This is a genomic window from Streptomyces sp. NPDC003077 (assembly GCF_040611095.1).
GTDB lineage: Bacteria > Actinomycetota > Actinomycetes > Streptomycetales > Streptomycetaceae > Streptomyces.
In genome coordinates, this window is the sequence record NZ_JBEXNM010000019.1 from 1 (window position 1) to 112,745 (window position 112,745).

Sequence of the window (112,745 nt, forward strand, 5' to 3'; positions counted from 1 at the left end):
CCCCCACCTGAGCAGGTGGGGGCGCTTGGCCTATGGGTATCGCAGGTCAGATCGGGTGATCGAATTCTCCGGCCTTGACGCCCAGGACGAACGCACGCAGCTTCACGGCGCTCGTCGTGATGGTCACCTCGGGATCGTCGCTCTCGCGCATTTTGATAGCACCATCCACGGGAGCTACTTCAATGCAGTCCTGACCCTGGCCTGCCCCCGAGAACGAAGACTTCTGCCATGCGATTGCGTCGCTCATCCACACCCCCGTTCGATGCGCTGGATGAATTCACCGGGCTCCTCCACATCGAGAGATATAGACGCGACGGAGTCAACCCCGAACGAGCAAAGGCCGGAAGACCGCCCCCCGTCAGTACAGGCTGACCAACGCGCTCGGGTCAAAGGGCTTGAGCTCGTCGGTGCGGCCGGAGAGGATCTTCGCCGCCCACTCGGGGTCGCCGAGCAGGGCGCGGCCGACCGCGATGAGGTCGAACTCGTCGCGCTCCAGACGGTCCAGCAGTCCGTCGATGCTCGACACGCCGCCGTGCTCGCCCTGGAGCGTCTTGAACATGTCGATGTCGAGGCCGACCGAGCCGACGCTGATGGTCGGCTTGCCGGAGATCTTCTTCGCCCAGCCCGCGAGGTTGAGGTCCGAGCCCTCGAACTCCGGGACCCAGTAGCGGCGCGTCGAGCAGTGGAACGCGTCGACGCCCGCGTCGGCCAGCGGCGTCAGGATGGCCTCCAGCTCCTGCGGTGTCTCGGCGAGCCGGGCATCGTAGTGCTCCGTCTTCCACTGGGACGTACGGAAGATGATCGGGAAGTCCGGCGACACGGCCGCGCGGCAGGCGGCGACCAGTTCGGCGGCGAACCGGACGCGGGAGGCGAGGTCGCCGCCGTAGGCGTCCTCGCGGCGGTTGGTGTGTGCCCACAGGAACTGGTCGATGAGGTAGCCGTGGGCGCCGTGCAGTTCGATGCCGTCGAAGCCGCGGGCCTCGGCCTCGGCGGCGGCGGTGGCGAAGGCCGCTGTCACCGCGTCGATGTCGGCCTTGCTCATCGGCCGGCCGGGCTCGGCTTCACCCAAGGGAATGCCGGACGGCCCGATGAGCGGGGCATCCGCCGCCAGCGGGGCTCCGGCGGGGCGGTTCAAGCCGATGTGCCAGAGCTGCGGCACGATCTTCCCGCCCGCCCGGTGCACCTCGTCCACCACCTGGGTCCAGCCCGCGAGCGCGTCCTCGCCGTAGAACCGGGGAACGCCGTCGATGCCTCCCGCCGCAGGGTGGCCCACGTACGTGCCCTCGGTCACGATCAGTCCCACGCCGTTCGCCGCGCGCCGGGCGTAGTACGCGGCCACGTCGGCGGTCGGCACGCCGCCGGGGGAGAACGAACGGGTCAGGGGAGCCATCACGATCCGGTTCCGGAGCGCGAGGCTGCCCAGGGATAAGGGGCGGGCGAGAACGTCTGCGGCGGTGCGTGTGGCTGAGTCGCTGGTCATCACAGATCACCTCAGGTCGTCGGAAACCATGCCGTAACTGGGACTTTCAAGCAGTACGGCTTTCCTTGCGAACCTCCGGGTAAGTGCTTCCATTCCCGGTGGCCCGTCCGGCCTCACGAACGCCCGGCGGCCGGCCCCGCCCCGGCAGACCCCGCGTTGTCAGACCCCCGTGGTAGACCTGCAAGCAACGACGGTGACGGGGGGCACGGTGCGAGAACGGCAATCACTCAGCTACCGGGACGCGGTGGCGATCCTCGGCGGTGACAGCCCGGCGCTGGCTGCCGCCGACCAAGCGCTCGGCGGCGCGCTGAACCTGGCGACGGGCGGGGTCAGCGACACGGTGCTGGACGTGTTCCAGGCGCGGGGGCGGATTCTGCGGTTGGGGCGGGATCTGACGTCGGGGCTGCGTGGCCGGTTGGGTGGGGCCGAGCGGGCGACGCGCACGGAACGGCTGGCCGCTGCGCATGCGGTCCTCGTCATCACGGCCTATTTCGAAGCCTTCGGTGAGGCGGAGCTGCCGTTCGATCCGGACGAGTTGCGGCTCACGCGGCGCGAGCAGGTGAGTTTGGCGGGTGGTGAGCCCGACGTGGGCAACTTCGTGCGGGCCCTGACCTCAGCTGACATTCCGCTGCCCGTCCCGCACCAGCCACGCGAGGAACTCCTCGCCGAACTGATCGGCTGGTACGAGAGGCTGTCCACCGACCTGGTCCTCTTCGTGCGCGGTCTGGCCGTCTGGGACGCCCTCTCCGAGACGGACCGTTCCCGCACCCAGGAAGCTTTGAGGGACCGGCTCCCGCCGGCCGCCCGCGAACGCTACGGGGAGCTTTACGCCCAGCTGGCCACCGAACTCCCCGAGTTCGCCTTCTGGACCGGCGAAACCGAGCACCAGGCCACCCGCGCGACCATCCGGCAGGCGCTCACCGGAATCGAAACCGCTCTGGCGGATCTGACCGCCGTACGCCCTTTCACCGGGACGGCGGCGGCGCTGGCTACCGGTTATCGGGCGACCTTGAGCAGGCCCATCCTCGCCGAGGGGGAGGACGCGCCCGAGGGCATCCGCTTGCCCACGCTCGAAGAGGGTTACATCGACCCCGACTTCCGGGTGCGCGCCGACTCCGGCAATGGCGCGTACGCGCCCGCCGAGGAGGAGTGGTGGGCGTCCACGCCCGTACGGAGCGACCTGACCGAATACCTGGCGGGCGCCGTCACCTCGCTCGCCTCCACCACCGCGCCGCTGGTCGTTCTCGGTCAGCCTGGTGCCGGGAAGTCCGTGCTCACCAAGATCCTGGCGGCCCGCCTGTCGGCCGCCGGCTTCCTGCCCGTACGCGTCGTCCTGCGCGAGATTCCCGCCGATGCCGAAATCCAGGATCAGATCGAGCATGCCATCCGCGCCACGACCGGGGAACGCACCTCCTGGCCCGAACTGATCCGGTCCGCGCCGGGCGCGGTGCCCGTCCTCCTCTTCGACGGATTCGACGAGTTGTTGCAGGTCACCGGCGCGAGCCAGTCCGACTACCTGCTACGGGTGGCCCGCTTCCAGCAGCGCGAGGCGGACCAGGGGCGGCAAGTGCTGGCTCTCGTCACCAGCCGCACCGCCGTCGCCGACCGGGCCCGCTACGTTCCCGGCACGGTCGTCGTGCGCCTGGAACCCTTCCGGGACGCCCAGGTCGAACGCTGGCTCGCCCTGTGGAACCGCATGAACGAGTCGCATTTCGCCGCGCGCGGCCTGTGCTCCCTACCCGCCACCGTGGCCGCCCGCCACCGGGAGCTGTCCTCGCAGCCGCTGCTCCTGCTGATGCTCGCCCTCTACGACGCGGACGAGAACGCTCTGCAACGTGGCACCCGCCTCGATCCCATCGGGGACGGCCAGGAAACCCACCTCGACGAAACCGACCTGTACGAATCCTTGCTGGCCTCCTTCGCCACCCGAGAGGTCGCCAAGACCGAACCAGCGCTGATGGGGCATCAGCTGACCGATCGTGTCGAGCAGGAATTGCAACGGCTCTCCCTGATCTCCTTCGGCATGCTCAACCGCCGCCGTCAGTGGATCACCACCGATGAACTGGGCCAGGACCTGACGGCACTCCTTGGCCGCCAGGACACCAGGCGTGCCGACTTCCAGGCACCTCTGGGCCGGGCTGAGATCGCCCTTGGCCGGTTCTTCTTCATCCAGCGGGCACAGGCGGTCCAGGAAGAGCGGAAGTTCGCGACGTACGAATTCCTGCACGCCACCTTCGGTGAGTACCTCACCGCCCGACTCGCCGTCCTGCTCCTGTCCGGCCTGCTCAGCCGACGTCCAGCACTGTCCCTCGCCGGCGCCGCGGACACCGATGACGACCTGCTGTACGCCCTGCTGTCCTACGCCCCGCTCTCCTCTCGTCAGATGCTCCGTTTCGTCCGGGCCCGCATGGACCGGCTCACCCGCGAGGACCGCGAGCAGCTGGGCGAGCTGCTGATCAGCGTGATGGGCGCCCACCGCACGCGCGTCGAGCACCGTTTCGCCGACTACCGGCCCACCGTCCGGGCCACCTCCTCCCGGCACGGCGTCTACGGCGCGAACCTCATGATGCTGACGGTGATGCTCCGGGACGGCGTCACGGCGAGCGAGGTGTTCCCCGACCACCAAGACCCCGTCAACCGGTGGCACCGGTACGCCCTGCTGTGGCGGTCGGCGTTCAGCGAGGCGGAATGGACGGAGTTCGCGTTGGCGTTGACGATCCGGCGGACGTGGGTGAACGGGCGGCGCGAGCTGGTGATCCGCCCTTCGTATGGCAACCGGGACTTCCTTGATACGCAGGATCCCGTCGATGCCTTCATGCTCTACGGCCGCCCGCCACGTGAGGCCGGCGACGATGTGTCACTGGACACATGGTCCCGCCCGTACGCGGCCGAGATCCGGCACAAGATGGCGGTGTCGGGCGGCACCAACGACTCCGCGGTGCTGCATGCCGTCGAACCGTTCTTCGCTCGCTTGCCGTCCGCCGTCACGGCGTATGCCGGGACGCCGGGCGGTACCGCCGAGTCGGCGGCACATGCGGTGACGAGCCTGTGGCTGGCGAGTCGGCTGGGTGCTCCGGTCGATGAGCTGGCGGGGCTTTACGAGCGGTGCGTGCCGTTCATGGGCCACAGGACTCCTCTCGGCACGCAGGGCCTGGAGGCCGTGAGCCGACTCGTCCTCGAACAGCTCGTCGCGGACGCCGCCCGTCTTCCGTCCGACGTCGTCTTCCATGTCCTGGTGACGGCCACGTCGGCCTACATCATCGGTCCCCACGTCATCGAACTCGTCCTCCGCGTCGCAACGGTGGCAGTGGGGGTCATGCCGGACGCGAGCGACGAGGTTCATGCGGCCATTGCTCGGCTCGGGGAGATGCATGCCGAGTTGAGCCGCTATACCGACGGTCCCACCGGACCGCAGCCTTCCGAGTTCCCTGTTCACATGTTGACGGAATGCGGGTCCGGAAACATACGGGCCGTGTGGTCCGAGCACTCCGACGCTCCGGAGGGCTTGCAGGAACAGTTCGAGATCGCACTCATCAGGCTCGTCGGAAGTTTGTGGGAGACCACGTCCTCGCCGGACGCGTGACGCTCCCCCGCCGGGACGAGACCGGCCCCGCACACGCTCGCCCCACCCCCACTACCCTCCCCACCCATGACCCCCACCGTCACCGAGCCCTACACCGCCCTCTCCACCCGCATCCTCCACCTCCCCCCACGCTGCGGCCCCGTCCGCCTCATCGCCATCGACGGCCCCGGAGGCTCGGGCAAGAGCACGTTCGCCCAGCGGCTGGCCACAGCCCTCGGCGGCGCCCAGGTCATCCACACCGACGACTTCGCCTCCTGGGACGAGCAGTTGGAGTGGTGGCCCCGGTTGGAGGAGCAGGTCCTCAAGCCGTTGGAGGCCGGGCGGCCGGGGCGTTACCAGCGGTACGACTGGGGGAGTCGGGAGCTGGCCGAGTGGCATGACGTTCCGGTGGCAGGGGCGCTGGTCCTGGAGGGGGTCTCGTCCGCGCGGCGCGCCGTCGCCGACCGGCTTACGTACGCCGTGTGGATCGAGACCCGGCGCACGGTCCGGCTGCGGCGCGGCCTGGAGCGCGACGGGGAGGAAGCGCTGCCGCTCTGGCGTGCGTGGATGTCGGACGAGGACCGGCACTTCGCCGAGGATCGGACGGCCGAACGGGCGGATGTCCTCGTGGACGGGGATCCGGTGGCGGTCCCGCACGACCCGGACTCGTCCTTCGTCCGGCTTCACCGATTGCCGGGGGGCGGGTAGCCGAAGCCCGATCCCGGTCCGGGCGAACCCCTGATCGATTAGTGTCGCCCCAGTGGACGGGCGTCGGGCCGACACCGGCATAAGGGGGCCGCGATGGTGGCGGAGTACTGGTACGCGTACGTGCTGGCGCATCTGGAGCCGGTGTTGCGGGTCTGCCGGGAGGTGTACGAGCGCAACACCGAGGGCGGGACGGTCTGGCCCGCCGTGGACGGGATGCTGGAGTGGACCTTGCCGTGGGGGATGGACGACGGGGAGGGCCTGGTCCGGCTGTCCGTCGTCGAGGAGCGGGGGCGCGGGGACGGCGTGCCGAGGGCCCGGGTGGCGGTGGCGGCCAAGGCGGAACCGTTCGCGTTCGGCAGACCGACCACGGTGCCGCTGCCGCGCTACCGGCCCGAGGACTCCCAAGTCGTCCGCGTAGCGGGCGAGGCCGCGGCCGAACCGGCTCCCCGGCCCGGATCGGCTCTCCGGCCCGAACCGCCCCACCAGCCCGAACCGGCTCCCCGGCCCGAACCGCCCCACCAGCCCGCACCGACCCCTCGTCCCGACCCCGACCTCACCCGCAGGATGGCCCGCGCCCTGCTGGAGGGTGTCGGCGGGGAGCCGGAGTCCTGGCGGGAGGAGCCGGGCGGGGAGTGCAGCTTCGCCGTGCGTTTGCGCGGTTGAGCTGCGGCCTTCGCTCGTAGTGGCGGCTCACTCCGGTCGGAGGTGCGGCCTTCGCTCGTAGTGGCGGCTCACTCCGGACGGAGGTGCGGCCTCCGCTCGCCCCGGCCGCTCACCCCGCACGACGGCCGTACCCCGTGTGCCGTCCGCCGGAGGGCCGAACCGGGAGCCTCGCCCCGGGCGGCAGCGGCAGAAAACCGGCGATGGGCCTTCAACCCGTGCGGCCCCGGTGCCACACTGGAAGGTGGACTTTAGTACGACGCAGAAGAGCCGCCCCGGTTGAGGACGGCAGGCAATGGTATGTGGTGCATGCGCCCCGCCTGCGTCGGTACCGGCCCAGCCCCCGCCGATAGCAGTCCGTTCGTCGGCGGTGGGCGTGTGCGAAGAGCAAGGCGGTCCGGTGATGGGCACTGCACGAGAGCGGGAGGAGCGGCTCGCCGCCGCGTTCATCGAGCTGACGGACACCCTGGTCGACGATTTCGACGTCATGGAATATCTGCACTTGTTGGCCGACCACGCGGTGGCGCTGCTCGACCTGGCTGCGACGGGGGTGATCCTGATCGACCCCGAAGGCCGGCTGGTGGATGCGACGGCTTCGAACGAGGCCACCCGGCGGCTGGAGCTGGTCCAGATCGAGTCGGAGGAGGGCCCCTGCTGGGACTGTGCCCAGTCGGGGGATGCGACCCCCGACACGTCCCTGGACAACCCCGGCACGCACGCCCGCTGGCCGCGGTTCGCGCCGCTGGCGCGGGAGCAGGGGTTCACCGGCGTGGCGGGCGTGCCGATGCGGTTGCGCGGACAACTGGTGGGCGTCCTCAACCTCTTCCACACCGGCCCCGAATCGTTACAGGACTCCACCCTGCGCCTGGCGCAGGCGCTGGGCGACGCCGCCACCATCGGCATCCTCACCCAGCGCACCGTCCACGACCAGGCCCTGCTGGCCGACCAGATGCACCACGCGCTGGAGAGCCGCATCGTCATCGAACAAGCCAAGGGCATGCTCGCCGAACGCGCCCACATCAGTGTGGACGAGGCGTTCGCGCGGCTGCGTCACCACGCCCGGCAGCGTCAGCTACGCCTGACCACGCTGGCCACGCGGGTGATCGAGAACGGCCTCGTGATCCCGGCCGCGCTCGAACCCGACTCACCCCCCCCCGGCCGGGGCGTCAGGGGCATGACGGCAGGCGCCGAGCGAGGATGAAGAGGGAAGGGACGGGGACGAGGAATGAGGCGAGGACCGCCGATCCCGCACCGCGGGCTGCCAGTCCGGGCGGCGCTCGGAGATGCCTGACCCGGGCAGGGAGATCAGCGAGCGGATGGCCGCCGTGCTGGCGACCTCTCGTAGCGGCGCGGGCGCGTCCCGCCTCCCGCCCGCCGAGTGCGCTGCGGCCCTCGGCCTCAACGGCGTGACCGCCTCCCTCCGCACCCCCGCCCACACCACCGAACTCGTCTGGTACGCCCCCGCCGACCGGACCGGCCTCACCCTGGACGACATCCAGTACACCCTAGGCCAGGGCCCCACCCCCGACACCGCCCGCACGGGCAGGTCCGTCGCGGAGCCCGACCTGACCGCCACCCCGGCCTCCCGGTGGCCCGCCTTCCTGCCCGCCGCCCTGTCCGCCGGCGCCGGGGCCGTCTTCACGTTCCCGTTGCGCGTCGGCGCCATGCAGCTGGGCGTCCTCACCGGGTACCGCACCGTTCCCGGCCCCCTCACGGACCAGCAGGACCGGGACGCCCGCGCGCTCACCCGCGTACTGAGCCAGTTCCTGCTGCGCAGGCCGCATTCGGCCGCGTTCGCCCCGCTCGGGCCGATGGAGCTGTACCGCGCCGAACTCCACCAGGCCACCGGCGCCCTCGCCGCGCGCCTGAGCATCCCCCTGGACCAGGCGCTGCTGCGGCTGCGCGCGCACGCCTACCGTCACGACCGGCCCTTGATGGACGTCGCCCGCGACGTCCTCATCCACTCCGCCACCCTGGAGGACAACGATTAGGGCCCCCTGCCCGGTCTCGTTCGGCCCCGCCGGTCTCGTCCGGCCTCTCGGGTCTCGTCCGGCCTCTTCGGTCTTGCCCGGCCTCTCCGGCCTCCCCGGTCTCGTCCGGCCTCCCGCGGCCTCCCCTGAAAAACCCCTGATTTCTTGGCGACGCGGGCCCTTGAAACCCTTGGGGGCATGGCCCACTCGGGCCCTGGAAAATCCCTGATCCGGTAGCGCGGCAGGCCCTCGCAACCCCGTGGGTTCCCATGAACTCCGGCCCCTGCCGCCCCGGACTCCCTGCTGGGACCACGCCGTCCCCACGTTCGATCACGGCTCCCGGGAGACCCGAACACGTCCGCGCATCAACACCAAATGGCTACGCTGGGAGCCCAGTTCGCACACGAGTGGCCGAAGGGATGGCTATGGGAAAGCGCCAACGGCGGAGGGAACGCCAGCGGTCCGGGGGCACCGGTAAGCAACAGCGGACGCCGGTCGTGGTCCGGTTCCCGTCGCTCGGTACGCCGCTGGTGCGGGTCGAGATCGACGGGGACGCGCCGCCGGACGTGCGCGAGACCTGTCTGGCGTACTGGGAGTTCGACGAGGCGGGCACCTGGGCCCGGCCGGTGTCCGACATCGGCTCGGCCAAGGCCGTCTGCCGTACCGTTCAGGCAGCCTCGACCGCCTCGCTGCTGACGGTCGTCTGTCCGGGGTGCGCGGGCCCGGTCACGGTGAGCACCCGGTCGGAGATGGCGGCCAGCGGCTACTGGCGCGCCGGTGGCCTGCCCGCCACCGTCACCCCGGGGCGGGCACCGTGCGAGGACTGCCGCGCCGCCGCGGACACGGTCCGGCGGGAGGAGGAAGCCCTCGCCGAGGAGCTCCGCCGGCAGGCCGAGCGGCGGCGCGCGGACAACATCGTGCTGTGGCTGGACGCGCACCGCGACGACCCGGCGCCCACCGAGACCCCCAGCCTCCAGGCCGCACTGGTCCTGCTCTCCGCCGCCGAGACCATGGAACGGACCGCCGACGGCACGTTCGGCCCGCTGTCCGCCCTCTCCTCCCCCCTCACCGGCTCCGAGAGCGGCGACGCCGACGCCATCGGGGAGCTGTACCGCAAGGGCTGGATCGCCCCCGCCCCTCCCGTGGCGGCCGAGAGCCTCACATACGAGGACGACGACACGGTCAGCGGCTTCTACCCCGACGAGCTCACCTGGCGGCCCGCCCACGCCCTGGGCGAGAACGCCCTCGACGCCCGCGAGGCCGCGATCACCCGCCTGACGCCCCACCTCCTGCGCGACATCGCCGACGTCCGCGCGCACCTCGCCGACCTGGACGCGGGCCTGCTGACCGCCTACCTCTCCGGGCTCCTCACCCGGCAATACGGTGAGGCGCCCGTCCCCGAACACCGCCTCACCGACCTCCACGCCGCGGCCCGCGAGGCCCTCGACGACGGGTTCTCCCTCGGCCAGCTGATCGCCATCGCCTGGAGCGCCGCCTCCGGCGCGGTGTCCTGGGGCCAGCGCACCCCCGGCCTCAAGCCGGGCAGCGTCTCCGCCGCGGCCGTCACCAACTTCGGCCGCGGCATCGGCTACGCCAAGGACCGCCCGGCCACCGAGTACGACATCCCCGGCTGGCTCCCGCGGCCCGCCGTCCGCGCGACCGCCTTGTCCTTTCTGGAGCAGTACGGGGATGGGGCGGACCCTGTTGGGTCGGTCTTGTCGTTGTAGGTACTGCTTTTGTCGCCATGAGCGCGTCTGTTGCTTGTGAGCCTGACTGTTGCTCGTGAGCCTGTTGCTTGTGAGCCTTGTGAGCCTTGTGAGCCTTGTGAGCCTTGTGAGCCTGGCTTTCGCTTGTGAGTCCGGCTGCGGCTTGTGAGTCCGGCTGTCGCTCGTGAGTCCGGCTGTCGCTCGTGAGTCCGGCCGTTTCCGGTGACGGTGGTTTCGTCTGGCCTCCGTTCCGCTTCTTCCGGTGACCGGTCGCCTCGCCATCGGTCGCGACGACACCGGCGGTGGGGCCGTGACCGGTCGTACCCGCTGGTCTGGTGGCCGGCGGGCCCCGCTTCCACCATGGGGACATGGAACCCGTCAGCGCACTCCTCGAAGACGCCCGCCGGTTGCTCCCCGAAATCATCGCCGTCCGGCGCGCCCTCCACCGTCAACCGGAAGTCGGTATCGACCTGCCGCATACGCAGCGGACGGTGCTGCGGGCCCTCGCCGGACTCGGACCGGCCGTCACCACCGTCACCGGGGAACGGCTGACGTCCGTCGTCGCGACGCTGGACGGCGCGAGGCCGGGGCGGACGATCCTGCTGCGCGCGGACATGGACGCGCTGCCGCAGACCGAGGAGACGGGTCTGGAGTTCGCCTCACGGACGCCGGGCCTGATGCACGCCTGCGGGCACGACACGCACACCGCCATGCTGGTCGGCGCCGCCACCCTCCTGGCAGCGCGGCGGGAGGTGCTGGCGGGGCGGGTAGTGTTCATGTTCCAGCCGGGCGAGGAACTCGGCCGGGGCGCCCGCCTCATGATCGAGGAAGGGGTGCTGGACCCGCCGGACGGCCGGGTGGACGCGGCCTTCGCCCTGCACATCACCACCCGGCACGCCTCGGGAACGGTCCACCTCAAGCCCGGGACGCAGTACGCCGAGTCCGGCACCCTGCACATCACCGTCCGGGGGCGGGGCGCCCACGCCGCCGGGCCGCACCGCGGGCTCGATCCGGTGCCGGTGGCCTGCGAGATCGTCCAGGCGTTGCAGGTGATGGTGACGCGCACGGTCCCCGTCTACGACCCGGCGGTCCTCACCGTCACGCGGATCGCCGCCGGTGGCGCGCACAACATCATCCCCGCGACGGCGGAGATCTCCGGCATCTTCCGCGTCCTCTCGGACGACACCCGGCGGCTGATCAGGGACGGCATCACCCGGGTGGCCGAGGGCGTCGCCGCGGCCCACGGCCTGGTCGCGGAGGTCGCGCTGCGGGAGAGCACCCCGATGGTGACCAACGACCCCGGCTTCACCGCCCTGGTGACCCGGACGGCGACCGACCTCCTGGGGCCCGCGGGGGTCGGCCGGATGGCCCACCCGATGATGGGCGCCGAGGACTTCGCGTACGTGTTGCAACGGGTGCCCGGCGCGATGGCGTTCCTCGGCGCGTGCCCACCGGACCGGCAGCCGTCGCAGGTGCCGGACAACCACTCCAGCCAGGTGATCCATGACGAGAACGCGTTCGCCGTCGGGGCCGCCCTGCACGCGGCTGTGGCGATGGCGTATCTGGGGGAAGGGGGAGGTGGGGGGCTGCCGGTGTAGGCAGCTCTCCAGTTCTCTCCAGTTCTCTCCAGTTCTCTCCTGTTCTCTTCAGCTCTCTTTAGCTCTCTTTAGCTCTTTTCAGCGCCGGGCGTTCAGACGCATTCCGCCATGTCGACCTGCTGTCCGTCATTCTGGGGTGGGGGTGGTAAGGGTGTGACGGAAGGTGGTGAAGGTGCGGATGCCGCTGAATGGGGCGGGGGCGGGGGCGAGGGCGGGCGCGAGGGCTGAGCTGCGGGTGGCTGTGCTCGTCGGGTTGCAGGCGTCCGGAAAGTCCACCTTCTACGCTCAGCGTCTCTCCGGCCGCTACGCGCTGGTGAGCAAGGACCTGTTCCCCCGGGCCGCCCGGAACAAGCAGCGGCGGCAGATGCGCCTGGTGGAGGAGGCGCTGACCGCCGGCGAGTCGGTGGCGGTGGACAACACCAATCCGTCGCCGGAGGAATGGGGCCCGCTGATCACCCTGGGTCACGCCCACGGAGCGACGGTGACCGCCTACTGGTTCCCGCCGGACGTGGCGGGCTCGCTGCGGCGCAACGCCGCGCGGGAAGGGCGGGACCGGGTCCCGGACGTCGGAATCCACGCCACGCTCAAGCGGCTGCGCGAGCCGTCGCTCGCGGACGGGTTCGACGGTGTGCGGGAGGTGCGGTTCGACGGGCACGGGGGGTTTGTGGAGCGGCTTCTTTCCGGGGCCTGGTGAGAGCGGAGTCCGGGGGCGATGCCGCATACGGCCAGGGGCAGCGGGTACCGGAAATATCATGACAAATAAGGACCTGAACCCGAACGAGAACCCCGAACGCCGGCGAAGGACCCCCAAAGCCCCCGACAGCGAACGCCGGCAGCCGGAGACCACCCCTCCGGCCACCCACGACCCCGAAAAGGCCCGAGCCGCCCGAGAGGCACGGGAAGCCGGGGAGAGGCGCGGCGAGACCCGGCCGTTCAGCTACCCCCACCACCAGCGGCAAACCGGCGTCCGTGCCACCCGCCACATCACCCGCGAACAGGCCGACGCCGACAGCGTCCCCGGTGTCATCGGCGGCTACGGCACCACCGGCGGCGGCCAGCCCAGCGGCAGCGGCGCCGGGATCAAGCCCGACCGCAAGGGCACGCTGGACCCGTCCGAGTACGCCGACACCATCGGCGCCAACGAGGAGGCACCCGCCCGCGACCCGGAGCAGGAGTAACGCCCCGAAGCAGGAGTAACGACCCGAAGCCGGAGTGAAGCGGGAGTGATCAGGGCGCCACTGCGCCACTCGCGTGCATCTTCCCGCCCTCCCCACAGGCCCGCGCACCGGCGGGGTATCACGTTCGCATGGCTGGAATCGAGCTCAACAGCGTCGCGTTCAACGACGGAGCGTTCATCCCGCGCCGCTACACCAGGGACGGCGAGGACGTCTCCCCGGCCCTGTCGTGGTCCGGGGTGCCGGACGGCACGTCCGAGCTGGTGCTCCTCTGCGAGGACCCCGACGCGCCGACCGGGACCTTCGTGCACTGGCTCGTCACCGGCATCGACCCCGCCGGCGGAGGCGTCGAGGCCGGACAGACGCCCCCGGGCGGACGGGAGCACACCAACGGCTACGGCGAACCCGGCTGGGGCGGCCCACAGCCACCCGCCGGCGACACGGCCCACCGGTACTTCTTCCACGTCTACGCCCTCCCCGAGCCGACCGGCCTGCCCGATCAGCCGACCGCCGAGGACGTACACGCCGCGGTGGACGAACGGCAACTCGCCAGCGGCACACTGGTCGGCCTCTTCCACCGCTGAGAATTCCGCCGCGAGGCGCGGTCGGGTGTCACCGGAACTCGTCCGCTCCCTCACCGAACGGCATCACGCTTTCCCGAGCGAACGCCCGTCGAACTACACAGGGGAACGAGAAACCGACGGGATACCGGGGAGCGAGGCAACCCGACGAGGTATCGGGGAACGAGAGCAGCCGACGGGATACCGGGGAACGAGAAAAGCCGACTAGGTACCGGCGAACGAGAGCATCCGACGAGGTACCAGGGAACGAGAAACCGACAAGACACCGGGAAACGAGAGAACGAGGGAACGAGGGAACGAGAAATCAGCGGGCCGTACGCAACAAGAAAAGCCTATGGGAAAGGGTGCCCATGAAGTACGACGAGTTCCTGGCACGCGTACGGGAACGCGGTGAGTACGCCGATAGGGACGAGGCCGCGGGGGCCACCAAAGCCGTCCTCGAAGTCCTGGCCGGGCGCATGAGCGCCAAGGAGGTCGGGGACATGGCCGCCCAGCTTCCCGCTCCCTTGGACGAGATCATGACCGCGGTCAGCGGTGGGGGAGTCGAGTCCTACGGGGTCGAGGAATTCTGCCACCGGGTCGCCGAACGCACCGGCGCCCACGACCGCACCGCCCAGTGGGACGCCAGCGCCGTCCTGACCACCCTCGCCGACACCGTCTCCCCGGGAGAACTCAACCAAATCATCAGCCAGCTCCCGTCCGGCTATGCCGTCCTTTTCGGCAAGGCGGACCTCAGCGATTAGGGCCGGGGCCCGACAGGAGTGATGAGAATCGTTCTACACTAACCGGGTGAACAAGGACTGCAAGGATTACCCGGTTGAATACCCGTTCGCCGACGGGCGCAACATGATCTGGGATCTGGACGGCTTCGGAGCCGACGAGTGGATCGTCTCCACCACTTCTCTGACCCGGGACCAATTCCTCTCGGTCAGGCACCTCTTTTCGCTCGGTTCCGACGAGTGGATGATGACCGGTGTGTACCCCGTGCCGCGCGGGCTCTGGGAGACATTGCGGAAAATCCTCGGGACCGTCGAATTCCACAGGGGCGTTACGTACTTCCTCGGCGGCAGGCAGGACCTCCCTGACGGAAAACCCTGGAGTTCGCCGGGCGACGGCGCGCCGCTGCCCGGTCCCGTACCGCCGCCTGCCTGATCACTACGGCGGGCGGGCGGTTCCGGCGTCCGATGCCGGAACCCACCCGCCAGGAATCGTGGAGACGACGCGGCAACCGTGCGTCACCGTCATCCGAATGTCGCTTCCCGACCGACCCCGCCCCCACTGACGTGATCGCTACGTCCGCGGCCCGTACACCGACACATGCGTCGTGCTGTCGGAGCCGAAGGGGCGGCGGCTCCAGTCGGCGTGGCGTTCCTTGAGGCGGAGCCCGGCCAGTTGGGCCATGAGGTCCAGTTCGCTCGGCCAGCAGTAGCGTTCGGCGTGCGGTCGCAGGCGGACGCCCTGGCCGTCGAACGTGATCTTCTGGCTGTTGAAGCGCTGGTTGGCGGCGTCGTGGCGGTACACCTCGATCGTCGCCGATCCCTCGTCCGCCGCCAGCACCTGGACGGGCGTGCGCTCCAGCCGCGCCGGGTGGGGGACGTACGCTTCGACGACGAAGACGCCGTCCGGTTCCAGGACGCCCGCGACGTTGCGGAAGCACGTCACCTGCTGTTCCTGGCTGAGCAGGTTGAACAACGTGTTGAAGACCAGATACACCAGCCGGAACGGCCCGGTGACGGGGACGGCCGCCATGTCCCCGATGGCCACGGGAATGTCCCGCCCGCCCGGCTTGGCCCGCATCCGCTCCACCATGGCCGCGGACCCTTCCACTCCCTCGACGCTCAGCCCCCGCGCGGCCAGCGGCACCGCGACCCGCCCGGTACCGATGGCCAGCTCCAGGACCCGCCCGCCCGCGGCCAGTTGCGCCAGGAAATCGACCGCTTCCGTCGGATCGGCGTCCAGTTTTTCGTCGTAGTCGTGAGCCCAGAGTTCACCGAAGTAGGCAGGATCTTCGAATCCGCTCATGCCGGGAACGGAATCAGGTGACGGGGTGACGCGCCACTGGTTTTGGCGGGGCGACGGGCTCTGCCGGAGCCGCGTCGGCCTCCGGCTCCCGGCCCCGGGCGCCCGCCGATCCGCTCCCTCTTCCTCCCCCGCCCGCTCGCCCTCTCCGGCTTCAGGCGAAGGCGTGGCCTGCTCCATGGAGGTATCCGGCGCCGACGATCCACCCCGCACGCCCGCGTGACCAGGGACGTGCTCACACATCGCGCCGTCACACCGCGAACACGGCGCGTGCGACCGCGCCCAGCGATTCGCGCGGCCGAGTTGGCCCGTGGACGTACGTCCCCGGGTTGATGCCGTGCGGACGGTGGCCGGTTACTCTCACCGCGTGAACCCCACAACGGTCATTTCGTTACCTGCGTGCCTTGCGCACAGCGGCCTTGCGCCTCAGAGGGCACGCCTTCCCCGGAGGGCACGCCTTCCCCGGAGGGCACGCCGCCGATGACGAGAGCGAGGGCCGTGGTCTGGGCGGGGGGTGTTTCCTACCTCCTCATGGTGGGCCTGCTGGTGGGAAGTATGAACCGGGCGCCGAGCACGGTCCCCGGTGTCGGGGCACTGCTGGCTGCGAGCTTGCTCGTCGGGGTGGCGCGACGGATGCCGCCACTGGCTCTGGCCATGGCACTCTTCGGGGCCACCGCTGTGGTGGTGGGCACTCCGGGCCCCCTCCACGAGAGTCGGGCGGTTTCGTATCAGGGTCAGTTCCTGTCGTATCTGGCCGTGGACCTCCTCTTGGGGTACGTCGTCGCCACCTGCGCACGATGGACTTCGATCATCGCCGTCGCCGTGTCGTTCGTCGTGCAGCTCCTGGTGATCGCCGCCTTCGCGCACGGAGCCAACCTGAACGTCAACGGGCTGATCGCCCTCCTGGCGATGTCCGCGTGCTGCGTCACCGGTCTGCTCGGTCGCGAGCGACGCGAGCACGCGGTGGCGCTGCGTTCGCGGGAGGTGGCCGAGGCCGTGACCGCCGAACGGCTGCGGATCGCGCGCGAGTTGCACGACGCGGTCGCGCACAGCATCGGCATCATCGCCATCCAGGCCGGAGTGGGCAGCCGGGTCATGCACACGCAGCCGGCACAGGCGCGCGAGGCGCTGCGTGCCGTCGAGACCACCAGCAGGGAGACGCTGGCGGGCCTTCGTCGCACGCTGGTGTCGCTCCGCCAGGCCGAACGCGTCCCGACCGCCTCGGAGCCGTCGCGGCTCGCTCCTGCCTCGGCGCCGTCGCCGCTCGCCCCCGCGCCGGGGCTGACCGACCTCGAACGGCTGGCGGCGGCGACCGCGGACGCGGGCGTCCGCGTCGACGTGCGCCGCACTGGGAAGCAGCGCCCCCTGCCCGCCGACACCGACCTGTCCGCCTACCGCATCGTGCAGGAGGCGCTGACCAACGTGGTCCGCCACGCGGGCACCGGGCGCTGCCGGGTGACCGTCGACTACGCGGACGAGGAACTGTCCGTGGAGATCGTCGACGACGGGCGTGGCGCCACCGGGGAAGGCCCGCCCCATGGCTTCGGCATCATCGGCATGCGCGAACGGGTCGACTTGCTGGGCGGCCACCTCAGCGTCGGCCCGCGCCCCGAAGGCGGCTTCCGGGTGGCGGCCCGGCTGCCGCTGCCCGCGTTCGACGACGTTCCGATGGAGGCCCGGTGACCGTTCGCGTTCTGCTCGCCGACGATCAACCGCTGGTGCGGTCCGGTCTGCACGTGCTGATGGCCGACCATCCCGACCTGGAGGTCGTCGGCGAGGCCGCCACGGGCTCCGAAGCGGTCCGGCTCGCCGCCGACCTCGACCCTGATGTCGTGGTGATGGACATCCGGATGCCCGGCATGGACGGGATCGAGGCCACCCGCCTGATCACGGCCGGTCCGGCGACGAGCCGCGTCCTCGTCCTGACCACCTTCGACGAGGACGACCACGTGTACGGCGCGCTGCGGGCCGGCGCGAGCGGCTTCGTGGTCAAGGACATGGCGCTGGACGACATCCTCGCGGCGATCCGCGTGGTCGCCTCCGGCGACGCACTCATCGCGCCGGGCGTGACGCGCCGCCTCATCGCGGACTTCGTCGAGCGCTCCGAGGCCGTAGCTTCCGAGCGCTCCGAGATCGTCGCTCCCGAGCGCTCCGAGATCGTCGCTCCCGAGCGCTCCCCACGGCCGGTCGCGGGCATCACCGAGCGGGAACGGGAAGTGCTGACCCTGGTCGGACGAGGCCGGTCGAATACCGAGATCGCGGAGGATCTGTTCATCACGGTGGCCACCGCTAAGTCGCACGTGTCCCGGTTGCTCGCCAAACTGGGCGCCCGGGACCGCGTCCAGCTCGTGATCACCGCCTACGAGGTGGGGCTCGTCACGCCACCGCGTTGATGGGGCTCCTGGATCCCGGGCTCGCTGGCGGAGATCCCGGGTCCGGGGCTCGCTGACGGAGATCCTGGGCCCGGGGCTCGCTGGCGGACATCCCGGATCCGGACCCGTGGCCAAGACCCGCGTTCTCACCTTGGGGGAGACCGCCCGGGGCGTTCGCGGTGTTCTCAGGGCGCGTTTGCCGTGCCCCCGTGACACCTCCCGCCCCTGGTCACGGCAGAATGCGCATGCACCACTCGCAATACTGTACGAACCCGGAGTAAGTCCCCGTGCCCTCGCCGTTCCCGTCCTTCCAGTCGGTTTTGGAGCGCATCGCCGCCGAGATCGAGGCCACCCCCGGCCGCGGTCGTCCCGCCGACTACATTCCGGTGCTCGCCGAGGCCGATCCCCGGCGGTTCGGCATGGCCGTCGCCGATCTCGACGGAACGGTGTACGGGGTGGGGGAGTGGCAGCAGCCCTTCTCCACCCAGTCGATCACCAAGGTCTTCACCCTCGCTCTCGACCTCTCCCTGGAGGGCGACGTGCTCTGGGAACACGTCGGCCGGGAACCCTCCGGCAACCCCTTCAATTCCCTCGTCCAGCTGGAGCACGAGCACGGCATCCCCCGCAACCCCTTCATCAACGCGGGCGCCCTCGTCGTCACCGACCGCCTCCAGACCCTGACCGGTGACGCGGCGGGAGTCCTCCGGGACTTCCTGCGGACGGAGAGCGGCAACCCGGACCTCGGCTTCGACATGACCGTCGCCGACTCCGAGTCCGCGCACGGCGACCGCAACGCCGCGCTGGCCCACTTCATGGCCTCCTACGGGAACATCCGCAACCCCGTCCCCGTCCTGCTCGACCAGTACTTCCGGCAGTGCTCCATCGAGGCGTCCTGCGCCGACCTCGCCCGCGCCGCCGGCTTCCTCGCCCGCCACGGAACCCGCGCCGACGGCTCGTACCTGCTCACCCGCAGCCAGGCCAAGCAGGTCAACGCCGTCATGCTGACCTGCGGCACCTACGACGCGGCCGGGGACTTCGCCTACCGCGTCGGCCTGCCCGGCAAGAGCGGCGTCGGCGGCGGCATCATCGCGGTCGTCCCCGGCCGCTGCACCCTCTGTGTCTGGAGCCCCGGCCTCGACGAACGCGGCAACTCGGTGGCGGGGGTGGCGGCCCTGGACCGGTTCACGACGCTGACGGGGTTGTCGGTGTTCTGAGCGAACCGGCAGATCGTAGGAATCGTCCGGCCACACGTACGGGCCCGCCATGGGCCCGCCATGGGACCGCCACGGGCCCGCCATCAGGCATGAACGTGGGTATCCGAAGGGGATCAGGCCGCGCGAGCACACCGCCTGCCGGAAAGCGGACAGATACGCGGACGCCTCCTGCTGGAGCCGCCGGAAGAGGAGGAAAAGCAGGCAGGCAGGCGCACGAAGCCCCTCTGACGGGTCTGGATTCCCCGGATCGGTCAGAGGGGCGGGCCGATGTCGAGCCTGTGCGAGCTGCGGCGTGCGGTGCGCCGGTACGGTCTATGCGCTCAGGTGAGTGCCGGGTTGCCGCAGCATTTCTTGTACTTGCGGCCGGACCCGCACCAGCACGGCCCGTTGCGCGGCGGTGGCCAGGCGATGGCGCGGCCCTGGGCGGCCAGGTGCTCGGCGTGCTGGGCGCGCAGTCCGCTGGAGATGGGGGAGCGGCGCTGCTCGTCGGCGTACGCGGCGAATTCCGCCACCGTGGTCGAGGCGACGGCCAAGCGGGGAGCGCCCTGCTCGGACAGTTGCCGCAGGGTCGTCTCGACGTGCCGGAGGTGGCCGGAGTGCTCCGTGCCGTAGTCCTCGGCGAACTCCCCCCAGCGCTCCATCAGCTTCCCGTACTCGTCCTCGGGCCAGAACGGCACGCACAGCGGCAGGTCGGACGGCAGTGCCTTCCGCTCCGCGACCCTGTTCATCAACCGCGTGAACTCGGCCTCGGCCAGGTCCGGGTCATCGGAGGCCAGGTCGTGGATCCGGCCCGGTTCGTGCAGTTCGTCGAGCGGCACCACACCGCTGAAACCGGTGTTGTCGTGGACCTCGTGGGCGAGTTCGTCCCAGTCGTCGTGCGGCTGGCGCATCAGCCGTCGTACGCGGTGACGTCCGATGATCAGGTCCGAGCTCTGCGCGGGCCCTTCCTCGACGTCGGAGAGCGACAGGGTGGGGGACGTGCCCAGGACGTGGGCGATGCCGGCGGAGTACCACTCCGCGGCCGTCTTGTATTCCTCGGCGCTCTCGAACACTTCCGCCACGAGGGTCCAGGGCCCGGCCTCGCGCGGGTGCTCGGCGCGCAACCGCGCGGCGGCTGCCCGGGCCTCGTCCTCACGGCCGGAGTCCCACAGAGTGTCGATGCGGAAGGCTTCAACCAGGTGGGAGTCGTAGATGCCTTCCGTCTGCAGACGGTCGTAGAGGGCGAGGGCCCGGTCCGTTTCTCCGGCCGTGCACCAGCGCGCGGCGGCCTCGATGAGGAGCTCCGCACGCGCTTCCGGGCTGCGTTCGGCCGCCTTCTCCAGCTTGACGGCGCTGTTGGCTGCCGGGTTGTCCGACGGAGTGCTCCGTGGACGGGGCACGGCGGGGGTCGGGGAACGATCGGTGTCGGTGCGGTCAGTCGCGGACATGCCTCGACCGTATGTCCCGGACGAGGGCCCGGCCATCATTGGCCACGGCTCGTCGGACAGCGCGTTGCCGGTCGTGCGTTGACGGGGTGGCGCGCGGTTTGCGGCGGGTGACCTGGTCGGAGGCATGGTGGCCGGTCCGGTCGGCGTCATGGCCGACAGTCCCTCCGTTTGGCCGCGCGCCCGGTCTCTTCGTCCGGATGCGAATGGCCGTTGGTGGTTGTGCGTGGTCATGGAGGGGCGCGAACGGCCGTGGGCGGTGGTGCGTGGCCATGGACGGGCGCGGGTGGGCGCGTGGGCGCGTACGGGCGCGAACCGTTGCGAGTCCTCGGCGGGGGTCGGCGGGGATCAGGAAGGGTCAGGAGGGATCGGGAGGGATCGGGAGGGATCAGGGGGGATCGGGAGGGATCAGGAGGGATCAGCAGGGAACGGTGCGGTAGTGGGTCGTCAGGCGGCCGGTCGGCTCGTCGAGGACGTGGAAGGCGACGGCGGGCGGGAGGTCGAGGTGGACGTGGTGTGCGGGGTGGTCCTGGTGTTCCCAGGGGAGCCGGAGCGTCGAGACGACCCCGGGGGCCACCAGGAGGGGGCGTCCGGCGAAGGTGGTCGCCGCCGGGGTGTGGGCGTGTCCGCAGAGGAAGGCGAGCAGGTCGGGGTGGCGGTCGGCGAGGGCGGCGAGGCGGTCCTCCCCGAACTGGCGGATGCCGTCGACATACGGCGTGTGCAACGGGACGGGCGGATGGTGGAAGCCGACGAGGACGGGTATGCCGACGCGGCTCCGCGTCAGCACGTCCTCCAGCCACTCCAAGGTCTCGTCACCGAGGAACCCCTCGCCCTTGCCGGGCACGGAGGAGTCGCAGAGCGCCAGGGTGAAGCCATCGGCGTGGTGCACCTGGTTGACGGGCGCGGTGGAGCCCGGCAGGCCGAGCAGGAACTCCCGGAAGGCGGCGCGCTCGTCGTGGTTCCCCGGACACGTCAGCACCGGGTGCCGGGACCGCAGCAGCTCCCGGGCCCGCTCGTACTCGTCCGGAAGGCCGTGATCGGCGATGTCTCCGGTGACGACGACGGCGTCGAGGTCGGCGGGGAGAGCGTTCAGGTAGTCCATGACGGCCCGGGCGCGGTCGAGGCTGCGGGGTTCGGCGTCGATGTGGATGTCGCTGAGGTGGGCGATGACGGCCATGAGGGCAGACCCTTCGGCTGGAACGGACGGAGCCGGTGACTTGCGGACTCGGGGTCGGTGACTTGTGGGTACGGGGGTCGGCGGCTTACGGACTGGGAGCCGGCGGCCTACGGACACGGAGGCGGTGAGTTACGGACAGGGAGGCGGTGACTTACGGACACGGGGTCGGCGTCCTGCGGACACGGACTCGGTGGCTCAACGGACTGTGCGTACCGGCCGGGAGGGTGTGGTCGCAACCCGGCCGGGGGTGTGTGGGCGCAACCCGGCCGGGGCCGCGTTGTCAGGAACGGTCCGGGGCGACGGCCTCCAAGGCGTCGACGCTGCCGGACATGATGGTGCGGATGTGCTCGGTGATGTGGGTGAGGGGCCAGTCCCACCAGGCGAGGTCCAGCAGGCGGGCGACGTCCGCGTCGTCGAAGCGGCGGCGGATGAGTTTGGCCGGGTTGCCGCCGACGATGCCGTAGTCGGGCACGTCGTCGACGACGACGGAGCCGGAGGCGATCACCGCCCCGTGGCCGATGCGGACGCCCGGCATCACCATGGACCCGTACCCGAACCACACGTCGTTGCCGACCACGGTGTCCCCCCGCCCGGGCAGGCCGCTGATCAGGTCGAAGTGCTCCGACCACGAGCCACCCATGATGGGGAACGGGAACGTCGAGGGCCCGTCCATGCGGTGGTTTGCGCCGTTCATGATGAACCGCACGCCCTCACCCAGCGCGCAGAACTTCCCGATGATCAGCTTCTCCGGCCCGTAGTGGTACAGCACATTCCGGGTTTCGAACGCCGTCGGATCGTCGGGGTCGTCGTAGTACGAGAAATCCCCCACCTCGATCAGCGGCGAGGTGATCAGCGGCTTCAGCAGCACCACGCGCTTCTGTTCGGGCATCGGGTGGAGCACGTTCGGGTCGGCGGGCAGAGCAGGCATGGCGATCGACTTCCTCACGTGACCGACTGCGGGGGACCGAAGCATGGTCGCAATTGGGTGAGGGGATGACCAGGTGTTTTCGCTCTCGACCGGGGAGCGGGGGGCATTGCCCGTTCGGTGGACAAGGGGCGTCAAGGGGCGTCAGGGCGCGTTAAAGGCCAAGGTGCCAAGGTCCGTTTGTGGCTGAGGAGTCCATTCGTGATTAAGGGGCTCACGCAGTCGTTCACGGGATTGCCACGGGGTTGCCGGAGGACGCAGGCATTCACGGCGACACCGCACCACCGCCCCGCATGAGGAACAGGTCCTCGCCCCAGGAGTCCAGGACGGGACCGTGTCCGGCGGCGCGGGCGCGTGGCTCCAACTCGTTGAACAGTCGGCGGATGGCTGTGACGGGCGAGGGGGACAGGGCCTGTTCGAGCGAGGCCATGAGTCGGTCGTGGGACCACTCGGGGCGATCGAGCGGGTGATGCCGCAGTTCCCAGCTCAGGTACTTGTTGTACGGCCGCACCCGCTCGTGGAGGGCGAACACGTACGTGAGATAGAAGGGCAGCGCCTCGGCCGCGTCGAGTCGGGCGCCAAGAGGGAGGCCGTCCCGGTCGTTCTTCAGGCAGCGATAGACGCCGTTCAGGAAGGCGTCGAGCGCCTGGGGCGCCGTCCGAGCCGCCTCGTCCGGTGTCAGGCGTCCCTTGGCCCGTGCCAGTTCGGCGATCCGTCCGTCGGGCGTGTCCTTGATGATGCGGGCGTGGGTGAAGGCGTACCGGTTCCACTCCGTGTCGGAGCCGGGCAGGGCGTGGGCCCGGAAGTCCCGTAAGGGCATCACCGTCACGTCCATCCGGGCGCCCCGCCGGGACTCGTCGGCGAACGCCTGCTCCGCGCCGTCCTCGACCACCACCAGCACATCGTGGTCCGAACGCTCCGTGGCCATGCCCTCGCGGGCCTGCGAGCCGCTCAGGACGACGCCGAGCACCCGTTGCTCCGTCCGCATCCGGGCACAGAACGCGGAGAATCCGTCGGTTTCGTCGGCGTTTCTCGTCGCTTCCGTCATGACGCCAACACAGCACAGTCGTGGTGGTGGTCCAAGTGATTAATCACGGTGCGGGGTGCCGGGCGGTCCGGTGCCGCGCGGGACGGGCTGCCGGGCGGTCCGGGCTGCCGGGTGGACGGGCTGCCGGGTGGACGGGCCCGGTGAGCGGCAGACTGGCGGTATGGCAGGCAGAAGGAGTGCCGGATTGCTGCTGTTCCGGACCGGTGACGTGGGTGTCGACGCGGGCGCGGGCTCGGGCACGGACGGCGTGGGTGTCGAGGTGCTGCTCGCGCATATGGGCGGGCCGTTGTGGGCCCGGCGCGATGTGGGTGCCTGGTCGGTGCCCAAGGGTGAGTACGTCCCGCCGGAGGAGGCGTGTGAGGCGGCGCGCCGGGAATTCGAGGAGGAACTCGGACTGCCGCCTCCGGAGGGCCCCTACATCGAGCTGGGGGAGATCCGTCAGTCGGGTGGGAAGGTCGTCACCGCCTGGGCCGTGGAGAGCGACCTGGATCCGGACCGGATCTCGCCCGACACCTTCCAGATGGAGTGGCCCAGGGGGTCCGGCGTGGTCCGTGCGTTCCCGGAGATCGACCGGGTGGCGTGGTGGTCCTTGGAGGCCGCCGGGGAGCGCATCGTGGCTGGTCAGCGAGTTTTTCTGGAGCGGCTGGCGGATCGTCTGGGGGAGTGAGGAGGCCCGGCTCACTCGGTCCGGTCGGTCGGGTCGGTTCACTCGGTCCGCTCGGACCGGTCGGTCGTGTCGTGCGGAGGGCCGGGCCGCCCCTGTTGCGGTGCGTGGGGTAGGGGCCCGGTCCGGTCGGTTGCGGCTTACAGGGAACGGGGAACGGGGGGCGCCGGCCGCGTCGTTTCCCGTTCCCGTCCTTCGAGTCCTTCGCGCTGTTCGCGTCCTGCGCATGGTCCGTACAGCGCGGCCGGCGAGACGGGGTCAGCGGGTCAGTCGAAGACGGTGGGGTGGCCCACGCCTCCGGGGAGCGGTCCCCGTGCCCCGGTGACGGGTCCCCGCACGGGCTGCCGTCCGCCGGAGTCGGGTGCCCGACCGTGGTCGGCGCCCGCCGGGACCGTGGTTGTCGGCAGGGAGGGCGCCGGTACGACCGGTCGGGTCGTCGCCGGACGGACGCGGGCGGCGGCGGTGCCCAGCCCTGTCGGACCGCCGAACCGCCCCGCCGGACCGCCGAACGGTTTCGTGGGACCAGTGGGACCAGTGGGACCGGTGCGGCCGGAGTGCTGGCGCAGCAGGTGGGCCTCGGTGTAGCGGCGGCAGCCGCGGTGCCAGGTCAGGATGCCCGTCATCCAGTTCTCCAGCTCGTGCACATAGCCGTCCAGGGCCTTGCGGGCCTCGTCGCACAGGTTGAAGTCCTCGTAAAGAACCGGGAGTTCGTGGGCGGCGATGTGCTGGAACTGGTGCATCCGCGAGGTCATCAGGTCGTGGACGATGCCGAGGGCGGTGGGGTAGTCGCAGTCGAAGAAGTTCTGGACGACCAAGAGGCCGTTGTGGACCTCGCCTTCGAACTCGATCTCCTTCTGGTACGAGAAGCAGTCGTTGAGCAGGCAGGCGTAGTTCGCGGCGGCGTTCTCCAGGGAACGCATCGGGCCGCTCCCGTAGACCTCGGGTGGCACCAACCTCCCGTGGCCGAGGCGGCACAGGCTCATGGTGAGGTCGGACCCGAAGGTCGCGCGGCGCATCTCCAGGTAGTCGACGGGGTCGGGGATGCGGTTCTGGGCCTGGTTGTCGAGCTCCCACAGCCAGCTGTCGAGCATGCGCTGGATGGCGTCGCGCAGGAAGCGGCGCGCCTCGGTGTCCATCGGTGCCGTCGTCCGGGCCCAGAGGTCGGCCAGGCCGCGTTCCAGAGCGTTCGCCGGAACGGGAGCGGAGGCCTGAACGAGAGCCGCGCCCAGGGCGGACGCGGGCCCGGGGACGGGTAGGGAGGCGGCCGGGCCGGAGTCGATGGGCATGAAGTGGGCGAGACGTTCGTTGGACGCCTTGGCCCCGGCCAGGTCACGGGATTCCCCGTAGACGACGGGGTAGTAGTCGTCGGCGTAGGTGCCCCAGGTCAGCCACGCCGAGGACAGGTCGAGCGCGTCGGCGGTGGCGTCCGGGTGGATGCCCGCCGCGCACAGCGGAAGGTCGATGTCGACGAGCCGGCCTTCGTCCCACACGTGGGAGCGGGGCACGCCCGGCTGGGGCTGGAGGATGCCCATCCGATGGGCCCACGCCACGACGTTCTCGCGCGCCGTCTCCAGGTGCGGGCTGAGTGTGGTCTCGAAGGGCATGTGGAAGTCCGGCAGCAGGGACGGGCCGACCTTCGTGTACGGGACGTGGGTGTAGCGGCGGAGCCGCCGCGGGTCGAGGGCGGCGCGGAGCCGCCCGATGTCCGCCGCCGACGTGCCCAGGCCGCGCGGGACGAACGGATTCGGCGCACCGGGCGTCGGCAGGGCCACCCCGCCGCCGTTCATATAGCGGCTGGACCGCAGGTGCCATTCGTGGCCGCCCGCCTGCCAGTCCTGGAGCCCCTTGACGTACGCCAGGGTGTCCGCGACGCCCTGCGGATGCACGCCCTTCTCGACGAGGAGCGGGCCGAGTTCGGTCAGCGTCGTGTGCTCGAACTGCTGGATACGGGAGGTGAGGAGTTCGTTGACGGTGTTGGCGGCCTCTTGGGTCGAGCAGGAGAGAAAAGTTTCCAGGACGAGGACGCCGTTGCCGAGTTCGCCTTCGTTCTCGGTCTCCCGTTGGTAGGAGAAAAGGTCGTTGCGCAGGTGCACGCCGTCGCAAAAAGTGTCCTTGAGCACGCGCAGCGGGCGGGAACCGATGAGGGCCGGTGGGACCTCGGCGCCGACCGCGAATTCGACGAGATCGGCCGACCACGGAGCGCCGCCCACTTTGCGGCGCATCTCGATGTATTCGACGGGATTCGGTACGCGGCCCTCGTGGATGTTGGAGAGTTCCCACAGCGATTCGTTCAGCAGGTTCGCCGTGCTCTCGGCGAACCGTCGCCGCCAGGCCGCGGACATCTCCGGGACGGTACGGGCCCACAGGTCGGCCAGGCCCGCTTCGACGGGGTTGGTCGGTTCGGGGGCGCCGGCGGCGAGGTCCGTCGGCATGAAGGCGGGCAGCCGGGCGAGGTATTCCTTGGCGCCCTGCTGGTCCTGCGGCCGTTTGAAGACCTCCAGGAAGTGGTCGTCGAAGAAGAAGACCCACACGTACCACTCGGTCACCAGCGACAAGGCGGACCCGGAGGTGTCCGGGTGGGTGTACGAGCACAGGAGGGCGTAGTCGTGGGAATCGAGGTCGTCTTCCTCCCAGATTCCCGAACCCTCCACCATTCCCATGGCGCGGGCCCATTTCTTGGAGTGCTCCCGCGCCTCGGACAGGTGGGGATTCAGCCGGGCGGGGTAAGGCTGGTAGAACTCGGGAAGGGTGAATGGCTGCGGCATGGATTCCCGGTCCTTTCTGGGGTCGTCGGTTATCCGGGACCCTTTCGCGCACGGTCCCGGAAGGTCGTCGTACCGGCCCAGCATTACCCTCGTGAGTGACGGAATATCCTTACGGACCAACAGTCATATGAGCGTTTATTTGTGATGCGGGATGTTGTGTGGGTGGGGTCGCCGCAGGAGCGGAGGACTCCCGGACGGGGAGAGGAACCCAACCGGTCCCGCCAACCGGTCCCATCAGCGGGTCCGCGCCCGTGTCGAGCATGTCTCGCTTGGATGGGGGCGTGGATGAAGGCCTGGCTTGGCCTTGGGAGACCCTTCGCGGCTGCCGTCTGAAAGGTGACGGCGTTCAGGCCGCCATGTTCGGCATCGCCCGGTCGCACGACCTCGCCCGCACGGGATCACTACCGCCCCTTACGAGACCTTGAAAGACCCCGGGAAGGTGGCTGCCCACCTCCCCGGCTCGGAGCATGCTCAGTCGATACAGAACTCGTTGCCCTCGATGTCCAGCATAGGGATGCACGCATCGTGCCCGTCATACAGCGTTCGCACGTGCACGGCGCCGAGCGGGATCAATCGCGCGCATTCCGCCTCAAGTGCCGCGAGGCGCTCTTTCCCTACGAGTCCGGTGCCGACCCGCACGTCCAGATGCACCCGGTTTTTGACGGCCTTCCCTTCGGGGACGCGCTGGAAGTACAGGCGCGGGCCCACGCCGGTGGGGTCTATGCACGCGAACCAGGAATCCCGCTGCTCAGGTGGCTGCGAACGCTGGAAATCGTCCCACGTGGCGAACCCCTCCGGTGGCGGCGGTACGACGTACCCCAACACCTCGCACCAGAAACGAGCCAGGCGCTCAGGTTCCGCGCAGTCAAAGGTGACTTGAAACTTCTTGATCGCTGACATCGGCGCACAGTAGCAGGGGAAGGTCACTCTGCCACGTGGTCGTGGTTGTGGTCGTGGTCGTCGTCGTGTTCGTTGTGGCTGTTCCCGTTGCGGTGGGCGTTGTGGTCGTGGTCGCGGTCGCGGTTGTGTGTGGGGGCGGTGGTTCGTGGCCGGTATCGCCGGCGACGCCGTACAGCCGTGCCCGGTGCGGGTGCGCGCGGTCCAGGAGGTAGAGCGTCAGCCCGGCCAGGTCGCAGGGCGGACGGTGATCGCGGGCGCGGGCGTCCACGGCGACCAGTGCGGCCATGTGCACGGCGAGCGTCAGTCCGAGGTCCGGGTGCTCTCATGGGGTGACGCTGGAGTCCCGTTGGATCTGGTGGGGTTGGGCAGGGATATTCGCCCACATCGTTACGGGGCTATACGAGGTCCGATACGCAAGCCCGCTCGCATTGTGCTGCCGGGAGCGGAGTCCTTGTTTCAGTCGGCCTCTGCCCATAATGGGTGCCGCCCCCTACGCACCACGAGAGGAACGGAATGAACACCGACTGCGGGACCGCCATACCGACCGCTTCGGGGAGGACGGCGACGGCCTGCCGGGCGGAGTCTTCCGGCGGCGCGCCTTCCGGTCGTGCGTCTTCCGGTGGCGCCTCTTCCGGTCGTGCGCCGCGCGGCCACGCGCGCTTCGGGCGCGCCGCGGCAGTGATGATCACGCTGCTCTTCGGCATGGTGACGATGGCCGCGCCCGCCTCCGCATACAGCGGCCGGCACGGGGAAGCGGTCGTCCAGGAGCGGGCAACCGCAAGGGGAGTGTCCGCGCCGCAGGGCACGTCCTCTTCGGCGTCGGCGTCGGCGTCGGGTTTGGCTTCGGCATCGGGTTCGGGTTTGGTTTCGGCGTCGGCTTTGGTTTCGACGTCGCAAGGCCAGTCCTCGGCTTTCGGCACGCTCGCCAAGCAATCCCACGGCACGCTCGCGAAGGAGTCTCACGGCAAGCTGACGAAGGAATCGCACGGCAAGCCCAAGAAGGAGAAGACCAGGAAGAAGAAGAGCAAGCACGACAAGAAAAAGAAGACTGGGTTCTTCAAGAAGCTCGGCATCTTCCTCATCGTGATTCTCGTCGTCCTGCTCCTCGTAGTGATCCTGGTGATCTGGCTGATCGTGCACTTCGTGCGGCGCGCGTTCCGTCGGCGTCGGTGAGGGGGCGGGGCGCGCGTCCTCGTCCGAAGGCTCTACTGGTCACCGGGGTCGGAAACCGACCCCGGTGACTTCTTTCCGGTCAGAGCCGAACATCGAAATATTCGCAAGATCGCGGAACGTTCGGTAAGTGACCGACCCGGTGGTGACCGCCGAATGCGGGGGCGCGGTCGGCACCGGGGCGACCCGGTGCGGGCGCTCCGGACGGCGACCATCGAGTCCGTTCGATCCGTCCGTGACTCCGAGATCGAGGAATACTTCCGATGGCTTCGACGTCCCCCATGCCCGACGGCGCCCAGCGGTCAAGCAGCGCGGGTGCGAGCAGACCCGCATTACCCACCCTCACCGGCATGCGCTTCCTCGCCGCTTTGCTGGTTTTCCTCTGTCACGTCTCAATTCAGGCCCCTGATCTCCCGTACGGGGTCGGCATGCTCGACATATTCGACGACCAACGCGTACGGGACGTCTACCTCGCGGTGTTCGCCAAGGCCGGGTACACCGGCGTGTCCTTCTTCTTCGTCCTCAGTGGCTTCGTTCTGACCTGGGCTGCGCGCTCGTCGGACACCAAGGGCCGGTTCTGGAGACGGAGATTCTTCAAGATTTATCCCCTCCACGTCGTCGCCTACCTGCTCGGTCTCCTCGTGCTCGTCGGCCCGGGGAAGATTTCCGGCACCGAGGTTCCGGGGCTTTTCCTTCTCCAAGCGTGGGTGCCGGACATGCTGGTCATTGTGGGCGGGAACGGACCGAGTTGGTCGATCTCCGCCGAGGCGTTCTTCTATGCGGCCTTTCCCCTGCTGTTTCCCCTGATCGCCAGGATCAGGGAACGTGATCTGCGCTGGTGGCTGGCCGGTGTGGTGGCGGCTGTCCTCGGCGTGGCCGTCCTGACCCAATACGTCATCCCGAGTGCGTACAAGTTGTGGTTCAGCTACACGTTCCCGCCCGTGCGCATTCTGGAGTTCGTGGCCGGCGTGTTGCTCGCCCGCCTGGTGATCGCCGGTCGCTGGGTCAATCTCGGACTTCTGCCGTCCGGGGCGCTGCTCGTCGCGAGCTACGCGGTGGGGATGTACCTCCCGGAGGCGTATACGCAGGCGGCGGTGACGCTGGTGCCCGTACTGCTGGTGGTCGGAGCGGGTGCGCTGGCCGACACCCGGGAACGGCCGTCTCTGCTCCGGGGGCGCCGCATGGTCCGGCTCGGTGAAATCTCCTACGCCTTCTATCTGGTGCATGTGGTGGTGCTGTTCGGGCTCCGGAAGGCTCTGGGCGTCGGGCAGTCCTGGAATACCTGGGTGGCTCTGGCTTTCGTCGCCGCCGCCTTCGTCATCACCCTCGTACTCGCCTGGCTGCTGCATATCGGTGTCGAGCGCCCCGTGATGGAACGGTGGAGCAGGCCCAAGCCCGAGAAGGGACGAAAGGCGGTGGGCGCTCCGATGAATGCGGCGGGGTGACGGGATAGCAGAAGGCCCGCAGGGCACTGGGGCGGCGAAAGGCCCGCAGGGCACTGGGGCAGTGGAATGAGGTGGGGAGGTGGGGCTGCCGGGCAGGAATTCGGGCAGTCGGTGATGGGGTGACTTCCCGGTCGCGGTTCCGGCTTTCCCGCCGTGCTTGCGGCCGTGCTCGTGGCCTCGTATAGCCCGCCCGCCTTATGACGCGGCCTTCCTCCCCGCTCCCGAAGAGGGCGGGGAGGACAGGGCCTTGACGAGCTGATCGCGGCTCATCTTCGAGCGGCCGGAGACGTCCTGCTCGGTGGCGCGCTCGTAGAGCTCGTTCTTGCTGAGGTCGGCAAGGTCGCCGCCTGCTCCGCCCCGGCTGGGCGCGCGCCGCCCACCGGAGCCGGAACGGGACGCCGAGCCGGAGCGGGGCTCCGAGCCGGAACGGGACGCCGAGCCGGAGCGGGATGCGGCACCGGAGCGGGACCCGCCCGGTCGGGACCCGGCCGTGGGCTTCTTCCGGGACCGGGAGGCCGGGGCCGACTGCTGGTCCGCCGCGGACGCCTTGCGCGAGCGACGGGCGCGGCCCTGGGCGCGCTCGGAGGAGGTGCGGGACTTGCCGCGCGCCTGGTCGATGCTGTTCTGCAGGACGGACATCAGGTCGACGACGTTGGTGGCCTGCGGCGGCTCCTGCCCCACGGTGACCTCCTTGCCCTCGCGCTTCGCCGCGATCAGTTCCCGGACCTGCTCGTGGTAGGTGTCCTTGTACTTCTCCGGCTTCCAGTCGGTGGCGAGTGCTTGGACGAGTTGGACGGCGCTGCGGAGTTCCTGGCCGCTCGCCTCCTTGCGGTCGGGCAGATCCGGCAGTTCCCGGTGCGGGTCGCGGACCTCGTCCGCCCAGTGCAGCAGGTGCAGCACCAGCACCTCGGACTCGGCGCGAACGGCGGTGAGGTACTGCTTGCCGCGCATGACGAACGTGGCGATCCCGGCGAGATTGGTCTCCGCCAGGGCCTGCCGCAGCAACTCGTACACCTTCTGGTACTCCGTGCCGCGCGGCGCCAGGTAATAGGCGCGGGAGAGGTACACCGGCTCGACCTGGGACAGGTCCACGAACTCACCGACGTCCAGGGTCTGCGATCGGCCCGGCGCGACGTCCCGCAACTCCTCCGGCTCGACGACCACGTATTCGCCCTCGCCCAGCTCGTACCCCTTGACGATGTCCTCTTGCTGGACTTCCTTGCCGGTCCGTTCGTTCACGCGCCGGTTGCGAATGCGATCGGACGTGCCGCGCTGGAGCTGATGGAAGTGGATGGTGTGCTCGTCCGTCGCGGAGAACAGCCCCACCGGCACGCTGACCAGGCCGAAGGTCAACACCCCCGACCAAATGGCTCGGGCCACCACGCACCTCCCATCCACCGAGGGCAGCCCCGTACCGCCCTGCCGTCCGTCTCTCCCTTCACGCTCGCACTCCCTGCCCCGGCCCGCACGACGGACGAGCGCCCGGAGGGAACCGACAGTCGAGTACCGGGAGGGGACCGACAGTCGAGTTCCGGTGCGGGATCGACAGCCGAGTTCCGGTGGGATCGGCAGTCGAGGACCGGGAGGGAGCGGGGAACGAGCACCAGCAGGAGCCCTGCCCGCACCGGCCGAAATGCCAAGGCGGTGATCAGCGAAGAACGCTACTTTGACCGAATGCCTGAAAGAGCTGAACCCACAGCGATCACTCCGGCCACATCGACGAGACCGATCACGTCAACGGCACCGACCATGTCGACAGCACAGCCCACACCGACCGCGGCGCCGGCGCCGACGATCGACAGTGGCGTAGAAGTCCCGACACCCGCCGACGGCGAGGCCTGGGTCGTGGGTGCCGTGATCCTCAACGACCACGGCAAGGCGTTCGCCCAGAGGCGCGGCCCGCAGCGGCGGCTCTTCCCCGGCTGCTGGGACATCGTGGGCGGGCACGTCGAACCCGGCGAATCGCTGTTGGAGGCGCTGGCCCGGGAGGTCGAGGAAGAGACCGGCTGGCGGGTGCGCCGCGTCCGGCGGCTGCTCGGCGTCACCTCGTGGACGGGGGACGACGGCGACGGGAAGCGGCACGAGGCCGACTGGCTCGTCGAGGTCGAGGGCGACCTGGACCGTCCGGCGCTGGAATGGTCGAAACACTCCGCCTACGACTGGTTCGGGCCCGAGGACCTCCCCCGCCTCATGGAAAACCGCGCCCCCGAGGACGTCCTCATCCACGACCTGATCGCGACGGCGCTGCGCGGCGAGGAGGATGGAACGGGGAACGTGTCGGACGAGCCGTGAGCGACGGGTGTCGACGCCCGTCACCCCGAGCACCGACGCATCCATTCCCCTATGCAAATGTGCTCGGCTACTCGCCTGCTCGACTACTCCGTCATCCGCTCCGCCGGTCGGGGCTTCTCGCGGTTGCCGTGCGAAGTGGGTCTCGTATGGATGTAGAGCTGGCGCCGGTCGCCGACGTCCAGGTGCCGGGGGAGCGGTAGCTCGTAACGGACCGGGCGGGCGTGGTCGGCGAGCTGGCGTTCGGGGTTGTAGACGCGGTTGAAGCGCCACAGCATCCGGGCGAAGTTGGTCTGTCCACGGGCGAGGTTGGAGGCCAGGACGCGGGCGGCGCCGACGGCCGTGCGCAGGCCGAGGTGCTTGCGGTTGATGATGGCCTGGGTGCGCACCAGCTCGCGGTAGAAGACGTCCAGGGGCAGGGCGGTCGGCACCACGGCGTGCTGGATGTCGAAGAGCCGGTAGTCGCGGGTGGTCAGGCGCCGCGACTCGGTGTGCCACACCTCCGTGCCGGGGTACGGCGTCATGACCGTCAGGTGGACGATCTCCGGCACCGAGAGGGCGAATTCCCGGACGACGCGGAAGCGTTCCTCGTCCCAGGCGGGGTCGACGATGAGGTTGATGGCGGCGGTGATGCCCAGTTTGCGGGCGGCCTCCAGCGCCTGGAAGTTCTCGTCGGGGCTGATGCGCTTGCGGTACAGGTCCAGGCCCTCGGCGTCGATCGCCTCCATGCCGAGGAACATGTACTTCAGTCCGAGCCGGCGCCAGCGCGCGAAGACCTCCGTGTTGCGCAGCAGGACGTCGGAGCGGGTCTCCAGGTAGTAGCGCTTGCGGACCCGGCGCCGCTCCAGTTCGGCCGCGATGGCGTCCCCGTGCTCCGGGCGGATGAACGCGACGTCGTCCACGATGAACACATTGCGTTCGCGAATGCTCGCCATCTCCTCGGCCGCGGCCTGCGGGGACGCCTTGCGGTAGCTGCGTCCGTAGAAGGTCCACGCGGAACAGAAGGAGCAGTCCCAGGGGCAGCCGCGGGTGAACTCGATGGAGGCGCAGGGGTCGAGTTCGCCGATGAAATAGCGGTTCCGGTGTCGCAGCAGGTCGCGGGCGGGCCGAGGCGTGTCGATGCTGTGCAGCATGGTCGGCGCGGGCCCGCGGCCCTCCAGGGTGATTGCGCCGGGGACCTTCGCGAGATCCCCGTCCCTGGCGGCCTCCAGCAGCGGCACGACAGCGGTCTCGCCCTCGCCGCGGACGACGGCGTCCACCGCGCCGTCGCCCTGCCGCAGGACGTCGTCCGCGACGAACGAGACGCTGTGCCCGCCGAAGAAGACGAAGATGCCGGGCACGGCTTGTTTGGCCCGTTTGGCGATTTCGATGGCCTCCGGAATGTTGGCCAGGTAATTCAACGAGACGCCGATCGCCTCCGGACGGAAGGCCACCAGTTCGCGGGCGACGGCGGCCGGTGATTCCGTCTGGAGGTCGATGACGCGCACCTGGTGGCCCGCTTCCCGCGCGGCACCGGCCACGCGCTCCAGCCCGAGGGGCTCAAGCCGCAGGAAGATCTCCGAATACATCAGTGCGCTCGGGTGGACCAGCAGCAAGCGCATACGCGTACCTCCAGGAAAAGGGCGTGAACTCCAGCCGTCTCCGCCCGCGCGAACACCCAAACGCGAACCGATTCCGTACCGCCCGGACGGCCGAATCGACGGACCGCCGCATGGATGAGTCGCGTCGCATGGATGAGTCGCACCGCGTGGACGAGTCGCGTCGCATGGGTGAGTCGCATCGCATGGATGAGTCGCACACGCCCTTTGCCCGGCTCATTCATTCGTCCGGTAGACAGGCCCGATCACGCTCAGCCGGCCCACCGCTTGTGTCATCCCACCCCCACAGAAGGCAGATGAATCAACCCCGCATCCGTCGGCCGGAAACCGCAGGCATCGAAATAAAAGGCCCGCAGCCCCGGCTCGAAGTCGACATGCAGCCACTCGCAGCCCGCCGCCCGCGCCCGGGCCACCGCCAGCCGGACGACCGCGGTGCCAATACCGCGATGCTGATGCGTGCCCCGAGTCTTCGTGTCGATCAGGAAGGCGTGGTCTCCGCCGTCCCACGCCACATTCACGAACCCGACCAGGACTCCCGCACCGTCCCGGGCCCCCACCCAGCCGAGGCTGTGCTCCTTGACCTTGTCCCACCAACCGGCAACGGCATTGCCGCCGTGCGACCGCACAAGGTCGACCATCTCCTCATCGGTGATGGGGTCGCGCCATACACAAGAGATCGCTCCACTCATCAGAGCAGGATCGCCGATCTCCCCCGGAGCGGGAAGGGAGCGGGAAGGAAGCGGGAAGGAAGCCGGAAGGGAGCCGGAAAGGACCCAGTGAGGCCCCGGAAAGGAGCCGCGCAGGAGCCGGAACGGAGCAGAAACGGAGCCGGAACCGTGCCGTAAGGGGAGCCGGAACCGAGCCGTAAGGGGAGCAGAAACCCCCTACGGCACGACCAGAATGCGCCCCATCTGCGCACGGCTCTCCAGCAGCCGATGCACCTCGGCCGTCTCGGTGAGCGGCAGCCGGGCGTGGACCGCCGCGCGCAGCAACCCCTGCTCCGCGTACGCGATGAGCTCGTCCAGCTCCTTCGCGGCACGCTCGGCGTCGGCCGCCTGTGCGGCCAGGAGGGAGAAGCCCGTGACGGTCTTCAGCGCGAACAGGTCGGTGACGGGGACGCTGCCGAGCTCGCCGCTCGCGGCCCCGTACGCGACCAGCCGTCCATATGGGGCCAGCACGTCCAGGCTGCGACGCAGGATGTCCCCGCCGGCCGCGTCGAGGACCACGTCCACGCCGCCGGGCGTGGCCGCGCGGACCTGCTCCGGCCAGTCCTCGTCGGTGTAGTCGACGCCGACGTCGGCGCCCTGGGTGCGGGCGAAGTCCAGCTTGGCGGCCGTACTGGCCGTGGCGATGACCGTGCCCGCACCGAGCACCTTCGCGAGTTGCACGACGAGGTGGCCGATGGCCCCCGCGGCGGAGTGGACCAGTACGGTTTCGCCGGGCGCCACCCGCCCGGCGCGCAGCACGCCCAGGGCCACCGGTGCCGCCATCGGGAGCGCACTGGCCGTGCCGGCGTCGAGCCCGTCGGGTAGGGGGACGAGCCGCCGCGCGTCCGCGAGGACGAGGTCACCGAAGGCGTCCTCGGAAGCCGTGGCGACCCGCCGCCCGATCAGGGCCGGGTCCGCGTCGGGGCCGACCGCCTCGACCGTACCCACCACGTCGCCGGTGAGGGGCCTGGGGAAGGGGCGCGGGTAGAGCTCGGCCTGGGCCATGCCGCGCCGGAGCTGGGTGTCCACGAAGTTCGCGCCGATCGCCTCGGCGCGGATGAGCGCCTGCCCCGCCGCCGGGACGGGAACGGGCACGTCTTCCAAGGTGAGGACCTCGGGGCCACCGTAGGAGTGGTAGCGGATGCGTCGCGTGGTGCGTTGCACGGCAGATTGCGCGGTGGATTGCACGGCAGATCTCCTTGGAAAAAGGGACGGTGCAGCGGTGCACTAAAGTTGACCGGTGGTCAAGTTCGCCTTCGACGGTACTGGACCGTCGGTCAAGTTGTCTACCGGGGCACGTCGTTGGTCCCCTGAGCAAGGAGAAAGCTGATGACGGAAGGCCGCCGCGAACGCTCCGACGCGGCACGCAATCGGCGCGCGATCCTGAGGGCCACCGAAACCCTCCTCGCCGAACACCCCCCGGAGCAGGTCTCCATGGAGCGCATCGCCGCCGCGGCCGGGGTCGGAAAGGGCACGGTCTTCCACCGCTTCGGCAGCCGTGCGGGCCTGATGCGGGAGCTGATGCTCGAACGCGCCCACGCCCTGCGCGAAGCGGTCACGGACGGCCCCCCACCGCTGGGCCCGGGTGCCCCTCCCCGTCAGCGACTGCTCGCCTTCCTCGACGCGGTGGTGGACGTCGTCGGCCGCAACAAGGGCCTGCTGGCCGCCCTCGGCCAGGCGATCTCCGCCACCCGCGACCCCGAAGAGGACGCGCGCGCACACCATTCCGTCTACGACTTCTGGCACGGCCACATCAGCGCACTGATCGCCGAGGAACGCCCCGACCTGGACGCGGAGTTGCTGGCCCACATCCTGCTCGGGGCGCTACAGAACGGCCCGATCGTGCGCCTCTTGGGGCAGGGAGAGGGGCAGCGGCTTGGGGCGTCGCTGCGGTTGCTGGTTATGGGGGTGTTGGAGGGGGCGGTGGCTTGATGGGGTGACGGGCTGCAGTGTGGCACCCGGTGGCCCATCGACCGCCGGTCGACCGGCCTCGGCCGCCCCGAAACCTGGCCACCCCCGGCCCGGCGAGCCGGAGGCGATGTCGGCGGTGACGCCCCGCCCTCCTGGACCGTCGGCGCGTGAAAGGGATCGTGGGTGACGGGCGGCGGCTGTGGTTGTTCTCCGACACCTTCCTGGGCCCGTTGAACGGGGACGGCACCCGGCCCACCACCGCCAAGCGACGCCGCCGGGCCGGTGCTCACCCGCCCTCCGCGCGGCGGGCGCGCAGGCTTCGGACCTTGTGGAGGTTGCCGCAGTGCTCCATGGAGCACCAGCGGCGGCGGCCCGGGCGTGAGGTGTCGACGTAGATGAGGTAGCAGTTCTCGGCGGCGCAGATGCGGACGCGGTGGGCGAACGGACCGGTCAGCAGGTCGATGGCGTCGCGGGCGACGGTGGCGAGCAGGGCGGTGCCGTTGGAGGTGCCGGACCAGCGGCGTTCGCCGTCCGGGCCGATCGCGGGGGACAGGGGCGGGTGGGCGGCGGCCTCGTTGAGAGTGTCCAGGTCGCGGGGCGCGGATGGTTCGTTACGCGTACGGGCGACGGCGACCCGGTGCAGTGCGTCGCGCAGCCGGCGGGCGGCGGTTACTTCGGAGGGGGAGATGTCGAGGTCGGGCGTCGGGGTCAGCCGTGACCGGTCCGCCCAGGCCGCGAGGTCGGCGGGTGCGTGCAGCACCTCGTACTTGCGGAACGGGCCGGGGCCGCCGGTGGTCAGTAGCTCCAAACACAGCGCGCCCGGGTCGAACCGGTAGGTGGCGCCGGAGTGGGAACGCAGCAGCAGTCCGGGGGTTGCGGACGAGTCCATGTAACCAATATAACCAGTTACATGGCACTGAACTGGAAGCTGGTCATCGATACGAAGGACGCCCTCACGCTCGCGGACTTCTGGGCCGCCGCCCTGGAGTACGAAGTGGAGGACCCCAGCGCGCTCGTCGGCCAGTTGCTGACCGCAGGGCACATCGGCGAGGACGCGGTCACCGAGCACCACGGCCGCCGGGTCTTCCGCGGCTACGCCGCGATCCGGCACCCCGACGACCCCTTCGACGCGACCAGCGGCGTCGGCCGGGGTCGCCGGCTCCTCTTCCAGGACGTGCCCGAGGGCAAGGACGTCAAGAACCGCCTGCACATCGACATCCACAGCGGCCCCGACGGCCTCGACGCCCTGTTGACCCGACTGGAGTCCCTGGGCGCCACCCGCGTCCACGAGGTGGACCGGGGACCGGCCGGCCACTGGTGGGTCATGCGCGACCCGGAGGGCAACGAGTTCTGCGCCGCGTAGGGAGGTAGGGGCGTATGGGCGTAGGGGCGTAGGCGCTCTGCGGGGAGCGGGCGGGAGCGGGCGGGAGGGGGCGGCGGACACGTACGGAAGCCCCGGCCGCCCGGGGGCCGTCAGCGGGGAAGCGCGGGACACCTCACGTCCCGCGCTCGCCGAGTTCCGCGTGCAGCGGCGCCCCGGGCATCCCGGCACGCGTCCGGCCAGGGGCCCGGCCCGCCTACCGTCAAAGGGACGGGACAGCCTCCAGGACGAAGAACAGGAAGCACAGGAAGGACCCCGAAGGATACCTCGCGAGGTCGTCGGGGAACAGCTCTCGGGCGGCTGGTGTGGGGGCCGGTTCGCTCATGACGGCTATTCGGAAGCCGGCCGCGGTGAAGGCGCCGGTCATCGCGTGCAGGGGTCGGTGCCAGTAGGTCAGTACGGCGTTCCGGCCGCTGAAGACGTACTCCTCGGACCACTTGTGGGGCGTGAAGTAGTCGGCGCCGGGGTCGGCCAGCTTCCTGACGAAGGGGTGGTTGACGGCCACGATGAGTCGGCCGCCGGGCGCCAGCACGCGCCGCAGTTCGGCGAGGGGTGCCTCCCAGTCCTCCAGGTAGTGCAGTACCAGGCAGACGATGACGTCGTCGAACGCGCCGTCGGCGAACGGCAGCGGGCCGGCCAGATCGGCCGGGTACAGGGCCGCGTCGTCACCGAGCCGCCGCCTGGCCAGCTCCAGCATCTTCGCGCTGGAATCGACGCCGGTGACGAGCGCGCCCCGCTCGCGCAGCGAGGCGAGCAGGGGGCCCGCGCCGCAGCCGACGTCGAGGACCCGCCGCCCGGCCACGTCACCGGCCAGGTCCAGGATCGCGGGCCGCGTGTAATGGCCGTTGATGAGGTTGGACTCGGTCTCGGCCGCGTACGCCTCGGCGAAGGTGTCGTAGTCGTTGGCCACGGGCTGGCCCGATAAGGACCCGGAAGCATTTTCGAGAGCGGGAGGCATGCGGCACATCGTGGCATGGCCGACCCGCTCCGCATGGATGCGGCACCGGACACCAGGAGACGCCCACCTGACGCGTCAACCTCCAAGCCGGGCCATGGACATCGTCACCCCGGGGACCACGGGCATGTCGAGTGCAGCGGCTTTCTCTCCCGTGCGCCGTGGCTTGGTGCCTGCCCTGTTTGGTGCCTGCCCTGTGACGGTTCTGGCAGGGTGCTGGCATGTCCGAGACACCTTTGCCTGGTGGCGCCGTCAATCAGGTGGTCCGCGTCGGTACGACGGTGCGCAGGCCGCAGCCGGCGCGTCCCGCCTTCGTCCACCGGTTGCTGCGACTTCTGGAGGAGCGGGGCTGGGCGGGTGCCCCGCGTTTCCTCGGCACGGACGAAAAGGGAAGGGAGGTTCTGTCCTGGGTCGGGGGACAGGCCGGCTGGGACGCCGATTGGTGGGGCCGAGCCTGTTCGGACGAGGCTCTGGTGGCGACGGCCAGGCTGGTGCGCGAGTTCCACGACCTGACACACGGCACGTCCCTCGCCGCGCACCACGAGGTCGTGTGCCACAACGACTTGGCTCCGAAGAACACCGTTTTCGCACCGCTCGGTGCCGGCTGGGCACCTGTGGCCTTCATCGACTGGGATCTGGCCGCACCCGGTGAACGGGTCCACGATGTCGCGCACCTGTGTTGGCAGTACCTGGACCTCGGGCCGGGCGTCACCGACCTGCCGGCCACCGCGCGACGCGTCCGAACGATCTGCGACGCGTACGGACTGGAGGACCGGGACCGGGAGCGTCTCGCGGGCGTCATCCTGTGGTGGCAGGAGCGCTGTTGGCGCGGCATCGAAGAGGCTGCCGAACGTGGTGAGGCGGCCATGATCCGCTTGTGCCGGCAGGGAATACCCGAACGGATCCGTGCCGCCCAGCGCTGGGTCTCGGAGCACCTCGCGGTCTTTGAGGCAGGCAGCTCCAAGCGCACCTTGGGACCGGCCGGGCCGGGGCGAAGGGTTGAGCCGAGAGCTTGAGCCGAAGACTTGAGTTGAAAGCTTGAGCTGAACGGGAAGCCCAGTGAGGTTCCCCCATATGCGGGGCACCTCACTCCGGGTGCGGGACGGATTTCGGGCGCCCGCGCGGCTACGAGGGTTCGCGTTCCATGTCGATCCCGCGTGGCTACGAGGGTTCGCGTTCCATGTCGATCCCGCGTGGCTACGAGGGTTCGCGTTCCATGTCGATCCCGCGCGGCTACGGCGTTCGCACTCCATGTCAATCCCGCGCGGCTACGGGTATTCGCGTTCCATATCGCTCCCGCGCGGCTACGGGCGTCCGCGTTCCATATCGATCACGTACTTCCCCCGGACGCCGCCGGCTTCGAGCCTTCTGTGTGCCTCCGCGATGTCGGCCATGGGGAAGACCGTGTCGATCACCGGCCGGACGGCACCTGTCTCGGTGAAGCGGGTCAGCTCGGCGATCCGGTCCGCCGAGGGGTTGTTGCTGAAGAGTTTGAACCGCCGGGGTGCGACGGCCGCCCGCAATCCGGACCCGAGCACGGAGGTGAGCACGCGGTCCGTGTCGAAGGCGAGGGCCACCATGCGCCCGTGCCGGGCCAGCCGCGCCTGATAGGCGCCCAGGTCGGTGCCCACCACGTCGACGATGACGTCGAAGCGGTCGAGATCCTCCGGCCGAGTGGTGCGGTAATCGAACGCCGCGTCGGCTCCGAGTGCGGTGATCCAGTCGAGGTTGCGGGCCGAGGCGAGGGCGGTGACGTGGGCACCGAGGGCCTTGCCCAGTTGTACGGCGACGCTGCCGACGCCCCCGGTCGCGCCACGGATCAGGAGCCGTTCACCGGAGGTGAGCCGCGCCTTGTCCGTCAGCGCGGTCAGTGCGGTGGTACCCGACACGGGAAGAGCCGCGGCTTCGAGGAGGCTCAGGTTTTTCGGCGCCCGGGCCAGCCTCTCCTGGGGGACGCGGACGTAGTCGGCGATGGAGCCGAAGGTGAAGTGGGGCATCAGCCCCCACACCGCGTCGCCGGCTTGCCAAGTCCGGACGCCCGGCCCGGTCGCCGAGACGCGGCCGGCGAAGTCGCCGCCGGTGCCGCGAGGGAACCGGGCCCGGCTGATTCCGCGCATCCGTCCCGAACGGAAGGTGATCTCCCCCGCGTCCACACTGGCGGCGTGGACCTCGACGAGCACCTCGCCGGGGCCTGGCCGCGGGGTGGGCACCTCGTCGACGCGAAGCACCTCGGGCGGACCGAAACGGTCGTACTGCACGGCGCGCATGAATTCTCCCCTCACTCACCGATCACTCGCCGACAAGTGGAGGGACCCTCCACTTGGTCTGGGCTACAGTAACCGGAGGACCACCCCATTTCGCAACCGCAGGAGATCACCGTGAGCGAGCCCGCCCGGCGGCGCCCCATGCGCGCGGACGCCCGGCGCAACTACGAGCGCATCGTCGCCGCGGCGCAGGAAGTGTTCGCCTCGGACGGCGTCGGCGCCTCGCTGGAGGAGATCGCCCGCCGGGCCGAGGTGGGATCGGCGACCCTGCACCGGCATTTCCCGTCCCGGCGCTCGCTGCTCGAAGCCGTCTTCCAGGACCGCGTCGAGGCGCTCTGTTCCAGATCCCGGGAACACGCCGAGCGCAGCAGCCCCGGCGACGCGCTCCTCGCATGGCTCCGCGATCTCAACAGCTACGCGGCGACCAGTCGCGGACTGGCGGCCTCGCTGCTGCACGACAGCCGGGACGCCGACCTCCTGCAACAGAACGACGGCTGCCGAGCGGCCATCACGGCCGCGGCCGGAGAACTCCTGCACCGCGCACAGCAGGCAGGCACGGTACGCCCCGGCGTGTGCGCCGAAGACCTCCTCGCGCTCGTCAACGCCATCTCACTCGTCACCGAGCACCACGATGACGACGCCCAGGCGAACCGACTGCTGGACATCGCCATCGACGGCATCCGCCTGCCCCGATGAAGCCCCACTCCCGCGGCTCGGGGACGTCTCGCCTGTCCTCGGTAGCGCCGCGGTCCGGCGCGGCATCGCGCAGCGCCGAGAGATGCCGGTCGATGCTCTCGACGGCGTGGGCGAGGTGGTGGACGCCCTCGCCGTGGGCCTCCGGGAACTCCGGGCCCAACTCGCGCGGACCAGCCCACCAACGCACCGCGTGCCCCCGCTGGAACATGCCACGCCGCCGCCCCGGGCACGCGGGCCGTCGCGGTCGTAGCCGTCCCGGGCCACGACGCCCGGCGCGTCACCCATCAGGCGGGCTGACGCGTCACGCACCGGGCGGGCTCAGACGCAGGTCCCAGCCGGTGACGCCCTGGCCGTGGTCGGCGGGGACGAGGGTGGGGGTGTAGGTGTCCGGGGCTGGGCGGCCGGCCTTCTCCCACGCGGTGATCCAGGTGCGCAGGGTGGTCAGGGAGGGCGAGTCGGGGGCGTCGGCGAGGATCGTGCCGTCCGTCTGGAGCACGGCGGCCGAGGTCGGGGTGGAGTGTCCCAGGCCCAGCGTGTCCAGCGTCAGTTCGGTCATGGTCAGCCGCGAGTCGCCGGTGGCCGCGGCCCAGGTGCGCCAGCTCCCCCAGGCGATGTCCGGCCCGGCGTACGGTTCGGTGTGGCCGGGCTGGAGCAGCCGGTCCAGTACGGTGCGGGCGCCGTTGTGGCGCCAGTCGTCCTCGGCGCGCCAGGCGATGGACACCCAGGCGGGGGCGGGCACGCGGCGCTCCCAGTCGGCCCAGCGCGCCGGGACGTCGAAGTTGTGGCGGGGAGCGGCGCCGGTTTCGATGTAGGCGCCGGGGAAGAGCCGCTCGACGTGCGGCTGTCCAGCAGTGACGGTGATGACCGCGCCGATGGCGAGGTTCGGCACAGGCCCGATGGGCAGCGTGGCGACGATCCGGCCCCTTTCGGCTACCTGCTCTACCCAGGCGGTGGGCAGCAGCGGCGGGCTGCACCAGCCCAGCAGCCGGTCATACGGGGCGCGGGCGGGGAACCCGACGGTGCCGTCGGCGGCGTGGCAGCGGATGTTGCCCAGGCCGCGCCGGGCGTGGATGTGGTTGGCCCACTGGGTCAGGTACGGGTCGATGTCCACACTGGTGACGGTGCCGTCGGTGCCGACGAGTGCGGAGAGCAGGGCGCCGGAGTAGCCGGAGCCGGTGCCGACTTCCAGCACGTTCATGCCGGGCTCGACCCGCGCGGTCTCCAGCTCGCGGTGGACGTAGATGGGGTTGGTGCGGTGCGGGGTCTCGCCGCGATCGGGGTGGTGGGTGTAATGCCGCTCGGGCACCTGGTCGGTGATGTCGGTCAGGGTGAGGGTCACGTTCGTTCACTCCTTCGAGGCGGGTGCTCGTTCAACGGCGGTGGTCCGGCGGTGGTCACGCGGGCGCGTGGCGTGGGGTTGACGCGGTCAGATGACGAGGGCGGCGTGGTGGTGCCAGCCGCCGGTGGTGTATTCGCCGACCGGGCCGTGCCCCGGCACCTCGGCCCAAGCGTGATAGGCCGTCGGAGGTGGGGCGAAGCGTGCCCCCAGGCACCAGGCCAGGCGGCGGCCCAGGAGCGCCGCCGCCAGGACGGCGCCGAGCGAGGTCTCCGCGCACGCGCACCGCACCGGCCACAGGTGCCCGGCGTGCCGAACGGCGGCGATCAGAGCCTCGGCGCGCTCGGGAGCCAGTGGGCGGCGTCCGGCGCGGCGGGCCCAGCGGACGGCGCGCACGGTGTGCCGGAAGGGCAGCCGCAGCAGGGCCAGGGCCAGCAGCAGGCCGACGGCGGCGGCCAGGCGTTCGGGGAAGGTACCGGTACGGGTGGTGGCGTACGCCTCGATGCTGGTCACCGTCCCCACCTCCAGCCCCACCGACGTGGCAGGGCGGGCGGCACGGTCAGGTCCTGTGCGGCGAGATGAGCGGCGACGGAACGCAGGTCGGCGGCGGCCTGGACAGGCGGCAGGCCGTACCGGGCGGCGTACGGCCCGGCGGCCTGTGTCTCGTCGCCGGCGGCCAGGAGGCAGCGCAGCGCCCACGCCGCGCTCGGGGTCAGATAGGTCCACCGTCCAGTGCGTTCGCTCAAGATCGCGCCGCCCTCGTCGGTGAGGACGGGATGGGCGTCTTTACGCAGTCGCCACACGGCCGGTCACCTCCCACCAGGCGGGCGCGGCGTGGTGGAGTCGACGCAGCCACACTTCAGTGGCGACCGCGGTGTGCAGGGCGCCTTGGGCGGTGGGCTGGCCGGTGGCCGCGCGGCGCAGCATCGCGACCACCGGCGCCTCGGTCACCAGCCCCAGGGCGCCCAGCCGCGAGGAAGGACCGAGCAGGTTACGCACGGTGGCGGCGTGGCGGGCGAGTCCGGCGTAGGACAGGGCGTTGAAGCCGCCCTTGGTCGTTCGGGCCAGGACGAACCCCGGCACCTCCGACGTGTCGGCGAACGCGGCGGCCAGCAGCGGCTTGAAGCGACCCGGGGCACCGCGCTGCTCGGCGGGCACGGCCAGGCAGGCGCGGCGCACCTCGTTGTCCAGATAGGGCGTGGCGATGTCGATGCCGTGTTCGGCCAGGGCCAGGGCGCGCCAGCCGGCCGCGTTGGCCCCGACCCTGGCAAGGTCCTGGTTGTCCGTCCAGTCGGCCAGCCGTGTGGGGGCTTCGATGAGACTGTCGGCGGCGGCGGTGAGGGCGTCGGCGAGCTGGTGGCGGGCGGTGGGGGGCATCCAGTCGGCCGTGGCCAGCAGCGGTGTCCAGGCCAGCGGCCGTTGGGCCTGGGGAACCCAGGGCCGTGGGGCCCGGCGCAGCAGGGCGGCGGTCTGCCGCCAGCAGGTGGGAAGGTCGTGCCGGGCGGCAGGTCGGATGCGGTCCGCGAGGGTCCGTACCGAGGTCTGTCGCAGCCGGGCATGTCCTTGGGCGTGCCGCCAGGCATGCCGGTAGCGCCGCTCCCGCAGTAGGTCGGCCAGGTAGGCGTCGGGGGCGGACAGTACGCCGTCGCCGGCCACACCGGTCAGATGCACCCCGGGCCCCTGCCGGGTCCGGACGGTATCGAGCACCGACCGTTTGATGGCGGCCGTGACCGTGTAGGCGTGCGGGGCGTCGGTGAACGGCAGCGCGGCGATGTCCTCGGGGGCCAACTGGGCGTAGTAGAGGGTGTGGGGGGTCCCGGGCGCCTCGTGGTGGTGGAGGAGGGGCACCGCGGCGGCGGTGCGCCGGGCGTAGGGCAGATCGTCGTCCCGCAGGCGGGGGTCGGCGAAGGTCACGGCGGTCACCGGCCGGTGGCGGGCGGCAAGGCAGGCCACGGTGGTGGAGTCCAGACCGGCCAGGTCCGCGCTGACGGGCCGATCGTCCCGGCGGGCGGCAACCGCCTCGGTGAGCGCCGTGCGGACTGCCGGTCCCGCCTCCTCCAGTAATACCGGCGCGTACGAGAGCGGTTCGTAGCGGATGGTGCGGGCTCCTCCGGGGCCGACCTCCAGCAGGTGCCCGGTCGGCACCCGCCGCACCTCGCGGAACAGAGTGCGTTCGGCCAGGACATCGGGCTGCCCGAAGGCCAGGTGCGCGGCGAGCGCCACCGGATCGACCGGGGCGTCACCCAACGCGGCCAGAGCGGTCGCCGAGGTGGCCCACCAGGTCCCGCCCGGCCGGCGACGCCAGTACACCGGGTGCTGCCCCGACAAGTCCCCGATCACCACCAGTGTCGGGCCGCTGCGGGCCACCACCAGGTAGGAGCCCGGCCAACGGGTCAGCTCCCGCCACCGCCGGGCGCGCACCCACTCCAGCGCCTCGCGTACCTGGCGGTCGTCGGCCCCGCACACCCCGATCACCGCCAGGGCCACCGAACCCGTGCCCGTGGCGCGGACCTGCCGGGCCGACCACCCCGCCGTCCAGACCGTGCCCAGCCCGGCCACCGGCCGCCCCGTCCGGGGGCGCCGGGGCATCGGGCACCCTTCCCATCCCGCGCTCCACCGCATCCCGCGCCTCCAACCTGTTCGCGTGCAGTTGGACAGCTGAGGGGCCGGGCACGGTGCCCGTGCCCGGCCCCTCAGACCGTCAGTCCTTCTTGTACTCGGTGTCGTCGGCGGAGTCGAAGGTGTTGGTACCGAGCGTCACCTCCGCGATGTCGCCGGCGTCCAGCACGACAGGGGCCTCGTAGGCCGGGGTGGTCTGCTCCATGAGCTGTTCCTTTCTCGCTGCCCGGATTCCGCCACCGGGCTGTAACGATCAGTGAACCCATGGATGCGTATGGTGAATAGCTGCCACAATGTCTGCCAGCTGTAGGCCAGTTGTGAACCAGCAGCACGAACGATCGGCCCGACATGAGCATCGGAGAGCGCATTCGCGCGGCACGCAAGGCGCGACGCCCCAAGTGCAGCCAGGCAACGCTCGCCGACGAGCTCTCGGCGGCGCGCTGGGGGAAGCCGGGATTCCTCGACCGCCAGCAGGTCTACCGCTGGGAGACCGGACGACGGGTGCCGCAGGTATGGCTGCCGTTCATCGAAGGGGTACTGCACCTGGAACTGTCCGAAGGCCACGAGTCCCACATTGTCGATACCGTGGCCTCAGTCCTGCTCCTGGGAGGAAGTGACGTGGACCGACGGCAGTTCCTCACAGCGTCCGCAGCCGTCGGCCTGGCCGCGCTCGACCTCCCCGAAGCCGAGGCGGTCACCCGCCGCGTAAACCGGCCCGGTCCCGTGGCCGTGGGCAACGGTGAAGTCACCGCGGTCCGCACGATGACCACCACACTGGGAAATGCCGCCTCCGAACTCGGCGGCGGCCACGCCCGGCACCTGGCGGTGCGCTACCTGACCATCGACGTCAAGCGGTGGCTGAACGGTCGGTACACCGAGAAGATCGGGCGTGAGCTGTTCGCCGCGACGAGCGAGCTGGTCCACCTCATCGGCTGGATGGCCCGGGACGAGGGCAACCAAGGGCTGGGCCAGCAGTACCACCTGCACAGCTTCCGGCTCGCCGCAGAGGCCGGCGAGAACGAACTCGCCGCGACCGCGCTGCGCGGACTGGCGGACCAGGCCATCGACCTGGGCCACTTCTCCACCGCCGTACGGCTCGCCGAAGCGTGCGAGCAACGCGGCCGGAAACTCACCAACCCGAAAGTGCTGGCGTACTACCGCAACACGTTCGCCCGTGCCGCTGCCGCCGATGGTGACCGCACCACCGCCACGAAGATGCTCACCTCCGCACAGTCCGCGATCGAGCACGCCCCGGCCGCACCCGGCCTGTCATGGGCGAGTCACTACAGCCCCGGCCGGTGGGCACACGAGACCGGCATGATCCACGCCCGGCTCGGTGACCTCGCCGCAGCGGAGGAACACCTGCACCTGGCACTCGACACCCACGGCCTGGACCGCAAACGGAGCCGGGCCATCGTGCTCGCCGACCTCGGGCACGTCCAGCTCAAGCGCGGCAACACCGCTCAAGCCCTGAGCACATGGCATGACTTCCTCAACAGCGCGGAAGGCGTGCAGTCCGTACGGATCAACGACGGCTTGACCGACATCGCCGCCCGGCTCCCTCGCATCCCCGGCAACCCGGCCGCCCACGAACTCGCCGAACGCCTCGCAGCCCGTAGGACGGTCTCGTAGCCGGTCGAAGACCCGCCCGCGCACGGCCGGGAGGACTGTGCGGGCGGGCCGCTCCGTTCCCCGACGCCCTGGTGGACCAGGTCGGCGTTGCCGCCGGAGGCCCCCGCTCGCACCCTCGCCTGACTTCCTCGCATCGGGCTCGGTACCACATTGCCGCGCCGGGCGAACCCCGTCAGCCCGGCCCCGTTACAGGGCTCGTGGGAGAGCAACAGGCCATGGAAAGCCGAGTCCACACAGAGGGGTGCCGCCCCTACACCCCCACCCCCGCCCCCTCCTCATCCGCCCCCGCGCCCCGGCGCGCGTCGAGGTTGCTGTGACGGCGGCCGTAGCCGAAGTACAGGGCGAGGCCGACGGCGATCCAGACCAGGAAGCCGACCCAGGTGATGAGCTGGAGGTTGAGCATCAGGTACAGGCAGCACAGCAGGGAGACCAGCGGGATGAACGGCACCCAGGGGGTGCGGAAGGCCCGGGGGAGGTTGGGGGCCGTGCGGCGGAGGATCAGGACGCTCGCGGAGACGGAGGCGAAGGCGAAGAGCGTGCCGATGTTGACCATTTCGGCGAGCAGATCGAACTTCATGAAGGCGGCCAGGCAGGCCATGATGACGCCGAGCACCACGACGTTGATCTTCGGGGTGCCGTGCCGGGGGTCCACCTTGTAGAGGGCCTTGGGGAGCAGGCCGTCGCGGGCCATCGCGAAGATCACCCGGCTCTGCGAGCGGAAGCAGATCAGGCTCACCGCGGCCAGCCCCACCACCGCGCCGATGCTGATGATCGTGGCGAAGACGGGGTGCCCCTTGGCGGTGAAGGCGTCGGCGAGCGGGGCGCCGACCGACAGTTCGGAGTAGTGCTGCATGCCGGTGACCACCAGGCACACGGCCACGTAGAGCACGGTGACGACGACCAGCGAGGCGATGATGCCGATCGGCAGGTCCCGCTGGGGGCGGCGGGTCTCCTCGGCGGAGGTGGCCACCATGTCGAACCCGATGTAGGCGAAGAAGACCATCGCCGCCGCGCTGAGGATGCCGGACACGCCGAACGCGGTCGGGGTGATGCCGGTGAGCACCTGGAGCAGCGGGGCGTCCAGGCCGGAGACGCGGGCCGTGTGCTGGGCCTCGGGGATGAAGGGCGAGTAGTTCGAGCTGTCGATGAAGAACAGCCCCGCGACGATCACCAGCAGCACGATGGCGAACTTGATCCCCACCAGGACGTTGGTCACCCCCTTGGACAGCTTGCCGCCCACGATGAGCACCGCCGTCAGGATGAGCACGAGCAGCGCGGCCGGCAGGTTCAGCACGGCGTCGTCACCACCGCTCACCGCGGCGGGCAGATGCAGGCCGATGCTGTTCAGCAGGGATTGCAGGTACCCCGACCAGCCCACCGCGACGACGGCGGTGGCCAGCGTCAGTTCCAGGCTCAGGGCCCACCCGATGACCCAGGCCGGCAATTCGCCGAGCGCGGTGTAGGAGTACGAATAGGCGGAACCCGCGACGGGGACCGAGGACGCGAACTCGGCATAACACAGCGCGGCGCAGCCACACACCGCGGCGGCGATGACGAAGGAAAGCGCGACGGCCGGACCCGCCATGTTCCGGGCCACCGTGCCCGTGAGCACGAAGATTCCGGTGCCGAGAATGACACCGACCCCGAGGACCGTCAGATCGAACGCGGAAAGGTCACGGCGAAGGTGTTGTTCACCTTCTCCGCGAGCCTCCTTGATGGCACGTTCCAGGGGCTTTTTTCGCAGCAGACTCACGGTGTTGTTCCGAACTTTCTAAGCGGTGCGGGAACGGACGTACGCGGTCCCCGACGGAGTGTCCGTCAGCTTTCCGCCTTCTCGCAACGTGATGCTGTGGTGTCTCAGATGCTGGAATCGTGGGTGGGGGTGGATGGGGGTAGATGGGGGGCGGATGTGGCCGGACCAGGGGCGATGTGGGTGGTGCTGGGGGGTCCGTTGTTTCTTGGGGACGGTGGTGGCTGGGTTTTGGCAAGGTTCCCCGGTCGGTTCTCGGGCGTTTCTCGGGTGCTTCTCGGGTGCTTCTTGAGCGTTTCTTGAGCGTTTCTTCGGTGGCTCTCTGGTTGCTGCTCCGAGGGGGCTTGGGGGGTGCTTGGGGGGCGGTGGCGTGGGTGTTCTGGAGAGGGGTGCTTCTTCGGTGTTCGGGGTTTCTCGCCTGCTTCGGCTGCCTGTGCACAGTGGTGACGAGTTCCCGTGCCGACGGATATCTCGGGGGAGGTGCGGTCGTTACCGGGCGCCGTCTTTCGGGACGAGTGCTTGACCGCCGCCACGCAGGCCCGTCCCTCTCCATCCCGCCGAAAGAACCGCTTCCACGGAGAGAACCTTCCACACCGCAGGCCCTCCCGCATGGGGAGCGGTGCGTGTGCCTCGTCCGAATGGGCCTGGCGGGGTGCCGGACGGTGATTCCGGCCCCCGTTTGATTGGTCCGGTTGATTGGTCCGTCTGGTCGGTCTGTGTGGTTGGTCTGTGTGGTCGCTCTGTGTGGTTGGTCTGTCTGGTCGGTCTGTGTTGTCGGTCTGTCTGATCGGCCCGTCCGGTCGGTTCGCCCGTGGGTTGTCCGCCTGGGGCTCGTCCGAATGGGCTCGGTCGGGTCGCCGGGCGGTGCCGGCCGGTGGCCCGGGTGGTCGCTTCCGGCTCCGGCCGCGTCACCGTTCCCCGGTCGACCGCCGCAGTGCCTGTTCCAGGTCCTCCAGCGCCATACCCTTGGTCTCCGGGGCGTACCGGCGGCAGAAGAGCAGGGACAGTACGCACAGACCGGCGAAGATCCAGAAGGTGGGGCCGGCGCCCACCGCGTCGAGCAGGACGGGGAAGAACAGGGCCACCGCGAAGTTGGCCAGCCACATCACGAACACGGCCGCCCCCATCGCCAGCCCCCGCACCCTCAGCGGGAACATCTCGGCGAGCAGCAGCCAGACGCCGGTGTTCAGCGTGGCTTGCATGCAGCCCATGTACGCGACCATCAGCGCCAGGACGAGCCAGCTCACGCCGGGGGAGGGCGGGAGCCGGAAGGCGGCCCCGAGGAGGACCAGGGAGACGGCCATGCCGGACAGGCCGGTCAGCAGCAGTGGGCGTCGGCCGACCTTGTCGATCAGGCTCATGCCGATCGCGGTGGCGAGGACGGAGACTGCGCCCACCGCGATGGTCGCGGTGATCGCGGCGCCGGTGCCCAGGCCCGTCGTCTCCAGGATCTTGGGCGCGAAGTAGATGACGGCGTTGACGCCGGTGATCTGCTGGACGACGGCCAGGCCGATGCCGATCAGCAGCAGCCGGCGCACCCACGGCGTGCGCAGTTCCCGCCAGGCGGCGTGCCGCGCGTCCGCCTCCACGGCGCGCGCCCGGTCCACGCGCGCCAGCTCCGCGCCGACCTCGTCGGCGGGCAGGGTGCGGCGCAGCACCCGGGCCGCGTCCTGCGTGCGGCCTTTGCTGACGTACCACCGCGGGGTGTCGGGCAGGAAGAAGAGCCCGACGAAGAGCGCCACGGCAGGCACGGCCGCCAGCCCCAGCATCCAGCGCCAGGCCCCCCACTGCGCGAGCACCGCGTTGAGCACGTATGCCAGCAACTGACCGCTGACGATCATCAAGGAATTGAACGAGACCAGTCGCCCCCGTATGTGCGGGGGCGAGATCTCCGACAGGTACAGGGGCGTGATGACGGACGCGCTGCCGACCGCGAGCCCCAGCGCGCACCGGGCGACCACCATGAACGGCACGCTCGGCGCCACGGCGACCGCCACGGCGCCCCCGATGAACACCGCCCCCGCCCACAGCAGCGCGTCCCGCCGTCCCAGCGCGTCCGCCATCCGGCCGCCGACCAGCGACCCGAAGGCCGCGCCGATCAGCAGGGAACTGGTGACGACGCCTTCCCCGAGCGAGGTGAGGCCGAAGTGCGTCCGGAGGAAGGGCAGCGCGCCGGAGACGACACCGGTGTCGTAACCGAAGAGGGCACCGCCGAGCGCCGCGACGGCGGCGATGGCCAGGATGAAACGTCTGGGGCCGCGGGCACCGCTCGCCGACGCCGGGGTAGTGGGGTGCGGCGGCGGCGCGGGACGGGAGGAGCGGGAGGAGGTGGCCACCGTGGTCAGCTCCAGTTCGCCTTGAGGTACGTCTCGATCGTCTCGCGCATGAAACGCGAGGACTCCTTGGCGCGCTCCTCCCACGCGAAGACCGACGAGACGAGGGTGCCGTCGAAACCGTTCGCGGCCAGCGCGCGGAACAGCTCGTCGAAGTCCACCTCACCCTGCCCGATGTCGAGGTGCTGGTGGACGCGTACGGCGGAGCCGGGCGGATTGACGATGTAGCGCAGGCCCGACGACGCGCGGTGGTCGAAGGAGTCCGCGAGGTGCACGGCCGTCAGCAGCTCGCCGGCGTGCCGGATGATGCCGGGCGCGTCGTCGCCCTGGTGGAAGGTGTGCGGGGCGCAGTACAGGAAGGACACCAGGGGGTGATTGATGCCGCGGATCAGGTCCACGGCGGCGTGCCCGTCCTCGACGAAGTCGTCGGGGTGCGGTTCGAGCGCCAGGGAGATGCCCTCGCGTTCGAAGAGCGGCAGCAGTTCCTCCAGCGAGCGCCAGAACTGTCCCTCGCTGCGTCCGGCCTGTTCGGGGCGCCCGCTGAACTCCGAGTTCATCGTGTCCACGCCGAGGTCGGCGGTGATGCGGATGGCCCGTTTCCAGTAGCGGACGGCGGCCTGCCGCTCGTCCTCGTCGGGCGAGGACCACTTGTAGAGGGGGAGGACAGAGGAGATGCCGACGCCCGCGGCGGCCAGTTCCGTGCGGAATCTCTGGACGGTTGTGTCGTCGATCCGCGGGTGGAGGAAGAACGGGTTCACGTCGTCGCGCGGGGAGAGCTCGATCCATTCGAAGCCCAACTCGGCTACGAGGGCGGGGAGTTCGAGCAATGGGACGTGTCGGAACATGTAGGGGTCAAGGGCGATCTTCATGGGGGTACCTCGGATGTCTTGGGGTGCCTCGCGGGTGGGTTGGTTGTTTGTCTTCGGCTTCGGTGTCGGCTTTGGCTTCGGTTTCGGCTTGTCGCTTGCTGCTCTTGCTGCTTTTGCTGGGTGTGGGTGTGGTGCGGTTGTGCCGTGTGGGGGCAGCGCGCAGGCAGCAGTGAGCTCCGCGCGTACGCCGGTGCTCCGCGCGTGGGCAGGAGGGCGATCGCACTCACGCGCGGGGGCGCGTTCCGGCGCAGACTGGACGCGCACGCGCGCTTTTGTGTTCGTGCGCTGGCTGCACCCTGCTCACACCGGCCCTCACGCCCGCGCTCGCGCGGCACTTGCGAAACGCGCCAGGGCGCGAGCGCCGGCGCGGGTTACGGCGACTCGGCGCGAGCCTCAGCCGGTCGCCGGTCATCGTTCGCCGTTCGGCTTGGCATGGCCGCTGTTCAGACTGGCGTGCCACCTCGGCAGGCCTCGGCGGCCGGACGACTGCTCCGGGCCCCGGCACTCACCCGTCCAGCACCGGCCGTTCGATCACCCATAAGACGTGGGCCGTCCACTCACCGGCAAGACACGGACCGTTCGATCACCCGTAAGACACGGGCTGTTGGATCACCCGCAAGACGCGGGCCGTCCGCTCACCCGTAAAACGCCGGCCGCTCGATCATCCGCACCTCGACGCGTTCACCCGTGGTCTGCGCGGCTACGCCCGCCTCGCACACCGCAGCCGCCGCGTACCCGTCCCACGCGCTCGGCCCCTCGGTCTCGCCGCGCCGGGTCGCGTCCACCCACCGCTGGACCTGGCGGTCGTATGCCGCCTCGAAGCGCTCCACGAACCCGGGGGTGATGTCGCCACCCCAGCGGCCCGCCGCGTTCACGTGCACCCCGTGCTCGTCACCGATCGTCGCCGTGCCGTCCTCGCACACCGCCTCGCAGCGGACCTGGTAGCCGAAGCCGCAGTTGACGAACAACTCGGTGTCCACGATCTGCCCGGCCGCCGTCTCGAAGAGGATCAGTTGCGGGTCGCTGAGCCGCGCGGGGGCGTGCGTGGTGGGTGCGGGCCGGAACACGCGGACCGCCGTGATCTCCTCGTCCAGCAGCCAGCGCGTCACGTCCACCTCGTGGACGAGGGAGTCGTGGATCATCATGGCGTTGCTGAAGCCGGGTGGGGTGTCGGCGTTGCGGTGCTTGTGGTGCAGCAGCAGCGTGCGTCCGTAGGAGCGTCGGCTCAGCAGGTCTTTCAGCTTCAGGTAGTCCGCGTCGTACCGGCGCATGAAGCCGACCTGTACGCGCCGGTGGCCCAGCCGCTGCTCGGCCGCCATGACGCGCAGCGCCGATCCCGGGTCGGGGGTGAGTGGCTTCTCGCACAGGACGGGCAGGTCGTGTTCGAAGGCGGTGAGCAACGCGGCCTCGTGCGCGGGGCCGGGGGAGGCGATGAGGACGGCGTGCACGTCCGGGTCGTGCATCGCGGCGGCCGGGTCGGTGTAGGGCACGGCGCCCTCGACGCCGTCGGCCACGCTCCTGACCCGGTCGGCGTCGACGTCGACGACCGCGGCCACCCGCGCCCCGCTGATCACCTCGTTGATCCGGCGCACGTGGTCGGCGCCCATCCGCCCGGTGCCGATGACGGCGACGCCGAGCGTGCCGCCCGCCGCCCGCACGTCCGACACGGCTGCCGGTATCCCCTGCGATGTCGTCATGTCGTCTCTCTCCTTGGTGCGGTGCGGTGCGGTGCGATGCGATGCGGTGTGTGGGTGAGGGGGTACGGACGGGTGTGCCGCGGACGAAGCGTGGGCAGGGGTCGGCTCCCGTACGCCGTGGACGGCTTCCCCTACGCCGTGGACGGCTTCCCCTACGCCGTGGACCGTCAGGCCCCGCAGGAGCGCAGGAAGCGGCGGGTGCGTTCGGCGATGGGGAGGGGGCGGTCGGGCGGGCAGGGGTACATGTCCTGCTCGACGATCGCGAAGAGGTCCACGCCCAGCGCCTGCGCCGCCTCCAGCACGGGCGGCAGCGCGGGCACGCCGAGCGGCGGCTCGCACATCACCCCCTGCCGGACCGCGGGCCCGAAGGGCGTGCCGCGTGCGACGACGTCCGCGAGGATGTCCGGGTCCACCTGCTTGAGGTGCAGGTAACCGATCCGTTCGCCGTACGTCTCGATGAGCCGGACGCTGTCGCCGCCGCAGTAGGCGTAGTGGCCGGTGTCCAGGCACAGGTTGACGAGGTCGGCGTCGGTGCCGTCCAGGAAGCGCGCGACGTGTTCCTCGGTGTCGATGTGGGTGTCGGCGTGCGGGTGGACGACGATGCCGAGGCCGAACTCCTCGCGCACGCGGGCGCCCAGCCGCTCCATGCCGCGGGTGAGGTGGTGCCACTGTTCGGCGGTCAGTTCGCGCGGTTCCAGTTCCTCGGCGGTCTTGTCGTCCCGCCAGAAGGAGGGGATGACGACCAGGTGCCGGGCGCCCATGGCCTGGGTGAGCGTGGCGACTTGGCTGACGTGTTCCCAGGTCGCGTCCCATACGGCGGGGCCGTGGTGCAGGGAGGTGAAGACCGTGCCGGCCGAGACCTTCAGTCCGCGCCGCCCGGTCTCCTCGCGCAGGACGGCGGGGTCGGTGGGCAGGTAGCCGTACGGGCCGAGCTCGATCCACTCGTACTGGGCCTGCGCGACCTCGTCCAGGAAGCGCTGCCAGGGCACCTGCTGGTCGTCGTCCGGGAACCAGACGCCCCAGGAGTCGGGCGCCGAGCCGACGCGGAGACGGTCCAGGACGGGGGGCTGCTGAGTCCGCGCTTCTTGGGTGGACGGTCCCTGGGGGGACGGTCCCTGGGCGGGGGGCTCCTGCGCGGGGCTCGGGACGTGGGGAACGGCGCGGGGTGCGGGTGCGGACATGCTGCGGCTCTCCTCTCGCCGGTCGGCGGTGACCGGGAGGCGCTCGTGATCGTCACGGATGCGGGGCGCGGCGGGGCGCTCGGTGGGGCACAGCCTTCATGGCCTCGTCAGGGGTGTCAAGAGTTCGTCAGGACATACGGACTTAATGACGTCGACAGGTGAACGCCGTGCGGTAGACGCCGCGTTCTCACTTTGATCACGCTCCTGCCGTCAATGATTGATCATGGTTCTCGGCGACGTCAGAATGTCAGGACAAAGTATTGACAGGGGTTGTCGCGCCCGGCTAGACCTGTGGGCAACTCGAACGGAGAGGCCCGCCGATGACCGCCGCGCACGCCAGCAACGTCACCGATGTCACCCCCACGCCGCGTGCCGAGAACGCCGCCGGGCCGCGTGCCGAGAACGCCGCCGCGTCGCGTCCGGAGAAGCCGGCGTCGCATGCCGTCAAGTCCGCGTCGCGTCCGGAGAAGCCCGCGTCGCACGCCGAGGAGCCGCGTACGGCTCAAGGACGAACGGAGGCGGCGAACCCGGACGCCCACCCGTACGACCTGATCACCATGGGACGGATCGGCGTCGACCTCTACCCCCTCCAGAGCGGCGTCCCGCTCGCCCAGGTCGAGACCTTCGGCAAGTTCCTCGGCGGCTCCGCCACCAACGTCGCGGTCGCCGCCGCCCGCCTCGGTCGCCGCACGGCCGTCGTCACCCGCACCGGGCGCGACCCCTTCGGCGACTACCTCCACCAGGCGCTACGGGACTTCGGCGTGGACGACCGCTGGGTGACCCCCGTCGACCGGTACCCGACGCCCGTCACCTTCTGCGAGATCTTCCCGCCCGACGACTTCCCGCTCTACTTCTACCGCCGTCCCAAGGCCCCCGACCTGGAGATCCGCCCCGAGGAACTGGACCTGGACGCCATCCGCGCCGCCCGGATCTTCTGGATCACCGGCACGGGCCTGTGCGAGGAACCCAGCCGGTCCGCCACGCTCGCCGCGCTCGAAGCCCGCGCCCGGGCCGGCATCACCGTCTTCGACCTCGACTGGCGCCCCATGTTCTGGGGCGGCGAGGGCGGCGCCTCGGGGGACGATGGTGCCACCGGCCGGGCGGCACGCGAAAAGGCACGGCCGTTTTACGAGGCCGCGCTCGCCCACGCGACCGTCGCGGTAGGCAACGTGGACGAGGCCGAAGTCGCCACCGGCCACCGCGCGCCGGAGGAATGCGCCCGCGCACTGCTCGACATGGGCGTCGAACTGGCCGTCGTCAAGCAGGGCCCGAAGGGCGTCCTGGCCGTGCACCGCGACGGCCGGTCCGTGCAGGTCCCGCCCACACCGGTCGAGGTCGTCAACGGCCTGGGCGCCGGGGACGCCTTCGGCGGCTCGCTGTGCCACGGCCTGCTCGCCGGCTGGGAACTGGAGCCGACGATGCGGTACGCGAACGCGGCCGGCGCCATCGTCGCCTCCCGGCTGGCCTGCTCGTCCGCGATGCCGACGACGGACGAGGTGGAGGCCCTCCTCGCGATGGCCCTTTGACGCTGCCCCGGGGGTGGAGGCCCTCCTCGCGTGGGGCCTTCGGACGCCCTTACCCGCGTGGGAGGAGGAGCCTTTGCCGCCTTCTCCCAGGGAGTCTCCTCTCAAGGTGCCTCTTGACGCCTCCTCTTGATGCCTCTTCCGGCCTCCTTCTCCCAGCGCGGGAGCCCAGCTTGGGAGCCCCAGCGCGGGACCACTCCCCGCGATGGCCTTCCTTCCGACGCCCTTTTCCCGCCCCCTCCCCCCGCCGCCGTCACCCTCACAGAAGGTGAGCCACGCCGTGACCACTCGGATCTCCGACATCGTGACGCTACGGGCCCGGAACCCGGGAGCCGTCGCGGAGGCCGCGGCGCGCCGTCCCCGCCGGCCCCTCATCGGTCCCAGCGGCCGGTTGATGATCATCGCCGCGGACCACCCGGCGCGCGGCGCGCTCGCCGTCGGCGGACGCGACCTGGCCATGGCCAACCGCGTCGACCTGCTGGAACGGCTGTGCCTGGCGCTGTCCCGCCCGGGCGTGGACGGAGTGCTGGCCACCGCCGACATCCTGGAGGACCTGCTGCTCCTCGGGGTGCTCGACGGCAAGGTCGTCATGGGCTCCATGAACCGCGGCGGCATCGCCGACGCCAGCTTCGAAATGGACGACCGGTTCACCGGCCATCGCGCCCGCGACCTGGCGCGGCTCCGTTTCGACGCGGGGAAGTTGCTGTTGCGCATCGACTACGACGACCCGGGCTCGCTCGCCACGATGGAAACCGCCGCGCGAACCATCGACGCCATGGCCGAGCACCGACTGCCCACCTTCGTCGAACCGTTCATCTCGCGCCGGGTCGAGGGGAAGGTCGTCAACGACCTGAGCGCCGAGGCCGTCATGAGGTCCGTCGCCATCGCCTCCGGCCTGGGCGGCACCTCCGCGTACACCTGGCTCAAGCTGCCCGTCACCCAGGACCCGGAAGACATGGCCCGCGTCTGTGAGACCTCCACGCTACCCACGGTCCTCCTGGGCGGCGAGGTCGCCGCGGACCAGGACGACACCTACGACAAGTGGCGCAAGGCCCTGCGCCTGCCCACCGTCCAGGGCCTGATCGTCGGCCGCTCGCTGCTCTATCCGGCGGACGGTGACGTGGCATCGGCGGTGGACACGGCGGTGAGCCTGCTGTGAGGGCGCGCGGGTAGGACAGGAGTCCGGAAGCACCCGCCTCGCCCCATACCCCGCACCCCCTCACCCCAGGAGACTTGCACCATGAGCGCCATGAATGCCGACTTCCACCTCCGGGCCGGGTACGCGGCCCCCGGCCCGTACGCCCTGGACATCAGCCCCGAGAGCGCCGGTTGGGCGCATTCCTCGCTGCGGGTGCTGGACCTGCCGCCCGGCGGCTCGCACGAGTTCGCCACCGGGGACAGCGAGTGGATCGTGCTGCCGCTGAGCGGCGGCTGCACCGTCACCTTGGACAGCGGCGAGGTCTTCGAACTCGCCGGACGGGCCAGCGTTTTCAGCGGCGTCACCGACTTCGCGTACGTGCCACGCGACGCGCACGCGCGGATCACGACCGGGGACGGCGACGGGGACGGGACCGGCGGTCGGGATGGGAACGGGAACGTGACCGGCAGCGGGGACGAGAACGCAACCGGCGGTGGGGACGCAACAGGCAGCCGGAGTGGAACCGCTAGCGGGACCGGCATCGGGACCGGAACCGGCACCGGTATCGGCATCGGCACCGGCGGCGGGCGGTTCGCGCTGGCCGGGGCGCGGTGTACGCGTCGCCTCGCGCCCCGTTACGCGCCGGCGCGCGACGTACCCGTGGAACTGCGCGGCACCGGCACCTGCTCCCGGCAGGTCAACAACTTCGCCGCCGCCGACGCGTTCGCCTGCGACAAACTCATCGCCGTCGAGGTGCTCACCCCCGGCGGCAACTGGTCGTCCTACCCGCCGCACAAACACGACGACCACCGGCCCGGCGAGGAATCCGAGCTGGAGGAGATCTACTACTTCGAGATCGCCGCCCCCCACGGCTCCGAAGGCGTCGGCTACCAGCGGGTGACACCGTCCGGGCGCGGGCGCGGCACCGACGTGCTCGCCGAGGTCCGCACCGGGGACGCCGTCCTGATCCCGGACGGCTGGCACGGCCCGTCCATCGCCTCGCCCGGTCACACCATGTACTACCTCAACGTCATGGCGGGCCCGGGGGACGATCGCCAGTGGCTGATCCGCGACCACCCTGACCACGCCTGGATCCGCGACACCTGGCCCACCCAGCCCGTGGACCCCCGCCTCCCCTTCTACACCGCGCCCTCAGGAGACACAGGAGACCCCCGATGACCGCCCCCACGCCCGGCCCGCTCCCCGAGTCATCCGGACGCCCCGCCCCGAAGCCGTCGGACGCCGCCATGAACTCGTCCTCCGCCACCGCGAAATCGTCAGGCGCGGCCCCGGAGTCGTCATCCGCCGCCCCAGAATCGTCAGGCGCGGCCCCGAAGCCGTCGGACACCTCCATCAAGCCGTCGGACACCTCCATCAAGTCGTCGGACACCTCCGCCAAGCCGTCGGGAACAATCCGGGAATCGTCAGGAACAGTCCCGCACCCGTCGGAAACCGCCCCGAAGTCGCCAGGCACCGCCCCGGAGTCGCCAGGTGCCGCCCCCGCCACCCGACACCTCACCGTCGCGCAGGCCCTGGTGGAGTTCCTGACCCGCCAGTACACCGAGCGGGACGGGCACCGCCACCGCCTCATCGACGCCTGCTGGGGCATCTTCGGGCACGGCAACGTCGCGGGCATCGGCCAGGCGCTGCTGGAGTCCAAGGGCGCGTTGCGGTTCCTCCAGGGGCGCAACGAGCAGGCCATGGTGCACGCGGCCGTGGGGTACGCGCGCCAGCGCGACCGGCTCTCCGCGCACGCCGTCACCACCTCCATCGGGCCCGGCGCCACCAACCTCGTCACCGGCGCCGCGCTGGCCACCGTCAACCGCCTGCCGGTCCTGCTGCTCCCCGGCGACACCTTCGCCACCCGCCCGGCCGACCCGGTGCTCCAGCAGCTCGAAGTGCCGTACGCGGGCGACGTGTCGGTCAACGACGCGCTGCGCCCCGTCTCGCGCTACTTCGACCGGGTCACCCGCCCCGAGGCGCTGATCCCGGCCGCGCTCCAGGCGATGCGCGTGCTCACCGACCCGGCCCAGACCGGCGCCGTCACCCTTGCGCTGCCGCAGGACGTGCAGGCCGAGGCGTACGACTGGCCGGAGGAGTTCTTCGCCGAGCGGGTGTGGCGGGTGCCCCGCCCGGCGCCGGACCCGGACGCGCTCGCGGACGCCGTACGCGCCGTACGGGCGGCCGAGCGCCCCCTGATCATCGCGGGCGGCGGCGTCCACCACAGCGAGGCCGAGGACGCGTTGCGCGCCCTCGCCGACGCGACCGGCATCCCCGTGGCCTCCACCCAGGCGGGCAAGGGCTCACTGCGCCACGACCACCCGGCCGACGTGGGCGGCATCGGCCACACCGGCACCGCCACCGCCGCCGGACTGGCCCGCCGCGCCGACCTCGTCATCGGCGTCGGCACCCGCTACACCGACTTCACCACCGCCTCCGCGACCCTCTTCACCACCCCCGGCGTCCGCTTCGTCAACCTCAACATCACCTCCTTCGACGCCCACAAGCTCGCCGCCCTCCCCTTGGTCGCCGACGCCCGCACGGGTTTGGAAGCACTGACCGCCGCGCTCGTCGGCCCCCGCCGCATCGATCCCGCGTACGAAGACGAGTACCGGGCCGGTCCGGCATACGAGAACGCGCACCGGGTCGGCGCGGAGGAACAGCAGGGCGCCTACCGGGTGGACGCGGCATACAGGGACGAGTACCGCGTGGCGAAGGCCGACTGGGAAGCCCGCGTAGACGCCGTCTACGCCGCCCCCGACGACTCCGTGCGCCCCTCCCAGACCCAGGTCCTGGGAGCCCTGGACGCGGTCGTCGGCGACCACGACGTCGTCGTCAACGCGGCCGGCTCGCTCCCCGGCGACCTGCACAAGCTCTGGCGGGCCCGCTCCCGCCGCCAGTACCACCTCGAATACGGCTACTCCTGCATGGGGTACGAGATCCCCGCCGCGATCGGCGTCCGGCTCGCCGCGCCCGACCGTCCCGTATGGGCGCTGGTCGGCGACGGCACGTACCTGATGATGCCCACCGAGATCGTCACCGCCGTCCAGGAGGGCATCAACATCAACATCGTCCTCCTCCAGAACCACGGCTACGCCTCCATCGGCGGCCTCTCCCGGCAGACCGGCGCCGAGGGCTTCGGCACGGCCTACCGCTTCCGCGCCGACGACGGCACATACACGGGAGCCCCCCTCCCCGTGGACCTGGCCGCGAACGCCGCCTCGCTCGGCCTCGACGTCCTCCGGGCCACCACGGTCCGCGAACTGCGCACCGCCCTCACCCAGGCCCGCACCTCCCCCCGCCCCACCTGCGTCTACGTCGAGACCGACACGTCCGCCGCCGCTCCGGACGCACCAGAGGCCCAAGCCTGGTGGGACGTCCCGGTGGCCCAGACGGCCACCCGCCCGGCCGCGATCGATGCCCGCGAGACCTACGAACGCCACGCGGCGGAACGGCGACGGCATCTATAGACGGCACCTATAGACCACGCCTATAGACGGCATCTATGACGCCCCTCTATAGACGACATCCATAAGGCGGGACCGCAAGACGACATCTACAAGGCGGCCCCGCAGCCGAGCGCGGTGGTTCGTGGCGATGGAGGCGGGGGCGGGGGGACGAGCGGTGGGCCGGGCCAGAAGCCAGGCCGCCCGGGGCCCGACCGCTCAGGCCCCCGTCCTCCCTCCGGTCCCCCCGTGGATGAGCGCCCGATGGGCTTCCTGAAGCCCTTCAGGCAGCGCATCCGGGAAGAACCACCGCGCCTCCAGGATCTCGAAGGCGTCGAGACGGAGCGAGCCCCCGACCAGGCGGGCTTCGTAAGCCACCTCCACCCTGAGCCGGTAACCGCTCTTGAGGCGAACCAGCCGCCCGGCCTCGACATCGAGCCCCGTCTCTTCCTTCACCTCGCGGACGACGGTGCGCGGGAACTCCTCGCCCTTGAGCGCGTAACCGGTGGGCAGCCCCCAAGGACGCTCCGGCGCCCACATCCGGTGCTTGAGCAAGAGCACCCGGCCCTCGTCATCACGCACGACACCGGTCACGCCAACCATGAACTTCGCGTGTGCGAACCACAGGATGCGCCACTGCGCCGGCCCCCGGATGCTCCGCCACAGCCGAGCGATGATCTTCTTCATGAATCTGACGCCCTCCGGATGAGTCCGACGCCTTGCAGCCGCCGGTCCGTGCCGTGGCAGCTCACCATGGCGCGTCCGGTCGCCGTGACGCGTCCGGCCACCATGGCGCATCCGATCACCATGGCGCATCCAAACTCATGCGCCAAACGAACGGGGCGCCGTCAGATCGCCGGGATCGGTGTTGGCTCCGCACAGCACGACGGCGATCTTCTCGCCCTCGCCGGGCCGGTAGCCGGCCACGGGCAGTTCCCCGTGCGACGCGTGCCCGGCTCGGACGGGCGGAACGGGCAAGGCGGACGGGACGGACGAGGCAGACGGGGCGAATGAGCCGGATGAATCGGACAACTCGGCCGAGCTGGACGGGGCGGTGAGGGCAGCCAATGCCGTGGCGGCGGCGTGTTCGACGGCGATGCGGCGGTCGTCCCACAGTGCTCGGCGGGCGCGGACGATCTCGCTGTCCGGTACGAGCACGGAGTGCACGTCGCCCCCTCGGGCCGCGTGCAGGGCCATGGCGGAGGCGCGGCGGGCGCCGAGGGAGTCCGAGGCGACGGAGTCCACGGTGACGTCGACCGGGGCGCCGTTCTCCAGGGCCGCGTTCAGCGCGCGGCAGCGCTCCGGCTCCACCGCGACGGTCCGGATGCCGTGGTGCCGCGCCGCGGTGGCGACACCGGCGAACAGGCCACCGCCGCCGACCGCGACCACCACGGTGTCCAGGCCGGGGACCTGGGCGCGGATCTCCCCCAGCAGGGTCCCGGCCCCGGCCGCGATCAGCGGCTGGTCGTACGCGTGCGAGGCGAGCGCGCCCGTGGCCGCCGCGAACTCCTCACAGGCGGCCAGCGCCTCGGCGTACTCGGTGCCGACCAGCCGCACGTCCGCGCCGTACGAACGGAGCCCGGCCACCTTCACGGCGGGCGCCGTCTCGGGCACGAACACGGTGGCCGGTACGCCCTGTCGCCGGGCCGCCCACGCGCACGCCAGCCCCGCGTTGCCGCCCGAGGCGATCGTCACCCCGGAATCGGGCAGGGTCCCGGCGTCGCGGTGGGCCTGGAGGAAGTTTTGGGCGCCGCGGGCCTTGAAGGAGCCGGTGTGCTGCATGAATTCCAGAGCCAGCCAGACCTCCGGGCCTTTCGTGCCACGAGGCGCGGGCAGGGCGCCCGGGACCGGCTCGTCACCCAGCGGCGCCAGGGTGACGGGACGGACGTGCCCCGCGATGCGGTCGGTGGCGGCCTTGATGTCGCCGTAGGTGAGCTGGTGCACGAGGTGGCTCCCTTGCGGAGGGGGTGGGAACTGCTTGCGGGTCGGCTTCGAGGCGGGCGTGGCGGTCGTCCGAGGGGCCCGAACGCCGGTCCCGGGGTTGCCGGGGAGGTGGACGCGGCCCCGGCACCCATAGGGGCTGGAGCGCAGCCGCCCTCATTGGTAGGGGCCGGACGAGAATCCCACCCCCTACATTGTCCTCGTCAGCATGTTTGATCTTCGCCCGCCCGCCGAGGAGGACCCGGTGAACGCCAACCCCCCAGCCCGGAACAGCTACTACGAGCGCATCGACGAGAACCGTTACAAGCCCACCCCGCACGCCGGCGGCGGGTGGGATCCCAGCGAGCAGCACTTCGGCCCGGTGGGCGGCCTGGTCACGCACGCCATCGACCGCTACCTGGCCGGGCGCCCCGACACGGGCATGGTGCTCGGCCGGATCAGCTTCGACATCCTCGGGCGCCTGGCCTCCGACGAGTGCGAGGTGCGGGTGGAGACCGTCCGGCCCGGTCGCACCATCGAACTGATCGAGGCCACCGTGCTCATAGCCGCCCGCCCGGTGGTCCGGGCCCGCGCGTGGATGCTGACGGCCTTGGACACCGGCGCCGTCGCCGGGGGCGGCGCCGAGCGCCTGACGCCGCCCGACGCCCTCGCGCCGTGGCCCATGTCGTCCGTCTGGCCGGGCGGGTTCGTCGCGTCTCTGGACGTCCGGACGGTCGCCGAGCCGCAGCCGGGCCGCACCACCGCTTGGGTTTCCACCGATGTCGCGCTCGTCGGCGGGGAGGCGGCAAGCCCGCTGGCGTCCTACGTCACCCTCGTCGACACCGCCAACGGCATAGCGATCCGACAGCCGCCCAGCCGCTGGATGTTCCCCAACGTCGATCTGACCATCCACCTGCACCGCCAGCCCGAAGGGCGCTGGGCCGGACTGGACACCACCGTCGCCTTCGGACCCACGGGTCAGGGCATCACCAGCACCGTCCTGCACGACCTCGCCGGGCCCATCGGCCACGCGCAGCAGATCCTCACGGTCCGCCCCCAGCCCACCGCGGACTGACCGCGACGCAGGCCGGGGCCGTGTCCCGAGCCCCGCCATCGGCCTCATCGCCGACTGACCGCGATGCCGGGGCCGTATCCCCGGTCCCCGGCCCCGCCACCGGCCTCATCGCCGATGATCGGCCGTCCGCTCCTCGCTGACGATCGGCCGTCCGCCCCTCGCTGAAGATCAGCCCGCCGTCTTCAGCCCGCCGCCTTGTCGACGACGATCAGTCCGCAGCCTTTGTCGCCGACGACCAGCCCGCCGCCTCGTCGCCGACGATCAGCCTGCCGCCTTGTCGAGCTCGATCGGCCCGAAGGCGGCGACGGCGATCTTCGGGATGAGGCGGTTGCGCTGCTCGGCCTTCGCGTCGATGGAGTTGATGCTGTAGACGAGGGTGCGGGAGAGGTCCTGGGGCGCCGCGAAGCCCGCGTTGTAGCCCCATCGGCCGCCCGACTTGCCCCACACCTGGCGTCCGCCCATCTTCCACTGCGTCAGGCCCACGCTGTACATGGCCGTGCCCTTCTTCAGGGTGGGCAGCGTGAACATCTCCTTCAGCAGCGGGCCGCGCACTATCCGTCCGTTGAACAGCGCCCCGACGAAGCGCTCCAGGTCGGCGGTGGTGGAGATGAGGGCGCCCGCGGACCAGGTGTCCGTGGTGCTCCACACGCTGGCGTCGCGCAGTTCGGTCCCGTCGGCCGTCGGGAAGACCTGGTACCCGATGTTGTGCGGGCCGCGGATGCGCGGGTCGGTGCCCGGGAGGTAGGTGCCGCGCAGGTGCAGGGGCTTGATGATGCGGCGGGTGACTTGGTGCTCGTACGAGTCGTGGGTGACCTTCTCGATCAGCAGGCCGGCGACGAGGTAGCCGATGTTGGTGTAGTGCTGCTGCTCGCCGGGGGTGAACTCCGGCTTCTTGGCGAGCGCGGAGCGGACCAGCGCCTGCGGCGTGTAGACGTGGAAGCGGTTCGCGTACCAGCCTTCCAGGTCGTTGCCCCGGAAGTCCGGCGACGGCATGCCGTGGGTGTGGTTCAGCAGCTGCCGGACGGTCACGTCCCGGTAGTCGGCCGGGATCAGTTCGGGCAGGTAGGCGCGGGCCGGGCGGTCCAGGTCGAGCTTCTTCTCGGCGGCGAGCTGGAGCACCACGGCCGCGGTGAAGACCTTGGTCACGGAACCGGCGCGGAAGCGGGCGTCCGGGTTCGCGGGACGCTGCGAGATCCGGTCGTGCACGCCGGCGCTGCCGCGCCAGATCCCGTCCTTGCCGCCGACGCGCACCAGGGCGGCGGTGGCCCCGTCCGCGTCCAGGTCGGAGATCGCGGCCCGCAGCGCCTTCGCGTCGGAGGCCGGGACCGGGTGGTGGGCGGACACCGAGGAGTGGGACGGGGCATGGCCGGGGGAGTGGGCGAGGGCGGGGGCGACCGGGCCCGCCGCGATGCCCGCGACGAGGGCGGCGGCGATGAGGGACGTACGGGTGCGGACGTTCACGGGGTGATCTCCGGGTTTTCCGTGGGTTGAGCTGACAGAGATCATCCTGCTGGTCACGGGCCTGCGGCGGATCGCCCCCGCGAGCGGTCTTGGACGGCCGGTTACCTCGCCCGCGCGGGGGAGGCGGGGGCCTTACCTCCCCCGCGCGGGGGAGGCCGGGGCGCCGGCTCCCCTCGGAGAGGGAGGGAACGGCCCGGTCTCCGGAGTGGCGGTGAACGGTCCGGTCTCCGGAGTGGCAGCGAACGGTCCGGTCTCCGGAGAGGGAGTGATTAGGCCCGTCTCGTACGCGCAGATGACCGCCTGGATGCGGTCGCGCAGCCCCAGCTTGGACAGGACGTTGCCCACGTGCGTCTTGACCGTGTGCTCGCTGACCACGAGCGCCGCCGCGATCTCCGCGTTGGACAGCCCCCGGGCCAGGTGCAGCAGCGTCTCGCGTTCCCGGACGGTGAGCACGTCCAGCCGCGCGGAGACGGGCGCCGCGGCGGGGCGCGCGGTGTAGTCCGCGATCAGCCGACGGGCCACGGAGGGCGCGAGCAGCGCCTCGCCCGCCGCCACCACCCGGACGGCGTGGACGAGGTCGTCCCGCCGCACGTCCTTCAGGAGGAACCCGCTCGCGCCCGCGTGCAGGGCCTCGTACACGTACTCGTCCGCGTCGAAGGTGGTGAGCATGACCGTGCGGCAGCCGGTCTCCGCGCTGATGACGCGGCACGCCTCGATGCCGTCCGTGCCCGGCATCCGGATGTCCAGCAGCGCCACGTCCGGGCGCAGTCGGCGCACCGCGTCCACCGCCTGCGCGCCGTCGCCGACCTCGGCGACCACCTCGATGTCCGGCTGGACGTCCAGGATCAGCGCGAAGCCGCTGCGTACGAGTTCCTGGTCGTCGGCCACGACTACACGGATCGTCAACGTGCCACCTCCGGGGCGGAGCGTACCGGGGCGCGGCCCGGGGTCGGGTCTGAGGGGGAGGACGGGGCCGGCGGGCGGTGCGGGGCACGGTCGCCGTCGGCGCGGGTGACGAGGCGGGGGGTGCCGCCGCTCTCCCGGGCCGACGGCGCGCACGGGAGGCGCACCTCGACCTCGAACCCGGTGCCGTCCGGGCCCGGGCCGGTGCGGGCCGTGCCGCCGTGGGCCGCCGCGCGTTCGCGGATGCCGATGAGGCCTTGGCCGCCGGTGCGAGTGCCGAGGCGGGGGGCGGTGCTGCTTTCCCGCCTTCCGCCGGTGGTGGTGCCGCTGCTCTCCCGCCTTCCGCCGGTGGCGCGGCTCGGGCCGCGTCCGTCGTCCGTGACGGGGCCTGGGCCGCGTCCGTCCTCCGTGACGGGGCCTGGGCCGCGTCCGTCGTCGGTGACGGAGATGTGCAGGGCCTCGTCCGAGTACGTCAGGAGGACGTGTGCGGTGCGGGCGTCCGCGTGCTTGACGACGTTGGTCAGCGCCTCCTGGACCACGCGGTAGGCCGTCGCCTCGACGCCGGGGGACAGCGGGCGGACGGTCCCGGCGGTCTCGAAGCGGACGGCGGGGCCGCCGCGCGCCACCCGTTCGATCAAGCCGGGGAGGTCGGCGAGCGCGGGCTGAGGATGACGTGCCGCACCCGCACCAGCCGCCCCGCCGTCTCCCGAAGCGGCGTCCGGGGCGTCCTCGTCCCGCAGCACCCCCAGCATGTGCCGTAGCTGCGTCATGGCGTCCCGGCCCGTCTCGGAGATCGCGTCGAAGGCCGCCTCGGCGCGCTCGGGGGCGGCGCGCACCGCGACCGGACCCGCCTCCGCCTGGACGACCATCAGGCTCACGGCGTGCGACAGGATGTCGTGCATCTCCCGCGCGATCCGGGCCCGCTCCCGCGCGGCTGCCTGCTGCGCCTCGATCCGGTTGGCCCGTTCCAACTGGGCGGCCCGGTCCTCCATGGCCCGCGTGTACGCCTGCCGGGTGTGGGTGAGCCGCCCGAAGGCGTACGCGGCACCGAACACGAACAGCGAGAACAGCAGCTCCCGCGCCTCACCCGTGTGCAGCGCCACCGACACCGCCACGACCACGCCCATCAGCACGCCGACGAGGTGCCGGGCCCGGGCGGAACACTGCGCCGCGACGGTGTAGAGGGCCACCAGCCCGGTATACGGCAGCGGCTGCCCGGGCCCGTCCAGGAAGAAGTACAGCGACTGCGCCGCCAGCACCGCGCCCATCACGATCACCGGCGCCCGCCGTCGCCACAGCAGCGGCAGCACGGTCAGCGTGGCCGCCAGATAGAAGAGCAGGGTGGCGGGCGGCTGCCCGGGCGGTCGCGGGACCACGAAGGGGATGGTCACCGCGGCTTGGACGATCAGGGCGATGCCGAGGTCCACGACCCGGGGGTCGGCCTCTTGCCAGCGGGTTCGGGCCGATGCCCGACGCGTTTTCTCGGGGAGCGGTGGTGCTCCGTCCGCTGGGTCGTGGCTCGGGGGGTGTCCCGCGACTGGGGATGGGCTTGGGGCTGGGGCTGGCGCTGGTCGTGGTCGTGGTTTCGGGCTGGTGGTCACGGTCTCCCCGTTTGTCCTGTTTTCCCGTTTCGGTGTGCTGGGGCTACGGCTGCGGCTGGGACTGCGGCTGTCGGTCGTCACTGCCGTCCGTCGCCGTCCGTCGCCGTCCGTCGCTGTCCATCGCCGTCCGAGCACCGATACGTTCGCGCTTCGGTATCGCGACGGGCGCCGTTCGCACGGCTGTGCCCACCACGCTTCGTGAGCGGTAAACGGTACCTGCCGCGCTTTTCGGGCGCGGGGGGACCTGGTTTTGCTCGCGGGGTGCCCCGAATCGGCCGCCTGCCGCGCGGTCGGGCCTCCGGGGAACACGAACCCGAGGTACGCGCGATGTGCGCTCTGTGTGCGGTCGGACGTGCGTCCGCATGCACGCGTACATCCGACGTGCGTGTGAAGTGTCTCCGACACGCGTGTGATGTGCGGGCCGGCGGGACACACGGGGCTCCAAGACAGGGGGGCGCCCGACAAGGATGTGATCGCCGTGCACCGCCGAACCCTCTTGGCCCTGTCAGCGCTCGTGGCCCTCGACGCGACCGCCGCCTTCGCCGCACCGACGCACTCCGGCAGTCACGCTCCTGTACCTCCGGCGCCCCCGGCATCCGTGGCCGCCACGCCCCACGGCCCCGCGGCCCCCGCCCCGCCCAAGGCCGCCCCTCGCACCCCGACCCCCAAGGAGATCGCTTACGCGGTCAACCGGGCCCTGGACTATCCATACGAGGACGTCAAAGAGTCGTACCTGTTCGTGAACGGCAAGGCGTACCCGTACCGCAGCCTGGGCCGGGACGCGATGCGGGACGCCACCATCGCCACCGGGGGAGGCAAGACCGCCTCCGTGGAGACGTTCCTGCGTGGCCGCCTGGGCGAGGTCGGCGGGAAGCTCCCGCCGACGGCCGCGCGGCGGACGGCGGTGATCGGCTACGGCTCCAACAAGGCGCCCTCTGCCCTGGCGCAGAAGTACGCCGCCTCCGTCTTCCCCCGGGGCTGGGCCGTCGTCCCCGTCATCAAGGCCACGCTCAAGGACTTCGAGGTCACCCACGCCGCGCACTACTACGCCAACGGCAACCTCCCGGCCACCCTCCAGTACGCCAAGGGCGCCAGGTCGGAGGTCTTCCTCACGTTCCTGGACGACGCCGAGCTACGGCGCATGCACGCCACCGAAGGGCTGGACGAGAAGTCCGCCCGCAGCTGGTACCACTTCGCCAAGCTGAGCGATCTCACCCTGACCCCGCACGGCGGCAGCCCCCTGCGCCAAGCACACGTCTACCTCGACAACTACGGGACCACGGCCGTCCGAGGCCGCACCTACAGCCTGGCAAAGGTGCACGGCACACCGGTCAGCCCCCGCGCGAGCCAGCGACGCGTCCTGGACCTCACCCGGCCGGTCGTCCGCTCCGTACCGGTATCCGCCGCCGTACGGAAAACCTGCCGCGCCTACCAGGGCGTCCGGCACTTCGTCTGCGCCACCTACGTGGACCCCTGCGTACGCGCGGGCCGCACCGAACTGCTCATGCGCCGGGCCCGGCCCTTCACCCTCCCCAGGGGCTCCGGCATCCGCTACGAGAAGGTCGCCGGCTCCACCCGCCCCGGCAACCCCGACATCTACAAGGGCCCACGTTGCCCCGCCAGGCCTGACATCGGCTGATTGACCGGTCCGGGCGCCTGCGCGCTCCATGCGCTCCGTGCGCTCCGTGCGCTTCGACGCCCGCGACAACAGGGACCTCGTCCTGGACGTTGCCCGCACGGGGTTCGGTGAGGGGCGTCAGGCTCCGGCGCCCCAGCCGTGTGCCGCGTGGTGGATGAAGGCGGCCCAACTGAGGCGTCCGATGGTGATGTGGGGGCGGGTGGTGTCCTTGGAGTCCCGGAGGTGGATGGTCGGTTCGGTGACGGCGATTTCGACGCAGTCGTCACCTTGGGCGCTGCTGTGGCTGGACTTGGACCAGTTGAGTTCCGACGTACTCATAGCGCCTCTCGCATTCGTTCGGCAGGCTCAGGACGCCTGGGAGTTCAGCCGTGCGTCAGGACGCCTCGCGGCTCAGCCGTGCGCCGTGTGCGTGATGAAGGCGGCCAGCCGTGGCGTCCGATGGTGATGTGGGGGCGGGTGGTGTCCTTGGAGTCCCGGAGGTGGATGGTCGGTTCGGTGACGGCGACCTCGACGCAGTTGTCACCTGCCGTGCCGCTGTAACTGGACTTGCGCCATTTCACATCCGTGATGTTCATGGCTCTCCTCCGATCCGCTTCAGCAGACCACCCACGGTGCCGAGCGGACTGAGGGCCTGCGAGCGGAGCGTCGCATGGCGCCGGTGCGGAACGGCTGCCGCTCCGAGGTTCGCGATCAACCGGACGTTTCCCTGCCCCTCGGAGTAGGCGAGGAGCTCGGTATCCGGAGTCTCCAGCAGGGCCGGCGGCCCGTCCAGACCCGCATGGCTCCGACAGTCGATCGGCATGACTTGGATGGGCGCATTGCGCCCGCGCGCCGATTGTCCGGCTCCAAGAACACCGTGGCTTTCGATTCCGTTGATTCTCCCCGTCCGGCGAATAGTCTTTTCCGTCCCTTGGGGATTTTCTGTTTCCGGTGTATTTCCAATGTATTTCCGGTTCTGCGGTACGCGGTGCATCGATCCCGCAAAAGTCCGTACCAACCTTGAATGGCGGGCGAAGGGGCTATTCGTAGTCGTCGGCGGATAAGTCGGATGTCATCCCCTCCAAGTTCGACGCGCCCCTGACCAGCCCAGACGCGACATCTTCGGGCGTTCCCGGTCCAAACAGAACCGATCCCCGTGGGCATTTCCGGACGAACCCAGGTTTTTCACAAGTGCGCGCGGCACTGTTGAAAACCCGTCACGCGATGAAACTTGTGTGCGACGTAAGTGATGCGTAAAGGTTCCTTTCGCGGCGACCCCCCACCTTCGCCGCCGGGCAGGCGCCCCGGCTTTCGGTCGGTCCTGTGTTTTCGGGCGTATTCCGGAGTAATCAACCCCCCTCGGGGGCGCCTGCCCGCTATCGGAAGGAAAACCCCGTGCGCGTGTTGCGTAAATACGTTCTTGCCGCCGGTATCGGCGCCCTGCTGTCGACCTCGGTCGCCACGAGCGCCCAGGCCGCCGCGCCTGCGCCCGAGCGCTACCAGCCGGCGATGATCAAGGCGCTGGCCACCTCGCTGGGCGTCAGTGAGAAGGCCGCCGTCACCCGCCTCGACCGGCAGGCCGAGCAGCAGGACAAGCTCACCGGCCTGAACAAGAAGGGCGTCAAGACGGACGGCGCCTTCTTCGACGCCAAGGGCGCCCTCACGGTCAACGCCGCCGACAGCACCGCCGCCTCCAAGATCCGGCACGCCGGGCTGAGCGCACGCGTCGCCGAGCACGGCGAATCCGCGCTCGACCGCATCAAGGCGGAACTCGACGCGAAGGCGACCAAGCAGGTGCCGGACGGCGTCGCCTCCTGGTCGGTCGACCTCGCCACCGACACCGTCACCGTCCAGGTCAGCGACGAGAAGAGCCCGGCCGCCCGTAGCTTCCTCAAGGCGGCGACCGCCCACGGTGACGCCGTCCGCGTCGTGCGGAAGCAGCGGCCACTGTCGCCACAGGCCGTGGTGCAGCCGGGTCGTGAGATGGCGTTCAACGGCTATGTGTGCTCGGTGGGTTACGGCGCCCACGACTCCTACGGCCGGCAGTACATGGTGACCGCCGGGCACTGCGTCGCGGACCTGCCGGACCTGTACTACAACAACGCGCACTTCGCGCGGGGCGTGCACACCCGTTTCGCGGTCGGCCGCTCCAGCGTGGACATGGGCGTCGCCCAGGTCGACTCGGACGACTCCATCGCCACCAGCGTCTACACCTACGGCAACGGGGGCTCCATCGCCGTCAAGGGCAGCCGGCGCGCGGCCCCGGGCGCGGCGCTGTGCAAGTCCGGCCGCACCACCGGCTGGACCTGCGGCGCGGTCCAGTCGTACAACGTGAGCGTCACCTACCAGGACGAGCACGGCGGCCCCGACACGGTCGTCACCGGGCTCGGCAGCTCGACCGTCTGCACGGAGGGCGGCGACAGCGGCGGCGCCTACATATCCGGCAACCAGGCGCAGGGCATGACCTCGGGCGGCCCGACCAACCAGCGGTGCGGCGGCGTCTACTCCGACGGGTACTCCTACTTCCAGCCGCTCGACGACACGCTGCGGTACTACGGGCTGACGCTCAACACCTACTGAGCCACCGCGCGATCGAGTCGGTAAAGGAGGCCAAGGTCGGGAGCCGCCTCCTGCCCGATCGCGTGACGCGTACCGGATAACGCATAACGCATACCGCGTATGTCACATGAGTCTCATACGACACAGGATCCGTTCACCGAGTACGGTGAGCGGATCCTGCTCGTACGGGGTCTGACCTGCTGTTTTGGTACGGACCTAGCCCGGAATCGGTTTCGGGCCCTGCCTGGAACCGGTTTCGGACCCAGCCCGGAACCGGTCGGCCGGTCCCCGGCGAGTCGGGCTGCGGCGGAACGGGTTCCGGCGGGCCGGGTCCCGGAGGGCCGGCTCTCGCGAGCCGGGGCCGTACGCCGCCACAGCGACGCGTGTGCACCCCTCGGAGACGTCATGACCAATATGCCCCTTCCGCAGGCCCCGGCCCAGACGACGTTCGCGGACACCTTCCGAGAAGCCGTGCGGCAGCGCGGCCTGACCCTGGAGCGCATACGCGACCGCCTGCGCGCCCAGGGCATCGACATCAGCCTGGCCACCCTGAGTTACTGGCAACGCGGGCGCAGCCAGCCGGAACGCCCACGGTCACTGCGCGCGGTGGACGCGCTGGAGACGATCCTCGCCCTCCCCCAAGGCGCCCTGCGTTCCCTGCTCGGCCCATCCCGGCCACGCGGCGGGCTGACGTCCGGCACACAGGACCTGGCCGCGTCCCAGCGGGTCTACGGCGAGAACTCGTTCGTGGAGCAGATCCTCGGCGAGGAGTTCAGCCGCTTCAACGAGGACATCAGCACCCTGATGAGCCACGAGACGCTGCACCTGGACGAGAACCGGTGCCTGCGCGAACTGGAGGCGTACCACGTCCTGAGGGCCACCCGGGACGGCGCCGACCGTTTGACGCTCCTCTTCACCACGAGCGAGTCCCCGGACAAGCGGCTCGCGGGCCCGGTGGACGTCTCCGTCCGCTGCGGGGAACTCGGCTCGGTCCGCTCCGTGCCGAGCCGCTGCGGTGTCGTCGTGGACATCCTGCTCGGCCGGGAACTGGCGCGGAACGAGACGGCCGTCGTCGACTTCACCGTCCGCTACCCGCCCGGCGGCGAGGCGCTCCGGTACCACGAGCGCCACTTCCGCGTGAACCAGCGCGAGTACCTGTTGGACGTGTACTTCGACCCGGCGGCGTTGCCGACAACCTGTCACCGCTACTACCGCGAGCACATGGCAGCGGAGAACCGCTACAGCCGACGGATCGCCCTCGACGTCTCCCACGCGGTGCACATCCGGCCCCCGAAGGTTGTGGCCGGTATTCACGGGATCTCGTGGGAGTGGCCGGAGTGAGGAACGCGGCGAGCGGGGGGAGCGGGGTGGATGGGGCGAACGCGGTGAATGGGGGCGAACGGTGGGACGTACGGGGGACGTACGGGGCGTTCGTCGGTCTTCGAGAGTGATCGTCGCGTTGGCTTTCGGGTCGCCCGTTGTTCGTTTCCGGACCTGGCTTCTCCGTTCACTTCTCCGTTGATGGCGGAGTACAGTCGCCGGACATGTATCCGGTCACCAAAGACAGTCACCGCCTGACCCTTCGTGAACTGGTCATCGATGACGTGGACGCCCTGCACGCCATTTACGGCAGCGCGGAGGTGACCGAACACCTCTCCTTCACGCCCCGCTCGCGGGCGGAGGTCGGCATCGTCATCGCCCGGTCCATCACCTCCGCGACCGCTCCGCTCCGCGAGGAATACGCGCTCGCCGTCATTGAGCGCAGCACCGGCGAATTCATCGGGTTCACCCGACTGGCCACCGATCCCCACCAGCAGCGCGCGGCAACGATCGGTTTCGCGCTGCGGCCCGACGCCTGGGGCGTCGGTTACGGGGCGGAGACGGTGCGGTTGCTGCTCGCGCTCGCCTTCACCGATCTGGAACTGCACCGGGTCTGGGCGGCCCGTTCCCCGCTGAACACGGCAGCGGAGAAATGCCTGCACAGCGCGGGGATGACCGACGAGGGGCGCATTCGGGACCACATCTTGAAGAACGGGGTCTGGCGGGAGTCTCTTACCTGCTCGATCCTCCGGGAGGAGTGGGCCGCCGGGAGGAACGACGGATGAGCCGGGAGGAATGGCGGATGATCCGTGAGGAAAGACGGATGAGCCGCGAGGAACGGTAGCCGGTGAGCCACATCCCGCCGACAGCCACGGGTGGGGTGCCCCGGCCGCGCGGGCGTGCGAGGTGCGCGGGTTCCGCCCCGCCTCCTCGGGCCGTCCGCGTCCCCCGCCTCCTCAGCCCGTCTGCGTCCCCGCCTCCTCAGCCCGTCTGCGTCCCCGCCTCCTCGGGCCGTCCGCGCCCCCGCCGCATACGCTGGGCGCATGAACGCGCTTTCCCCGTCTCCGGCCCAAGGGCTCGACGCGCTGCTGGCGGGCAACCGGCGGTTCGTGACCGGGGCGCCCCGGCACCCGAACCAGGACGCCGCACGGCGGGCCGAGCTGGCACCCGGCCAGGCGCCGTTCGCCGTGCTGCTGGGCTGTTCCGACTCGCGGCTGGCCGCGGAGATCATCTTCGATCAGGGGCTGGGCGACCTCTTCGTGGTCCGCACCGCCGGGCACGTCCTGGGGGAGGAGGTGCTGGGCAGCATCGAGTACGCCACGAACGTGCTGGACTGCCGGCTGGTCGTGGTCCTCGGGCACGACGCGTGCGGCGCCATCGCGGCGGCCCGCACCGCCCTGGAGGAGGGGCTGCCGCCGGCCGGGTACGTCCGGGACGTCGTCGAGCGGGTGACCCCGAGCATCCTGGCCGCCCGCGCCGCCGGCCTCCACGGGGACCAGGACCTGGTCGACGAGCACATCCGCTACACGGTGGAGCTGATGCTGGACCGCTCCCGACCGCTCGCCGCGCAGGTCGCCGCCCGGCACGTGGCCGTCGTCGGCCTGTCGTACCGGCTCAGCGAAGGCACCGCCCGGATCGTCACCGCCCGAGGGCTGCCCGCCACCGCCTGATGACGGCCGGACGACCGGGGCCGCTGCCTGGTTCCACGGCGCCTTCCGCGGGGCGCGGTGACAGCGAGCGGTCGGGAGCGCCCAGGGCGGTGAGCTTAGGACGGTGAGCTTAGGACGGTGAGCTTAGGGTGAGGCTCGTCGACGAGTTCGCAGAGGCGCAGAGGTGGGGGCCGTGGAGATCACCGTCCAGTGGATACGGACGTCCTGGACGAAGGAGTCCCGGGGAGGGGAGGGGGCCGCACGCAGGAACGCGGCTCCGGTCGGCTTCGCTCTGCCCTGCCCGGCGCCGTCCTCCGCGCATGTGGTGCGCATGCACGAACGGAACGACTTCGCGCCGTACGACAGTCAGGAAGACCTGGACAGGGTCAACGTCCAACTCCGGGAGGCCGACGGCCGGCTGCGGGTCCAGCCCCGGCTGGAACCCCTGCTCGCCATCCCGCCTCGGCCGCGCAGGCCCCCGGCCGTTCGCCTCGCCCCGGGCCAGTGGGTCCGCTGGCAGCTCAACTACCGGTTCAGCAGCGCGTCGGGGACGCAGGACTGGTCGTACTGGATGGACACCTTCAACATCGCCTACGGCCCTGTGGGCGCCGACGCGTTCTTGTCGGAGCCCACTGTTCACATCGACGAGCGGGGAGCGCTCCGGTAGCTCCAGCGTGGGTCGCGACCTGGGGCGATGTCCGCGGGGCCGTGCACGCGGCGGCCCTGTCGTCTGCTGGTCCGCTCGTCGGCTCGTCCGCTCGTCCGCTCACCCGTGGCAAGGGGAAAGTGGCGTCCGCCGTCGTACGACTGGAGCGTGATGCCGCGCCCGCGGACGGGACGTATCTCGGCCCCGGCCCGCTCGTGGAGGGCGGACAGCAACGTGCCCCGGGCCTCCGCCCAGGCGACGGCTCGGTGCACCGCGTCCGCCGTCTTGGGAGTCGGCCGTCGGCCCTGTTGGACCGGGCCCCATTCCTCGTGATCCCTGGTCCGATAGCGCCCGGCACCGCAGCCGGCCGCCACCAGGGGACGCAGCGCGGCGGCATGGGACTCGGCTTCCCCCGCGATCGACCGGACGAGGTCGGCCACCACGTCGGCACACAGCCGGCGAGCCTGCTCGGGGTCGGGCAGTTCCAGCGTGGGCCGGGAGGGCAGCGCGATCTCGACGAGGTCGATGTGCGCCATGCCGGAACCCGGCGGTTCGACGGTGGCCGGGGCGGGCCGGAACGCGGCGGATTCCGCCTGCTGCTCACGGCTCTCCCGCTGCCAGCGCGCCGCCTCGGCGTCGACCTCGGCCCGCGCCTTGCGCTCGACCGCCTGCGCCCGCGCCTTCCGTTCGGGCTCGAACTTCCCCCAGAGCAGCAGACCGCCGACGAGCAGCGAACCCCATACGTAAACGTTTCCGGCGCTCTCCCCGATCGAGGCGGCCACCACGAACCCGATGACCCAGAGAACGATTCCCCCGCACATCAAGCCACCCCCGCCGCCCCATGCCGAAATCAACTCATGCTAAACACCGGCACCTCACCCTCAGGTGACGTCCACCGACATCCACGAAACCCCCGCGACCCGACAGGCGAGACCGACGACGGAATGGCACACCGAACCAGTGCCGCGGCGGTCGGGGACGGGGCGGCCAGGGCCCGGTCGACGACGACCACCGAAGGTTTCGCTGCCATCAAAGCCCAGGTCAAAGCCTTCGTGGGCATCGTCAAGGCTTAGGGTCCGTCGCGGAAGTGGATCTTGGTCTAGCGCCGGTTCTCGTTCGGATGTTCCTCGACCCCGTTCTCCCCTGGCCCGTTCTCCCCTGGCCCGTTCTCTCCTGCCCCGTTCTCCCCTGGTCCGTTCTCGTCGTGCGCGCAACCGCAACTGCGCCGTACGACGAGTTCGGCGTGTGCGGGGTCCCCGGTGGACGGCGCGGAGGTGTGGCCCAGGAGGAGGCCGACGGCCCGGTCCGCCATGGTGCGCAGGGGTTGCCGGACGACGGTCAGCGCCGGGGCGGTGCAGGCGCTGTCCGGGGTGCCGTCGAGGCTGATGACGGCCAGGTGGTCGGGGACGCGGAGGCCCGCCGCCCAGGCTCCGGCGAGGACGCCGATGGCCTGCTCGTCGGTGGCCGTGATCAGGGCCTCGGGCATCGTGCCGTCGGCGATCAGGCGGCGGGTGAGGGCGGCGGCCTCGGTGCGCGCGTAGCCGGAGCGCAGGAGGACGGAGTCGGTGCCGGCGAGGGTGGTGTGCCAGGCGTCCCGCCGTCGCCCCACGGGGCCGCTGTCGTCGGGGCCGGTCAGGAAGGCGATGCGCTGGTGGCCGTGGGCGTCGCGGAGGTGGGTGACCGCCTGGCGGACGGTGGTGTCGTGGTCGGGCTCGACCACGGGCGTGATGCCGTCGGCCGGGCGGTGGTGGACGTAGACGGCGGGTACGCCGGAGGCCTCGGCCTGGGCCGCCACGTCGGTGCCGCCGTCCGCGGAGACGATGACCAGTCCGTCGACCTGGGCGGCGAGGAAGCGTTCGACGAGGTCCCGTTGGCGGTCGGCGGCGTAGCCCGCGTTGCCGATCAGGGTGAGTTTGCCGTGTGCGTCCAGGGCTCGTTCGATGTGCCGGGCCAGGGCGGCGAAGTAGGGGTTCGAGGCGTCGGCGAGCACCAGGCCGACCACGTCGGTGGTGCGTGAGCGCAGGGCGCGGGCGATGCGGTTGGGGCGGTAGCCGAGTTCGGCCGCGGCGGTCAGGACCTTTTCGCGGGTGGCGGCGGCGACCGGCCGGGGGCCGTCGTTGATCACGTAGCTGACCACCGCGGTGGAGGTGCCCGCTTCGCGCGCCACGTCGGCCAGCGTGACGGCCTTGTCCGCTTTCTTTGTTCTGCTGGTCTTGCTGGTCTCGCTGGGCCTGCTCGTCCCGCTGGTCTTGCTCGTCCTGCTCGCTGTGTTCGTCATCGCTTGCATTCTTGCATCTAATCGTTTAGATATTGCTCACCGTAGCTCGTTCTAATCGATTAGACCTGTGCTGATCGTTCCGGTCGTTCCGGTCGTTCCGGTTGTCCGGTCGTACGGGGCGTACGGGTCGTGCTTCGTTCCGGTCGACGGGACCGAACAGCTCAAGACGACAAGGAGTGTGAGCCATGCCGCCTCTTCCTTTGACACCTCCGACACCTCCGAGCCCTCCGACGCCTCCAACCCCTCCGACACCTCCGATCCCTCTGATCATCGACACCGACACCGGTTCCGACGACGCGGTCGCGCTGCTGCTGGCCGCCGCCAGTGGTCTGGGTGACGTGCGCGCGGTCACCACGGTCGCCGGCAACGTCCCCCTGCCGACCGGCACCCGCAACGCGCTCATCTCCCTCGAAGTGGCCGGGCGCACCGACATCCCCGTCCACCCGGGCTGCGAGCGGCCGATGACCCGCCCCCTGTCCAGCGCGCAGCACGTGCACGGGGAGGACGGCATGGGTGACATCGGCCTGCCCGACCCGGTGCGGGGGCCGGAGGCGGAGCACGCGGTGGAGGTCCTGTTGTCCTACCCGCGCCGGTATCCGGGGGAGCTGACGCTCGTCACCCTGGCCCCGCTGACGAACATCGCCGCCGCCCTGCTGCGCGACCGCGACCTGTTCTCGCGCTACCGGCACGTCTATTGCATGGCAGGGGCCGCCGACCTGCGCGGCAACATCTCCGCGACCGCCGAGTTCAACGTGTGGGCCGATCCGGAAGCCGCCCGTACGGTGCTCCAGGCCGCGACGCCGGAGAAGGTCAGCTGGATCGGCTGGGACGTGTCCCGCAAGGACGCCGTGATGACCCCCGAGGACCAGGCCCGGCTGGCGGGGGCTCGGCACGCCGATGGCCACGTTCGCCCACCGCATCAACCGGACCGTCGCCGACTGGGCGCGCGATGTCACCGGTCTGGAGGGTTACGACCTGCCCGACCCTATCGCCATGGCCGTCGCCCTGCGGCCCGATCTGATCACCGAGCAGGAACGGGCGTACGTCGATGTCGCCGTCGGCGAGGAGACGCGCGGGCAGATGATCATCGACCGGCGGGTGTCGGCGCCCGCGCCCAACGTGACACTGGTGCGCCGGGTCAGCGAGCCCGGGTTCAAGAAGCTCCTCTTCGACACCTGTGCCGCTCCGGCTCCCGACTCCGCCGCCACGCCGTCGGGAGCGACGCGATGACCCCCGGGACGACTTCCGAGACGCCTTCCGAGACGATCCCCGGGACGACTTCCGCAACGCCTTCCGAGACGACCCCCGGGACGCCTTCCGCGACGCCTTCCGCGACGCCTTCCGTCCCCGCGCCCGTCCCGCGCTACGAACTGCACTGCCACCTCGACGGTTCGGTGCGCCCCGGCACCGTCGCCGAACTGGCCCATCAGCAGGGCATCCGCCTCACCGCCCCCGTCGAGGAACTGGTGACCGCCCCGGCCGACTGCGGCAGCCTGACCCGCTTCCTCACCTACCTCGACCTGCCGCTCCAGGTGCTCCAGACCCCGGACGCCCTCCAACGCGCCGCGCACGAACTCGTCGAGGACTGGAGCGCGGACGGCGTGGTCTACGGCGAAGTGCGTTTCGCGCCCCAACTTCACGGCCATCAGGGCATGACGCTGGACGAGGCGATATCGGCCGTGGCCGCGGGACTGGCCTCCGGGCGGCGGGCCACCGGTGTGCGCACCGGACTGCTGCTGTGCTGCCTGCGCCACCAGGACCCGCAGGAGAGCGTTGCGGTGGTCGAGGCCGCGCTGCGTCATCGCGGGGAGGTCGCCGGGCTCGACCTGGCCGGTGACGAACGGCTCTACGCGGCGGCCCCGCACCGCGAGGCGTTCGCGCTCGCCCACGCGGCGGGGCTGCCGTGCACGGTCCACGCCGGCGAGGCGGCGGGCCCGACCAGTATGTGGGAGGCCATTGACGTGCTCGGCGCCCGGCGGATCGGCCACGGCGTACGGTGCGTCGGCGACGGGGCCCTCCTGGAGCGGCTGCGCCGCGACGGCATCGCCCTGGAGATGTGCCCGACGAGCAACGTGCAGACCGGCGCCGTCCCCAGCCTCCTCGCGCACCCCGCCACCCGCCTCCTGTCCGCCGGCCTGCCCGTGACCGTCAGCACCGATACCCGCACCACCTCGGCCACCAGCCTCGACCGCGAGTTCGGCCGCTTGCGTGCGGCGGCCCGCTGGACGACGCAGCAGGAAGAACTCGCCCAGGCGCACGCCGCCGCGGCGGCGTTCAACATCGATGCCGACGGGGCATGCGGGTGAGGCGGCCGGCCGGTCCGCGCGGCAGCGTGCGCATCCGTGAATCCTGGCCGTATGGAGAACACGGCCCCAACTCCGGCCTCATCTCGGAGCCCACAGCCAACGGGTCGCACGCATAGCCGGTCCGGAGGGAAGTCCTTCTTGGCCGCCGGGGAGAATCCCTCCCCGTGAGGGAACCACCGGCCCGGTAGCTCCGTTTCCCTTACGGCTTTCCACGCGGCTTTCCTTATGGGGGTGGCGCCACATCTCATCCCGGGTGTCCGCCGTGTTCGTCCCGGTTCTGGTCTTGGTTCTCGTCCTGGTTCCGGTGCTGGTTCTCGTCCCGGCTTTTCCTCCACCGATCCGTCGTTGGGGACAACCGGCCCTGCCCACCGGGCCCCTTGGCCGCGGCCAGGGGCTTTTCGACTCTGTTGCCCGAGGGGCCGGGAACTGATCCTGGGGTGGCCGGGAAGAGCCGGCATTCAGTCCCCGTGCTGTCGACTCTTCCCGGGCCTGTCAGAGACATGTGCGAGATGAAGGGCGCGGCCCGGTGGATGAAGTGAGTACGAAAGGGACCCGGACGATAGAGCCGGATTCCCCGCCGGGCGGGATGGCCGCCCGACCGGTGCGCAAGCGCATACCGGTGGAATGGCTGACGACCACCGATCACAAGAAGATCGGCACGCTGTACCTCGTCACCGCGTTCGTGTTCTTCATCATCGGCGGCCTGATGGCGCTGCTGATGCGCGCCGAGCTCGCGCGCCCGGGAACGCAGATCATGTCGAACGAGCAGTTCAACCAGGCGTTCACCATGCACGGTTCGGTGATGCTGCTGCTGTTCGCCATGCCGCTCTTCACCGGTTTCGCGAACTGGCTCATGCCGCTCCAGATCGGTGCCCCGGACGTCGCCTTTCCCCGGCTGAACATGCTCGCCTATTGGCTGTTCCTGTTCGGTTCGCTGATCGCGGCTGCCGGGTTCCTCACTCCGCAAGGCGCGGCGGACTTCGGGTGGTTCGCCTACGCGCCGTTGTCGGACGCGGTGCACTCTCCGGGCGTCGGCGCGGACATGTGGATCATGGGCGTGGCATTCTCCGGTTTCGGCTCGATCCTGGGTGCCGTCAACTTCATCACCACCATCATCTGCATGCGGGCGCCGGGCATGACGATGTTCCGGATGCCGATCTTCACCTGGAACGTGCTGCTCACCGCGCTGCTGATCCTGCTGGTCTTCCCGGTCCTGGCCGCCGCGCTGTTCGCGCTCGAATGCGACCGGAAATTCGGCTCGCACATCTTCGACGCGGCCAACGGCGGGGCGCTGTTGTGGCAGCACCTCTTCTGGTTCTTCGGCCACCCCGAGGTGTACGTGCTGGCGCTGCCGTTCTTCGGGATCGTCTCCGAGGTCATTCCGGTCTTCTCCCGGAAGCCCATGTTCGGCTACATGGGGCTGATTGCCGCGACGATCTCCATCGCCGGTCTTTCGGTGACGGTGTGGGCACACCACATGTACGTCACGGGTGGCGTGCTGCTGCCGTTCTTCGCCTTCATGACGTTCCTGATCGCGGTGCCGACGGGCGTGAAGTTCTTCAACTGGATCGGCACCATGTGGAAGGGCTCACTCTCCTTCGAAACGCCAATGCTGTGGGCCACCGGATTCCTCGTCACCTTCGTCTTCGGCGGCCTGACGGGTGTCATCCTGGCCTCACCGCCGATGGACTTCCACGTCTCGGACACCTATTTCGTCGTCGCGCACTTCCACTACACGCTCTTCGGTACCGTCGTGTACGCGATGTTCGCCGGGTTCCATTTCTGGTGGCCGAAGTTCACCGGCAAGATGCTGGACGAACGCCTCGGGAAGATCACTTTCTGGACGCTCACCGCCGGTTTCCACCTCACCTTTCTCGTGCAGCACTGGCTTGGCGCGGAAGGCATGGTGCGGCGCATTCCCGACTACTTGGAAGCCGACGGATTCACGACGCTGAACACCCTCTCCACCATCGGCGCCTTTCTGCTCGGCCTCTCCTTCCTGCCGTTCTTCTACAACATCTGGAAGACCGCCAAGTACGGCAAGAAGGTGGAGGTGGACGACCCGTGGGGATACTCGCGCTCCCTGGAATGGGCGACCTCCTGCCCGCCGCCGCGACACAACTTCACCTCACTGCCCCGCATCCGATCCGAATCCCCGGCCTTTGACCTTCACCACCCGGAGATCGTGGAAATGGAGGCGGCCCACCGCTGAGCCCGCCGGGCCGGGCGGCCGGTCGTCGAAGGGGCGACCGGCCACGGGGCGGGCCGGACCCGACCTTCGGCCGGTCCTGGTGCTCCATCGGTCCTGGTGCTCCATCGGTCCTGACGCGGAGCCGGTGCGCCCCGTCAGGGCCAAGACACCCCCATCCGACGGGGCGGGTGTGCACCGTCCCCGCCCCGCCCCACCCCATACGCCCGGCCCGCTCCTTCCCCACCCTCCAACCCGCTTCACCGAGGAGGAAACCCATGTCCCACGGCGTTCTCGCACTGGGCGCCGGCGCTCTGTTCGCGGCCGGCTGCGTCTGGTACCTGCCCGCGGTCGTGGACGTACGCGCGGGCCTCGACCGGCCCCTGTCCATCCGGCTGGCGGCCGTGTCCCTGCTGATCGGCTGGGGCTCCGTCGCGCTGACCGGTGCGCTGTTGCTCACCCCGCTGCACTGGCACGTCATCGCGGCCGTGGCCGTCGCTGCCGTGCTCGTGGCCGTGGCGGTCCGGGGGCTCGCCCTCGTACGACGCAACCACGAGAGGCGGGAGGAGTGGCAGATATGGGCCGCCCTACGGCCTGACACACCTTCCCGGCACGGCCGCCCGTCCCAACCGGGCGGGGGCCTCACCCGTCCGGCATCGGATACCCGCGAGTGGCGTTCGCACCGGCGGCCGGCGGGGGAGTGACGCGGCGTCGGGGCGGGAGTGACCTGACATCCGGCAGGAGACTGACCTTCCGACGGGCCGGAGAGCGACCGTCCGACGGGCCGGAGCGCGACCTTCCGACCGGCCGGAGACTGACCGTCCGACCGGCCGAAGCGCGACTGTCCGACCGGCCGAAGCGCGACCGTCCGACCGGCCCGAGAGTGACCGTCCGACCGGCCGGAGCCCGGCTCGCGGACGACGTACAGCGAAGATCCAGCCGGTCACTCGGCCCCGCGCCGAGCCTCGTCTCCATCCCCCGCCTCGTCCAGACACGCGGCGAAGCCGGTCAGCAAGGCGTCCACGGCGAAGGTGAAACGCTCCGCGTCGTCCGTGCCCTGGTCGGTGCGGGCGGCGCGGACGAGCAACGGGTACTCCTCCTCGTCCCTTCCCGCCAGCCACGCGGCCGTCCCCGCCCCGGCCTCCGCAGCCCCGCCGCGTGCGCCCTCCGCGCCCTCCGCGTCCGCCCCGGCGCCTGTCCCCGTCCCGTCGTCCGTTCCTGTCCCGTCACTCGTCCCTGTCCCGGACCCGCTGTCGTCCCCGTCACCCGTCCCCGTCCTGGATCCGCTGACGATCCCGTCACCCGTCCCCGTCCCGGACCCGCCACCGACCCCGCCGCCCGTCCCCGCCTCCGTCGCGGTGTGCCCGAGGACGAGGACGGTCAGGGCGTTGACCGCGTGCACCGCTTTGCCCAGCGGGAAACCCGCCGCGACTAGTGCCGCGATCCCGCGCTCGGCCGCGGCGAGGGTGGCCGGTGTGACGGCGGGCCGTGTTTGCAGGAGCGGCAGCAGGGCGGGGCTGCGGAGCAACGCCGTGCGCAGCGCGTCCGCGTAGCTCCGCAGTAGCGGACGCCAGCCGGTGTGCGGGTCGGGCAGGGGGAGGGCCTGGGTGAGGACGCGTTCCACCAGGCCGTCGAGCAGCGCTTCCTTGCTCGGCAGATAGTGGTAGAGGGTCATCGCCTCCACGCCCAGCTCACCCGCGAGCCGGCGCATGCTGAGCGACTTGAGGCCGTCGCGGTTCACCAGCCGCCCGGCGGCGTCCAGGATCATTTCCCGGCTGAGACCGGCTCGTTCGCCCCGATTCCGTTTGCCGGCCATGCCGTCCTCCTCCTGCTCTGCGCCCACTGGGTCGCGGGCCGTCCTCGGTGTCCCGGTTGTTCGGTCCGCCCTGCGCCCACTGGGTCCCGGACCGTCCTCGGCGTCCCGGTTCGTTCGGTCCGTTCGGGGCTCGGTCTGCTTGACATTCTTACACCGTAAGTTCAGTCTGCTGCCGGTCCGAGGATTTTTACGATGTAAGAATGCGGGGGAACGATGGACACCCAGGCCATGACCGCCAGAGCCGACACGGCGACCAGCGCGAGCACCGGCGCGAGGAGCGAGGCGGAGGCGCACAAGCGCGTCATCCAGGAGTTCTGCCGCTCCCTGACCGAGCGCCGGACGGAGGACCTCGGGCGTTACCTGCGGCCCGACGTCATCGACCACAACAAGGTGATCCACGGCGAGCCGGACGAGCCCGGTGCTGCCTTCGAAGGTTTCCGGCAGCAGCTGGCGGCCTTCGGAGAGTTCGAGGCGGAGGCGCGGCAGCTCGTCGCCGAGGGCGACACCGTCGTGGCCCGCTTGCTGGTGCGCGGCACCCACACCGGCCACCACCCCCGGATGCCGGAGCCCACGGGCCGTTCCTTCGCGGTGGAACAGATCTGGATCTTCACCTTCCGCGAGGGCCGGATATCCGAGATACGGGCGGTCGGCGATCGCTTGGGGATGTTCCTCCAACTGGGCTGGGATTGGCCCACGGCCGATTGATTCGGTGTTGCCGGGCCGCCGCCCTGATCGGGTGCCAAGCCTGTGCGGCGGCATCCCGTGAGTTCCCCTGAGCCCCGCTGCGCCTCCGAGTCGGTGGCCAGGGGGTTCTTCCTCCTTCGGGTGCTCCGTGGCCTTGTGACGCGACTTCGGTCTTGAAACGTCTCACCACGTCAGACCGATGGTTGGCGCCGGCGGCCGTACGGGACCCGCGCGAGCACTGGGCGCCCGCGTCGGCGGAGGAGCTGGAACGGTTCGAGGCCTACGTGCTGTCCGGGTTCCTCCTCGCGCCGGGTGGGCGACGACACCCGCGCGGGGGAGTCAAGGGCGCGGCCAAGGCGCGTCTGCCGGGCACCGGGCATACCCCACTCTCGTGGGCTTCGTCCTCTCGTGGGCTTTGTCGCGGCCTCGGGCGCCGCGGCGTCGATCGCCGGGCCCATTTCCCACGAAGAGACAGGGCGAACGCTTCTTCTCAGCGTGCCGAATGGAGGGCGGGGGGCCGAGGCGCTGGATTCTTCTCGACTGCCGTGACCAGGGGGGCCAGTTCGGGCTTCCTCGCGGCTTCGTCGAGTGCCTCACGGAGGGCGGTTGCGTTGGTCGGCCGGGCCTCTTGCAGGAGTTTCAGGCCCGTGTCGCTGACGTCGGTGTAGATGCCGCGGCGGTCGGTCGGGCACAGGTAGCGGGAGAGCAGGCCACGGTCCTCCAGGCGCGCGACCAGGCGGGTGGTGGCGCTCTGGCTGAGAACGACCGCGTCAGCGACCTGCTTCATCTGTAGATGTCCGCCCTCGCCGTCGTGCTGGCGGCTGAGCACGTCGAGCAGCGAGTACTCCCGCACGCTCAGGCCGTGCCCGGCCTGGAGGGCGCGCTCGATGTGCGTCTCGATCCTGCCGTGCAGGAGGCAGAGGGCCGCCCATCCATTGGCGAGGGCGGTCAGCGCGGGATCCGTGGCGGTCATGGGCCCGGGCCTCCTTCCGGATATGTCTGAAGTCAGAGGATAACCCCGATCGTCAAATACCAGCTATCGCCGATATGGGGCGTGCGCAAGAAAATTAGCGCCCACCCGGGCCGGGCGGACCGTCGCCGGGCCGGGCGGACCGTCGCCGGACGGGGTGCGGGCTTCTGTCGAGGTGCGGGCCGCGTCGTCCTGCCGAAGAATCGGTCTCGTCCCGGTTCCCCGGCAGCGCACCGGCTGGCGGGTGGGTCACCGCCGTTTCCGGAGAGGTGTTCGACCGATGCAATCAATCTCAGCGGACGTACCGCGCTGATCACCGGATCGACGGCGGGGATCGGCGAGGCGACCGCGCAGGCGCTGGCCGCCGCCGGGGCCGACGTCGTGGTCAACGGCCGCAACGCCGACCGCGTCGCCGAGGCGGCGGAGCGGATCGGGGCGCGCGGCGTCGTGGCCGACGTCGGGACGGCGGAGGGGACGGACGACCTGATCCGGCAGGTGCCCGAGGTCGACGTCCTGGTCAACAACACCGGCGTGTTCGGGCCCCGGCCCGTCTTCGAGATCCCCGACGGGGAGTGGCTGCGGCTCTTCGAGGTGAACGTGCTCTCCGGGGTGCGCCTGGCGCGCCATTACGCGCCCCGGATGGCCGGGCGCGGGTGGGGGCGGGTGATCTTCGTCAGCAGCGAGGCGGGCCTCCAGACGCCGACGGACATGGTCCATTACGGGGTGACCAAGACGGCGCAGCTCGCCGTGTCGCGCGGGATGGCCCAGGAGCTGGCGGGCACCGGGGTCACCGTGAACTGCGTACTGCCCGGGCCGACGATGAGCGGCGGCGTGCTGGCCATGTTCGACGAGCTGTATCCCGGGCTCGACCCGGCGGAGCAGGAGCGGCGCTATCTGGCGGAGAACCGTGCGGCGGCTTCCCTGCTCAAGCGCCTGATCCGCCCCCACGAGGTGGCCAGCATGATCACTTACGTGGCGTCGGAGCAGGCTTCGGCGACCACGGGCAGGGCGCTCGGGGCTGACGGCGGCCTCGTCCCCACGATCGTTCCCTGACGGGCGTCCGGGCGGCGTCCGGCGGGGCTGGGCGGGGGCTGGGTGATGGCCGTCGGACGGTTCGCACCCGGCGGGCCTGCGGTGCAGAAAAGCCCTCACTTGCATTAGCCAGCGTCTGCAACTATTGTTCTTACGTGTAAGGAGCTGCTGCAACTAACGCACTCCGCCTGTACCACCCCGGCGGGTGTCCTCTCCCCCCGGTGTCCGGCTCCCCCGACGAGCCGCCGCACCCGAGGAGCCCGCTCCCCCCGGCCTCGCCCCCATACGAGGCACCGATCGAAAAGGCACCACCATGTCCCTGAAGGAAATCCTCCCCGGCCGTCTCGGCTTTGGCACCGCCCCCCTCGGCAACATGTTCCGCGCGATTCCCGACGAGGACGCCCGCGCCACCGTCGAGGCCGCCTGGGACCAGGGCATCCGCTACTACGACACCGCCCCCTTCTACGGCGCCGGCCTCGCCGAGGAGCGCCTGGGCCAGGTCCTGGCGACCAAGCCCCGCGACGCCTACGTCCTGTCCAGCAAGGTCGGCCGGGTCATCCTGGACGAGATCGAGACCGAGGTCCCCGACTTCGGCGAGAAGGGCGGCCTGTTCGAGCACGGCAACCCCAACAAGGTCCTCCACGACTGGACCGCCGACGCCACCGAGCGCTCCATCGAGGGCACCCTGCGCCGCATGGGCACCGACCGCCTGGACATCGTCTGGGTCCACGACATCGCCCAGGACTTCCACGGCGACGCCTGGGTCAGCAAGTTCGAGGAGGCCCGCACCGGCGCCTTCCGCGTCCTGTCGCGCCTGCGCGACGAGGGCGTCATCAAGGCCTGGGGCCTGGGCGTCAACAAGACCGAGCCCATCGAGCTGACCCTCGCCCTGGACGAGCCCCAGCCCGACGGGTTCCTGCTGGCCGGCCGCTACACCCTCCTCGACCACTCCCACGCCCTGCAGCGCCTGCTGCCGCTGGCGCAGGAGCAGAACGTGGACATGGTCGTCGGCGGCCCCTACAGCTCCGGCATCCTGGCCGGTGGCACCAACTTCGAGTACCAGCAGGCCCCGCCGCACATCATCGAGAAGGTCAAGCGCCTCAAGGCCCTCACCGACAAGCACGGCATCAGCATCAAGGCCGCCGCGCTCCAGTTCTCCCTGGCCCACCCCGTGGCCGCCGCCGTCATCCCCGGCGCCACCCGGCCCAGCCGCATCGCCGAGGACACCGCCGCCCTGACCGAGAACATCCCGGCCGCCTTCTGGACCGACCTGCGCGCCGCCGGCCTGGTCAGCCCCGCCGCCCCCCTCCCCAACGGCGCCTGACCACCCCCATCCCCCCCACATCCCCCCACACCAGCACCACCCCCCGGAGAAACACCATGGCCTCGACGTCCGTCAGCCGCATCGTCCCCGCCTCGCCCGAGAAGGTCTGGAGCCTCATCGGCGGCTTCGACGCCCTCCCCGACTGGCTCCCCTACATCCCCCAGAGCACCGCACTCGAAGGCGGCCGGGTCCGCCGACTGACGAACCCCGAGGGCGAGGTCATCATCGAACGCCTCGTGGACTTCAACGAGACCGAACGCCACTACAGCTACGCCATCCTCCAGGCCCCGTTCCCCGTCAACGGCTACGTCTCCACCATCCGCGTCCACACCGTCCCTGGCCGCGACGATGTCGCCGAGGTGCAGTGGTCCGGACGCTTCAACCCCGAAGGCGCCACCGAGCAGGAAGTCGTCGACCTCTTCACCGGCATCTACGCCGACGGCCTCGACGCCCTGAACCAGACCCTCTCGGCCTGACACCGGGGTCAACCGCTGCCGGCCCCACCTCGCGGCCCGGGTACGCACCCCCCGTACCCGGGCCGCTGTGCGCCTGGGGCATGGGGTCGTTCAGGGGCCGGACTGTCCGGGACTGCCGATGCGGCAGGCAAGGCGGGGCGTAGCCCAAGCGCCCCGTCCGCGCACGCGGTGCCCGGGCGTGGGCGCCGCGCACGTACAGCGAGTTCGTCGTGCGCGGCATCGTGCACTCCAAGATGGTGGCCACCGTCCCGACGTTGGCCGAGCGGCGCGCGCTGTGGCGCCGTGGCCTGGCCCGGGGCGCGGCCGTCGCCGGGGAAGGGGCCTGGCGGATCGCGGAGGGGGCGGTGGCCGCAGTCGGCGAAGAGCCGATCAGCCGGCCGTGAGGGCGTCGGCGACCTGCTGCCGGTTGCGGCACCCTGCTTGACCACGAGTGCTCGTCGGCTCGGCAGGGCGCGCTCCGGAGACGTCGGCGCGAAGGGCGGTCGTTCAGCTTGATCGGGCGGGTACTTGGGGCGCCGACGCACCACGTCCGCCGGTCCCTGTACCAGAGCGGGCGGCGTCCGCTCTCACCTCGCGGCAGTGCTCCGAGCGGAATGTGGCCGTCAGCGATGGCCGTTGAGCATGACCGTCAGGGATGGCCGCCGCTGACGGTCATGCTTGCGTCGGGACCACGGTGTTTGGCGAGAAGGGCCACTTCCGGTGGTGGCGGCCGACGCGCTCGCGGGTGCCGACGACGCGGAACCCGGCCCGGGCCCGCTCGGCGCGCCCGGGCCGCCGCGTGGTGGCGACGCGGGGCGCCGTACAACCGTGAGGCGTCCCCGGTACAACCGTGACGCGTCCGCCGCACAGCCGTGACGCCTCCGCCGCACAGCCGTGACGCGGATGCCGGTGGTGGCCGTTACCCGCGGGCCTCGATGCCGAGTTCGGTGAGCAGGCCGCGCACCCGGTGCTCGATCGCGTCGCGGATGGGGCGGACGGCGTGGACGCCCTGTCCGGCGGGGTCGTCGAGCGTCCAGTCGAGGTAGCGCTTGCCCGGGAAGACGGGGCAGGCGTCGCCGCAGCCCATGGTGATGACGACGTCGGATACCTGGACGGCGTCGGCGGTCAGGAGCTTCGGTGCCTCGGCGGAGATGTCGACGCCGACCTCGCGCATCGCCTCGACCACGGCCGGGTTGACCGTTTCGGCGGGGGCGGAGCCGGCGGAGCGGACGTCGACGCGGTCGCCGCCGAGGTGGGCGAGGAAGGCGGCGCCCATCTGGGAGCGTCCGGCGTTGTGGACGCACACGAAGAGGACCGAGGGCTTCCGGGATTCAGACACGCGCGGAGACCTCCGGGGCGCCGGTCGGCCGTTCGGTGGGCGGCGGGGGGAAGCGGCGGCGGGCGGCCAGGGCGACGTAGACGAGGCCGATGAGGACGGGGACCTCGATGAGGGGGCCGACGACGCCGGCGAGCGCCTGGCCCGAGGAGGCGCCGAAGGTGGCGATGGCGACCGCGATGGCCAGTTCGAAGTTGTTGCCCGCCGCGGTGAAGGCGAGCGTGGTCGCGCGCGGATAGTCCAGGCCGACGGCGCGGCCCAGCGCCATCGATCCGGCCCACATGACGCCGAAGTAGACCAGGAGCGGCAGCGCGATGCGGGCGACGTCGAGCGGTCGCGAGGTGATCGCGTCGCCTTGGAGGGCGAAGAGCACGACGATGGTGAACAGCAGCCCGTACAGGGCGAAGGGGCCGAGGCGGGGGACCAGCTTCGACTCGTACCAGGTGCGGCCCTTGGCCTTCTCGCCCAGGCGGCGGGTGAGGTACCCGGCGGCGAGCGGAATGCCCAGGAAGATCAGCACCGAGCGGGCGATCTCCCACACGGACACGTCCAGCGCGGTGGTCTCCAGACCCAGCCACCCCGGCAGGACGGACAGGTAGAACCAGCCCAGCCCCGCGAACGCGATCACCTGGAAGACGCTGTTGAGCGCCACCAGGACGGCGGCGGCCTCGCGGTCGCCACAGGCGAGGTCGTTCCAGATGATCACCATCGCGATGCAGCGGGCCAGGCCCACGATGATCAGACCCGTCCGGTACTCGGGCAGGTCCGGCAGGAACAGCCAGGCCAGGGCGAACATCACCGCGGGCCCCAGCACCCAGTTCAGCAGCAGCGACGGCACGAGGAGGCGGCGGTCGCGGGTGACCGTGTCGAGGCGGTCGTAGCGGACCTTGGCCAGCACCGGGTACATCATCACCAGCAGCCCGAGCGCGATGGGCAGCGAGACCCCGGTGACCGTGACCTTCGCCAGCGCGTCCCCCAGACCGGGAACGAGACGGCCCAGGCCGAGACCGGCGCCCATCGCGGCGAGGATCCACACGGCGAGGTACCGGTCGAGGAAGGACAGCCGGGCCGCCACCGTGGCGGTGGCCGCGCCGGTCACGAGGGGACCTCGGCCGTCTCGGGCAGGGGCCGCCCCGGAAGGGGCCTCTCGGGCAGGGGCCGCCCGGCGGGGCGGGTGAGGATGCCGGCGAGGCGGTCGGTCGTCTCCGGCAGCAGCCGGTAGTACACCCATGTCCCCCGCCGCTCGGAGGCGATCAGCCCGGCCTCGCGCAGCAGCTTGAGGTGGTGGGAGACGGTCGGCTGCGACAGTTCGAAGGCCGGGGTGAGGTCGCAGACGCACACCTCACCCCCGGCCCGGGAGGCGATCATCGACAGCAGTCGCAGCCGCACCGGGTCGCCCAGGGCCTTGAAGACCTTCGCCAGTTCCACCGCCTGGTCCTCGGCGAGCGGCGCGATCAGCAGGCCGGGGCAGCAGTCGTCGGGGCCGTCCTGCCCGAGGACCCGCAGTTCTTGTTTCGACATGCTTCTATATTGACGTTCTTCGATGCGAGGGCGCAAGCTTGTATCGATTTCCATCGATACAGCCAGGTGAGGAGAGTGTCATGTCCCGTGTCCAGCTCGCTCTGCGCGTCGCCGATCTGGAAGGCTCGATCGCCTTCTATTCGCGACTCTTCGGCACCGAACCGGCCAAGCGCCGCCCCGGCTACGCCAACTTCGCCGTCACCGAGCCACCGCTGAAGCTCGTCCTCATCGAGGGCGACTCCGGCCAGGACACCCGCCTGGACCACCTCGGCGTCGAAGTGGAGAGCGCCGACCAGGTCACCGCCGCGACCGAGCGCCTGAAGGAGGCCGGACTGGCCACCTTCGAGGAGAACGACACCACCTGCTGCTACGCCTTGCAGGACAAGGTCTGGGTGACCGGCCCGGGGAAGGAGCCGTGGGAGGTCTACGTCGTCAAGGCCGACGCCGACACATCCCTCGGCACGAGCGCCGACACCATGCCGAAGGGGTGCTGTGACGCTTCGGCACGTGACGCTTCGGCATGTGATGTTTCGGCACGTGACGCCTCCGCCTGTGGCGCTCCTGAAGGGCGGGTGGCGGAACCGGGCCGGGGATGAGCGCCGTCAGGCGAATACCGCACGCCTCGGGAAACGGCCTGAAGTAGAGCGGTCCGCCGGAAAACGGTTGGACAGTCCGCCTTCCGTCCGATGGGATCGGTGATCGGCTGGTGTGCGCGTCGGCGTTCGGCGGTTTCGGCAGTGTCGGCGGTTTCGGCGGCGTCGTCGCCGATGGCATCCGGTCGCTGACGTTACGGGGTCGCCGGTGACGCGAAGCCACCTCGGCCGCCGGAATTGCCGAAGTCGCCGAAGCAGTCGACGGCGTATACAGCGTATACGCCGTCGAACTCACCGAACTTGTCGAACTCACCGAACTCACCGAACTCGCCGAAGGCGCCGTTCCTGCACAACTCGTCGCGCCGTTCGACGAGTTCGACCGATCCGCGGAGGGGATTCCTGTTGTCTGCTGGTGATGGGTTGGGAAGTGGTCCGCGTTCTGAGGACGTGTCCATCGATATCGATACCGCGCTCGTACGGCGGCTGATCGCCGCGCAGTTTCCGCAGTGGGCCGATCTGCCCGTCAAGCCGTCCCGCACCCAAGGGTTGGACAATGCCACTTACCGGCTGGGCGAGTCGATGTCCGTGCGGCTTCCCCGTTATCCCCGGTGGGAGGGGCAAGTGGCGCGGGAACAGCGGTGGCTGCCGTGGCTCGCTCCCCAGTTGCCGTTGCCCATCTCCGTACCGCTGGCCCAGGGTGCTCCGGGCGAGGGGTACCCCTTCCCGTGGTCCGTCTACCCGTGGCTCGACGGCGAGGCGGTGGTCCCCGAGGAGCTGGCCGACCTGGAGCGAACGGCCAAAGACCTGGCCGGGTTCCTCTCCGCGTTGCAGGGCATCGATGCCGCCGGTGGCCCGCCGCCGGAATGGAGCAACGCGTTCCGTGGCGTGGATCCGCACGACGAGCGGGACTCGGCGGTCGTGGCGACACGGCTGCGGGCCCGCATCGCGGCTCTGGAGGGGCTGGTCGACACGGACGAGGTCACCGAGGTGTGGGAGACGGCTCTGGCCGCGCCACCGTGGGATGGACCGCCGGTGTGGGTCCACGGTGATCTCGCCCCCTCCAACGCCCTGGCCGTCGACGGCCGGCTCAGCGCCGTCATCGACTTCGGAACCCTGGCCGTGGGTGACCCGGCGTGCGACTTGATCTCCGCCTGGACGATTCTGGACGCCCCGTCCCGGGAGGTCTTCCGCGCGGAGCTCGCGGTCGACGACGCGACGTGGGCCCGGGGCCGCATATGGGGACTGTCGGCTGTACTGCCGTCCCCGGACGACCTGGCCGGGGACGATCCGCGACGTGCCGCAGCCGCCCGCCGTCGTCTGGACGAGCTCGTCGCCGATCACCGGGAGCGCGGGAACGGCTGAATCACCGGCCGGGTGGCCTCCGGGCGATCGTGCCCGGCCGACCGTGTCCGGGTGATCGTGCCCGGCCGCCCAAGCCCGGGTGACTGGCCGGGTGATAGTTCCGGTCGGTCGATCGGTCGGTCGATCCGTCGGTCGATCCGTCGTGACCGGGTGACCAGCCGGGGATAGTTCCGATCGGTCGGTCGATCCGTCGTCTCCGGGTGGTCGTCGTCGGTTGTCCCCAGTCGGACGAGTACGAGCGATTGCCCGCGCCCCCGTACGGATCGCGGAACCGGGCACCACCTGAGGACCGGTCGGCGCACGGCCGATCGCCGGTCGGTCCTCAGGGGCAGGGGACTTCGCGCATCCGTCAGCGGTGGCTTGTCGGTGCCGGGTCGTGGAACTTCACCTCCGGGTTGGCGCCCGAAGGGCCGTCCAGCAGGGGCTGCGGTATTCGGCGGAGGTGCTGGTCGAAAAAGGCGCCGACGTAGGCGCGGGTGATGTCGGCCGAGCGCGCCCCGGTCAGCGGGGGCTTCGGACCGGGGCGGTCGAGCTGATCGCTGAGGGCGGGGATGTCGGTGAAGGTGAAGTGGTCCGAACCGGCGACGGTCAGCCAGCGCTTCCAGCCGTCGAAGCGGGACCACGCCTCGTCCCAGGTCTTGTCCTCGCCTCCCGGGCGGTGGGTCTCGTCGTCGGTGCCCAGCAGCATGAACGGGCGACCGTTGAGACCGCTGGCAGGTACGGGAGAGCCGAAGGTGCCATCCATATTGACGCCCGCGGTGATACGGCGGTCCGTCGCCATCGCCGGCACCGCGCTCGCGCCGCCGAGCGAGTGGCCGACCATGCCGATCCGCTTGGTGTCGATCAGGCCGGCGTGCGGCCACGCCGGGTTGGGACCGGTCAGCCGGTCCAGGACGAAGGAAACGTCCTTGGCGCGTCCTTCGGCGGCGTACTTGATGTCCTCCAGTGTCTTGACCTTGTCGCAGGCGAGACAGGTGAGCATCCGTCCACCCGGGAACGCCGTGCCCGCGGACTCGTACGCGTGGTCCACCGCGGCCACCACGTACCCCCTGCTGGCGATGTCCTCGGCGAGAGCGGTGACGGTGTAGCGCGAGACGCTGAACCCGGGGGAGAGCACCACGAGCGGGTACCTGCCGTGGAGGGGCCGGGCGTGCTCGCGGCTGTGCGTCGCCGTGGAGCTCACCTTTTCGGCCGGGATGTCGTCCAGTTCGGTGCCTTCGAGCATCAACCGGACTTCCTCGGTGGTGGCGTACCGCGCGGGTCTGCCGGTACCGGGCCGCGCGGGGAAGTACGTGGTGACCATGAGTTCACGGACCTTCGCCGTCGGCACCCAGGGGTCCGGGCGGTGACGGTCGACGAGGTGGAGCGTGTCGCGACCGACCGCGAACGGCCCGGTGGGACGGGGTAAGGCGAGGCCCGCCGCGCGCGGATCGGCGCTGACGGCAGCGGTCTGGGCGGTCTGAGCGCTTTGGGCGGCGGGGGAAGCCGGAGTGGTCGGGGAAGTGAGAGCGGTCGGGGAAGACGGAGCGGTCGGGGCAGTCTGGGTGATATGGGCGGTATAGGTCGTCTGGGGCGCGGCGGTAGGCGCCGGGGCCGCCCAGGCGGTGCCGGCCGCGGCGACGGGGAGCGCGGCGAGCGTGAGCGCGAGTGCGGCGGCACGGGAACGGTGAGTGATGCGATTCATGAGTCGACGTTAAGTCGCTTGGCTCAACTGGCACATCAACCTCTGGTCTGGCCTTGACCCGGAGGTGATGTCAGGGGTGCCCCCTACATTCTTCCGCCCACCCTCAGCGATTCTCTCGGAGCCTTTCGGGGCGCTGTGGGCAGCAATGCATTTCGGGGACGAGCGGGTACGACTTGAGTCCCATGCGGGGGAGCGCGCGGCGCACGCACGGTACATCGGGACCGATACCGATGCCGCATACCGGGCGAGAGAACCCGGATAGACCGGCCTCGACCCGCACACCACCCAAGACCTGAACACCCATCACACGGAGACTCCCACAGAGGCCGATATCTTCTCCCGATAGATACGAGAGATACGAGAGATACGAGGAGTAAGAGATGAACAGGGAGTCGAGTTCTTGACTGCGCGAAGCGAGTCGATGGTGGTAACCCCGCCGTTCGTCGATAAAAACCAGCCGGCGGCTTTGGAACTCGCGGGGCTGCACAAGGAGTTCGGCACCTACACGGCGGTCGAGAGCGCGCATTTGTCGGTGGCTCCCGGTTCGTTCTACGGACTGGTCGGTCCCAACGGCGCCGGGAAAACCACCACCCTGTCGATGGCGGTCGGTCTGCTGCGTCCTGACGGGGGACGGGCCCGGGTCTTCGGAGTCGACGTGTGGGAGGAGCCCGAGCGGGCCAAGGCCTTGATGGGGGTGCTCCCGGACGGCTTGGCGCTGCCCGAGCAGCTCACCGGCCGGGAACTGCTCACGTATCTGGGACGGCTCAGGGGTCTCGACAGGGCGACCGTCGCCGCGCGGGTCGAGGAGCTGCTCACGGTGCTGGAGCTGACCGGCGACGTGGAGCGGACGCTCGTCATCGACTACTCCACCGGCATGCGCAAGAAGATCGGCTTGGCCACCGCCCTGCTGCACGGGCCGAGGCTGCTCGTCCTGGACGAACCGTTCGAGGCGGTGGACCCGGTGTCCGCGGCGACGATCAAGCGGATTCTGCGGCGTTTCGTGGCGTCCGGCGGTTCCGTCCTGCTGTCCAGTCATGTGATGGCCCTGGTCGAGCAGCTCTGCGACACCGTGGCGGTCATGGCCAAGGGGCGGGTGGTGGTGGAGGGCCCGGTGGACCGGGTGCGGGGCGGCAAGACGTTGGAGGAGACCTTCGTCGAGCTCGTCGGTCACGATGCCGGCGGCGGGGAAGGGCTGTCGTGGCTGTCGCACTGATCCAGATGAAGCTCGCCGTCCTGCGGCGGGACCTCACCGGCCCTCGGGCGGGCTGGGTGTTCGGCGGCGCGCTGGCCGGCCTGACGCTGGCGGCCGGAACCATCGCCCTGGCCACGGTGAAGGCGCGGGATGCGGGAACGGTCCGGGACGTGCTCGCCGTCGCGTTCGCCCTCTGGACGCTCGGCTGGATGCTGGGGCCCGTCTACACCGGGCAGCCGGTGCTGCGGCCCGAGCAGTTCGCGCTGCAGCCGATCCCGCGCCGCAGGCTGGCGCTGGGGCTGCTCGGCTCCGCGTTCGTCGCGGTGACCACCGCGGTCTCGCTGGTGGCCTTCGCCGCCCTGCTGGTCTTCGGCATACGCCTCGGCGCCGCGCCCGCTCTGGTGGCGGTGCCCTGTCTGCTGCTGCACCTCGCGGTGGTGGTGCTGCTGTCGCGGCTGATGGGGCGCCTGTTCGGGGCGCTGTCCCGCTCCCGCGTGGGCGCGGCGATCAGCGCGGTACTCAGCGGGGCGCTCCTGGTGGCGAGCTCGTCCGGCTGGATCGTGCTCACGGCCCTCGACCCCGTCCTGACGAGGGGGTTCTCCGATGCTTTCGCCACGGCCGTGCGGGTCCTGCCGTCCGGCTGGGGCGTCGTCGCGGTCGAGGCGTCGTCCCGCTCGGACTGGACGACGACGGTGTCGGCAACGGCCGGTCTGGTGGTGCTCCTGGCGCTGCTGTGGCTGATGTGGACGCGCTCGCTGGGGCCGGTCCGGTGGGCCCGGCCGACGGTGCGCGGTTCGGCGGCCGACCGTGCCGAGCCCCGCGGCTGGGCGGCGACGAGCCCGACGGGCGCGGTGTACGCCAAGGAGCTGCGGACCTGGACCCGGGACCCACGGCGGTTGCAGGGCCTGATCATGCCGCCGGTCTTCGCGGTGCTGAGCTGCCTGGTGCCGCTGGCGTTCGGCTCGTCCGCGTTCCTGCCGTTCCTGGGCGCGGTCACCGCCCTGATGGGCGCCGCCGCGTCCGGGAACCTCTACGGCCAGGACGGCACATCGCTGTGGCTCACGCTGCTCACGCCCGGCAGCGAGCGGGCCGACGTGCGCGGCCGGCAGTTGGCGTGGCTGGTGCTGTTCACGCCGATGACCCTGCTGCTCACGGTGGTGGGCCTGGCCGTGGCCGGCCAACCGGACCTGACGCCCTGGGCGCTGACCGCCACGTTCGCCGTCCTCGGTGGCGGGGCGGGCCTGGTGCCGCTCGTCGGGATCGACCAGCTCGCACCCGGACCCGACCCGCGGGCAAGTAAGAATGCGCCGATGGACCACTCGGACGTCGCGGGTCAGGCGTTCGCGATGCTCTTCCTGGCACTCGGGACGGCGGCGCCCGCGCTGGCCGTCGTGGCGGCGGGCGAACTCCTCGGCACCCCGGCACTGACATGGGCCGGGGTGCCGGTGGGCCTCGTCACCGGCGTCCTGGCGTATGCGGTGCTCGGCCGGGTGGCCCACGGGAAGTTGGTCAAGCGCGGGCCCGAATTGCTGTATCTGATGCAGAAGGGCAAGGAGCAGCAGGCCAAGACGGAACCGGGAACGTCGTTCGTCAAGTCGCTGCCGAAACGCCGGCAGCGGTTGCTGTGGAGCAGTTTCTTCGTCGGCTGCATAGCGCTGTTCCCACAGGCGCTGGTGCCAACCCTGATGAAGGCGTCGGGGAATGTGGAGCCCCTGTGGTTCCTGGCGCTGCGTCTGCGGGGGGAGTGGCAGTGGCCGGTGATCGCCCTGATGTATGCGATCGGGGCGCTGTCCTTTACGGTGTCGGCGCTGATCGTGGTCAGCGCGCTTCGTGCGGCGCGGGCCCGTACCTGACGGCGAATTGCCGTAACTCACTTCGGGGTGACGGCACTTGGTTCGGGAATTGCCGTGCGGGGGATTGCCCGGGTCTCTGGGGAAGGGGCCCGGGCTCTTCCTTGTAAGGGTTGATCGACGTATGGCCCGTAAGGACAATTTCCTGACTCATGCACTCGCGGACTCGTGGGTTCGCGGGCTCGCTCACTCGGGCCGATGCCGTAACGCCGTCACCGGCCCGATTTCGTCACCGACCGAGAGAGGCTGGCATGCACGACGTACGCCGGGCGCGGATAGCCGACCACCCCACACTCGTGGAGTGCGTCCAGCGGTGGTGGGGCGACTCCCGCACCCCTGAACAGGCACGGGAACTCTCCCTGCTGCTGCCCCGGCTCTTCCTGCAGCACTTCGCGGGCACCAGTCTGGTGCTGGAGGACGAGACGGGGATCCGGGCGTTCCTGGTGGGTTTCCACTCCGCCGACCACGCGCACGAGGCGTACATCCACTTCGTCGGTGTGGACCCGGAGCTGCGCAAGCGCGGGGTGGCCCGTCGGCTCTACACCGCCTTCTTCGAGCACGCGGCGGCGGCCGGCCGCACCGAAGTACGCGCCGTCACCTCGCCGCGGAACACCGGATCGATCGCGTTCCACCGGGCCATGGGCTTCGAGCCGGACGCGGGGGACGAGGAAGTGGACGGCCTCCCGGTACACAGCGACTACGACGGCCCGGGCCAGGACCGGGTGACCTTCCGCAAGAAGCTCGGCGCGCCGGAGGCCGGTACGTCGGGGGCCCGTGAGCCGGAGGCCCGCGCGCCGGAGGCCCGCGCGCCGGAGGCCCGCACGTCGGAGGCCCGCGAGCCGGAGCCCCGCACGCTGGAGCCCTTCACGACGCGCGCGGCGGTGCCGGAGGACTTCGACGCCGTCGTCGCGGTGATCGACGACTGGTGGGGCCGTCCCGCCTCCCGCGACCTGACCCGGGTGTTCGTCAACCACTTCCACGAGACGAGCCTGATCGCCGAGCGCGACGGCGAGCTGGCGGGCTTCGTCATCGGCTTCCTCTCCCCGTCCAACCCGCGGGAGGCGTACATCCACTTCACCGGGGTCGCCCCCGCCTGGCGGCGCACCGGACTGGGCCGCTTCCTGTACGAGCGGTTCTTCGCCATGGCGCGCGCGAACGGCCGGACCGTCGTCAAGGCGCTCACCTCACCGCAGAACGACCGCTCCATCGCCTTCCACCGGGCCCTCGGCTTCACCCCCTCCGCCCCGATCGCGGACTACGACGGCCCGTCGCTGGACCGGGTCACCTTCCGACGCGAACTCTGAGCCGCCTCTCCGGGAATCGGGCAGCCACGCCGCCTGAGTGCCGGGTGCTCGTCCGGTGGTGTGGCTGACCGGCGGTGTGCCCACCCGATGGTGTGCCCACCCGGCGGTGTGGCCGACCCGGCACGGCGCGCGGGCCGGACCTGAGATCCCGCTCCCAAGTTGGGCGCGCTGCACCACGCGCCGGGCCCCGCCGATCCGGCAGGGCCCGGCACGCGGCGATCAGCAGAGGCCCACGCCCGGGAGCTCGTTGTCCGGTGAGCGGAAGTAGATGTTGGAGATGTAGCCGTGGTACTGGGGGAGGTAGGCCCACCACCGGTTGGTGTAGGGCGGGACGGTGACCTCCTGGCCCTCCTTCTGGCAGCCGACGAGCACCTCGACGCCCGCGGGCAGATGCGTGAGCACCGTCGAGTCGGTGGTCGTCCCGGAGCGGACCCGGACGCCGGTGCCCCAGGTCTCGAACCAGGTGCCCGCCGGGCGGCCGATCCCCGGCAGGTTCAGTGAACGGGTGAGCCGGCCGAGGTCCGTGTACGCCTTGCCGAACGTGGTGTCGGTGCCGTGCAGGCTGAAGACGGCCACGATGTAGCGGTCGCCCGTACCGACCGTGCCGGTGGTGTGCAGCGCCCGGCGCCGGGTGTCGACATCGGTCACGCCTGCCCGGCCGCGGGCCGAGGGCGCGTCCGTGCCGCTGCTCGCCGCGGAGGGTCGCGTGGCGGCGTCCGCCGCGGTCGCACCGGTGCCGCCCGTGCCGGACGGTTCGCCGTTGAGGCAGTCACTGCCGGAGCCGAAACCGGACCACCCCTGTTTCACCGCCCACGGGCCGTTGAAGGCACCCGGGATGCCGAAGCGCTGGTCGAAACCGTCGGTGCCGCAGCGGGTGGACTGCCGCAGGTTGCCCATGACGAAGTCCCGGACCGGCGCCGGCGCCTGATCGAGCAGGTAGCGGTAGATCTTCACCGTGTCGGCCGCCGACAGGGCGGTGTAACCCCAGGTGGTCGGGGTGGACGCCGGAGGCGGGGCGGTGTCGGTCAGGCCCAGGCGCGTGACCATCCGGTCGACGATGGTCCCTTTCCCGTTGAGGTTCCAGTAGTAGCTCGCGGCGTCGTCGTCGCTGCTGCGCAGCATCGCGTCCAGCCGGGTGCGGTCGGCGGCGGGGATCTCGTAGGTCGGGCCGCGGTTCCACAGGTAGTCGAGTGCGATGAGCAGTTTGACGACCGAAGCCGACCGGAACTGGGTCCGGGTGTTGAGCTGCTCGGTGAAGCCGCCGGTCTGCCGGTCGAAGACCGCGACCCCGGCCGTCACTCCGGCGGGCACGTCGATCCGTGCGTCGCGCACGCGGGCCCGCACGGGATCTCCGTCCGGAGCGGCCACCGGGTCCGGTGCCGGGGCGGCGGTGGCGGTGGTGCCCGAGACCGCCGTCACCAGCGCCGCGCCCAGCAGGGCGAGCACCGGTATGCGGCGCGTCCGTCGTACCGGCCGCCGAAGGGCGGCGCGCCCCGGATCCGGCGCGGTCGCGCCCGGGCGTGGAAGGGATGTGGTCGTTGTGGTGGTACGTGGTGCGCTGACGGACACGTCGCCCCCTATGACGATGCGCTCTCGGCCTGCCGCCAGGGCCCGGCCGAACGTCCTGTACCTGCCAGAAATGAACGAGAACAGCGTGTCCTATGTGAGGGGTGGTCGGGTAGGGGAATTTGAGTCCCGTGTGCGTCGTGCGCATCGCACGCATCGTGTGCTTCTGCTGTCTCTGCCATCCCTGTTGTCCCTGCCGTGCCTGGTGTGCCTGCTGTCCCCCTGGAGTCGTCCGACACCGCCCCGGCCACGTTCCTGCGGCACCTGTGTCACTCCCGCCACGTCCGGCGCCCCCACCGCCCACACCACCTGACTCGTCTCCCCGCGCCCGTACATATGCTCGTCCGCACGCGCCACGCCAGGGCGCTGGACTACGCTCGGCCCTCAGCACGCCCCCGCCGGGCCCAGAGCGGTACGCGCCCCGGCGCCGGGCCGAGAGCACCGGGAGGTCGCCGTGAGCCGTGAGTGGACCATCGACTCCATCGCACACGCCCTGTCCCCGGAGCGACGTCACGAGTTCCTGCGCGAGATCAACCTCACCCCCGTTTCCGGTCTGCCGGCCGTACTGGAGCGCTGGATCCGGCTCGCCACCGCCCGGCGGGAGATGTCCGACACGGTGCGGGCGGCCGAGGCCCACCACGCCGCGCACGGCGTGCTCCCGCCCGGGCTGGAACCCACCGACGAAGCCACCGCCCACCTGGACGAGCTGCGCGCCCACTGGCGCGCCGAACAGGGCCGCGGCGCCGCGTGACCTGGCGGTTCCTGACGGGCCCGCATACGCTCGACCAGCTCGCCGGGCTTCCGCCGGAGGCCCGTCCACCGGTGCTGGCACTGATCGAGCGGCTGGAGGAGGACCCTTACCGGTGCTCGGCGCCGTTCGGGCACGATGACGGGCTCACGCGTGAGGCGGTCTTCGGCGACTGGGGCACGATGGTCGTCCTGTGCAATCCGGACACCTGCCAGGTCACGATGCTGGCCGTGGCCTGGACGGGCTGAGCGGCGCCTCGGACCGGAGCGACGCGCCCTCCGACCGGGGCGACGCGCCCTCCGACCGCCCCCCTCCCCAACTCGGCGCCCCCTTCCCCAGTCCGGCGATGCCTCCGGCCGCCCGCCGCTCCCTCCGAACGCCGGTTACGGCTTGCCGACGTGCAGGACGTGCATCCCGGTCGGCCCGGCGCGGTGGCTCCGCACCTCCAGCCCGGCCGCGCGGCACTGCTCCTCCAGGTACTCCGGGGCGAGCCGCAGCTTGGGGTAGCTGCTGGCCTGTAGGTCCCAGGAGTTCCCCGTACGGACATGGACCAGGTCGTGAACCATCACCGTGTCCTCGTCCTGGTAGTCGAGGAAACAGGTGAACAGCCGGTCCTCCGTGTTGCGTACGGGGATGAAGCGGTCCGTTCCCTTCAGTTCCCGGGTGAGATCGCGGTAGGTCGCGATGAAACGACCGCCGGGGCGCAGGGCCTGGGCGATCTCCGAGAGGAGCGTGCGCACGTCCGCCTTGCCGGGCAGGTGGAGGAGGGTGTCGCCCATGCACACGACGGCCGTCACGGTGCCGGGTCCGGTTTCCTCGGACAGCGCCCCTCGTATGTCGCGGTGTACGGGGCGGATGGCCTGGGCCGCTCCCTCCTCCGCCGCGTTCAGGGCGAGTTCCTTGAGCAGCGGGGCGCTGGTGTCCACGGCGATGACGGGCGAGAATCCGAGCCGGGCCAGCGCCAGCGTCTGGGCGCCGGAACCGCAACCGAGGTCGACGGCCACCTCGTTCCCGGACGTGGAGACCACGCCCAGTTCCCGCAAAAGCCCGGCCTGCCCCACGGCGGCGGCGGGGATGTCACCGCCGAGCATCCAGGTGTAGTGCTTCGCGAGCAGACGGTGGTAGTGCTCAACGGCGGACGCCATGAGGGGCCTTTCGTGTGTCGGGGTCGGTTCTTTCTCTTCGGGACCGGGTGCCGGTACGGCGCGGTGCGGCAAGGCAAGGCAAGGCAAGACGCGGTGCGGCGAGGCGAGGCAAGGCAAGGAAAGACAAGGCAAGGAAAGACAAGGCGTGGCACGGCACGGCATGACGCGGCGTGGCTGCCTGACGATTCGACGATGCTGCCGGTCCGTTCGAGCGCTCTGCCGCTCTGCCGGTTCCTTCGAGCGCTCCGCCGACCCGAGCAACCGCGCCGACCAGGGTCATTCGGTGACTCGTGAGAGGGCAAGGGACCGGGCGAAGGCGGCGAGCTCCCGGAAGTCGTCCTCACGCAGGCCGATCCGCGGATTGACGTGGTGCAGGAGCCCCGGCCCGCGGTGGTGCGCGGTCACGTACGCCTGGTCCGGGTCGCCCTGTTCGTCGTCCACCCAGGCGAAGGGACGACCGTCGGCGTACTCCACCAGGGGACCGGTCTTCCAGTGGACCCCGTCGGGGCGTTCGCGGAGCAGGGCATCGCCGAAGTCGACGTAGGGGAGCGCGGGCAGGCCGAGGACCGGGCCGATCCAGCGGTTGGCGTCGCCCATCCATGTCGTGGCCCAGCACAGGTCGTAGCCGAGCCGGAGCAGGGCTCGTCCGTGCTGCGGGTTGAGCCAGAGCTGTAGGGGGCGGTAGCGCCGGATGGGTCCTTCTAGGGCGTCCGCCGATCCGCCGTCCTGGGGCATCCTGAGCGTGGTGTAGCCCTCGGGGCACCTCTCCGGTTCGGCCGCATACGGGTTGAGCGGCCCGTCCACGTCGAGGAACAGCAGCGGTCGGCTCACGAATCCCCCTGGTCCTGCCTGCCGTCGGCACGTCGTCGCAGCTTAATCGCGGTGATCGTCTCGGCGGTAGGCGCTTCCCGCCGGGCACGCCCCTGACCCGAGCCACGCGAACCACGCGTTCGGGATCCCTGACCCGAAGGACTCTCGATCAGCGGCCGTACACCGTGCCAGACTCCGCGCGTGACTCCTCTCGCAACATTGCGCGCCCGGATCCGGACCGAGGTCAACACGCGCGTACACGGCGGCGATCTGCACCTGGAGCGGTACGACAGGCCGTACGGCGATCGCGGGCTGCTCGACGCGGACGACGTGGCGTGGCGGGTGCACGGCCACCCGACCGGCATGCTCACCGGCGGTTTCGCCGCGCTCATGCTCCAGTCGCTGCACCCGCTCGCCATGGCCGCCGTGGACGAGCACTCCGACTTCCGCACCGATCCGGTAGGGCGGCTGCACCGCACGGTCGGGTTCGTCACGACCACCACGTTCGGATCGACGCGAGCGGCGCGGGACGCCATAGAGGCGGTCCGGCGCGTGCACACCCGCATACGCGGGACGGCTCCCGACGGACGGCCGTACCGTGCCGACGACCCGCGCCTCCTCACCTGGATACACGTCGCCGAGGTGTCCTGCTTCCTGGCCGGCTACCAGACCTTCGCCGGCACCCCGCTCTCGCCCGCGGAACGCGACCGGTACTTCGCACGCGTCGCGGTCACCGCGGAGGAACTGGGCGCGGAGGAGGTCCCCCGCAGCGCGCGCGAGGCCGCGCGGTACCTCGCGCGCGTGCGTCCGGAACTGACGGCCACTCCGGCGGCCCGGGACTGCGTGCGGTTCCTGCGCGCCTTCGGCCGCGACCGACGCGAACGCCTCGCCGTCACCACCCTGATGAACGGCGCGGTCGTCCTCCTCCCGGCCTGGGCGCGGGCGGAGCTCGGGCTGCGCCGCCCCCGCGCCGTGCGGGCGGGCTGGGACCTGCCCGCGACCCGCCTGCTCGGCAGCGTCCTGGTGTGGGGCTGCCAGCCGTCCGCCATCGGGACGGCGGCGCGCGGCCGTCTGGGCGCCGGTACGGGTACGCGGTCCATCGCGCGGGACTCGTCCGACGGGTGACGAATAACGGGCGGCGGGGTGGCCGAAGAGAGATCAGTCCCGGGCCCGTTGGGTGACCGCGATGCAGCCGAGGACGATCAGAGCGGTGACGGCGGCGAGCGGAGAGAGCTGTTCGTCCATCAGCAGAACCGACCACACGAGGGTGATCAGGGGCTGGGCGAGCTGGATCTGGCTCGCTTTGGGCACTCCGATGGCGGCCATGCCGCGGTACCACACGACGAACCCGCCGAACTGGGAGATGGCGGCGATATAGGCCATGCCCACGGCCGCCTTGGCGGTCAGGTGCACCGGCTCCCACGGCAGCGAGAGGCCCGTGACCAGGACGGACACCGGCAGCGCGGCGACGACGCCCCAGGCGATGACCTGCCAGCCGGGCATGTGGGAGGCGAGCCGGCCGCCCTGCGCGTACCCGGCGGCGCACACCAGCAGGGCGCCGAAGAGGTAGACGTCGCCCAGGGTCGGCAGGCCGCGGCTCTGCTGGAGGGTGAAGGCGATCACGGTGAGGGCGCCGAGACCGGCGGCCGTCCAGAAGGTGCGGGAGGACCGCCGGCCGGTCAGGACGGAGGAGATGACGGCGGTGGCCAGCGGCAGGACGCCGATGACGACGGCCGAGTGGGCGGTGGTGGACGTCTGGAGGGCCAGCGTGGTCAGCAGCGGAAACCCGATGACACAGCCGCCGGCCACCGTGAGCAGGCCCGGCCAGTGCCGCCGCTCGGGTAGCGGAACCCGGGCGGCGAACAGGCAGACGGCGGCGATCAGGCCCGCCAGCAGCCCCCGCACGCCGGTCGACGTCCACGGGCCGAAGCCGTCCAGGGCCCACACGGTGGCCGGGAAGCTGAAGGAGAACGACACCACGCCGAGGGCGGCCAGGAGAGTGCCGCTGCGAGTATCCCTGGGAGTATCGCTGTGAACCGCTATCGCCGATGATGTGGTAGCGCTATCTTGTGCTGTCATGAAAGACAGTAGCAGTGTCGCTCAATTGGCCAGCGCGTTGCGGAGTGAGCTGAACCGCTACTCGGAAGGGGAGAAGCTCCCCTCCAGCCGGACCCTGATGGCGCACTACCAGGTGAGTCCGGTGACGATCTCCCGGGCGATCGCCCTCCTCACGGCCGAGGGACTCGTCACCTCCCGGCCCGGTGCCGGCGTGTTCAAGGCCACCGCCCGCCAGGTCGCCCGCACGGTCGGCGACGTCTCCTGGCAGGAGGTCGCCCTGAGCGCGGACCCGCCGCACGCCGCCATCGGCGCGGGCAGCCGCGGCGCGGACGCCACCGGGGTCCTCGCCACCCTCACCACCCCGCCCACCGAGGTCATCGACCTCAGCGGCGGCTACCCGCACGCCGTGCTCCAGCCGGAGAAGGCCCTGGCCGCCGCCCTGGCCCGGGCCGGCCGCAGGCCCGGCACCTGGTCCCGGCCGCCGGTGGAGGGCCTGGCCGAGCTGCGGCAGTGGTTCGCCCGCGACATCGGCGGGCCGGGCGGCTCGCTCGACGCCTCGGACATCCTGATCACCGGCGGCGGGCAGAGCGCCCTCACCACCGCCCTGCGGGCGTTGGCCTCGCCCGGTTCCCCCGTCCTGGTCGAATCCCCCACCTACCCCGGCACGCTCGCCATCGCCCGCGCCGCCGGACTGCGGCCCGTCCCGGTACCGGTCGACGCGGACGGAGTGCGCACCGACCTGCTGGCCGAGGCGTTCGAGGCCACCAAGGCCCGGGTGTTCGTCTGCCAGCCGCTGTTCCACAACCCCACCGGCACCGTCCTGGCCCCGCGGCGGCGCGCCGCCGTGCTCGACATCGCCCGGGCGGCGGGCGCCTTCGTCGTCGAGGACGACTACGCCCGCCGCCTCGCGCACGCCGACGCCCCGCCCCCGCCGCCCCCGCTGGCCGCCGACGATCCGGACGGCGTCGTCGTCCACGTCCGCTCACTGACCAAGGCGACCTCGCCGAGCCTGCGGATCGGGGCGCTGTCGGCCCGTGGCCCGGCGCTGGAACGGCTGCGCGCGGTCCAGGTCATCGACAGTTTCTTCGTCCCCCGGCCGTTGCAGGAGACCGCCCTCGAACTGGTCGGCTCGCCCGCCTGGACCAGCCACCTGCGGGCGCTCGCCGGCGCCTTGCGCGACCGCCGTGCCGCCCTGCTCACCGCGTTGAGCGGCGAACTGCCCGCACTCCTCCCGCACCAGCCGCCCCGCGGCGGCTACCTCCTGTGGCTGCCGCTGCCCGACGGGGCCGACGAGTCCGCCGTCACCGCGAACGCCCTGCGCCGCGGCGTGGCGGTCACCGCGGGCCGCCCGTACTTCACCGCCGAGGCACCCGCCCCCTACCTGCGGCTGAGCTATGCCACCGCGCCTGGCATCGCACAGCTGGAGGAGGGGGTCCATCGGCTGCGCCGGGCCATCGTCGGGGACTCCGGGCTTTCGGTGGAGGGCAAGGGCGAGGGCGAGGGCGAGGCTGTGGGGGAGTGAGGGGCGGGGCGGGGGCCGCGTTCCCCCGGTACCCGCGGCCCCGGCATTCCTGACCGTTTTTGACCATAGTGCGTCCGCACTACAACACATTCGCCTATGCAAACGTGCTTAAGGTGAGAAACGCCGTAGCCGGCTGGCGAGGACGAAAGGGCTTACGGGCCCCGCTCCCCATCACTCACCGGCTCTGTGCCATCACCCCGCTCGGTTCGATCCCCGATCCCCGAGCCCCCGAGCACGATCGCAAGGAGTGCCCTCCCCGTGGAACCCGTCCCCGTGGAACCCGTCCGCCTGACCTACGCCTTCGACGCCTACTGCGGCTGGTGCTACGGCTTCGGCCCGGCCGTGCACGACTTCGCCCGGCGCCACGCGGACCGCATCGAGTTGCGCGTCCTGTCCGGCGGTCTGTTCACCGGCCCCCAGGCGGTGCCCGTCTCGGCGTTCCCGTACATCTCCGAAGCCAACGCCCGCATCGCCCAGCTCACGGGTGCCACCTTCGGCGCGGCGTACGAGAAGACGCTCGCGCGGGGGAGCGCGGTGATGGACTCCGCCGACGCCGCCGCCGGTCTGATCGCCCTGCGCCGTCAGGCGCCCGAGCGGATGCTGGACGCCGTGGACGCCATGCAGCGTGCCTGGTACCAGGACGGGCGCAGCCTGTCCGACGTACAGGTCCACCGCGACATCGCCGAGCACCTGGGCCTGGACGCGGACGCCGTCGCCGCCGACTACGCCGCCCCCGATTCCCGGGGCCAGGCCGAGCGCGAGTTCCGCGAGGTCCGAAGCCTGGGCGTGCGGGGCTACCCGACGTTGCTCCTGCACACGCCCGCAGGCCCGGCCCGCCTGGGCGGCCCGCTCTCCTCGGCCGACGAACTCACGCAGGCTCTGGAGCAGTACCTCGCCGCCGAAGGGGGACGGCCCGACCGTCTCGGATCGGCTTGAGACCAGGCCGGACGAGCCCGGACGAGCCCGGGTCAGCGGCCCGGTCCGGTCCGGTCCGGTCGGACGAAGGCGGCATCGGCTCGGGACCGGTGGCGGCGCTCGGCGTCCGAGGCTCTTTGACCTGCACCGGTGCTGTTTCGGCCGTCCGGGCACGGGTTACCCGGATGGGGCAAGAGGGACCACAGGGGGTGCACCCGTCTGGCAGGACTGGCAGGAGAAGATCATGTCCCACGCCCACACCAGCGCGCGCGAGGTCGTCGGCGCCCTCGGAGAGGTCGACTTCCCGGCGGGCAAGGAAGAACTGATCGACGCGGCCAAGACCGCCGGTGCCTCCTCCGAGGTGATCAAGGCGCTGCGCGGCATCCCCGCCGACGATTACGCGAACAAGGAGGAGGTCGCGCACTCGGTACGCGTCGACCCCGACTCCGACCTCGGCCACAGCCGGGCCCAGCAGGCGCAACAGGCCCGCAAGGGCGGCAAGCCGGGCCAGTCCCAGCACCTGCGCGACACCTCGAAGCCGCCCGTCCAGGAGGAACTGGAGGACAGGTGATCCGAGCCGAGCGGCTTCGGCGGCGTCGTCGGATCTCCTAGTGCTGTGACCGAATAGGTTCGCCGGGTTGGTAGTTGGAGCGGTTGGATGGGCGGTGACGTCCATTCCGACCGTTGGAGGTGTGGTGGCCGAGCCTGTGCGGGTGCGCAGACTGACCGACCAGGAAGGGCAGAAGCTGCAGCAGGTCGTGCGCCGGGGCGGTACCAGCTCGGTGCGCTACCGGCGGGCGATGATGCTGCCGGCGTCCGCCGGCGGAAACCGCGTACCGGTGATCGCCCAGCTGGTCCAGGCCGACGAGAACACGGTGCCGGAGGTGATCCACCGGTTCCACGAGATCGGCCTGGCCTGCCCGGGCCCTCAATGGGCGGGAGGCCGTCCCCGCCTGCTCACCCCTGACGACGAAGACTTCGTGCTCCAGACGGCCACCACCCGCCCCACCAAACTCGGCCGGCCCTTCACCCCCCGGTCGATCCGCAAACTCGCCGCCTACCTGCGCCGCGTCCACGGACGCATCCTCCGCATCGGCCGCGAAGCCTTACGCTGCCTGCTTCGCCGCCGCGGTATCACCTTCCCGCGCACCAAGCCCTGGAAGGAGTCCCCCGACCCGGAGCGCGAGGCCAAACTCGACCGGATCGAGCACGTCCTGGAGCACTTCCCGGACCGGGTCTTTGCCTTCGACGGGTTCGGACCGCCGGGGATCCGGCCCACTGCGGGCTCCTGCCGGGCGAAGAAGAACAAGGTCGGGCTGTGCTTCACCCCGACCCACGCCTCCTGGGCCAACCCGATCGAGGCCCACTTCGGACCGCTGCGGCAGTTCACCCCGGCCAACTCAAACCACCGCAGCCACCCCGCGCAGACCCAGGCCCTGCCCGCCTGTCTGCGATGGCGCAACGCCAACGCCCGCCATCCCGACGTCCTGGCCGCTCAACGCCGAGAACGAGCCCGCATCCGCAGCGAGAAAAGCATGCGCTGGGGCGGGCGCCCGCCCGCCGGCGCGGCCCGACAGCACTGCGTGCACATCGCCTCCGACCCATCGAAGGATCCAGAGGACACACCCGTGAGCATCCGTACGACGCATCGCGCTCTGCTGAGCCGTCTGCTGCCCGACGACAAACCGGACGACCTCGCAGTACGTCAGGGGCAATTCCACCTCGTGGTCATTGGCACAGACCGCGTCGTGTGCCTGCCCCGCACCCCGGCAGCCGCCGCCCGGCTGCCCCAGCGGGCGGCCACACTACACGCACTCGCCGGCCTCGATCTCGGCTTCCGCACACCTGAGCCGCTGCTCCAAGACGGCGCCCACGGCACCGACGAGCCACCGTTCCTGGTACTCAGCCGCATCCCTGGAGAACCGCTGCAGACCGACGCCCTCCACGATGCCCAAGTGGCCGACACCGTGGCGGCGCAGTACGCCACGCTGCTGTCCGGCCTGGCCCGTGCCGGCACCGACGAGACCGTACGATCAGTCCTCCCCCAGGCCCCAGAAGGCCAGTGGCGGCGGCTCGCGGAGAACGTGCGCGCGGAGCTGTTCCCGCTCATGTCCGACAGCGGACGCCTACGGGCCGAGCGGGAACTCACCGCACTCGACAGCCTTCCCCACCTCACCCGAGCAGTGGTGCACGGCGACCTCGGTGCCGAAAACGTCCTGTGGGAGTGGGCGCACGGCCTGCCGCGCCTCTCCGGAGTAATCGACTGGGACGATGTCACACTCAGCGACCCGGCCGAGGACCTCGCAGCCATCGGCGCCAGCTACGGCTCTGAGCTCCTGGAGCGGGTGCTCGCCCTGGGCAGCTGGTCAAATCACCGACTCCCCGCCCGCATCGCCGCGATCCGCGGCACATTCGCCCTGCAGCAAGCCCTCTACGCACTCCGCGACGGCGACGAAGAAGAACTCGCGGACGGCCTGGCCAACTACCGCTGAGGCACACCCGCACATCCGCATCATCGAGCACTTCACAGCAACAGCAACAGCAACCCGGTGAACCCATGCGGTCACAGCACTAGACGTCCTGGTGGCGGGCCCCGTCTCGGTCGGTTCGGCTGGTCCGTTCCTCGGCGTCCTGCACGGCCCTCTCCCGTACGCGGCGTTCGCCTTCGCGCCGGGCGGCGGCGAGTCGCCGGTCCACGAGGAACATGGGGAGCGCGCACAGCAGCCCCCACGGTGAGAAGCCCTGGACCATCCCGGTGGCGCGCAGCGTTATGTTGACCGCGAGGGTGAGCAGCAGGGTCACGCCCCAGGCCACCGGGCGGTACCGGACGAGGAAGCGCAACAGGCCCTTGCCCGGACCGGAAAGCTCCTCAAGCGTGGCGGCGAGTACCGCGGTGTGGTGGTCGGCGGACCGGGCCTCGGGCTGCTCCCCCGCTCGTGCCCGAGCCGGGTCCGTTTCCGCCTTCGTCCCCGTCCCGTTTCCGCGTGCCGCGTGCCGCGTGCCGCGTGCCGCGTGCCGCGTGCCGCGTGCCGCGTGCCGCGTGCCGCGAGAGCGTCGCGCGTGTCCTTTTGCTGTTCCGCGGTGGCCATGTTCCGTATCTGGGCCTCGGCCATGTCGTCCTTCAGCGTTTCCCGGTAGCCGCGCTTGTCGCGCCGGTCGGCCTCGCGCGCTCGGGCGGCTTGGGATGAGGTGGGGGCGAGTTCCTCGATGCGAGCGAGGAGCTTCGGGGCGTGGGCGGCCCGGCCCGGGTGGCCGAAGCTGTCGGCGGCGATGCAGAGTTCGGCGTACGCGGCGAGCAGGTCGAGGTCGTCGGGCGCGAGCGACAGACCGGCCCGGTAGGCGCGCTCGGCCTCGGCGTCATGGTCCTCGTCGTCCTCCGCGGCGTGGGCCCGCCCGAGCCGGCAGTGCAAGGCGGCCACCGCCGCGATGGCACCGGTCCGCTCCTC

The 112,745-nt window shown here is 70.9% G+C and carries 105 protein-coding genes and 3 pseudogenes (1 of these 108 running past the window's edge); 59 read left to right on the top strand and 49 right to left on the bottom strand.

Annotated features, from left to right (window positions below; all coding sequences use genetic code 11):
• Nucleotides 1–46: 46 nt before the first annotated feature.
• Both ABZX96_RS15400 and ABZX96_RS15405 read right to left on the bottom strand, forming a co-directional pair.
• Nucleotides 47–247 carry a DUF397 domain-containing protein gene (locus tag ABZX96_RS15400; protein WP_355543842.1) on the bottom strand — a complete coding sequence of 67 codons (201 nt, stop codon included), beginning with the start codon at nt 245–247 and terminating at the stop codon, nt 47–49.
• 111 nt (nt 248–358) lie between these two features.
• On the bottom strand, nt 359–1,480 hold the full coding sequence (locus ABZX96_RS15405) for an NADH:flavin oxidoreductase (RefSeq protein WP_355543845.1): 1,122 nt from the start codon (nt 1,478–1,480) through the stop codon (nt 359–361).
• Between the two features lie 208 nt (nt 1,481–1,688).
• Here ABZX96_RS15405 and ABZX96_RS15410 point away from each other — a divergent pair, with 208 nt between their 5' ends.
• From ABZX96_RS15410 to ABZX96_RS15465, 12 genes are all read left to right on the top strand, one after another.
• Nucleotides 1,689–5,063 (top strand): hypothetical protein, encoded by a 3,375-nt coding sequence (locus ABZX96_RS15410; RefSeq protein ID WP_355543848.1) that lies wholly within the window; start codon nt 1,689–1,691, stop codon nt 5,061–5,063.
• A gap of 66 nt (nt 5,064–5,129) precedes the next feature.
• Complete coding sequence (locus ABZX96_RS15415; RefSeq protein ID WP_355543850.1) at nt 5,130–5,750, top strand: hypothetical protein; 621 nt, start codon at nt 5,130–5,132, stop codon at nt 5,748–5,750.
• 93 nt (nt 5,751–5,843) lie between these two features.
• A complete protein-coding gene (locus ABZX96_RS15420) occupies nt 5,844–6,413 on the top strand; it encodes a hypothetical protein (RefSeq protein WP_355543853.1) in 570 nt (189 codons plus the stop codon).
• Nucleotides 6,414–6,813: 400 nt separating this feature from the next.
• Nucleotides 6,814–7,611, top strand: coding sequence for a GAF and ANTAR domain-containing protein (locus tag ABZX96_RS15425; RefSeq protein ID WP_355543856.1), 798 nt, complete (start codon nt 6,814–6,816; stop codon nt 7,609–7,611).
• An 82-nt stretch (nt 7,612–7,693) separates the two neighbouring features.
• Nucleotides 7,694–8,401, top strand: coding sequence for an ANTAR domain-containing protein (locus ABZX96_RS15430; RefSeq protein ID WP_355543859.1), 708 nt, complete (start codon nt 7,694–7,696; stop codon nt 8,399–8,401).
• A 404-nt stretch (nt 8,402–8,805) separates the two neighbouring features.
• Nucleotides 8,806–10,107, top strand: coding sequence for a hypothetical protein (locus tag ABZX96_RS15435; protein WP_355543862.1), 1,302 nt, complete (start codon nt 8,806–8,808; stop codon nt 10,105–10,107).
• A 347-nt stretch (nt 10,108–10,454) separates the two neighbouring features.
• A complete protein-coding gene (locus ABZX96_RS15440; protein ID WP_355543865.1) occupies nt 10,455–11,684 on the top strand; it encodes a M20 family metallopeptidase in 1,230 nt (409 codons plus the stop codon).
• A gap of 178 nt (nt 11,685–11,862) precedes the next feature.
• Complete coding sequence (locus ABZX96_RS15445) at nt 11,863–12,378, top strand: ATP-binding protein (protein WP_355544146.1); 516 nt, start codon at nt 11,863–11,865, stop codon at nt 12,376–12,378.
• Nucleotides 12,379–12,436: 58 nt separating this feature from the next.
• Entirely contained in the window at nt 12,437–12,862 is a 426-nt protein-coding gene (locus ABZX96_RS15450; RefSeq protein WP_355543868.1) for a hypothetical protein, read from the top strand.
• A 128-nt stretch (nt 12,863–12,990) separates the two neighbouring features.
• Nucleotides 12,991–13,443, top strand: coding sequence for a YbhB/YbcL family Raf kinase inhibitor-like protein (locus tag ABZX96_RS15455; RefSeq protein ID WP_355543870.1), 453 nt, complete (start codon nt 12,991–12,993; stop codon nt 13,441–13,443).
• 347 nt (nt 13,444–13,790) lie between these two features.
• Nucleotides 13,791–14,183, top strand: a complete 393-nt coding sequence (locus ABZX96_RS15460) for a DUF2267 domain-containing protein (protein ID WP_355543872.1) — start codon at nt 13,791–13,793, stop codon at nt 14,181–14,183.
• 46 nt (nt 14,184–14,229) lie between these two features.
• Entirely contained in the window at nt 14,230–14,592 is a 363-nt protein-coding gene (locus tag ABZX96_RS15465; RefSeq protein ID WP_355543875.1) for a hypothetical protein, read from the top strand.
• Between the two features lie 138 nt (nt 14,593–14,730).
• Here the strand turns inward: ABZX96_RS15465 and ABZX96_RS15470 are convergent, their stop codons facing one another.
• On the bottom strand, nt 14,731–15,462 hold the full coding sequence (locus ABZX96_RS15470; protein WP_355543878.1) for a class I SAM-dependent methyltransferase: 732 nt from the start codon (nt 15,460–15,462) through the stop codon (nt 14,731–14,733).
• Nucleotides 15,463–15,939: 477 nt separating this feature from the next.
• Between ABZX96_RS15470 and ABZX96_RS15475 the strand changes: the two genes are divergently transcribed.
• From ABZX96_RS15475 to ABZX96_RS15485, 3 genes are all read left to right on the top strand, one after another.
• A complete protein-coding gene (locus ABZX96_RS15475) occupies nt 15,940–17,142 on the top strand; it encodes a sensor histidine kinase (protein WP_355543881.1) in 1,203 nt (400 codons plus the stop codon).
• The gene (locus ABZX96_RS15480; protein WP_355543884.1) at nt 17,139–17,852 is read left to right on the top strand and encodes a response regulator transcription factor; all 714 of its coding nucleotides are present in this window, start codon (nt 17,139–17,141) and stop codon (nt 17,850–17,852) included. Before ABZX96_RS15475 ends, ABZX96_RS15480 begins: the two co-directional genes overlap by 4 nt.
• A 266-nt stretch (nt 17,853–18,118) precedes the next feature.
• Entirely contained in the window at nt 18,119–19,045 is a 927-nt protein-coding gene (locus tag ABZX96_RS15485; protein WP_355543887.1) for a glutaminase, read from the top strand.
• A gap of 320 nt (nt 19,046–19,365) precedes the next feature.
• Here the strand turns inward: ABZX96_RS15485 and ABZX96_RS15490 are convergent, their stop codons facing one another.
• From ABZX96_RS15490 to ABZX96_RS15505, 4 genes are all read right to left on the bottom strand, one after another.
• Entirely contained in the window at nt 19,366–20,472 is a 1,107-nt protein-coding gene (locus ABZX96_RS15490) for an SEC-C domain-containing protein (RefSeq protein ID WP_355543889.1), read from the bottom strand.
• Nucleotides 20,473–20,887: 415 nt separating this feature from the next.
• Complete coding sequence (locus ABZX96_RS15495) at nt 20,888–21,646, bottom strand: metallophosphoesterase (RefSeq protein ID WP_355543892.1); 759 nt, start codon at nt 21,644–21,646, stop codon at nt 20,888–20,890.
• A 280-nt stretch (nt 21,647–21,926) separates the two neighbouring features.
• Complete coding sequence (locus ABZX96_RS15500; RefSeq protein WP_355543895.1) at nt 21,927–22,574, bottom strand: CatB-related O-acetyltransferase; 648 nt, start codon at nt 22,572–22,574, stop codon at nt 21,927–21,929.
• Between the two features lie 262 nt (nt 22,575–22,836).
• A complete protein-coding gene (locus tag ABZX96_RS15505) occupies nt 22,837–23,619 on the bottom strand; it encodes a hypothetical protein (RefSeq protein ID WP_355543898.1) in 783 nt (260 codons plus the stop codon).
• Nucleotides 23,620–23,779: 160 nt separating this feature from the next.
• Here ABZX96_RS15505 and ABZX96_RS15510 point away from each other — a divergent pair, with 160 nt between their 5' ends.
• Nucleotides 23,780–24,286, top strand: coding sequence for an NUDIX domain-containing protein (locus ABZX96_RS15510; RefSeq protein WP_355543901.1), 507 nt, complete (start codon nt 23,780–23,782; stop codon nt 24,284–24,286).
• A 263-nt stretch (nt 24,287–24,549) separates the two neighbouring features.
• On the opposite strand, the gene ABZX96_RS15515 is transcribed toward ABZX96_RS15510, so the two are convergent.
• Nucleotides 24,550–27,048, bottom strand: a complete 2,499-nt coding sequence (locus ABZX96_RS15515) for a germacradienol/geosmin synthase (RefSeq protein ID WP_355543904.1) — start codon at nt 27,046–27,048, stop codon at nt 24,550–24,552.
• Between the two features lie 223 nt (nt 27,049–27,271).
• Here ABZX96_RS15515 and ABZX96_RS15520 point away from each other — a divergent pair.
• Nucleotides 27,272–27,473, top strand: a pseudogene (locus ABZX96_RS15520) (hypothetical protein); the annotation flags it as partial.
• 46 nt (nt 27,474–27,519) lie between these two features.
• Here ABZX96_RS15520 and ABZX96_RS15525 read toward each other — a convergent pair.
• A complete protein-coding gene (locus ABZX96_RS15525; RefSeq protein ID WP_355543907.1) occupies nt 27,520–27,948 on the bottom strand; it encodes a VOC family protein in 429 nt (142 codons plus the stop codon).
• Between the two features lie 513 nt (nt 27,949–28,461).
• On the opposite strand from ABZX96_RS15525, the gene ABZX96_RS15530 reads away from it, so the two are divergent.
• Complete coding sequence (locus ABZX96_RS15530; protein WP_355543910.1) at nt 28,462–29,121, top strand: hypothetical protein; 660 nt, start codon at nt 28,462–28,464, stop codon at nt 29,119–29,121.
• A gap of 347 nt (nt 29,122–29,468) precedes the next feature.
• Nucleotides 29,469–30,563, top strand: coding sequence for an acyltransferase (locus tag ABZX96_RS15535; RefSeq protein WP_355543913.1), 1,095 nt, complete (start codon nt 29,469–29,471; stop codon nt 30,561–30,563).
• Nucleotides 30,564–30,758: 195 nt separating this feature from the next.
• On the opposite strand, the gene ABZX96_RS15540 is transcribed toward ABZX96_RS15535, so the two are convergent.
• Complete coding sequence (locus ABZX96_RS15540) at nt 30,759–31,943, bottom strand: Ku protein (RefSeq protein ID WP_355543916.1); 1,185 nt, start codon at nt 31,941–31,943, stop codon at nt 30,759–30,761.
• A gap of 369 nt (nt 31,944–32,312) precedes the next feature.
• Between ABZX96_RS15540 and ABZX96_RS15545 the strand changes: the two genes are divergently transcribed.
• Nucleotides 32,313–32,855 carry an NUDIX domain-containing protein gene (locus tag ABZX96_RS15545; protein ID WP_355543919.1) on the top strand — a complete coding sequence of 181 codons (543 nt, stop codon included), beginning with the start codon at nt 32,313–32,315 and terminating at the stop codon, nt 32,853–32,855.
• Nucleotides 32,856–32,938: 83 nt separating this feature from the next.
• On the opposite strand, the gene hpnR is transcribed toward ABZX96_RS15545, so the two are convergent.
• The 3 genes from hpnR to ABZX96_RS15560 form a co-directional block, all read right to left on the bottom strand.
• Nucleotides 32,939–34,453: a hopanoid C-3 methylase HpnR gene (gene hpnR / locus ABZX96_RS15550; protein WP_355543922.1), complete on the bottom strand. Its 1,515-nt coding sequence runs from the start codon at nt 34,451–34,453 to the stop codon at nt 32,939–32,941.
• 269 nt (nt 34,454–34,722) lie between these two features.
• Nucleotides 34,723–35,088 (bottom strand): GNAT family N-acetyltransferase, encoded by a 366-nt coding sequence (locus tag ABZX96_RS15555; protein WP_355544149.1) that lies wholly within the window; start codon nt 35,086–35,088, stop codon nt 34,723–34,725.
• A gap of 246 nt (nt 35,089–35,334) precedes the next feature.
• On the bottom strand, nt 35,335–36,345 hold the full coding sequence (locus ABZX96_RS15560; protein ID WP_355543925.1) for a zinc-binding dehydrogenase: 1,011 nt from the start codon (nt 36,343–36,345) through the stop codon (nt 35,335–35,337).
• A gap of 141 nt (nt 36,346–36,486) precedes the next feature.
• Between ABZX96_RS15560 and ABZX96_RS15565 the strand changes: the two genes are divergently transcribed.
• On the top strand, nt 36,487–37,089 hold the full coding sequence (locus ABZX96_RS15565) for a TetR/AcrR family transcriptional regulator (RefSeq protein ID WP_355543928.1): 603 nt from the start codon (nt 36,487–36,489) through the stop codon (nt 37,087–37,089).
• Between the two features lie 265 nt (nt 37,090–37,354).
• Here the strand turns inward: ABZX96_RS15565 and ABZX96_RS15570 are convergent, their stop codons facing one another.
• Nucleotides 37,355–37,957 carry a CGNR zinc finger domain-containing protein gene (locus tag ABZX96_RS15570; RefSeq protein ID WP_355543931.1) on the bottom strand — a complete coding sequence of 201 codons (603 nt, stop codon included), beginning with the start codon at nt 37,955–37,957 and terminating at the stop codon, nt 37,355–37,357.
• A 21-nt stretch (nt 37,958–37,978) separates the two neighbouring features.
• Here ABZX96_RS15570 and ABZX96_RS15575 point away from each other — a divergent pair, with 21 nt between their 5' ends.
• On the top strand, nt 37,979–38,431 hold the full coding sequence (locus ABZX96_RS15575) for a VOC family protein (protein WP_355543934.1): 453 nt from the start codon (nt 37,979–37,981) through the stop codon (nt 38,429–38,431).
• 220 nt (nt 38,432–38,651) lie between these two features.
• On the opposite strand, the gene ABZX96_RS15580 is transcribed toward ABZX96_RS15575, so the two are convergent.
• Nucleotides 38,652–39,359, bottom strand: a complete 708-nt coding sequence (locus ABZX96_RS15580) for a class I SAM-dependent methyltransferase (protein WP_355543937.1) — start codon at nt 39,357–39,359, stop codon at nt 38,652–38,654.
• 266 nt (nt 39,360–39,625) lie between these two features.
• Between ABZX96_RS15580 and ABZX96_RS15585 the strand changes: the two genes are divergently transcribed.
• A complete protein-coding gene (locus ABZX96_RS15585) occupies nt 39,626–40,420 on the top strand; it encodes a phosphotransferase (RefSeq protein ID WP_355543940.1) in 795 nt (264 codons plus the stop codon).
• Between the two features lie 288 nt (nt 40,421–40,708).
• Here the strand turns inward: ABZX96_RS15585 and ABZX96_RS15590 are convergent, their stop codons facing one another.
• Nucleotides 40,709–41,671: an NAD(P)-dependent alcohol dehydrogenase gene (locus tag ABZX96_RS15590; RefSeq protein WP_355543943.1), complete on the bottom strand. Its 963-nt coding sequence runs from the start codon at nt 41,669–41,671 to the stop codon at nt 40,709–40,711.
• Nucleotides 41,672–41,782: 111 nt separating this feature from the next.
• Between ABZX96_RS15590 and ABZX96_RS15595 the strand changes: the two genes are divergently transcribed.
• Entirely contained in the window at nt 41,783–42,364 is a 582-nt protein-coding gene (locus ABZX96_RS15595) for a helix-turn-helix domain-containing protein (RefSeq protein WP_355543946.1), read from the top strand.
• Nucleotides 42,365–42,665: 301 nt separating this feature from the next.
• Here the strand turns inward: ABZX96_RS15595 and ABZX96_RS15600 are convergent, their stop codons facing one another.
• The 5 genes from ABZX96_RS15600 to ABZX96_RS15620 all read right to left on the bottom strand — a co-directional run bounded on the left by ABZX96_RS15600 (nt 42,666) and on the right by ABZX96_RS15620 (nt 46,524).
• Entirely contained in the window at nt 42,666–43,703 is a 1,038-nt protein-coding gene (locus ABZX96_RS15600; protein WP_355543949.1) for a methyltransferase domain-containing protein, read from the bottom strand.
• An 87-nt stretch (nt 43,704–43,790) separates the two neighbouring features.
• Complete coding sequence (locus tag ABZX96_RS15605; RefSeq protein ID WP_355543952.1) at nt 43,791–44,213, bottom strand: lasso peptide biosynthesis B2 protein; 423 nt, start codon at nt 44,211–44,213, stop codon at nt 43,791–43,793.
• Nucleotides 44,210–44,503, bottom strand: a complete 294-nt coding sequence (locus tag ABZX96_RS15610; protein ID WP_355543955.1) for a PqqD family protein — start codon at nt 44,501–44,503, stop codon at nt 44,210–44,212. Before ABZX96_RS15610 ends, ABZX96_RS15605 begins: the two co-directional genes overlap by 4 nt.
• Complete coding sequence (locus ABZX96_RS15615; protein ID WP_355543958.1) at nt 44,487–46,289, bottom strand: albusnodin/ikarugamycin family macrolactam cyclase; 1,803 nt, start codon at nt 46,287–46,289, stop codon at nt 44,487–44,489. The genes ABZX96_RS15610 and ABZX96_RS15615 overlap by 17 nt, the downstream gene beginning before the upstream one ends.
• A gap of 112 nt (nt 46,290–46,401) precedes the next feature.
• Nucleotides 46,402–46,524, bottom strand: coding sequence for a lasso RiPP family leader peptide-containing protein (locus ABZX96_RS15620; protein ID WP_355543961.1), 123 nt, complete (start codon nt 46,522–46,524; stop codon nt 46,402–46,404).
• 143 nt (nt 46,525–46,667) lie between these two features.
• On the opposite strand from ABZX96_RS15620, the gene ABZX96_RS15625 reads away from it, so the two are divergent.
• Nucleotides 46,668–47,951 (top strand): tetratricopeptide repeat protein, encoded by a 1,284-nt coding sequence (locus ABZX96_RS15625; RefSeq protein WP_355543964.1) that lies wholly within the window; start codon nt 46,668–46,670, stop codon nt 47,949–47,951.
• 250 nt (nt 47,952–48,201) lie between these two features.
• Here the strand turns inward: ABZX96_RS15625 and ABZX96_RS15630 are convergent, their stop codons facing one another.
• The 5 genes from ABZX96_RS15630 to ABZX96_RS15650 form a co-directional block, all read right to left on the bottom strand.
• Entirely contained in the window at nt 48,202–49,680 is a 1,479-nt protein-coding gene (locus ABZX96_RS15630; RefSeq protein ID WP_355544152.1) for an amino acid permease, read from the bottom strand.
• Nucleotides 49,681–50,609: 929 nt separating this feature from the next.
• Nucleotides 50,610–52,037, bottom strand: a complete 1,428-nt coding sequence (locus ABZX96_RS15635; protein ID WP_355543967.1) for a sugar porter family MFS transporter — start codon at nt 52,035–52,037, stop codon at nt 50,610–50,612.
• Between the two features lie 5 nt (nt 52,038–52,042).
• Nucleotides 52,043–52,903 carry a sugar phosphate isomerase/epimerase gene (locus tag ABZX96_RS15640; RefSeq protein WP_355543970.1) on the bottom strand — a complete coding sequence of 287 codons (861 nt, stop codon included), beginning with the start codon at nt 52,901–52,903 and terminating at the stop codon, nt 52,043–52,045.
• A 635-nt stretch (nt 52,904–53,538) separates the two neighbouring features.
• Nucleotides 53,539–54,600, bottom strand: a complete 1,062-nt coding sequence (locus ABZX96_RS15645) for a Gfo/Idh/MocA family oxidoreductase (protein ID WP_355543973.1) — start codon at nt 54,598–54,600, stop codon at nt 53,539–53,541.
• Nucleotides 54,601–54,767: 167 nt separating this feature from the next.
• Complete coding sequence (locus ABZX96_RS15650) at nt 54,768–55,781, bottom strand: sugar phosphate isomerase/epimerase (RefSeq protein ID WP_355543976.1); 1,014 nt, start codon at nt 55,779–55,781, stop codon at nt 54,768–54,770.
• 320 nt (nt 55,782–56,101) lie between these two features.
• On the opposite strand from ABZX96_RS15650, the gene iolC reads away from it, so the two are divergent.
• From iolC to ABZX96_RS15670, 4 genes are all read left to right on the top strand, one after another.
• A complete protein-coding gene (iolC, locus tag ABZX96_RS15655; protein ID WP_355543979.1) occupies nt 56,102–57,307 on the top strand; it encodes a 5-dehydro-2-deoxygluconokinase in 1,206 nt (401 codons plus the stop codon).
• Nucleotides 57,308–57,584: 277 nt separating this feature from the next.
• Entirely contained in the window at nt 57,585–58,463 is an 879-nt protein-coding gene (locus ABZX96_RS15660) for a deoxyribose-phosphate aldolase (RefSeq protein ID WP_355543982.1), read from the top strand.
• A gap of 81 nt (nt 58,464–58,544) precedes the next feature.
• On the top strand, nt 58,545–59,621 hold the full coding sequence (gene iolB, locus ABZX96_RS15665) for a 5-deoxy-glucuronate isomerase (RefSeq protein WP_355543985.1): 1,077 nt from the start codon (nt 58,545–58,547) through the stop codon (nt 59,619–59,621).
• Nucleotides 59,618–61,912 (top strand): thiamine pyrophosphate-dependent enzyme, encoded by a 2,295-nt coding sequence (locus ABZX96_RS15670; RefSeq protein ID WP_355543988.1) that lies wholly within the window; start codon nt 59,618–59,620, stop codon nt 61,910–61,912. Before iolB ends, ABZX96_RS15670 begins: the two co-directional genes overlap by 4 nt.
• 195 nt (nt 61,913–62,107) lie before the next feature.
• Here the strand turns inward: ABZX96_RS15670 and ABZX96_RS15675 are convergent, their stop codons facing one another.
• Together ABZX96_RS15675 and ABZX96_RS15680 are read right to left on the bottom strand one after the other, a co-directional pair.
• Nucleotides 62,108–62,575: an NUDIX domain-containing protein gene (locus ABZX96_RS15675; protein ID WP_355543991.1), complete on the bottom strand. Its 468-nt coding sequence runs from the start codon at nt 62,573–62,575 to the stop codon at nt 62,108–62,110.
• Between the two features lie 135 nt (nt 62,576–62,710).
• The gene (locus ABZX96_RS15680; RefSeq protein ID WP_355543994.1) at nt 62,711–63,832 is read right to left on the bottom strand and encodes a serine/threonine dehydratase; all 1,122 of its coding nucleotides are present in this window, start codon (nt 63,830–63,832) and stop codon (nt 62,711–62,713) included.
• A 205-nt stretch (nt 63,833–64,037) separates the two neighbouring features.
• On the opposite strand from ABZX96_RS15680, the gene ABZX96_RS15685 reads away from it, so the two are divergent.
• Entirely contained in the window at nt 64,038–64,883 is an 846-nt protein-coding gene (locus ABZX96_RS15685) for a thioesterase family protein (protein ID WP_355543997.1), read from the top strand.
• Nucleotides 64,884–65,144: 261 nt separating this feature from the next.
• Here ABZX96_RS15685 and ABZX96_RS15690 read toward each other — a convergent pair whose 3' ends face one another.
• The 3 genes from ABZX96_RS15690 to ABZX96_RS15700 form a co-directional block, all read right to left on the bottom strand.
• Nucleotides 65,145–66,344, bottom strand: a complete 1,200-nt coding sequence (locus ABZX96_RS15690) for a serine hydrolase domain-containing protein (RefSeq protein ID WP_355544000.1) — start codon at nt 66,342–66,344, stop codon at nt 65,145–65,147.
• Nucleotides 66,345–66,476: 132 nt separating this feature from the next.
• Entirely contained in the window at nt 66,477–67,250 is a 774-nt protein-coding gene (locus ABZX96_RS15695; protein WP_355544003.1) for a response regulator transcription factor, read from the bottom strand.
• Nucleotides 67,247–68,674, bottom strand: a complete 1,428-nt coding sequence (locus tag ABZX96_RS15700) for a histidine kinase (RefSeq protein WP_355544006.1) — start codon at nt 68,672–68,674, stop codon at nt 67,247–67,249. Before ABZX96_RS15700 ends, ABZX96_RS15695 begins: the two co-directional genes overlap by 4 nt.
• Before the next feature lie 652 nt (nt 68,675–69,326).
• Here ABZX96_RS15700 and ABZX96_RS15705 point away from each other — a divergent pair.
• Nucleotides 69,327–70,487 carry a hypothetical protein gene (locus ABZX96_RS15705; protein WP_355544009.1) on the top strand — a complete coding sequence of 387 codons (1,161 nt, stop codon included), beginning with the start codon at nt 69,327–69,329 and terminating at the stop codon, nt 70,485–70,487.
• A 117-nt stretch (nt 70,488–70,604) separates the two neighbouring features.
• Here the strand turns inward: ABZX96_RS15705 and ABZX96_RS15710 are convergent, their stop codons facing one another.
• Genes ABZX96_RS15710 through ABZX96_RS15720 form a run of 3 tightly spaced genes read right to left on the bottom strand, consistent with a single transcriptional unit; the run spans nt 70,605 to nt 71,460 of the window.
• Entirely contained in the window at nt 70,605–70,805 is a 201-nt protein-coding gene (locus ABZX96_RS15710; protein WP_355544012.1) for a DUF397 domain-containing protein, read from the bottom strand.
• Between the two features lie 44 nt (nt 70,806–70,849).
• The gene (locus ABZX96_RS15715) at nt 70,850–71,062 is read right to left on the bottom strand and encodes a DUF397 domain-containing protein (RefSeq protein WP_355544015.1); all 213 of its coding nucleotides are present in this window, start codon (nt 71,060–71,062) and stop codon (nt 70,850–70,852) included.
• On the bottom strand, nt 71,059–71,460 hold the full coding sequence (locus ABZX96_RS15720; RefSeq protein WP_355544018.1) for a Scr1 family TA system antitoxin-like transcriptional regulator: 402 nt from the start codon (nt 71,458–71,460) through the stop codon (nt 71,059–71,061). The genes ABZX96_RS15715 and ABZX96_RS15720 overlap by 4 nt, the downstream gene beginning before the upstream one ends.
• Before the next feature lie 401 nt (nt 71,461–71,861).
• Here ABZX96_RS15720 and ABZX96_RS15725 point away from each other — a divergent pair, with 401 nt between their 5' ends.
• The 5 genes from ABZX96_RS15725 to ABZX96_RS15745 all read left to right on the top strand — a co-directional run bounded on the left by ABZX96_RS15725 (nt 71,862) and on the right by ABZX96_RS15745 (nt 76,661).
• Nucleotides 71,862–73,046, top strand: a complete 1,185-nt coding sequence (locus ABZX96_RS15725; protein WP_355544021.1) for a S1 family peptidase — start codon at nt 71,862–71,864, stop codon at nt 73,044–73,046.
• A 384-nt stretch (nt 73,047–73,430) separates the two neighbouring features.
• The gene (locus ABZX96_RS15730) at nt 73,431–74,366 is read left to right on the top strand and encodes an XRE family transcriptional regulator (RefSeq protein WP_355544024.1); all 936 of its coding nucleotides are present in this window, start codon (nt 73,431–73,433) and stop codon (nt 74,364–74,366) included.
• Nucleotides 74,367–74,569: 203 nt separating this feature from the next.
• Nucleotides 74,570–75,130, top strand: a complete 561-nt coding sequence (locus ABZX96_RS15735; RefSeq protein WP_355544027.1) for a GNAT family protein — start codon at nt 74,570–74,572, stop codon at nt 75,128–75,130.
• 258 nt (nt 75,131–75,388) lie between these two features.
• Complete coding sequence (locus ABZX96_RS15740) at nt 75,389–76,015, top strand: carbonic anhydrase (RefSeq protein ID WP_355544030.1); 627 nt, start codon at nt 75,389–75,391, stop codon at nt 76,013–76,015.
• 172 nt (nt 76,016–76,187) lie between these two features.
• Nucleotides 76,188–76,661: a hypothetical protein gene (locus ABZX96_RS15745; protein ID WP_355544033.1), complete on the top strand. Its 474-nt coding sequence runs from the start codon at nt 76,188–76,190 to the stop codon at nt 76,659–76,661.
• Here the strand turns inward: ABZX96_RS15745 and ABZX96_RS15750 are convergent.
• Nucleotides 76,631–77,461: a hypothetical protein gene (locus ABZX96_RS15750; RefSeq protein WP_355544036.1), complete on the bottom strand. Its 831-nt coding sequence runs from the start codon at nt 77,459–77,461 to the stop codon at nt 76,631–76,633. The genes ABZX96_RS15745 and ABZX96_RS15750 overlap by 31 nt on opposite strands.
• A gap of 278 nt (nt 77,462–77,739) precedes the next feature.
• A complete protein-coding gene (locus ABZX96_RS15755) occupies nt 77,740–78,918 on the bottom strand; it encodes a LacI family DNA-binding transcriptional regulator (protein WP_355544039.1) in 1,179 nt (392 codons plus the stop codon).
• 185 nt (nt 78,919–79,103) lie between these two features.
• Here ABZX96_RS15755 and ABZX96_RS15760 point away from each other — a divergent pair.
• From ABZX96_RS15760 to ABZX96_RS15780, 5 genes and pseudogenes are all read left to right on the top strand, one after another.
• Nucleotides 79,104–79,733 (top strand): annotated as a pseudogene (locus tag ABZX96_RS15760) (nucleoside hydrolase); the annotation flags it as partial.
• An 82-nt stretch (nt 79,734–79,815) separates the two neighbouring features.
• Nucleotides 79,816–80,148: a nucleoside hydrolase gene (locus ABZX96_RS15765; RefSeq protein ID WP_355544155.1), complete on the top strand. Its 333-nt coding sequence runs from the start codon at nt 79,816–79,818 to the stop codon at nt 80,146–80,148.
• Complete coding sequence (add, locus tag ABZX96_RS15770; RefSeq protein ID WP_355544158.1) at nt 80,145–81,224, top strand: adenosine deaminase; 1,080 nt, start codon at nt 80,145–80,147, stop codon at nt 81,222–81,224. Before ABZX96_RS15765 ends, add begins: the two co-directional genes overlap by 4 nt.
• Nucleotides 81,225–81,810: 586 nt before the next feature.
• The gene (gene ctaD, locus ABZX96_RS15775; protein WP_355544161.1) at nt 81,811–83,436 is read left to right on the top strand and encodes a cytochrome c oxidase subunit I; all 1,626 of its coding nucleotides are present in this window, start codon (nt 81,811–81,813) and stop codon (nt 83,434–83,436) included.
• A gap of 254 nt (nt 83,437–83,690) precedes the next feature.
• The gene (locus ABZX96_RS15780; RefSeq protein WP_355544042.1) at nt 83,691–84,116 is read left to right on the top strand and encodes a hypothetical protein; all 426 of its coding nucleotides are present in this window, start codon (nt 83,691–83,693) and stop codon (nt 84,114–84,116) included.
• A 239-nt stretch (nt 84,117–84,355) separates the two neighbouring features.
• Here ABZX96_RS15780 and ABZX96_RS15785 read toward each other — a convergent pair whose 3' ends face one another.
• Nucleotides 84,356–85,228: a TetR/AcrR family transcriptional regulator C-terminal domain-containing protein gene (locus tag ABZX96_RS15785; RefSeq protein WP_355544045.1), complete on the bottom strand. Its 873-nt coding sequence runs from the start codon at nt 85,226–85,228 to the stop codon at nt 84,356–84,358.
• 228 nt (nt 85,229–85,456) lie between these two features.
• On the opposite strand from ABZX96_RS15785, the gene ABZX96_RS15790 reads away from it, so the two are divergent.
• Nucleotides 85,457–85,933 (top strand): ester cyclase, encoded by a 477-nt coding sequence (locus ABZX96_RS15790; protein ID WP_355544048.1) that lies wholly within the window; start codon nt 85,457–85,459, stop codon nt 85,931–85,933.
• A 469-nt stretch (nt 85,934–86,402) separates the two neighbouring features.
• On the opposite strand, the gene ABZX96_RS15795 is transcribed toward ABZX96_RS15790, so the two are convergent.
• Nucleotides 86,403–86,885 carry a MarR family transcriptional regulator gene (locus tag ABZX96_RS15795; protein WP_355544051.1) on the bottom strand — a complete coding sequence of 161 codons (483 nt, stop codon included), beginning with the start codon at nt 86,883–86,885 and terminating at the stop codon, nt 86,403–86,405.
• A gap of 282 nt (nt 86,886–87,167) precedes the next feature.
• On the opposite strand from ABZX96_RS15795, the gene ABZX96_RS15800 reads away from it, so the two are divergent.
• The 4 genes from ABZX96_RS15800 to ABZX96_RS15815 all read left to right on the top strand — a co-directional run bounded on the left by ABZX96_RS15800 (nt 87,168) and on the right by ABZX96_RS15815 (nt 90,097).
• Nucleotides 87,168–87,935, top strand: a complete 768-nt coding sequence (locus tag ABZX96_RS15800; RefSeq protein ID WP_355544164.1) for an SDR family oxidoreductase — start codon at nt 87,168–87,170, stop codon at nt 87,933–87,935.
• A 292-nt stretch (nt 87,936–88,227) separates the two neighbouring features.
• Nucleotides 88,228–89,238: an aldo/keto reductase gene (locus ABZX96_RS15805; RefSeq protein WP_355544054.1), complete on the top strand. Its 1,011-nt coding sequence runs from the start codon at nt 88,228–88,230 to the stop codon at nt 89,236–89,238.
• Between the two features lie 56 nt (nt 89,239–89,294).
• Entirely contained in the window at nt 89,295–89,714 is a 420-nt protein-coding gene (locus ABZX96_RS15810; RefSeq protein ID WP_355544057.1) for an SRPBCC family protein, read from the top strand.
• Between the two features lie 209 nt (nt 89,715–89,923).
• On the top strand, nt 89,924–90,097 hold the full coding sequence (locus ABZX96_RS15815) for a hypothetical protein (RefSeq protein WP_355544060.1): 174 nt from the start codon (nt 89,924–89,926) through the stop codon (nt 90,095–90,097).
• A gap of 515 nt (nt 90,098–90,612) precedes the next feature.
• On the opposite strand, the gene ABZX96_RS15820 is transcribed toward ABZX96_RS15815, so the two are convergent.
• Genes ABZX96_RS15820 through ABZX96_RS15830 form a run of 3 tightly spaced genes read right to left on the bottom strand, consistent with a single transcriptional unit; the run spans nt 90,613 to nt 92,550 of the window.
• Nucleotides 90,613–91,032 carry an arsenate reductase ArsC gene (locus ABZX96_RS15820; protein ID WP_355544063.1) on the bottom strand — a complete coding sequence of 140 codons (420 nt, stop codon included), beginning with the start codon at nt 91,030–91,032 and terminating at the stop codon, nt 90,613–90,615.
• Nucleotides 91,025–92,128, bottom strand: a complete 1,104-nt coding sequence (arsB, locus tag ABZX96_RS15825; protein ID WP_355544065.1) for an ACR3 family arsenite efflux transporter — start codon at nt 92,126–92,128, stop codon at nt 91,025–91,027. The genes ABZX96_RS15820 and arsB overlap by 8 nt, the downstream gene beginning before the upstream one ends.
• On the bottom strand, nt 92,125–92,550 hold the full coding sequence (locus tag ABZX96_RS15830) for a metalloregulator ArsR/SmtB family transcription factor (protein ID WP_355544068.1): 426 nt from the start codon (nt 92,548–92,550) through the stop codon (nt 92,125–92,127). Before ABZX96_RS15830 ends, arsB begins: the two co-directional genes overlap by 4 nt.
• An 80-nt stretch (nt 92,551–92,630) precedes the next feature.
• On the opposite strand from ABZX96_RS15830, the gene ABZX96_RS15835 reads away from it, so the two are divergent.
• Nucleotides 92,631–93,146: an ArsI/CadI family heavy metal resistance metalloenzyme gene (locus ABZX96_RS15835; RefSeq protein ID WP_355544071.1), complete on the top strand. Its 516-nt coding sequence runs from the start codon at nt 92,631–92,633 to the stop codon at nt 93,144–93,146.
• A 191-nt stretch (nt 93,147–93,337) separates the two neighbouring features.
• On the opposite strand, the gene ABZX96_RS15840 is transcribed toward ABZX96_RS15835, so the two are convergent.
• Nucleotides 93,338–93,598: a hypothetical protein gene (locus tag ABZX96_RS15840; protein ID WP_355544074.1), complete on the bottom strand. Its 261-nt coding sequence runs from the start codon at nt 93,596–93,598 to the stop codon at nt 93,338–93,340.
• On the opposite strand from ABZX96_RS15840, the gene ABZX96_RS15845 reads away from it, so the two are divergent.
• Nucleotides 93,591–94,505 (top strand): aminoglycoside phosphotransferase family protein, encoded by a 915-nt coding sequence (locus ABZX96_RS15845; protein ID WP_355544077.1) that lies wholly within the window; start codon nt 93,591–93,593, stop codon nt 94,503–94,505. The two genes, ABZX96_RS15840 and ABZX96_RS15845, sit on opposite strands and share 8 nt — an antisense overlap.
• Before the next feature lie 349 nt (nt 94,506–94,854).
• On the opposite strand, the gene ABZX96_RS15850 is transcribed toward ABZX96_RS15845, so the two are convergent.
• Nucleotides 94,855–96,189 (bottom strand): alpha/beta hydrolase, encoded by a 1,335-nt coding sequence (locus tag ABZX96_RS15850; RefSeq protein WP_355544080.1) that lies wholly within the window; start codon nt 96,187–96,189, stop codon nt 94,855–94,857.
• 400 nt (nt 96,190–96,589) lie between these two features.
• Here ABZX96_RS15850 and ABZX96_RS15855 point away from each other — a divergent pair, with 400 nt between their 5' ends.
• The 3 genes from ABZX96_RS15855 (at nt 96,590) to ABZX96_RS15865 (ending at nt 100,535) form a co-directional block, all read left to right on the top strand.
• Nucleotides 96,590–97,402 carry an ABC transporter ATP-binding protein gene (locus tag ABZX96_RS15855; RefSeq protein ID WP_355544083.1) on the top strand — a complete coding sequence of 271 codons (813 nt, stop codon included), beginning with the start codon at nt 96,590–96,592 and terminating at the stop codon, nt 97,400–97,402.
• Nucleotides 97,387–99,234: a hypothetical protein gene (locus ABZX96_RS15860; protein WP_355544086.1), complete on the top strand. Its 1,848-nt coding sequence runs from the start codon at nt 97,387–97,389 to the stop codon at nt 99,232–99,234. Before ABZX96_RS15855 ends, ABZX96_RS15860 begins: the two co-directional genes overlap by 16 nt.
• 248 nt (nt 99,235–99,482) lie before the next feature.
• A complete protein-coding gene (locus ABZX96_RS15865) occupies nt 99,483–100,535 on the top strand; it encodes a GNAT family N-acetyltransferase (protein WP_355544089.1) in 1,053 nt (350 codons plus the stop codon).
• A gap of 219 nt (nt 100,536–100,754) precedes the next feature.
• On the opposite strand, the gene ABZX96_RS15870 is transcribed toward ABZX96_RS15865, so the two are convergent.
• Nucleotides 100,755–101,903, bottom strand: a complete 1,149-nt coding sequence (locus ABZX96_RS15870) for a hypothetical protein (RefSeq protein WP_355544167.1) — start codon at nt 101,901–101,903, stop codon at nt 100,755–100,757.
• Between the two features lie 652 nt (nt 101,904–102,555).
• Here ABZX96_RS15870 and ABZX96_RS15875 point away from each other — a divergent pair.
• On the top strand, nt 102,556–102,852 hold the full coding sequence (locus tag ABZX96_RS15875) for a hypothetical protein (RefSeq protein WP_355544092.1): 297 nt from the start codon (nt 102,556–102,558) through the stop codon (nt 102,850–102,852).
• On the top strand, nt 102,849–103,097 hold the full coding sequence (locus tag ABZX96_RS15880; RefSeq protein ID WP_355544095.1) for a hypothetical protein: 249 nt from the start codon (nt 102,849–102,851) through the stop codon (nt 103,095–103,097). Before ABZX96_RS15875 ends, ABZX96_RS15880 begins: the two co-directional genes overlap by 4 nt.
• Before the next feature lie 135 nt (nt 103,098–103,232).
• On the opposite strand, the gene ABZX96_RS15885 is transcribed toward ABZX96_RS15880, so the two are convergent.
• Together ABZX96_RS15885 and ABZX96_RS15890 are read right to left on the bottom strand one after the other, a co-directional pair.
• A complete protein-coding gene (locus ABZX96_RS15885) occupies nt 103,233–103,994 on the bottom strand; it encodes a class I SAM-dependent methyltransferase (protein WP_355544098.1) in 762 nt (253 codons plus the stop codon).
• A gap of 276 nt (nt 103,995–104,270) precedes the next feature.
• The gene (locus tag ABZX96_RS15890) at nt 104,271–104,825 is read right to left on the bottom strand and encodes a hypothetical protein (RefSeq protein ID WP_355544101.1); all 555 of its coding nucleotides are present in this window, start codon (nt 104,823–104,825) and stop codon (nt 104,271–104,273) included.
• A 180-nt stretch (nt 104,826–105,005) separates the two neighbouring features.
• Here ABZX96_RS15890 and ABZX96_RS15895 point away from each other — a divergent pair, with 180 nt between their 5' ends.
• Nucleotides 105,006–105,929 (top strand): oxygenase MpaB family protein, encoded by a 924-nt coding sequence (locus tag ABZX96_RS15895; RefSeq protein WP_355544104.1) that lies wholly within the window; start codon nt 105,006–105,008, stop codon nt 105,927–105,929.
• A 33-nt stretch (nt 105,930–105,962) separates the two neighbouring features.
• Here ABZX96_RS15895 and ABZX96_RS15900 read toward each other — a convergent pair whose 3' ends face one another.
• Nucleotides 105,963–106,883, bottom strand: a complete 921-nt coding sequence (locus ABZX96_RS15900) for a DMT family transporter (RefSeq protein ID WP_355544107.1) — start codon at nt 106,881–106,883, stop codon at nt 105,963–105,965.
• Between ABZX96_RS15900 and ABZX96_RS15905 the strand changes: the two genes are divergently transcribed.
• The 5 genes and pseudogenes from ABZX96_RS15905 (at nt 106,882) to vph (ending at nt 111,791) form a co-directional block, all read left to right on the top strand.
• A complete protein-coding gene (locus ABZX96_RS15905; RefSeq protein ID WP_355544109.1) occupies nt 106,882–108,384 on the top strand; it encodes a PLP-dependent aminotransferase family protein in 1,503 nt (500 codons plus the stop codon). The genes ABZX96_RS15900 and ABZX96_RS15905 overlap by 2 nt on opposite strands.
• 258 nt (nt 108,385–108,642) lie before the next feature.
• Nucleotides 108,643–109,320: a DsbA family protein gene (locus ABZX96_RS15910; RefSeq protein ID WP_355544111.1), complete on the top strand. Its 678-nt coding sequence runs from the start codon at nt 108,643–108,645 to the stop codon at nt 109,318–109,320.
• Between the two features lie 223 nt (nt 109,321–109,543).
• Nucleotides 109,544–109,870, top strand: coding sequence for a DUF2795 domain-containing protein (locus ABZX96_RS15915; RefSeq protein WP_355544113.1), 327 nt, complete (start codon nt 109,544–109,546; stop codon nt 109,868–109,870).
• A gap of 124 nt (nt 109,871–109,994) precedes the next feature.
• Nucleotides 109,995–110,870: pseudogene (locus ABZX96_RS15920) on the top strand (helix-turn-helix domain-containing protein); the annotation flags it as partial.
• A 57-nt stretch (nt 110,871–110,927) separates the two neighbouring features.
• A complete protein-coding gene (gene vph, locus ABZX96_RS15925; protein ID WP_355544169.1) occupies nt 110,928–111,791 on the top strand; it encodes a viomycin phosphotransferase in 864 nt (287 codons plus the stop codon).
• Nucleotides 111,792–111,870: 79 nt separating this feature from the next.
• On the opposite strand, the gene ABZX96_RS15930 is transcribed toward vph, so the two are convergent.
• Together ABZX96_RS15930 and ABZX96_RS15935 are read right to left on the bottom strand one after the other, a co-directional pair.
• Nucleotides 111,871–112,101, bottom strand: a complete 231-nt coding sequence (locus ABZX96_RS15930; RefSeq protein ID WP_355544116.1) for a hypothetical protein — start codon at nt 112,099–112,101, stop codon at nt 111,871–111,873.
• On the bottom strand, nt 112,098–112,745 hold the 3' portion of the coding sequence (locus ABZX96_RS15935; RefSeq protein WP_355544119.1) for a hypothetical protein. The gene runs 132 nt beyond the window's last position; 648 of the gene's 780 nt are visible here — the last part of the coding sequence; its start codon lies beyond the right edge, outside the window — the gene reads right to left on this strand; the stop codon is at nt 112,098–112,100. The genes ABZX96_RS15930 and ABZX96_RS15935 overlap by 4 nt, the downstream gene beginning before the upstream one ends.

Excerpts from the sequence above, each read along its gene's own strand:
- ABZX96_RS15400 (WP_355543842.1), bottom strand. The coding sequence starts at position 247 with ATGAGCGACGCAATCGCATGGCAGAAGTCTTCGTTCTCGGGGGCAGGC.
- ABZX96_RS15405 (WP_355543845.1), bottom strand. The coding sequence starts at position 1,480 with ATGACCAGCGACTCAGCCACACGCACCGCCGCAGACGTTCTCGCCCGC.
- ABZX96_RS15415 (WP_355543850.1), top strand. The coding sequence starts at position 5,130 with ATGACCCCCACCGTCACCGAGCCCTACACCGCCCTCTCCACCCGCATC.
- ABZX96_RS15420 (WP_355543853.1), top strand. The coding sequence starts at position 5,844 with ATGGTGGCGGAGTACTGGTACGCGTACGTGCTGGCGCATCTGGAGCCG.
- ABZX96_RS15425 (WP_355543856.1), top strand. The coding sequence starts at position 6,814 with ATGGGCACTGCACGAGAGCGGGAGGAGCGGCTCGCCGCCGCGTTCATC.
- ABZX96_RS15430 (WP_355543859.1), top strand. The coding sequence starts at position 7,694 with ATGCCTGACCCGGGCAGGGAGATCAGCGAGCGGATGGCCGCCGTGCTG.
- ABZX96_RS15435 (WP_355543862.1), top strand. The coding sequence starts at position 8,806 with ATGGGAAAGCGCCAACGGCGGAGGGAACGCCAGCGGTCCGGGGGCACC.
- ABZX96_RS15440 (WP_355543865.1), top strand. The coding sequence starts at position 10,455 with ATGGAACCCGTCAGCGCACTCCTCGAAGACGCCCGCCGGTTGCTCCCC.
- ABZX96_RS15445 (WP_355544146.1), top strand. The coding sequence starts at position 11,863 with ATGCCGCTGAATGGGGCGGGGGCGGGGGCGAGGGCGGGCGCGAGGGCT.
- ABZX96_RS15450 (WP_355543868.1), top strand. The coding sequence starts at position 12,437 with ATGACAAATAAGGACCTGAACCCGAACGAGAACCCCGAACGCCGGCGA.
- ABZX96_RS15455 (WP_355543870.1), top strand. The coding sequence starts at position 12,991 with ATGGCTGGAATCGAGCTCAACAGCGTCGCGTTCAACGACGGAGCGTTC.
- ABZX96_RS15460 (WP_355543872.1), top strand. The coding sequence starts at position 13,791 with ATGAAGTACGACGAGTTCCTGGCACGCGTACGGGAACGCGGTGAGTAC.
- ABZX96_RS15470 (WP_355543878.1), bottom strand. The coding sequence starts at position 15,462 with ATGAGCGGATTCGAAGATCCTGCCTACTTCGGTGAACTCTGGGCTCAC.
- ABZX96_RS15475 (WP_355543881.1), top strand. The coding sequence starts at position 15,940 with ATGACGAGAGCGAGGGCCGTGGTCTGGGCGGGGGGTGTTTCCTACCTC.
- ABZX96_RS15490 (WP_355543889.1), bottom strand. The coding sequence starts at position 20,472 with ATGTCCGCGACTGACCGCACCGACACCGATCGTTCCCCGACCCCCGCC.
- ABZX96_RS15495 (WP_355543892.1), bottom strand. The coding sequence starts at position 21,646 with ATGGCCGTCATCGCCCACCTCAGCGACATCCACATCGACGCCGAACCC.
- ABZX96_RS15500 (WP_355543895.1), bottom strand. The coding sequence starts at position 22,574 with ATGCCTGCTCTGCCCGCCGACCCGAACGTGCTCCACCCGATGCCCGAA.
- ABZX96_RS15505 (WP_355543898.1), bottom strand. The coding sequence starts at position 23,619 with ATGACGGAAGCGACGAGAAACGCCGACGAAACCGACGGATTCTCCGCG.
- ABZX96_RS15510 (WP_355543901.1), top strand. The coding sequence starts at position 23,780 with ATGGCAGGCAGAAGGAGTGCCGGATTGCTGCTGTTCCGGACCGGTGAC.
- ABZX96_RS15515 (WP_355543904.1), bottom strand. The coding sequence starts at position 27,048 with ATGCCGCAGCCATTCACCCTTCCCGAGTTCTACCAGCCTTACCCCGCC.
- ABZX96_RS15525 (WP_355543907.1), bottom strand. The coding sequence starts at position 27,948 with ATGTCAGCGATCAAGAAGTTTCAAGTCACCTTTGACTGCGCGGAACCT.
- ABZX96_RS15530 (WP_355543910.1), top strand. The coding sequence starts at position 28,462 with ATGAACACCGACTGCGGGACCGCCATACCGACCGCTTCGGGGAGGACG.
- ABZX96_RS15535 (WP_355543913.1), top strand. The coding sequence starts at position 29,469 with ATGCGCTTCCTCGCCGCTTTGCTGGTTTTCCTCTGTCACGTCTCAATT.
- ABZX96_RS15545 (WP_355543919.1), top strand. The coding sequence starts at position 32,313 with ATGTCGACAGCACAGCCCACACCGACCGCGGCGCCGGCGCCGACGATC.
- hpnR (WP_355543922.1), bottom strand. The coding sequence starts at position 34,453 with ATGCGCTTGCTGCTGGTCCACCCGAGCGCACTGATGTATTCGGAGATC.
- ABZX96_RS15555 (WP_355544149.1), bottom strand. The coding sequence starts at position 35,088 with ATGGTCGACCTTGTGCGGTCGCACGGCGGCAATGCCGTTGCCGGTTGG.
- ABZX96_RS15565 (WP_355543928.1), top strand. The coding sequence starts at position 36,487 with ATGACGGAAGGCCGCCGCGAACGCTCCGACGCGGCACGCAATCGGCGC.
- ABZX96_RS15570 (WP_355543931.1), bottom strand. The coding sequence starts at position 37,957 with ATGGACTCGTCCGCAACCCCCGGACTGCTGCTGCGTTCCCACTCCGGC.
- ABZX96_RS15575 (WP_355543934.1), top strand. The coding sequence starts at position 37,979 with ATGGCACTGAACTGGAAGCTGGTCATCGATACGAAGGACGCCCTCACG.
- ABZX96_RS15585 (WP_355543940.1), top strand. The coding sequence starts at position 39,626 with ATGTCCGAGACACCTTTGCCTGGTGGCGCCGTCAATCAGGTGGTCCGC.
- ABZX96_RS15590 (WP_355543943.1), bottom strand. The coding sequence starts at position 41,671 with ATGCGCGCCGTGCAGTACGACCGTTTCGGTCCGCCCGAGGTGCTTCGC.
- ABZX96_RS15615 (WP_355543958.1), bottom strand. The coding sequence starts at position 46,289 with ATGCCCCGGCGCCCCCGGACGGGGCGGCCGGTGGCCGGGCTGGGCACG.
- ABZX96_RS15620 (WP_355543961.1), bottom strand. The coding sequence starts at position 46,524 with ATGGAGCAGACCACCCCGGCCTACGAGGCCCCTGTCGTGCTGGACGCC.
- ABZX96_RS15625 (WP_355543964.1), top strand. The coding sequence starts at position 46,668 with ATGAGCATCGGAGAGCGCATTCGCGCGGCACGCAAGGCGCGACGCCCC.
- ABZX96_RS15640 (WP_355543970.1), bottom strand. The coding sequence starts at position 52,903 with ATGAAGATCGCCCTTGACCCCTACATGTTCCGACACGTCCCATTGCTC.
- ABZX96_RS15645 (WP_355543973.1), bottom strand. The coding sequence starts at position 54,600 with ATGACGACATCGCAGGGGATACCGGCAGCCGTGTCGGACGTGCGGGCG.
- ABZX96_RS15650 (WP_355543976.1), bottom strand. The coding sequence starts at position 55,781 with ATGTCCGCACCCGCACCCCGCGCCGTTCCCCACGTCCCGAGCCCCGCG.
- iolC (WP_355543979.1), top strand. The coding sequence starts at position 56,102 with ATGACCGCCGCGCACGCCAGCAACGTCACCGATGTCACCCCCACGCCG.
- iolB (WP_355543985.1), top strand. The coding sequence starts at position 58,545 with ATGAGCGCCATGAATGCCGACTTCCACCTCCGGGCCGGGTACGCGGCC.
- ABZX96_RS15670 (WP_355543988.1), top strand. The coding sequence starts at position 59,618 with ATGACCGCCCCCACGCCCGGCCCGCTCCCCGAGTCATCCGGACGCCCC.
- ABZX96_RS15675 (WP_355543991.1), bottom strand. The coding sequence starts at position 62,575 with ATGAAGAAGATCATCGCTCGGCTGTGGCGGAGCATCCGGGGGCCGGCG.
- ABZX96_RS15685 (WP_355543997.1), top strand. The coding sequence starts at position 64,038 with ATGTTTGATCTTCGCCCGCCCGCCGAGGAGGACCCGGTGAACGCCAAC.
- ABZX96_RS15710 (WP_355544012.1), bottom strand. The coding sequence starts at position 70,805 with ATGAGTACGTCGGAACTCAACTGGTCCAAGTCCAGCCACAGCAGCGCC.
- ABZX96_RS15715 (WP_355544015.1), bottom strand. The coding sequence starts at position 71,062 with ATGAACATCACGGATGTGAAATGGCGCAAGTCCAGTTACAGCGGCACG.
- ABZX96_RS15720 (WP_355544018.1), bottom strand. The coding sequence starts at position 71,460 with ATGCACCGCGTACCGCAGAACCGGAAATACATTGGAAATACACCGGAA.
- ABZX96_RS15730 (WP_355544024.1), top strand. The coding sequence starts at position 73,431 with ATGACCAATATGCCCCTTCCGCAGGCCCCGGCCCAGACGACGTTCGCG.
- ABZX96_RS15735 (WP_355544027.1), top strand. The coding sequence starts at position 74,570 with ATGTATCCGGTCACCAAAGACAGTCACCGCCTGACCCTTCGTGAACTG.
- ABZX96_RS15740 (WP_355544030.1), top strand. The coding sequence starts at position 75,389 with ATGAACGCGCTTTCCCCGTCTCCGGCCCAAGGGCTCGACGCGCTGCTG.
- ABZX96_RS15750 (WP_355544036.1), bottom strand. The coding sequence starts at position 77,461 with ATGTGCGGGGGAATCGTTCTCTGGGTCATCGGGTTCGTGGTGGCCGCC.
- ABZX96_RS15755 (WP_355544039.1), bottom strand. The coding sequence starts at position 78,918 with ATGACGAACACAGCGAGCAGGACGAGCAAGACCAGCGGGACGAGCAGG.
- ABZX96_RS15765 (WP_355544155.1), top strand. The coding sequence starts at position 79,816 with ATGGCCACGTTCGCCCACCGCATCAACCGGACCGTCGCCGACTGGGCG.
- add (WP_355544158.1), top strand. The coding sequence starts at position 80,145 with ATGACCCCCGGGACGACTTCCGAGACGCCTTCCGAGACGATCCCCGGG.
- ctaD (WP_355544161.1), top strand. The coding sequence starts at position 81,811 with ATGGCCGCCCGACCGGTGCGCAAGCGCATACCGGTGGAATGGCTGACG.
- ABZX96_RS15780 (WP_355544042.1), top strand. The coding sequence starts at position 83,691 with ATGTCCCACGGCGTTCTCGCACTGGGCGCCGGCGCTCTGTTCGCGGCC.
- ABZX96_RS15785 (WP_355544045.1), bottom strand. The coding sequence starts at position 85,228 with ATGGCCGGCAAACGGAATCGGGGCGAACGAGCCGGTCTCAGCCGGGAA.
- ABZX96_RS15790 (WP_355544048.1), top strand. The coding sequence starts at position 85,457 with ATGACCGCCAGAGCCGACACGGCGACCAGCGCGAGCACCGGCGCGAGG.
- ABZX96_RS15795 (WP_355544051.1), bottom strand. The coding sequence starts at position 86,885 with ATGACCGCCACGGATCCCGCGCTGACCGCCCTCGCCAATGGATGGGCG.
- ABZX96_RS15805 (WP_355544054.1), top strand. The coding sequence starts at position 88,228 with ATGTCCCTGAAGGAAATCCTCCCCGGCCGTCTCGGCTTTGGCACCGCC.
- ABZX96_RS15810 (WP_355544057.1), top strand. The coding sequence starts at position 89,295 with ATGGCCTCGACGTCCGTCAGCCGCATCGTCCCCGCCTCGCCCGAGAAG.
- ABZX96_RS15830 (WP_355544068.1), bottom strand. The coding sequence starts at position 92,550 with ATGTCGAAACAAGAACTGCGGGTCCTCGGGCAGGACGGCCCCGACGAC.
- ABZX96_RS15835 (WP_355544071.1), top strand. The coding sequence starts at position 92,631 with ATGTCCCGTGTCCAGCTCGCTCTGCGCGTCGCCGATCTGGAAGGCTCG.
- ABZX96_RS15840 (WP_355544074.1), bottom strand. The coding sequence starts at position 93,598 with ATGGACACGTCCTCAGAACGCGGACCACTTCCCAACCCATCACCAGCA.
- ABZX96_RS15850 (WP_355544080.1), bottom strand. The coding sequence starts at position 96,189 with ATGAATCGCATCACTCACCGTTCCCGTGCCGCCGCACTCGCGCTCACG.
- ABZX96_RS15865 (WP_355544089.1), top strand. The coding sequence starts at position 99,483 with ATGCACGACGTACGCCGGGCGCGGATAGCCGACCACCCCACACTCGTG.
- ABZX96_RS15885 (WP_355544098.1), bottom strand. The coding sequence starts at position 103,994 with ATGGCGTCCGCCGTTGAGCACTACCACCGTCTGCTCGCGAAGCACTAC.
- ABZX96_RS15905 (WP_355544109.1), top strand. The coding sequence starts at position 106,882 with ATGAAAGACAGTAGCAGTGTCGCTCAATTGGCCAGCGCGTTGCGGAGT.
- ABZX96_RS15900 (WP_355544107.1), bottom strand. The coding sequence starts at position 106,883 with ATGACAGCACAAGATAGCGCTACCACATCATCGGCGATAGCGGTTCAC.
- ABZX96_RS15915 (WP_355544113.1), top strand. The coding sequence starts at position 109,544 with ATGTCCCACGCCCACACCAGCGCGCGCGAGGTCGTCGGCGCCCTCGGA.